The organism is Streptomyces sp. NPDC019890 (assembly GCF_044903445.1).
Classification (GTDB): Bacteria; Actinomycetota; Actinomycetes; order Streptomycetales; family Streptomycetaceae; genus Streptomyces.
In genome coordinates, this window is sequence record NZ_JBJDQK010000011.1 from 97591 (window position 1) to 210585 (window position 112995).

At 70.8% G+C, this 112995-nt stretch carries 99 protein-coding genes and 3 pseudogenes (2 of these 102 cut by a window edge); 57 read left to right on the top strand and 45 right to left on the bottom strand.

All coding sequences use genetic code 11. The features are described 5' to 3' along the window. Window positions 1-296, top strand: partial view of an MBL fold metallo-hydrolase gene (locus ACI2LP_RS26960; RefSeq protein WP_404727100.1) — the 3' end only. It extends 517 nt beyond the left edge of the window; only the last 296 of its 813 coding nucleotides appear in the window; the start codon falls outside the window, past its left edge; it ends in the stop codon at window positions 294-296. Window positions 297-433: 137 nt separating this feature from the next. Beyond that, window positions 434-1093 (top strand): HAD family hydrolase, encoded by a 660-nt coding sequence (locus tag ACI2LP_RS26965; protein WP_404727101.1) that lies wholly within the window; start codon window positions 434-436, stop codon window positions 1091-1093. Here ACI2LP_RS26965 and ACI2LP_RS26970 read toward each other — a convergent pair. Next, window positions 1074-2348 (bottom strand): transcriptional regulator, encoded by a 1275-nt coding sequence (locus ACI2LP_RS26970; protein WP_404727102.1) that lies wholly within the window; start codon window positions 2346-2348, stop codon window positions 1074-1076. The two genes, ACI2LP_RS26965 and ACI2LP_RS26970, sit on opposite strands and share 20 nt — an antisense overlap. A 1034-nt stretch (window positions 2349-3382) precedes the next feature. Here ACI2LP_RS26970 and ACI2LP_RS26975 point away from each other — a divergent pair. From ACI2LP_RS26975 to ACI2LP_RS26990, 4 genes are all read left to right on the top strand, one after another. Then, the gene (locus tag ACI2LP_RS26975) at window positions 3383-3535 is read left to right on the top strand and encodes a hypothetical protein (protein WP_404727103.1); all 153 of its coding nucleotides are present in this window, start codon (window positions 3383-3385) and stop codon (window positions 3533-3535) included. Window positions 3536-3621: 86 nt separating this feature from the next. Then, window positions 3622-4845, top strand: a complete 1224-nt coding sequence (locus tag ACI2LP_RS26980) for a JmjC domain-containing protein (RefSeq protein WP_404727104.1) — start codon at window positions 3622-3624, stop codon at window positions 4843-4845. Next, on the top strand, window positions 4767-5645 hold the full coding sequence (locus tag ACI2LP_RS26985; protein ID WP_404727105.1) for an aldo/keto reductase: 879 nt from the start codon (window positions 4767-4769) through the stop codon (window positions 5643-5645). The genes ACI2LP_RS26980 and ACI2LP_RS26985 overlap by 79 nt, the downstream gene beginning before the upstream one ends. Window positions 5646-5653: 8 nt before the next feature. Further along, window positions 5654-6490, top strand: a complete 837-nt coding sequence (locus ACI2LP_RS26990; RefSeq protein ID WP_404727106.1) for an aminoglycoside phosphotransferase — start codon at window positions 5654-5656, stop codon at window positions 6488-6490. A 55-nt stretch (window positions 6491-6545) separates the two neighbouring features. Here the strand turns inward: ACI2LP_RS26990 and ACI2LP_RS26995 are convergent, their stop codons facing one another. The 4 genes from ACI2LP_RS26995 to ACI2LP_RS27010 are packed head-to-tail and all read right to left on the bottom strand — an operon-like array spanning window position 6546 to window position 11129. Continuing rightward, window positions 6546-7901 (bottom strand): GH1 family beta-glucosidase, encoded by a 1356-nt coding sequence (locus ACI2LP_RS26995; RefSeq protein ID WP_404727107.1) that lies wholly within the window; start codon window positions 7899-7901, stop codon window positions 6546-6548. A gap of 40 nt (window positions 7902-7941) precedes the next feature. Next, on the bottom strand, window positions 7942-8805 hold the full coding sequence (locus tag ACI2LP_RS27000) for a carbohydrate ABC transporter permease (RefSeq protein WP_404727108.1): 864 nt from the start codon (window positions 8803-8805) through the stop codon (window positions 7942-7944). Then, on the bottom strand, window positions 8798-9805 hold the full coding sequence (locus tag ACI2LP_RS27005; RefSeq protein ID WP_404727109.1) for a carbohydrate ABC transporter permease: 1008 nt from the start codon (window positions 9803-9805) through the stop codon (window positions 8798-8800). The genes ACI2LP_RS27000 and ACI2LP_RS27005 overlap by 8 nt, the downstream gene beginning before the upstream one ends. 10 nt (window positions 9806-9815) lie before the next feature. After that, on the bottom strand, window positions 9816-11129 hold the full coding sequence (locus ACI2LP_RS27010; protein ID WP_404727110.1) for an ABC transporter substrate-binding protein: 1314 nt from the start codon (window positions 11127-11129) through the stop codon (window positions 9816-9818). Window positions 11130-11271: 142 nt separating this feature from the next. Between ACI2LP_RS27010 and ACI2LP_RS27015 the strand changes: the two genes are divergently transcribed. Both ACI2LP_RS27015 and ACI2LP_RS27020 read left to right on the top strand, forming a co-directional pair. Then, complete coding sequence (locus ACI2LP_RS27015) at window positions 11272-12540, top strand: ROK family protein (RefSeq protein WP_404727111.1); 1269 nt, start codon at window positions 11272-11274, stop codon at window positions 12538-12540. A 91-nt stretch (window positions 12541-12631) separates the two neighbouring features. Continuing rightward, the gene (locus tag ACI2LP_RS27020; protein ID WP_404727112.1) at window positions 12632-13924 is read left to right on the top strand and encodes a transglycosylase family protein; all 1293 of its coding nucleotides are present in this window, start codon (window positions 12632-12634) and stop codon (window positions 13922-13924) included. On the opposite strand, the gene ACI2LP_RS27025 is transcribed toward ACI2LP_RS27020, so the two are convergent. After that, window positions 13805-14899 carry a DMT family transporter gene (locus tag ACI2LP_RS27025; protein WP_404727113.1) on the bottom strand — a complete coding sequence of 365 codons (1095 nt, stop codon included), beginning with the start codon at window positions 14897-14899 and terminating at the stop codon, window positions 13805-13807. The genes ACI2LP_RS27020 and ACI2LP_RS27025 overlap by 120 nt on opposite strands. Before the next feature lie 200 nt (window positions 14900-15099). Between ACI2LP_RS27025 and ACI2LP_RS27030 the strand changes: the two genes are divergently transcribed. The 4 genes from ACI2LP_RS27030 to ACI2LP_RS27045 all read left to right on the top strand — a co-directional run bounded on the left by ACI2LP_RS27030 (window position 15100) and on the right by ACI2LP_RS27045 (window position 18994). After that, the gene (locus ACI2LP_RS27030; protein WP_404727250.1) at window positions 15100-15789 is read left to right on the top strand and encodes a (2Fe-2S)-binding protein; all 690 of its coding nucleotides are present in this window, start codon (window positions 15100-15102) and stop codon (window positions 15787-15789) included. A gap of 199 nt (window positions 15790-15988) precedes the next feature. Beyond that, entirely contained in the window at window positions 15989-17152 is a 1164-nt protein-coding gene (gene glgA / locus ACI2LP_RS27035) for a glycogen synthase (RefSeq protein WP_404727114.1), read from the top strand. A gap of 28 nt (window positions 17153-17180) precedes the next feature. Further along, window positions 17181-18398 carry a glucose-1-phosphate adenylyltransferase gene (locus ACI2LP_RS27040; protein WP_404727115.1) on the top strand — a complete coding sequence of 406 codons (1218 nt, stop codon included), beginning with the start codon at window positions 17181-17183 and terminating at the stop codon, window positions 18396-18398. A gap of 179 nt (window positions 18399-18577) precedes the next feature. Next, on the top strand, window positions 18578-18994 hold the full coding sequence (locus ACI2LP_RS27045) for an ATP-binding protein (protein ID WP_404727116.1): 417 nt from the start codon (window positions 18578-18580) through the stop codon (window positions 18992-18994). A gap of 70 nt (window positions 18995-19064) precedes the next feature. Here the strand turns inward: ACI2LP_RS27045 and ACI2LP_RS27050 are convergent, their stop codons facing one another. The 8 genes from ACI2LP_RS27050 to ACI2LP_RS27085 all read right to left on the bottom strand — a co-directional run bounded on the left by ACI2LP_RS27050 (window position 19065) and on the right by ACI2LP_RS27085 (window position 28622). After that, window positions 19065-19823 carry an endo alpha-1,4 polygalactosaminidase gene (locus tag ACI2LP_RS27050; protein WP_404727251.1) on the bottom strand — a complete coding sequence of 253 codons (759 nt, stop codon included), beginning with the start codon at window positions 19821-19823 and terminating at the stop codon, window positions 19065-19067. Between the two features lie 50 nt (window positions 19824-19873). After that, window positions 19874-20533, bottom strand: coding sequence for a spherulation-specific family 4 protein (locus ACI2LP_RS27055; RefSeq protein ID WP_404727117.1), 660 nt, complete (start codon window positions 20531-20533; stop codon window positions 19874-19876). A gap of 196 nt (window positions 20534-20729) precedes the next feature. After that, on the bottom strand, window positions 20730-21629 hold the full coding sequence (locus tag ACI2LP_RS27060) for an NAD-dependent epimerase/dehydratase family protein (RefSeq protein ID WP_404727118.1): 900 nt from the start codon (window positions 21627-21629) through the stop codon (window positions 20730-20732). Window positions 21630-21637: 8 nt separating this feature from the next. Further along, on the bottom strand, window positions 21638-22351 hold the full coding sequence (locus ACI2LP_RS27065; RefSeq protein WP_404727119.1) for an NDP-sugar synthase: 714 nt from the start codon (window positions 22349-22351) through the stop codon (window positions 21638-21640). Between the two features lie 69 nt (window positions 22352-22420). Next, window positions 22421-23422, bottom strand: a complete 1002-nt coding sequence (locus ACI2LP_RS27070) for an SDR family NAD(P)-dependent oxidoreductase (RefSeq protein WP_404727120.1) — start codon at window positions 23420-23422, stop codon at window positions 22421-22423. 89 nt (window positions 23423-23511) lie between these two features. Continuing rightward, window positions 23512-24873, bottom strand: coding sequence for a hypothetical protein (locus ACI2LP_RS27075; RefSeq protein ID WP_404727121.1), 1362 nt, complete (start codon window positions 24871-24873; stop codon window positions 23512-23514). Next, window positions 24870-26357, bottom strand: a complete 1488-nt coding sequence (pelF, locus tag ACI2LP_RS27080; RefSeq protein ID WP_404727122.1) for a GT4 family glycosyltransferase PelF — start codon at window positions 26355-26357, stop codon at window positions 24870-24872. Before pelF ends, ACI2LP_RS27075 begins: the two co-directional genes overlap by 4 nt. A gap of 123 nt (window positions 26358-26480) precedes the next feature. Continuing rightward, complete coding sequence (locus tag ACI2LP_RS27085; RefSeq protein WP_404727123.1) at window positions 26481-28622, bottom strand: hypothetical protein; 2142 nt, start codon at window positions 28620-28622, stop codon at window positions 26481-26483. 421 nt (window positions 28623-29043) lie between these two features. Here ACI2LP_RS27085 and ACI2LP_RS27090 point away from each other — a divergent pair, with 421 nt between their 5' ends. From ACI2LP_RS27090 to ACI2LP_RS27105, 4 genes are all read left to right on the top strand, one after another. Further along, window positions 29044-29676, top strand: coding sequence for an ArsR/SmtB family transcription factor (locus ACI2LP_RS27090; RefSeq protein WP_404727124.1), 633 nt, complete (start codon window positions 29044-29046; stop codon window positions 29674-29676). 110 nt (window positions 29677-29786) lie between these two features. Beyond that, window positions 29787-30515, top strand: coding sequence for an SRPBCC domain-containing protein (locus ACI2LP_RS27095; protein WP_404727125.1), 729 nt, complete (start codon window positions 29787-29789; stop codon window positions 30513-30515). Window positions 30516-30654: 139 nt separating this feature from the next. Continuing rightward, window positions 30655-32118 carry an SDR family NAD(P)-dependent oxidoreductase gene (locus tag ACI2LP_RS27100; protein WP_404727126.1) on the top strand — a complete coding sequence of 488 codons (1464 nt, stop codon included), beginning with the start codon at window positions 30655-30657 and terminating at the stop codon, window positions 32116-32118. Window positions 32119-32633: 515 nt separating this feature from the next. Further along, the gene (locus tag ACI2LP_RS27105; RefSeq protein ID WP_404727127.1) at window positions 32634-32807 is read left to right on the top strand and encodes a hypothetical protein; all 174 of its coding nucleotides are present in this window, start codon (window positions 32634-32636) and stop codon (window positions 32805-32807) included. 220 nt (window positions 32808-33027) lie between these two features. Here the strand turns inward: ACI2LP_RS27105 and ACI2LP_RS27110 are convergent, their stop codons facing one another. From ACI2LP_RS27110 to ACI2LP_RS27120, 3 genes are read right to left on the bottom strand one after another with little or no spacing between them, the layout of a single operon-like run. After that, window positions 33028-34434, bottom strand: coding sequence for a lipase maturation factor family protein (locus ACI2LP_RS27110; protein ID WP_404727128.1), 1407 nt, complete (start codon window positions 34432-34434; stop codon window positions 33028-33030). Beyond that, window positions 34418-34999 carry a DUF1990 family protein gene (locus tag ACI2LP_RS27115; RefSeq protein ID WP_404727129.1) on the bottom strand — a complete coding sequence of 194 codons (582 nt, stop codon included), beginning with the start codon at window positions 34997-34999 and terminating at the stop codon, window positions 34418-34420. The genes ACI2LP_RS27110 and ACI2LP_RS27115 overlap by 17 nt, the downstream gene beginning before the upstream one ends. Then, window positions 34996-35814 (bottom strand): YndJ family protein, encoded by an 819-nt coding sequence (locus tag ACI2LP_RS27120; RefSeq protein WP_404727130.1) that lies wholly within the window; start codon window positions 35812-35814, stop codon window positions 34996-34998. Before ACI2LP_RS27120 ends, ACI2LP_RS27115 begins: the two co-directional genes overlap by 4 nt. Window positions 35815-35957: 143 nt before the next feature. On the opposite strand from ACI2LP_RS27120, the gene ACI2LP_RS27125 reads away from it, so the two are divergent. The 7 genes from ACI2LP_RS27125 to ACI2LP_RS27155 all read left to right on the top strand — a co-directional run bounded on the left by ACI2LP_RS27125 (window position 35958) and on the right by ACI2LP_RS27155 (window position 43934). Continuing rightward, window positions 35958-37100, top strand: coding sequence for a DUF6777 domain-containing protein (locus ACI2LP_RS27125; RefSeq protein WP_404727131.1), 1143 nt, complete (start codon window positions 35958-35960; stop codon window positions 37098-37100). A 53-nt stretch (window positions 37101-37153) separates the two neighbouring features. Beyond that, window positions 37154-39226 (top strand): SpoIIE family protein phosphatase, encoded by a 2073-nt coding sequence (locus ACI2LP_RS27130; protein WP_404727132.1) that lies wholly within the window; start codon window positions 37154-37156, stop codon window positions 39224-39226. 115 nt (window positions 39227-39341) lie between these two features. Continuing rightward, window positions 39342-40682: a wax ester/triacylglycerol synthase family O-acyltransferase gene (locus ACI2LP_RS27135; protein WP_404727133.1), complete on the top strand. Its 1341-nt coding sequence runs from the start codon at window positions 39342-39344 to the stop codon at window positions 40680-40682. A 200-nt stretch (window positions 40683-40882) separates the two neighbouring features. After that, window positions 40883-41860 (top strand): aldo/keto reductase, encoded by a 978-nt coding sequence (locus ACI2LP_RS27140; RefSeq protein ID WP_404727134.1) that lies wholly within the window; start codon window positions 40883-40885, stop codon window positions 41858-41860. Beyond that, on the top strand, window positions 41857-42168 hold the full coding sequence (locus tag ACI2LP_RS27145) for an L-rhamnose mutarotase (protein WP_404727135.1): 312 nt from the start codon (window positions 41857-41859) through the stop codon (window positions 42166-42168). The genes ACI2LP_RS27140 and ACI2LP_RS27145 overlap by 4 nt, the downstream gene beginning before the upstream one ends. 4 nt (window positions 42169-42172) lie before the next feature. After that, on the top strand, window positions 42173-43015 hold the full coding sequence (locus tag ACI2LP_RS27150) for an amidohydrolase family protein (RefSeq protein WP_404727136.1): 843 nt from the start codon (window positions 42173-42175) through the stop codon (window positions 43013-43015). Window positions 43016-43073: 58 nt separating this feature from the next. Then, entirely contained in the window at window positions 43074-43934 is an 861-nt protein-coding gene (locus ACI2LP_RS27155) for an Fpg/Nei family DNA glycosylase (RefSeq protein WP_404727137.1), read from the top strand. A gap of 31 nt (window positions 43935-43965) precedes the next feature. Here the strand turns inward: ACI2LP_RS27155 and ACI2LP_RS27160 are convergent, their stop codons facing one another. Next, complete coding sequence (locus ACI2LP_RS27160; RefSeq protein WP_404727138.1) at window positions 43966-44637, bottom strand: anti-sigma factor family protein; 672 nt, start codon at window positions 44635-44637, stop codon at window positions 43966-43968. A 168-nt stretch (window positions 44638-44805) separates the two neighbouring features. Here ACI2LP_RS27160 and ACI2LP_RS27165 point away from each other — a divergent pair, with 168 nt between their 5' ends. The 7 genes from ACI2LP_RS27165 to ACI2LP_RS27195 all read left to right on the top strand — a co-directional run bounded on the left by ACI2LP_RS27165 (window position 44806) and on the right by ACI2LP_RS27195 (window position 50170). After that, entirely contained in the window at window positions 44806-45051 is a 246-nt protein-coding gene (locus ACI2LP_RS27165; RefSeq protein WP_404727139.1) for a zf-HC2 domain-containing protein, read from the top strand. A 34-nt stretch (window positions 45052-45085) separates the two neighbouring features. Next, complete coding sequence (locus ACI2LP_RS27170; protein WP_404727140.1) at window positions 45086-45940, top strand: LytR/AlgR family response regulator transcription factor; 855 nt, start codon at window positions 45086-45088, stop codon at window positions 45938-45940. A gap of 166 nt (window positions 45941-46106) precedes the next feature. Then, the gene (locus ACI2LP_RS27175; protein ID WP_404727141.1) at window positions 46107-46376 is read left to right on the top strand and encodes a hypothetical protein; all 270 of its coding nucleotides are present in this window, start codon (window positions 46107-46109) and stop codon (window positions 46374-46376) included. 117 nt (window positions 46377-46493) lie between these two features. Then, window positions 46494-46874: a hypothetical protein gene (locus tag ACI2LP_RS27180; RefSeq protein WP_404727142.1), complete on the top strand. Its 381-nt coding sequence runs from the start codon at window positions 46494-46496 to the stop codon at window positions 46872-46874. Between the two features lie 23 nt (window positions 46875-46897). Continuing rightward, a complete protein-coding gene (locus ACI2LP_RS27185; RefSeq protein WP_404727143.1) occupies window positions 46898-48631 on the top strand; it encodes a cation acetate symporter in 1734 nt (577 codons plus the stop codon). Further along, window positions 48628-49848: a sensor histidine kinase gene (locus ACI2LP_RS27190; protein ID WP_404727144.1), complete on the top strand. Its 1221-nt coding sequence runs from the start codon at window positions 48628-48630 to the stop codon at window positions 49846-49848. Before ACI2LP_RS27185 ends, ACI2LP_RS27190 begins: the two co-directional genes overlap by 4 nt. A gap of 94 nt (window positions 49849-49942) precedes the next feature. Further along, on the top strand, window positions 49943-50170 hold the full coding sequence (locus ACI2LP_RS27195) for a hypothetical protein (RefSeq protein WP_404727145.1): 228 nt from the start codon (window positions 49943-49945) through the stop codon (window positions 50168-50170). A gap of 19 nt (window positions 50171-50189) precedes the next feature. On the opposite strand, the gene ACI2LP_RS27200 is transcribed toward ACI2LP_RS27195, so the two are convergent. Continuing rightward, window positions 50190-50711 carry a hypothetical protein gene (locus ACI2LP_RS27200; RefSeq protein WP_404727146.1) on the bottom strand — a complete coding sequence of 174 codons (522 nt, stop codon included), beginning with the start codon at window positions 50709-50711 and terminating at the stop codon, window positions 50190-50192. 316 nt (window positions 50712-51027) lie between these two features. Between ACI2LP_RS27200 and ACI2LP_RS27205 the strand changes: the two genes are divergently transcribed. After that, a complete protein-coding gene (locus tag ACI2LP_RS27205) occupies window positions 51028-53841 on the top strand; it encodes an ATP-binding protein (RefSeq protein WP_404727147.1) in 2814 nt (937 codons plus the stop codon). Between the two features lie 6 nt (window positions 53842-53847). On the opposite strand, the gene ACI2LP_RS27210 is transcribed toward ACI2LP_RS27205, so the two are convergent. From ACI2LP_RS27210 to ACI2LP_RS27220, 3 genes are all read right to left on the bottom strand, one after another. After that, window positions 53848-54408: a sigma-70 family RNA polymerase sigma factor gene (locus tag ACI2LP_RS27210; RefSeq protein WP_404727148.1), complete on the bottom strand. Its 561-nt coding sequence runs from the start codon at window positions 54406-54408 to the stop codon at window positions 53848-53850. Between the two features lie 368 nt (window positions 54409-54776). After that, window positions 54777-55331, bottom strand: coding sequence for a sigma-70 family RNA polymerase sigma factor (locus ACI2LP_RS27215; RefSeq protein WP_404727149.1), 555 nt, complete (start codon window positions 55329-55331; stop codon window positions 54777-54779). A 183-nt stretch (window positions 55332-55514) separates the two neighbouring features. Continuing rightward, complete coding sequence (locus ACI2LP_RS27220) at window positions 55515-55976, bottom strand: universal stress protein (RefSeq protein ID WP_404727150.1); 462 nt, start codon at window positions 55974-55976, stop codon at window positions 55515-55517. Window positions 55977-56037: 61 nt separating this feature from the next. Between ACI2LP_RS27220 and lysX the strand changes: the two genes are divergently transcribed. Beyond that, window positions 56038-59337: a bifunctional lysylphosphatidylglycerol synthetase/lysine--tRNA ligase LysX gene (gene lysX / locus ACI2LP_RS27225; protein ID WP_404727151.1), complete on the top strand. Its 3300-nt coding sequence runs from the start codon at window positions 56038-56040 to the stop codon at window positions 59335-59337. Between the two features lie 102 nt (window positions 59338-59439). Then, window positions 59440-60333: a polysaccharide deacetylase family protein gene (locus tag ACI2LP_RS27230; protein ID WP_404727152.1), complete on the top strand. Its 894-nt coding sequence runs from the start codon at window positions 59440-59442 to the stop codon at window positions 60331-60333. A gap of 78 nt (window positions 60334-60411) precedes the next feature. On the opposite strand, the gene ACI2LP_RS27235 is transcribed toward ACI2LP_RS27230, so the two are convergent. Beyond that, window positions 60412-61059 (bottom strand): class F sortase, encoded by a 648-nt coding sequence (locus ACI2LP_RS27235; protein WP_404727153.1) that lies wholly within the window; start codon window positions 61057-61059, stop codon window positions 60412-60414. Window positions 61060-61986: 927 nt separating this feature from the next. Between ACI2LP_RS27235 and ACI2LP_RS27240 the strand changes: the two are divergent. Continuing rightward, window positions 61987-62175 (top strand): annotated as a pseudogene (locus ACI2LP_RS27240) (hypothetical protein); the annotation flags it as partial. Between the two features lie 98 nt (window positions 62176-62273). Here ACI2LP_RS27240 and ACI2LP_RS27245 read toward each other — a convergent pair. Beyond that, window positions 62274-62789 (bottom strand): hypothetical protein, encoded by a 516-nt coding sequence (locus ACI2LP_RS27245; RefSeq protein WP_404727154.1) that lies wholly within the window; start codon window positions 62787-62789, stop codon window positions 62274-62276. 702 nt (window positions 62790-63491) lie between these two features. On the opposite strand from ACI2LP_RS27245, the gene ACI2LP_RS27250 reads away from it, so the two are divergent. From ACI2LP_RS27250 to ACI2LP_RS27260, 3 genes are all read left to right on the top strand, one after another. Beyond that, window positions 63492-64484: an SCO0930 family lipoprotein gene (locus ACI2LP_RS27250; RefSeq protein ID WP_404727155.1), complete on the top strand. Its 993-nt coding sequence runs from the start codon at window positions 63492-63494 to the stop codon at window positions 64482-64484. A 218-nt stretch (window positions 64485-64702) separates the two neighbouring features. Further along, entirely contained in the window at window positions 64703-65515 is an 813-nt protein-coding gene (locus ACI2LP_RS27255) for an SAM-dependent methyltransferase (protein ID WP_404727156.1), read from the top strand. Next, the gene (locus ACI2LP_RS27260) at window positions 65512-67680 is read left to right on the top strand and encodes a putative bifunctional diguanylate cyclase/phosphodiesterase (RefSeq protein ID WP_404727157.1); all 2169 of its coding nucleotides are present in this window, start codon (window positions 65512-65514) and stop codon (window positions 67678-67680) included. The genes ACI2LP_RS27255 and ACI2LP_RS27260 overlap by 4 nt, the downstream gene beginning before the upstream one ends. Window positions 67681-67846: 166 nt before the next feature. Here the strand turns inward: ACI2LP_RS27260 and ACI2LP_RS27265 are convergent, their stop codons facing one another. After that, entirely contained in the window at window positions 67847-68737 is an 891-nt protein-coding gene (locus ACI2LP_RS27265; RefSeq protein WP_404727158.1) for a LysR family transcriptional regulator, read from the bottom strand. 84 nt (window positions 68738-68821) lie between these two features. On the opposite strand from ACI2LP_RS27265, the gene ACI2LP_RS27270 reads away from it, so the two are divergent. From ACI2LP_RS27270 to ACI2LP_RS27290, 5 genes are all read left to right on the top strand, one after another. Continuing rightward, window positions 68822-69565 (top strand): succinate dehydrogenase cytochrome b subunit, encoded by a 744-nt coding sequence (locus ACI2LP_RS27270; RefSeq protein WP_404727159.1) that lies wholly within the window; start codon window positions 68822-68824, stop codon window positions 69563-69565. A 1-nt stretch (window position 69566) separates the two neighbouring features. Continuing rightward, entirely contained in the window at window positions 69567-71513 is a 1947-nt protein-coding gene (locus ACI2LP_RS27275; protein WP_404727160.1) for a fumarate reductase/succinate dehydrogenase flavoprotein subunit, read from the top strand. Further along, complete coding sequence (locus ACI2LP_RS27280) at window positions 71510-72256, top strand: succinate dehydrogenase/fumarate reductase iron-sulfur subunit (protein WP_404727161.1); 747 nt, start codon at window positions 71510-71512, stop codon at window positions 72254-72256. Before ACI2LP_RS27275 ends, ACI2LP_RS27280 begins: the two co-directional genes overlap by 4 nt. Window positions 72257-72558: 302 nt before the next feature. Continuing rightward, window positions 72559-72966 (top strand): tyrosinase cofactor, encoded by a 408-nt coding sequence (locus tag ACI2LP_RS27285; RefSeq protein ID WP_404727162.1) that lies wholly within the window; start codon window positions 72559-72561, stop codon window positions 72964-72966. Window positions 72967-72981: 15 nt separating this feature from the next. Beyond that, entirely contained in the window at window positions 72982-73809 is an 828-nt protein-coding gene (locus ACI2LP_RS27290; RefSeq protein WP_404727163.1) for a tyrosinase family protein, read from the top strand. A gap of 7 nt (window positions 73810-73816) precedes the next feature. Here ACI2LP_RS27290 and ACI2LP_RS27295 read toward each other — a convergent pair whose 3' ends face one another. Then, window positions 73817-74899 carry an LLM class flavin-dependent oxidoreductase gene (locus ACI2LP_RS27295; RefSeq protein ID WP_404727164.1) on the bottom strand — a complete coding sequence of 361 codons (1083 nt, stop codon included), beginning with the start codon at window positions 74897-74899 and terminating at the stop codon, window positions 73817-73819. 47 nt (window positions 74900-74946) lie between these two features. On the opposite strand from ACI2LP_RS27295, the gene ACI2LP_RS27300 reads away from it, so the two are divergent. Next, on the top strand, window positions 74947-75435 hold the full coding sequence (locus ACI2LP_RS27300; RefSeq protein WP_404727165.1) for a hypothetical protein: 489 nt from the start codon (window positions 74947-74949) through the stop codon (window positions 75433-75435). Window positions 75436-75466: 31 nt separating this feature from the next. Here the strand turns inward: ACI2LP_RS27300 and ACI2LP_RS27305 are convergent, their stop codons facing one another. The 3 genes from ACI2LP_RS27305 to ACI2LP_RS27315 all read right to left on the bottom strand — a co-directional run bounded on the left by ACI2LP_RS27305 (window position 75467) and on the right by ACI2LP_RS27315 (window position 77493). Beyond that, on the bottom strand, window positions 75467-75679 hold the full coding sequence (locus tag ACI2LP_RS27305) for a dodecin (protein WP_404727166.1): 213 nt from the start codon (window positions 75677-75679) through the stop codon (window positions 75467-75469). A gap of 25 nt (window positions 75680-75704) precedes the next feature. After that, window positions 75705-76493, bottom strand: coding sequence for a GntR family transcriptional regulator (locus ACI2LP_RS27310; protein ID WP_404727167.1), 789 nt, complete (start codon window positions 76491-76493; stop codon window positions 75705-75707). Window positions 76494-76638: 145 nt separating this feature from the next. Next, window positions 76639-77493, bottom strand: coding sequence for an MFS transporter (locus ACI2LP_RS27315; protein WP_404727252.1), 855 nt, complete (start codon window positions 77491-77493; stop codon window positions 76639-76641). Window positions 77494-77749: 256 nt separating this feature from the next. On the opposite strand from ACI2LP_RS27315, the pseudogene ACI2LP_RS27320 reads away from it, so the two are divergent. The 5 genes and pseudogenes from ACI2LP_RS27320 to ACI2LP_RS27340 all read left to right on the top strand — a co-directional run. Beyond that, a pseudogene (locus ACI2LP_RS27320) lies at window positions 77750-77918 on the top strand (carbohydrate ABC transporter permease); the annotation flags it as partial. 186 nt (window positions 77919-78104) lie between these two features. Continuing rightward, window positions 78105-78917: pseudogene (locus ACI2LP_RS27325) on the top strand (glycoside hydrolase family 16 protein); the annotation flags it as partial. 183 nt (window positions 78918-79100) lie between these two features. Then, a complete protein-coding gene (locus tag ACI2LP_RS27330; protein ID WP_404727168.1) occupies window positions 79101-80354 on the top strand; it encodes an extracellular solute-binding protein in 1254 nt (417 codons plus the stop codon). Between the two features lie 191 nt (window positions 80355-80545). Beyond that, complete coding sequence (locus tag ACI2LP_RS27335; RefSeq protein WP_404727169.1) at window positions 80546-81367, top strand: GNAT family N-acetyltransferase; 822 nt, start codon at window positions 80546-80548, stop codon at window positions 81365-81367. Continuing rightward, window positions 81364-82233 (top strand): lysophospholipid acyltransferase family protein, encoded by an 870-nt coding sequence (locus tag ACI2LP_RS27340; protein WP_404727170.1) that lies wholly within the window; start codon window positions 81364-81366, stop codon window positions 82231-82233. Before ACI2LP_RS27335 ends, ACI2LP_RS27340 begins: the two co-directional genes overlap by 4 nt. Here the strand turns inward: ACI2LP_RS27340 and egtD are convergent. From egtD to egtA, 4 genes are read right to left on the bottom strand one after another with little or no spacing between them, the layout of a single operon-like run. Further along, window positions 82128-83090 carry an L-histidine N(alpha)-methyltransferase gene (egtD, locus tag ACI2LP_RS27345; RefSeq protein WP_404727171.1) on the bottom strand — a complete coding sequence of 321 codons (963 nt, stop codon included), beginning with the start codon at window positions 83088-83090 and terminating at the stop codon, window positions 82128-82130. The two genes, ACI2LP_RS27340 and egtD, sit on opposite strands and share 106 nt — an antisense overlap. Continuing rightward, complete coding sequence (gene egtC / locus ACI2LP_RS27350; RefSeq protein WP_404727172.1) at window positions 83087-83842, bottom strand: ergothioneine biosynthesis protein EgtC; 756 nt, start codon at window positions 83840-83842, stop codon at window positions 83087-83089. The genes egtD and egtC overlap by 4 nt, the downstream gene beginning before the upstream one ends. Window positions 83843-83882: 40 nt before the next feature. Continuing rightward, window positions 83883-85193, bottom strand: a complete 1311-nt coding sequence (egtB, locus tag ACI2LP_RS27355; protein ID WP_404727173.1) for an ergothioneine biosynthesis protein EgtB — start codon at window positions 85191-85193, stop codon at window positions 83883-83885. Further along, the gene (egtA, locus tag ACI2LP_RS27360; protein ID WP_404727174.1) at window positions 85190-86473 is read right to left on the bottom strand and encodes an ergothioneine biosynthesis glutamate--cysteine ligase EgtA; all 1284 of its coding nucleotides are present in this window, start codon (window positions 86471-86473) and stop codon (window positions 85190-85192) included. Before egtA ends, egtB begins: the two co-directional genes overlap by 4 nt. Window positions 86474-86609: 136 nt before the next feature. On the opposite strand from egtA, the gene ACI2LP_RS27365 reads away from it, so the two are divergent. Then, complete coding sequence (locus tag ACI2LP_RS27365) at window positions 86610-87443, top strand: TIGR02452 family protein (protein ID WP_404727175.1); 834 nt, start codon at window positions 86610-86612, stop codon at window positions 87441-87443. 30 nt (window positions 87444-87473) lie between these two features. On the opposite strand, the gene ACI2LP_RS27370 is transcribed toward ACI2LP_RS27365, so the two are convergent. The 4 genes from ACI2LP_RS27370 to ACI2LP_RS27385 all read right to left on the bottom strand — a co-directional run bounded on the left by ACI2LP_RS27370 (window position 87474) and on the right by ACI2LP_RS27385 (window position 90493). After that, complete coding sequence (locus tag ACI2LP_RS27370; protein ID WP_404727176.1) at window positions 87474-87989, bottom strand: type II toxin-antitoxin system PemK/MazF family toxin; 516 nt, start codon at window positions 87987-87989, stop codon at window positions 87474-87476. After that, window positions 87986-89431 carry a flotillin family protein gene (locus ACI2LP_RS27375; protein WP_404727177.1) on the bottom strand — a complete coding sequence of 482 codons (1446 nt, stop codon included), beginning with the start codon at window positions 89429-89431 and terminating at the stop codon, window positions 87986-87988. Before ACI2LP_RS27375 ends, ACI2LP_RS27370 begins: the two co-directional genes overlap by 4 nt. Before the next feature lie 66 nt (window positions 89432-89497). Then, a complete protein-coding gene (locus tag ACI2LP_RS27380; protein ID WP_404727178.1) occupies window positions 89498-89716 on the bottom strand; it encodes a hypothetical protein in 219 nt (72 codons plus the stop codon). A 78-nt stretch (window positions 89717-89794) separates the two neighbouring features. Then, complete coding sequence (locus ACI2LP_RS27385) at window positions 89795-90493, bottom strand: alpha/beta fold hydrolase (RefSeq protein WP_404727179.1); 699 nt, start codon at window positions 90491-90493, stop codon at window positions 89795-89797. Window positions 90494-90877: 384 nt separating this feature from the next. Here ACI2LP_RS27385 and ACI2LP_RS27390 point away from each other — a divergent pair, with 384 nt between their 5' ends. Further along, a complete protein-coding gene (locus ACI2LP_RS27390; RefSeq protein WP_404727180.1) occupies window positions 90878-91900 on the top strand; it encodes a LacI family DNA-binding transcriptional regulator in 1023 nt (340 codons plus the stop codon). Window positions 91901-91984: 84 nt separating this feature from the next. Beyond that, window positions 91985-92254 (top strand): hypothetical protein, encoded by a 270-nt coding sequence (locus ACI2LP_RS27395; RefSeq protein ID WP_404727181.1) that lies wholly within the window; start codon window positions 91985-91987, stop codon window positions 92252-92254. Window positions 92255-92360: 106 nt separating this feature from the next. Here the strand turns inward: ACI2LP_RS27395 and ACI2LP_RS27400 are convergent, their stop codons facing one another. Beyond that, window positions 92361-93869 carry an IclR family transcriptional regulator C-terminal domain-containing protein gene (locus tag ACI2LP_RS27400; protein WP_404727182.1) on the bottom strand — a complete coding sequence of 503 codons (1509 nt, stop codon included), beginning with the start codon at window positions 93867-93869 and terminating at the stop codon, window positions 92361-92363. A 166-nt stretch (window positions 93870-94035) separates the two neighbouring features. Between ACI2LP_RS27400 and ACI2LP_RS27405 the strand changes: the two genes are divergently transcribed. Beyond that, window positions 94036-95220 carry a thiolase family protein gene (locus tag ACI2LP_RS27405; protein ID WP_404727183.1) on the top strand — a complete coding sequence of 395 codons (1185 nt, stop codon included), beginning with the start codon at window positions 94036-94038 and terminating at the stop codon, window positions 95218-95220. Window positions 95221-95395: 175 nt separating this feature from the next. Here ACI2LP_RS27405 and trxA read toward each other — a convergent pair whose 3' ends face one another. Then, window positions 95396-95788 (bottom strand): thioredoxin, encoded by a 393-nt coding sequence (trxA, locus tag ACI2LP_RS27410; RefSeq protein ID WP_360865543.1) that lies wholly within the window; start codon window positions 95786-95788, stop codon window positions 95396-95398. A gap of 118 nt (window positions 95789-95906) precedes the next feature. On the opposite strand from trxA, the gene ACI2LP_RS27415 reads away from it, so the two are divergent. From ACI2LP_RS27415 to ACI2LP_RS27435, 5 genes are all read left to right on the top strand, one after another. Beyond that, window positions 95907-97337 carry a dihydrolipoyl dehydrogenase family protein gene (locus ACI2LP_RS27415; protein WP_404727184.1) on the top strand — a complete coding sequence of 477 codons (1431 nt, stop codon included), beginning with the start codon at window positions 95907-95909 and terminating at the stop codon, window positions 97335-97337. A 46-nt stretch (window positions 97338-97383) separates the two neighbouring features. Further along, window positions 97384-97734: a VOC family protein gene (locus tag ACI2LP_RS27420; protein ID WP_360865537.1), complete on the top strand. Its 351-nt coding sequence runs from the start codon at window positions 97384-97386 to the stop codon at window positions 97732-97734. A gap of 67 nt (window positions 97735-97801) precedes the next feature. Beyond that, on the top strand, window positions 97802-98467 hold the full coding sequence (locus tag ACI2LP_RS27425) for an AEC family transporter (RefSeq protein WP_404727185.1): 666 nt from the start codon (window positions 97802-97804) through the stop codon (window positions 98465-98467). Between the two features lie 336 nt (window positions 98468-98803). Then, window positions 98804-99769: a pirin family protein gene (locus ACI2LP_RS27430; protein WP_404727186.1), complete on the top strand. Its 966-nt coding sequence runs from the start codon at window positions 98804-98806 to the stop codon at window positions 99767-99769. 426 nt (window positions 99770-100195) lie between these two features. Then, on the top strand, window positions 100196-102931 hold the full coding sequence (locus ACI2LP_RS27435) for a LuxR C-terminal-related transcriptional regulator (RefSeq protein WP_404727187.1): 2736 nt from the start codon (window positions 100196-100198) through the stop codon (window positions 102929-102931). A 24-nt stretch (window positions 102932-102955) separates the two neighbouring features. On the opposite strand, the gene ACI2LP_RS27440 is transcribed toward ACI2LP_RS27435, so the two are convergent. The 6 genes in view from ACI2LP_RS27440 to ACI2LP_RS27465 are tightly spaced (at most 60 nt apart) and all read right to left on the bottom strand, a layout consistent with a single transcriptional unit that may run on beyond the window. Next, entirely contained in the window at window positions 102956-106165 is a 3210-nt protein-coding gene (locus ACI2LP_RS27440) for a hypothetical protein (protein ID WP_404727188.1), read from the bottom strand. Continuing rightward, entirely contained in the window at window positions 106162-108342 is a 2181-nt protein-coding gene (locus ACI2LP_RS27445; protein ID WP_404727189.1) for an ATP-binding protein, read from the bottom strand. Before ACI2LP_RS27445 ends, ACI2LP_RS27440 begins: the two co-directional genes overlap by 4 nt. Before the next feature lies 1 nt (window position 108343). Continuing rightward, entirely contained in the window at window positions 108344-110332 is a 1989-nt protein-coding gene (locus tag ACI2LP_RS27450) for a hypothetical protein (protein WP_404727190.1), read from the bottom strand. A gap of 60 nt (window positions 110333-110392) precedes the next feature. Continuing rightward, window positions 110393-110983, bottom strand: a complete 591-nt coding sequence (locus tag ACI2LP_RS27455; protein ID WP_404727191.1) for a hypothetical protein — start codon at window positions 110981-110983, stop codon at window positions 110393-110395. 34 nt (window positions 110984-111017) lie between these two features. Beyond that, window positions 111018-112226: a hypothetical protein gene (locus ACI2LP_RS27460; protein WP_404727192.1), complete on the bottom strand. Its 1209-nt coding sequence runs from the start codon at window positions 112224-112226 to the stop codon at window positions 111018-111020. A gap of 14 nt (window positions 112227-112240) precedes the next feature. Continuing rightward, a protein-coding gene (locus ACI2LP_RS27465) for a hypothetical protein (RefSeq protein ID WP_404727193.1) crosses the window boundary here: on the bottom strand, window positions 112241-112995 show its 3' portion. 367 nt of this gene lie beyond the right edge of the window; 755 of the gene's 1122 nt are visible here — the last part of the coding sequence; its start codon lies off the right edge, out of view; it ends in the stop codon at window positions 112241-112243.

The window sequence follows — 112995 nt, forward strand, 5'->3', positions numbered from 1 at the left end:
ACGTCGGTGCGGTCGGCGTGGAGGATCTGAGGGCCGCGCAACTGCTGTGGGCCACGGTCGACAGTCCGTGGGTGCAGAACGTGGATGTCCAGAAGTTCCTCGCCAGCTTCCAGCCGCTGCGGGACAGGGAGCCCGAACTCATCCTCTCCACCCATCTGCCGCCCGCCCCGGGTATCGCCCGGCCGATGATCGACACGCTGGGTTCGGCGGCCGGGGCGGCGGCGTTCGTGGGGCCGGACCAGGCGGCGCTGGAGCAGATGCTGGCCGGGTTCGAGCCCGGCGGCGGCGGGCACTAGGCGGCTGCACCGGCATCGCGCCCGGCTCGCCGACGCCCGCCTCCTCGGAGACCGCATCGGTGCCCGCCCGACCCGCAGCATGGTGCGGGTCGAGTGTCCTGTCCACAAGATCTCGTACCGGGGCTACGCTGCCGAGCATGATTCGCGCTGTGGTGTTCGACGTCGGTGAGTGCCTGGTGGACGAGACCCGTGAGTACGGGACGTGGGCGGACTGGCTTGGTGTGCCTCGACACACCTTCGCAGCCATGTTCGGGGCGGTCATCGCTCAAGGGCGGGACTACCGCGAGACTTTCCAGGAGTTCGAGCCCGGCTTCGACCTGACCGAGGAGCGTGAGAAGCGCGCCGCGGCAGGCAAGCCGGAGTGGTTCGGTGAGGAGGACCTGTACTCCGACGTGCGGCCGACGCTGGCGGGGCTGCGGGAGGCTGGGCTGTGGGTGGGCATCGCGGGGAATCAGACTGTGCGGGCCGGCGGGCTGCTGCGGGGGCTGGACCTGCCTGCGGACATGATCGCCACCAGTGACGATTGGGGGGCGTCGAAGCCGGATCGGAAATTCTTCGAGCACGTCATCGAGGCGACGCCTGCCGAGCCGGGCGAGATCTTGTACGTCGGGGACCGGCTCGACAACGACATCCGCCCAGCCGTCCAGGCGGGCCTTCTCACGGCCCTGATCCGGCGCGGGCCGTGGGGAACCATTCAGCAGCGTGAGCCCGACGCCGACGCGATCACAACGATGCGGATCGACTCGCTCGCAGAGCTGCCGGAGAAGGTCGCCAAGTTCAACGCTGGAGAGCGCTGACGGTCGTCCCCCAGTCGTACAGCCGGTCGTCGAGGTCGCGGACGCACTGCTCGTTCTGCCATGGGGTGAGCGTGCGTCGGACCTCGCGTACGCGGTCCATGCCGGTCGCGTACCAAGTGATGGCGAGCTGGTCGAGCGCCTGGAAGGCGTAGCCGCATGCCTCCTCTGGGCGGCTGCCTGCAGCCTCCACAGCGGCCAGGTCGCCGAGGACTACGGTGCGCTGCTTGTCGGACTCGGGTGGCAGTGCTTCGAGGACCTGGACGAGGGTCTCGCGCGCCTGCGGGAGGTGGCCGGCCTTCAGCTGCGTATTGCCTTTGAAGGCGGCCAACCGGGCGGGGCTGAACCAATCCATCCAAGCGGGCGTGGCGTGTTCCGAGCCGGTGGCGAGGGTGTCTTCGGCGTGGCCTATCAGGTGGAGGGCAGTACGGGTGTTGCCACAACGGGTTTCGCATTCCGCCTCGACGGCGTCCAGCCAGGCCCAGAACTCGGCGGATGCGGGGCCGCGGCGCGCGTAGGTCCGGGCGGCCACCATGCGCTCGACCGCCGCCTCGTGTTCTCCGGCCCAGCCGGGGATGAAAGCGGCGTGCGCCAGGATCGCCGAGCCGAGTAGCGAGTCATCCGCTTCGCCTGCGGCCTGCAGGGCGCGCAGGAGGGTGTCCCCGGCCTGGTCGGGCTGACGCAGATCGAAGAACTCGATGCGCCCGGCGAGCAGATAGGACTCTGCGAGTGCTGCTGCGAGGGTGCGGCGACCTGGGCTGGCGGTCTCGGGCAGGAGTGCGCAGCCCAGGCGGGCGTGCTCCAGCACCGCTGGGTGGAGGGTGGCCGGAGCCACGGACCAGTACAAGTGGCGATGGGATCGGGTCACCGCCTCGAAGTCCCGGGCGACGCTGGTCGGTTGGATCACGGCTACGGACTGGGCGGGGACCGCGGCCAGGCGGTGCCTGGTCAGGGGAGCGACACTTGGGCCCCGCCGGGTGGTCTCTGCTTGAGAGCCTTCGGGGCCCCAGGGTGGGGTGAAACCCAATTCCTCCATGCTTTGGCCCAGCAGGTTGGTTAGGACGCGACGCACATCGGGCTGCGGCCACGGCGGGGCGGCGGATTCCCAGCGCCGGACTTGCCGGACGCCGACGGCCAGTCCCCGGATGCCGAGCTGCGGAGCTGTCCGGGTGAAGGCGTCCGCGAGGGCTTGCTGGGAGTTGTATCCGGCGGCGACGCGAGCCGCCTTGAGTCGAGTGTTGCCTGCGGGACGGGACATGAACCACCTCCGGGGAAGAACTCTCGCCTGAGAGTCCCACGCCACGTCCTCATTGCGGCGTGAAATCACCCATCAGAGCCCGACGAAGCCCTCTAGAAGTCCTTTTGATGACCCATCAAAGTCCTCGAATGAGGTCAGTGGCCTCGCCACGATGGCACCTTCCAGATCCAAGCCTCAATGCTCGGCGAGGAGTCGGTGCGTCATGCCCCACGAGATCCCACGTCCCCCCACCATGCAAACCGCGGCGGGCTACGAATTGCAAGCCGCGGGCTACCGGTGGGATGCCGTCCGTGTGCCTCGCAGTGTCGGCTTACGGCGCTGGAGATCCTGGGGACCAGCAGCGGCGCCGTTATCGAGGACCCGCACGAGCCCGCGCTGTACTGGTTCGTGCAGACGGGCGCGGCAGCCGCCTGGGACCTACCTGACACGAGACCACTCGGCATGACCCAGCACGTGGTCGTTCCGCCACCTCACCGGGTGCAGGGGCCCGGTCCGCACTGGCGCATCTGTCCGGTCGACGGCCAACTGATCACTGATGTGCAAGCTCTGCGCGTGGCCGTCGAAGACGCCGCCGCTCCTCTCCGTGCGCCATTCCCGGAGACAACATGAACACCTCCCAGCGGCTGTGCGCACATCAGAGGCGGCATGGAGCGCTATCCACCGCCTCGTACGACGGCCGAGACCCCATGGGCACCATCCTCGCCGCGATCTGGGCCTTCGGCTCATTGGTCGCTGCCGGTGGCCTGGCCCTTGTCGTCCATCAGGACCACGTGGGACAGCAAGCAGCTCACCCTGCTGCCCCGACGACTACACCCGACCTGCCCGCGACTTCTAGCCCGCGCCCCGCCGTCCGAACGCACTTGAACGGCATGGACGCAAAAGAACGCCGCCTTTCCCCGAAGGCGGTTCGGTCCGCCTGCGCATCGACCGGCGGGCCGTGTCAGACCGCCCTGCCCCTCGTCCGGCCCCCGTGCCCGACACCGGACAGGGGCAGGACGGCATCCCGTACGAACGAGAAAGAAGAAGGAGGCGTCATGGAACCGAACGGAGATCTCCTCATCGCGGTAAAGAACCTGGTCACTGTCCAGGACCGGTTCGCCGCGCAGGCGGCCGAGTCCGACCCCACCGGAACCTCGGCGGGCGACGACGGTGACAACCGCGACGGGCTGAATCACCCCGAGGTGTAATCGCCACCGCATACGCCGGGGCCCTGTACACCTCGTCCAGAGTCCCGGCCATCCCCCTGTACCTTCACGTCCTCACGGAGGATTCCATGGACCACCGATTCGTACAGGCGATAGAGAAGGCGCTCGGCTGGGCCGGTCCGAGTGCGCTCGGCACCGGATTCGTCCTCGGCGGCATCGACGACGGCGCCCTGCTGGGCCGACTCCTCACACCGCACAAGTTGCTCGACCTCGTGATGCGCAGGGGCCTGAACACCCCACAATTCCGAGTCTTCCAGGACGGCTCGGAGCTGCATCCCAACCGGTACTTCCACGATGCGGTGACCCGGCGTGGCCAGGCCATCAGGATGGCGGACATGCGCCGTCTGCGGGACCTGATGCGGGCCGGGTGCACCCTCGTTCTGGACGAGGTGGATTTCTTCGACCCGACGCTGGAGGCTACTTGCCGGGCGTTGCAGTGGTGGTCGCGGGAGTTGGTCCAGGTCAACGCCTACCTGACCACCCAGGAGGCATCCGGCTTCTCCCTGCACTGGGACGACCATGACGTGGTGATCGTCCAGGTCGCGGGCGAGAAGAGCTGGGAGGTACGGGGAGCCTCGCGCCCCGCACCGATGTACCGCGACTCGGCGCCGAACAACGAGCCCAGCGAAGAGATCGTCTGGGCGGGCACGTTGAAGGCCGGCAACGTCATGCACATCCCACGCGGCTATTGGCACCAGGCCACGCGCAATGATCGTGGGAACGGCCACAGCCTGCACATGACGTTCGGGTTCGTGAAACGCACCGGCGTGAACTGGCTGGCGTGGCTGGCCGATCAGTGCCGCGAGCAGGAGGTCTTCCGGCACGACCTGGACCGCTGGGGCGCGCCGGAACAGTGGGCCGTCCAGCAGGATCAGCTCGCACGAGCCGCCACTGAGCTGATGGGCTCCCACTCCCCTGCCAGCTTCCTCTCAGCACGGGAGCGAGAGCGCCCCGCGCTGCGGCACGTATCGGCTCAGGGCCTCTTCGGGAAGCCGGCCGCCGTCGTGTGCGTCACCGAGTTTCCGCCGCTGATCGAGAAGTACGGGGACAAGGTCGACGTCATCGCTGCAGGCAAGCAGCTCACGCTCGCGGCGAAGGCGCTACCCGCGCTGCGCCTGCTGTTGAGCGGCACCCCGGTAGGCCTGGCCCAGGCGGGGGACGAGACCGGCGTGGATGTGGAGCAGCTAGCCGACATTCTGATCGAGGAGGAACTGTGTGCCGAACTGACCCCGGAGTTGTCCTCGGGCTTTACCGGTCTCGTTACGACCGCCAACTCCTGGAAGGAGCGCTGATCCTCGGCGTCCGAGCGCTCGACACCGGCTACAACTACCAGGACTTCACCGCCCACCGGACGCTGGCGGACGTCGCTGGAGACCTGCTGCCCCAGTTCCACATCTCGACCAAGGTTGGCTTCTTCTCCGGCACACATCGGGCAGAGCACTCCCTCGCTCCACGCAGACTCCGTACGGCGCTGGAGGAGACGGCCCAGGATCTCGGTCGGTCGCCGGACCTGGTGTATCTCCACAATCCCGAACACAGCCTCGTCGGGCTTCCACCGCAGGCTGCGAGCGCGGCCCTGGCCGAAGCCTGCGATGCCCTTGAACAGGCGGTGGAGAGCGGACTGTGCCGGGCATGGGGTATCGCCTCTTGGAATCCGATCGCCCTTCTGGGGGCTGTGAACGGCGGGCCCGCACCATCGGTCCTCATGGTGCGGACCGGCCTACTCGTCGACGAGTCCACGCTCATGGCAAGCGAGGCGCTGGCAGCAGGATTCGGCCTCGGTGTGGAGGGGCGATGGGGGATGGCCCCTTTCGGGGGCAGCACCCAGGACGCTGTGTGGGAGAACGTCAACGCGCGTACGTTCCTTGCTCCTGACCAGGAATGCTCGAACCTCCAGGCCGCGTTCCGCACTGCCTTCCTCCTCCCCCGGGTCGGACGCGTCGCGGTTGGCACCAGCCGTATTGACCACCTTCGGGAGGTGCTCACCGCAGCCTGCCTGGAAGAAAGCGAGGACGTGATCACCCAATATCGGGGATTGCTGCGTGCCAGAGTGGACCGCGGCTTCCGTGGCGTCGATAGGACGGTCGAGTGAGGAGAGGCATGAGGGCATCGCTCGTCGATCTGCGTACGCACCTCCACGACGACGTTCTCGATCACATTGAGCGCAGGCTCGACGTCCGTCTCGACCGACCGGCTGGCGTCTACGGCAATAACGGCGGCACAGCCGGATTCCGCACGGACCGTGAGACCTGGCTGCGCGTGGAATGGAGGCGGCCGGACAGGGCCGACAGTCCTTCATGGGCCGGCCTTGAAGCGGCGGCCGCTGTACGGGGCGTCTCGAAGCCCGACCTCCTTGAGGCTCTTCGGTGGTGGGACGCCCGCAGAGAGGTCGTGTGGCGCGCCGACGAGATGACCCTCGTGCCGGACGCCATCGTGTCCATGTCCGGCAGCATCACCTCTACCCCCGAGCTCCCGCACTCCTGGTGGCAGACACTCAAGGAGTCCCTGGACGCGCTCGCCGCCCACAAGACAGTGCGTGTGGGCATGCGGCAGGCGCACTTCACGCGCCGCATCACAGAGGTCTTCGGCACCGACGTGGACACCACGATCGACGAATGGACCACGGCTCACGCCGATCTGCACTGGGGGAACCTAACCGCCCCCCGCTGCTGGCTGCTGGACTGGGAGGACTGGGGAGCGGGTCCGCGCGGCCTCGACGCGGCCACGCTCTGGGGCTTCTCCCTTGGCGTTCCTGATCTCGCGGACAGGGTCCAGGCCGAGTTCGGTGCCGACCTGCAAACGCGATCGGGGAAGTTGGCGCAGCTCCTCTTCTGCGCCAACGCCCTGCGCGCCCACGCCAGGAACAGCAAGGCCATGCCATTCACCGAACCGGCACGCGCGGCCGCCGAGGCGCTCCTCGACGACCTGAAGACCTGAGCGGAGACGCCAGATCAGGACTTGAGCCGGGGGCTACGAGTACGTCAACGCGCGATCACGCCGCCCTGCGTGCCGTCCGCGTCGCCGCGCGGATGATGTCCGCGTACCGGTGTCCGCTCCCCTTGATCGTGCGCCGCTGCGTCGGATAGTCGACATGCACCAGGCCGAACCGCTTGTCGTAGCCGTAAGCCCACTCGAAGTTGTCCATCAGCGACCACGCGAAGTACCCGGCGACCGGTGCGCCCCGGCGCGCCGCGCGGCCGCATGCCGCCAGATGCTCCTCCAGGTACCGCACCCGTTCCGGGTCGTCGATCGTCCCGTCGGCCCGTACGACGTCCGGATAGGCCGAGCCGTTCTCCGTGACCAGGATGCGCTGCGCGCCGTACTCCTCGGTCAGCCGCAGCAGCAGTTGCTCCAGGCCGTCCGCGTGGACCTCCCAGTCCATGGCGGTGTGGCGCGCGCCCGGCAGACAGATCTGCTTGGCGTACGGCACGGATCCGGTCGGGTCGGCGGTGACGATCTGGCGGAAGTAGTAGTTCAGCCCCAGCCAGTCCAGCGGTGCCGCGATCGTCTCCAAGTCGCCCGCGTGCTCGGGCAGTTCGACGCCGTACAGATCGACCATGTCCTGCGGATAGCCGCGGCCGTGGACGGGGTCCAGCCACCAGCGGTTGGTGTGGCCGTCGGCGCGGACCGCGGCCGCGCGGTCCTCCTCGCGTTCGGTCGCCGGCTCGATCGGGCTGAGGTTGTTGACAATGCCGACGCGGGCGTCGGACGAGGACGCGCGGATCGCCTGCACAGCCAGACCGTGACCCAGGTGCAGATGGTACGAGGCGTGCACCGCGGCCCGCAGATCGGTGAGCCCCGGAGCCATCCGGCCCTCGAGATGGCCGATCCACGCCGAGCACAGCGGCTCGTTGAGGGTCGCCCAGTCCTTGACCCGGTCGCCGAGGCGCTCGGTGACGGCGGCGGCGTACGAGGCGAAGTGCTCGGCCGTGTCCCGCGAGGGCCAGCCGCCCCGGTCCTGCAGGATCTGCGGCAGGTCCCAGTGGTAGAGCGTCGCAAACGGTGCGATGCCCGCATCCAGCAGGCCGTCCACCAGCCGGTCGTAGAAGTCGAGTCCCGCCCTGTTCACCGGCCCGTCGCCGCCGGGCACGACGCGCGGCCAGGCGATCGAGAACCGGTAGGCCCCGACGCCGAGTTGCTTCATCAGCGAGATGTCCTCGGGCCAGCGGTGGTAGTGGTCGCACGCCACATCGCCGGTGTCGCCGCCCGCGACGGCGCCGGGAGTGTGGGAGTAGGTGTCCCAGATCGACGGGCTGCGGCCGTCCTCGGCCACGGCTCCCTCGATCTGGTACGCGGCGGTGGCGACGCCCCAAGTGAAGTCGGCCGGGAGGGCGTTGAGGTCGTTCACGGACTGCCTTTCTGCAGGGGTGCGGGGGCGATGGGGCGGTTCACTTGACGGCGCCCGCGGTGAGGCCGGCGACGAGATAGCGCTGGAGAAGCAGGAACCCGGCGACGACGGGCACGCTGACGACGAGCGAGGCGGCCATGACCTGGTTCCAGTAGGTGTCGTTCTGGGTGGCGTAGCCCTGGAGCCCGACGGAGAGTGTGCGGGTGGTGTCGTTCGTCATGACGGAGGCGAACAGCACTTCTCCCCAGGCGGTCATGAACGCGTAGACGGCCACGGCGACGATGCCCGGCACGGCCGCCGGTACCACGACCCGTACGAGCGCGCCGAGCGCCCCGCAGCCGTCGACCATCGCCGCCTCGTCGAGATCCCGGGGGATGGAGTCGAAATAGCCGATCAGCATCCAGATGGAGAACGGGAGCGAGAACGTCAGATAGGTGAGGATCAGTCCGCCGCGCGACCCGTACAGGGCGATGCCGGTGCTGTTGCCGATATTGACGAAGATCAGGAACAGCGGGAGCAGGAAGAGGATCCCGGGGAACATCTGCGTGGAGAGCACGGTGATCGTGAAGACCCGCTTCCCGCGGAACCGGTAGCGGCTCACCGCGTACGCGGCGAACACCGCGATCACCACCGACAGCACGGTCGCCGCCCCCGCCACGATCAGCGAGTTGAGGAAGTAGCGGGCGAGCGGCACGGTGTGCCAGATGTCGATGTACGGCCGGACCGTCAGCCCGGACGGAAACCACCGGAACTTCCCCGAGACGTCCTGCAGCGGCTTGAGCGAGCTGCTGAGCATCACATAGACGGGCAGCAGCGCGAACGCCGTCAGAAACGTCAGGACGATGCGGCGTGTCCAGACGAAGGACCGCGGCGGCGCGCTCGGCGAGAGGGCCTGCCTAGGCATCGGCGCTCCTCCTTCCCCGCGAGGTGAGCAGCAGATAGACGGCGGTGACGGACAGCAGGAAGAGCAGCAGCAGTACGGACATCGCGGAGCCCGAGCCGAAGTTCCAGGTGACGAACGACGACTGGTAGATATGGATCGAGATCAGGTCGGCGGCCTCCGGCGCGGCCCTGCCGAACAGCACATACGGCGTGTTGAAGTCGTTGAACGTCCACAGGAACAGCACGAGCACCAGCACCTGGTTGACCGGGCGCAGCGACGGCAGGGTGATCTTGCGGATCTGCTGCCAGATGCCCGCGCCGTCGATCGCCGCGGCTTCGTACAGCTCACGCGGGATGTTCTGGAGCCCCGCCGTCACGATCAGGAAGGCGAACGGCCAGGACTTCCACACCGCCACGACGACCAGCGCGATGAAGCTGTTGTCGCCGATCAGCCAGAAGGAGGGCTGGTCGGTGAGGCCGAGCTGGTCGTGCAGTACGTGGTTGATCATGCCGTTGTCGCGCTGGAACATGAATGCCCAGGTGATGACGGCCGCGTACACGGGCAGCGCGTACGGAGTGAGGAAGACGGCCCGCAGGAAGCCCCGGCCGCGGAAGCTGTCCTGCATCGTGATCGCCGCGGCGACGCCGAACAGCCAGGACAGACCGACGGCCAGGGCGGTGAAGGCGCAGGTGACGAGGAACGAATGGAGCAGCGCCTGGCCGATCGGGGCGTCGAAGTCGACGGCGACCTGGTAGTTGTCGAGCGCCGCCCACGGGGCCTCGCTCCAGTTGCGGATGTAGAACTGGGTGAGTCGGCGGAAGCTCATCACGACGCCCATGACCATCGGGATCAGATGGACGAGCAGTTCGAGCACGACGGCGGGCAGCAGCAGGAGATAGGGCAGGCCGCCGCGGCGGATCCGGGCCGGGATCCGCGGCAGTCTGCCGCGGACAACCCCCTTGCCCACGTTCTCGCCGCCGTCCGCCCGGTCCGTGCGGCCTTCGGCCATGGTGGCTGTCATCGGGCGCGCCTCACTGCTGCATCTGCTGCTGGGCCTTGGCCAGACGCGCCTTGACGGACTCGGTCGTCACCGGCCGTCCGGCGGCGGCTTCGGCCCACAGCTCCTTGACGGCGGTGCCGACGGCCGTCTCGAACTGCGACTCGGTGGGCACCTGGGGCAGCGGCGCGGCGCTGGTGGCGAGCGTGTCGCGCAGCACCTTCAACTCGGGGGCGGCGAACGCCGGATCCTGCTGCGCGGCCTTGACCGGTGGGATCGATCCGTATGTCTTGTTGAGGAGTTTCTGCTCGGCGTCGCTCGTCATGAACTTCACGAACTTCTTGGCGCCGTCGATGTTCTTGGTGTTCTTGAAGACGGCCATATTGATGCCGGCAACCATGGAGTTGGTGTTCTTGCCGGTGCCGGGAGCGCCCGCCGGGACCGGTACCGGAGCGACGCCCCAGTCCGCGGGCTTCATGCCCTGGGCGGCGAAGGTCGATGCGGCGGCCTGCCACAGCACCATGGCCGTCCTGCCGCGCGCGAAGTCCTGGAGCGACTGGTTCTGGGCGTACTCGGCGTTGCCAGGCGCGACGATCTTGTCCTTGGCCATGAAGTCGACGTACTGCTTCACCGCGGCGACCGTGCCGTCGGAGGTGAAGGTGGGCTTGCCGGAGGAGTCGAAGAAGTCGGCGCCGTGCTGCTTTCCGAGTACGAAGACCTGATGGATGTTGTTCGCCAGGTTGCCGCCCTCGGCCCCCAGCGCCCACTTCCCGTTCCCGGAGAGCTTCTTGCCGTCCGTGACGAGCTGGTCCCAGGTGGCGGGCGGCTGTGAGATGCCCGCCTCGGCGAACATCTTCTTGTTGTAGTAGAGCGCGTACGCGAGCGAGTACAGCGGGACGGCCGCGGGGTCCTTGCCCTCGGCCCCGGCCGATGCGACCGCGGAGGAGACGAAGCGGTCCCGGCCGCCGATGGCATCGAAGTTCTTCTGGTCCCAGGGCAGCAGCGCTCCACTCGCCTGGAGGGAGGCGGACCAGGTGTTGCCTATGTTGAGGACGTCGGGGCCCTGTCCGGAGGTGGTGGCGGCCAGGATCCGGTTGAGCAGATCGGACCAGGGGATCACCTCGAGTTTGACCTTGATGCCCGTCTGCTCCTCGAACTTCTTCAGCTCGGGGGTGAGGATCTTCTTGTCGGCCTCGATGCTGGGGCCCTGGTTGGAGGCCCAGTAGGTGAGCGTCCTGGGCGATTCATTGCTGCCACCTCCGTCGGTGGCGGTGCCTCCTCCACATCCGGTGGTGGCGGCGAGCGCGGTGACGACGGCGACGGCTGCTGCGGCTCTGACTGTGCGCATGAGAGGTGGCCCCTTTCCGGGGATGGCTGCGTTCGGTTCCCGAACGGCCTCCATGACTTAATTTAGATCGTGATTTAAGAGGTGAGAGAAGGTCGCGTCAAGGTCCCCGACCGGGGTATGTTGCGTCGAGGGAAGGAGCACCATGGCGGAGCGCAACAGACGGACAGTGCGTGACCTGCGACGAGGCAACCGTGCTCGGGTGCTGCAACGGTTGTATTTCGAAGGCCCGTTGAGCCGTCAGGAGCTCGGCCCGGCCACCGGGCTGAGTTCAGGGTCCATCAGCAATGTCGTCTCCGAACTGGTGGCCGAAGGGGTGCTCGAGGAAGCCGGGGTGGTCGACTCGGACGGCGGCCGGCCGCGCACCCTGCTGCGCGTCGCGCCCGGCAGCGGCCTGCTGATCGGCATCGACATCGGCGAGACGCGCGTACGCGTCGAGCTCTTTGATCTGTCGCTCACCGAACTCGCCCGCACCGAACGGCTGCTGGCCCAGCACGGCTACGACGTGGAGCGCGTCGTCTCCCATGTCCGCACCGGCGTCGCCGACGTCCTGCGGGAGGCGGACGCCGACCCGGCGCGACTGCTCGGCGTCGGGATCGGAGTCCCCGGCATCATCGAGCGGGGCTCCGACGACGGCACCGTCGGCGCGATCGTGCACGGCCAGACGATCGGCTGGAGCGCCGTCCCCTTCGAGAAGCTGCTCCGCGAATCCGTCGAACTGCCTCGGGACGTACCACTGTTCATCGACAACGGTGCGAAGACCCTGGGCCAGGCCGAGATGTGGTTCGGTGGCGGCCGCGGCGCCCGCGAGGCCGCCGTCGCCCTGATCGGCTCGGGTGTCGGCGCCTGCGTCGTACACGCCGCCACCCCCGACGAGAACGCCCGCAGCAGCGCCCTGGAGTGGGGACATACGACGGTACGGATCCGGGGGCGGCGCTGCCGCTGCGGCTCCCTCGGCTGCCTGGAGGCGTACGCGGGCGCGGAGGCCCTGCGCGAGCGCTGGCGGGAGGCAGGAGGGCCGCTCCCTGCCGATGCGGACGACGAAACCGCGCTGGCCGCCCTGCTGGCCGCGGCCTTCCCGGGTCCGGACGGCCCCGAACCCGACCCGGTGGCGCTCTCCCTCCTCGACGACACCGCGGAGTATCTGGGCGCGGCAGTCGCCGATCTGATCAACCTGTTCCGTCCCGAACGCATCCTCATCGGCGGCTGGGCCGGACTGCTCATCGGGCCCCATCTGCTCTCCGTAGTGCGCCGCTACGCGGGGGAGTACGCACTGCGGTACGCCGCCGACCGCACCGCCATCGAGCTGGGACGGCTCGGGCCGGACGCGGTCACCGTCGGCGCCGCCACGCTACCGCTGGCCGACTTCCTCGCCCGCGGCGGCAGCCGCCCTGCGCCCCTGCGCCGTTCCTGAACCCTTGTCATGGCCTGTGTCAAGCCCCTAAGTTGACCGCTTGCGACGTGAACTGCATGCGTGACCAACATGTCAGTGGGGGAGTCTCACCATGGGCGCAACCGGGCGGCACCGCCGTTACCAGCCGAGCCGTATCAACCGGGCATCTCTGACGGTCACCGCGGGCGGCGCGGGCATGGCCCTGCCGCTCATCGGCGCGGGCACGACGCATGCGGCCTCCGTGGACGTCTGGGAGAAGGTCGCCGCCTGCGAGTCGACCAACAACTGGAAGATCAACACCGGCAACGGCTACTACGGCGGGCTTCAGTTCAGCCAGTCCACCTGGGAGGCGTACGGCGGCAGGCAGTACGCCCCCCGTGCCGATCTGGCCAGCAGGGACCAGCAGATAGCCATCGCCGAGAAGGTCCTCAAGGGGCAGGGGCCGAGGGCCTGGCCACTGTGCTCGGCCCGCGCGGGGCTCACCCGCGGCGGGGACGCTCCCGAGATCGCGCCCGCCCGGCGATCAGCGCCGGAGAGCAAGCCGAAGCCCACACCCCGCAAGGCGACGCCGACCACCGTGCCGACGCACCGCGAGGGCTACACCGTGGCCCGCGGTGACTCACTCTCCAAGATCGCGGATTCCGAGCAGGTCAGGGGCGGCTGGCAGCAGCTGTACGCGCAGAACCGCGCGGTCGTCGGCAGCGACCCGGACCTGATCCACCCGGGCCAGCGGCTGATCCTGCGCATCGAGGCCCCGGCCAGGCAGAAGCCGGAGGCCGAGCCACGGCCCGCGACCCAGCCGAAGCCGCACCAGACCCCGAAGCACCAGATCCCGAAGCACCAGATCCCGAAGCACCAGCCTCCGAAGCACCAGCCTCCGAGGCACCAGCCTCCCAAGCACGAGCCTCCGAGGCACCAGGCCCCGAAGCACCAGCCTCCGAAACAGCAGACGCCCACGAAGCCCGCCAAGCAGGTGCACGCCACCAAGCCCTCGCACAGGACCGGACTCAGCGCCCCCGTCGAGGCGAGCACCGGCACCCCCTACGGCAAGGCCGGTTCCTCCTGGGCCAGCGGCTACCACACCGGCGTCGACTTCCCGGTCCCCACCGGCACTTCGGTGAAGGCCGTCGCCGCCGGCCGCGTCGTCTCGGCCGGCTGGGCCGGTGCGTACGGCTATCAGGTCGTCATCCGCCACGCGGACGGCAAATACAGCCAGTACGCACATCTGTCGGCGCTCACCGTGCGCGCCGGGCAGCAGGTCAGCAGCGGTCAGCGGATCGCCCGCTCAGGATCGACCGGAAACAGCTCGGGACCGCATCTCCATTTCGAGGTCCGCACCGGCCCCGGATACGGGACCGACATCGATCCCGTCGCCTACCTCAGGTCGGGTGGCGTCTCGCTCTGAGACACGCGCCTGCGGGTCGGCATGGCGCCCTTCCGATTCCGGGTGTCCCGCTCGGGCTTCCCCGGGTTCCGCAGAATGCACCGGCCGCTGCGAGGGGCGCATGTGCGCCTGTGCCTCGGCATGCAGCTGCGCCTGTGCCGCCGCACGCGCCGCGGCCAGCCGCTCCGTCGTCAGCAGGATCAGCCCGCCCGCCGCCAGGGCGCCGAAGCCCAGCGCGAACACGGTGCCGGTCAGCCCGTAGCGGAAGGACTCACCGAACATCGTGATGCCGACCGCGGCCGCCACCACCGGGTTGACGACCGTAACGGTGGCCAGCGGGGCCGCCAGGCCCGCGCCGCGGTACGAGGCCTGCGAGAGCAGCAGACCGCCGCATGCCAGCACCGCGATCACCAGCAGGCTCGGCCACTGGGCCGCCGGCGCGGACCACGACCAGTCCACCGCGACGGTCTTGGTGAACACCGAGGCGATGCCGAAGGCCACTCCCGCCGACGCGGCCAGCAGCACACTGCGGATGATCGGCCGGTGCACGGTCTGGGCGACCAGGAAGAGCAGCGCCACACCGCCGAAGGTCGCGCCTGCCAGCATCGCGCGCTGTCCGCCGTCCAGCGAGTGGGAAGCGGCCGTGCCGGTCAGCGCGAGCAGCCCCGCGAGCCCGACCGTCGCCATGAGAGCGCCGCGCCAGGCGGCCGCGCCCGCCCGGCGCCGTACGAACAGCGCGGCCATGGGCAGGGCGAAGACGATGGTCAGCGCGCCGAGCGGCTGGACCAGGCTCAGCGGCCCGTACGCGAGAGCCAGCACATGGAGCACCGCGCCGAGGCCGTTGAGCGCGACGGCGACCCACCACGCGGCGTGATGCAGCGGGGCATAGGGGCGGGCCGAGGTGGAGGCAGCGACATGCTCTTGCATGATTGCCCCGGCCGCATATGCGACCGCGGAGACCAGTGACAGCACCACGGCCGGCGCGAGGGAACTCATAGAGTCCACGATCTCCCTCTTCCGCGTCTACGTCGTCGTCCTTGAGCAGGCACTTGGACGTACTGCCGACGTAGTACGAGCGTAGGTCAAAAGTCCCCCTCACGGCGGGCGAGCAGATCGGGGTCGGGTGAGGGGCCCCGCCTGATCGATACGGTGACCTGGTGCGGACACGGGCGACGGCAGGGGACGGGAGCGCGGGCGTGGACCTGGACGAGGTGGCGTCCGTGGGCGGTTTCTTCGCCCTGCGGACGGGGGCGCCGGACCGCGGGCATACTCCGCTGGCGCAGCTGTACGCGGGCAACACGGCCTCGCTCACCGCCCGTGTCGACACGGTCGCCGCCCGGCTGCGTACCCCGGAACGACGGGTCGCCGCATCCATCGCGCACCTGGGGTTCACCGCCCGGCTCTGGTCGGTCGCACTCGGCAGCGCCGCGCTCCTCGGGCAGCTGCCCGACCTCGACCCGGCGCGGCTGCACTGGGACCCGTCGCGAAGCGCGCCCGACGACCTGTGCCTGGACGGCTCCCGCCCGCTGCCCGCCACCGCTGCCGCCATCCGCGAGACGGTGCAGTACGGCCATCTCGTGCCGCTGGCGGATGCGCTGATGAGCGACACCCGGATCTCGCCGCAGCTGCTGTGGGGCAACGCGGGCTCCGCACTGGCCGGAGCGGTGCGCGAGCTGCACGGCTGGGCCCGGCGCGCCGGCCGGCCGGAGGTGGCGGGGCGGGCCACGGCACTCGCTGCCGAGCTCTTCGCACACCCCGATCTGTCCGGCACGGTGCAGGGCCCGGCGATGCGGCGGCGCAGCTGCTGTCTCTACTACCGCTGCCCGGGCGGCGGGCTCTGCGGCGACTGCGTCTTCGACCGTCCGCCGCCGCGGTCGGCCGAGTGATCCTGACCGCGGTCCTGCCGCAGTGGTCCGTCGAGTGATCCTGACCGCGGTCTTCCCCGCACGCCTCATCTGAGTGACCATCATGAGGTGCTGTCGTCGTCCCGGGGCACCCGCCGGACAGCGGCTTCGCCGCGGCCGGACCCCCGGCCGACACCAGGCCATCGGCGCTGAACCGACCGTTCCGGTGAGGGGAGTCTCAGTGAAGGTGGGACTGCTCACGCGCGAGTATCCGCCCGACGTCTACGGCGGCGCCGGGGTCCATGTCGAGTTCCTCGCCCGGGAGTTACGCGCTCTCACCGATCTCGAGGTCCACTGCTGGGGCGAGGGCGCGGCCGAGGGCGTACTGCGCCACCAGGCCCTGGCCGGACTCGAGCACGCCAACGACGCGCTGCGCACCTTCTCCGTGGACCTGGCGATGGCCGCCGAACTGCAGGGCCGCGAACTGGTTCACTCCCACACCTGGTACGCCAATCTCGCCGGCCATCTCGCGGGGCTCCTCCACGGCGTTCCGCATGTGATGACCGCCCACTCCCTGGAGCCGCTGCGCCCCTGGAAGGCCGAGCAGCTCGGCGGCGGCTACGCCCTCTCCTGCTGGGCCGAGCGCACGGCCATCGAGGCCGCGGATGCCGTGATCGCGGTCTCCCACGGCATGCGCGCCGACATCCTCGACTGCTATCCGGCACTCGACCCCGCCCGGGTGCGTGTCATCCACAACGGCATCGACACGAGCCTGTACCGCCCCGACCACGACACGGGCGCACTGGAGCGGATCGGCATCGATCCGTACCGCCCCTTCGCCCTCTTCGTCGGCCGCATCACCCGCCAGAAGGGCGTCCCGCATCTGCTGCGCGCGGCGCGCTCCTTCGACCCGGACATCCAGCTGGTGCTCTGCGCGGGCGCCCCGGACACCCCGGAGACAGGCCGCGAATTCCGTGAGCTCTTCGAGGAGCTGGACCGGGTGCGGGACGGAGTGCACTGGATACCCGAGATGCTGCCGCGCCCCCAGGTCGTCCAACTGCTCAGCCACGCCGCGGTGTTCGTCTGCCCCTCGGTCTACGAGCCGCTGGGCATCGTCAATCTGGAGGCCATGGCCTGCGGCACGGCCGTCGTCGCATCCGCGGTCGGCGGCATCCCCGAGGTCGTGGACGACGGACGCACGGGACTCCTCGTGCCGTACGACGCCCGTCATCCGGAGGACTTCGAGCAGGGCATCACCGAGTCGGTGAACCGGGTCGTCGACGATGCCACCGAGGCCGCCAGGATGGGCGCCGCCGGACGCGAGCGGGCAGTGCGTGAGTTCGGCTGGGACCAGGTGGCCCGCCGGACGTACGAGGTGTACGAGGAGTTGCTCGAGCAGGGATGACAGGCAGGGCAGGCAGAGAGGGGCGGCGATGCGCGGTGGACCTTCGGTGCTCGGGATCGTACTGGCCGGCGGGGAGGGCAAGCGGCTGATGCCGCTCACTGCCGACCGGGCCAAACCGGCGGTGACATTCGGTGGCATGTACCGGCTCGTCGACTTCGTGCTCTCCAGCCTGGTCAACGGTGACATTCTGCGGATCTGTGTGCTGACGCAGTACAAGTCGCACTCCCTGGACCGCCATGTGACCACCACCTGGCGGATGTCGAGCCTCCTCGGCAACTACGTCACACCCGTCCCCGCCCAGCAGCGGCTCGGCCGCCGCTGGTATCTCGGCAGTGCCGACGCGATCCTGCAGTCCCTCAACCTCGTCCACGACGAACAGCCCGACTACATCGCGGTGTTCGGCGCGGACCATGTCTACCGGATGGATCCCCGGCAGATGCTGAAGCGGCACATCGACAGCGGCGCGGGCGTCACGGTGGCCGGGATCAAGGTGCCGCGATCCGAGGCGTCCTCGTTCGGGATCATCACCCCGGCCTCCGACGGCGCCCGGGTGGAGCAGTTCCTGGAGAAGCCCGCCGACCCTCCCGGGCTGCCGGGCGATCCCGGCCGGGTCTTCGCCTCCATGGGCAACTACCTCTTCACTACCAAGGTCCTCATCGACGCCCTGCACCGGGACGCGGAGGACGAGCGGTCGGTGCATGACATGGGCGGCTCGATCCTGCCGATGCTCACCGACAGGGGTGTGGCGCAGCTCTACGACTTCGATGACAACCATGTGCCCGGCGAAAGCACGCGTGAACACGGCTACTGGCGCGATGTGGGCACGCTCGACACGTACTACGAAGCCCATATGGATCTGATCCCCGACCGGCCCGTCTTCGACCTCGACAATCGCAGCTGGCCCCTCTACACCCACTCCGGGCAGCTGCCGCCGGCCCGCTGCATCGGCGCGGGCATCGCGAGTGAGTCGATCGTCAGCCCCGGCTGCATCGTCCGCGGCCAGGTCACCCGGTCCGTCCTCTCGCCGGGCGTGATTGTCGCCGAGGGCGCGGTGGTGCAGGGCTCGGTCCTGCACGACAACGTGCGCATAGGACGTGGCGCGGTGGTGCGCGGCTCAATTCTCGACAAGAACGTGGACGTCCCGCCGGGCGCGACCATCGGCGTCAATCCCGGGCGTGACCAGGAGCTCTACACCGTCTCCAAGAACGGGGTCATTGCGCTGGGCAAGGGGCAGCCGGTGCTGTGAGGTCGCCCGCCCGAACAAAGAGTGCGGCGAACGGCTGATTGCCGATCACGCGGGGAGGGCACTATCAGGGGAGAGGGGCCTGTCGTTGTTCTTCGACCGCAGACGGCCCGCCCCGTTCGGTGCTTCTGGCCGAATACGGCCGTCGATGAATGCCTATGCAGGAACGGGGAGTGATGGGGATGCGTGCGCAGAGGCGCTCCCGCAGGCGCGCCGCATGCGCCACGTACCTATTGCCGCAGGCGGAGACATCCGCCCGCTGGGCGCGGCATCTGACGACGACCTTCCTGACCCGCGGCTGCGGCGAGAAGGTGTCGGGCGATCAGGTGGAGGACGTGGCCCTGGTCGTGTCCGAGCTGGTCACCAATGCCACTCGGCACGGCCACGGCAGCTGCCGGCTGCGGCTGTGCGTCGATCCCGGGCTGGTCACCGTCGAGGTGGAGGACGCCAGTCCGATACCACCACGGCTGTGTTCGCCACTGGAGACGGACGAGTGCGGGCGGGGCATCGTGATGGTGCGCGAGCTCTCCCAGCACTTCACCGTGCGGGGCGGACCGGGCGGCGGCAAGACGGTCCAGGCGGTACTCGCCGCCTCCTGAGCACCGACTCCTGAGCCCGCCTTTTGAGCACCGTCTCCTGAGCGCCGCCTCGGCTCAGCAGGGCTCGGGCTCAGCAGCTCTGCCGCCACACCCCCAGGTTGAGCTTCTTGCGCATGGAGCTGAGCCCCAGCCGACGGGTGCGCTCACAGAACGTGTCGACGGGCAGCGCGTACTCCACATGGAAGACCGCCTTACCGGCCTTCACAAAGGGTGTCAGCTGCGCGCAGTCGTCGTACTGCGCGCACTCCTCGTTCACGGCGAAGTCGAAGTCCTTTACCAGCTCGGGGACTTGGGGCAGATCGTTCTTGAGCCCCACCGACATGCCCCGGTCATGCGCGAGGCCCGCGATCATGCGGTTGTAGGCGAGCTGGTGGGCGGCGGTCAGCGGGAAGCCGGTCCTGTTGAGATAGGCGTCCAGCAGATCCGGCTCCACCGCGTCGAAGCCGCGCTCGCGGCAGAGGTCCATGCGCTTGGCCATCAGCGGGCGCAGGATGTCGAGCCGCCGGATGTCCAGCCAGCGCTCTCCCTCCCAGCCGTTGGCCCTGCCCCGTACGGAGGCGGGAAACTCCCCGTGGTCGGGGCGGAAGGACTCCCAGGCGCCCGCGTTGACATAGCAGATGACCTTGCGGCCGTCCCGGTGGAGCCTGCGCACGGTGGCCGCGTCGTTCTCGAAGCCGTCGATGTCGTACACGGGCACGTCGACGCCGACGTCGACCCGTCCGTCCAGCTGCCACTGCCAGGCGGTGCCCGGCCGCGGCTGCCAGCGCCGGGGGCGCGGGGACGGGTCCGGCGACGGCGCTGAGCAGGCGGCGAGCGCCGCCAGCGCCATGGTGACGGCGAGCAGGCCGAGCCACCGTCGCCCGGCGGCCTGGTGACGTTTCATGGTGCCTTCCGAAGGGCGGGCGGCAACGCCGACCAGGGGTTGGGGCCATGGCCGGGTACGGCGCAGTGCACCGCGGCGCCGCGCAGTTCCGCGGTACGGGCCGCGAGTCGGCAGAGGCGGGCGGGAACGCCGTGCACCAGATGGCAGAACCGGGTCGGCGGGTGGTCCCTGGTCCACGGTGGGGCGGCCGGGGCGGCGCAGTAGGCGTCCCAGTCGCCCTCGAAGGTGATCAGCAGATCGCCGAGCGCGGCGTATCCCGGGGCGGGATGGGCGCCCGGATTGAGCACGACGGTCCGTCCACCGCGGGCCCGGGCCGCCCTGGTGAGCCGCCGGTAGTGACGCAGCCCGGCCGCGTCCGGGGCGACCTGATCGAGGAAGTACCCGTCCGCGCCGTACCAGTCGCGATGCCGCTCGAAGTCCGCTGCGACCACCCGGGCGGGCCGTCGCCCGTAATCGGTGTCCGCATACCCGAGCACCCGCACGCCGGCCGCCCGCAACGCGCCGGCGGCGGCGACGAACGCGGGGTCGGGGGCGGTTCCGGGGCCGTCGTCGATATTGAGCACGACGCCGTAGAGGCGGGGGGCGGCAGCGACGAGGGCGTGCCAGGCGGCGGGGTCGACGGTGGGGTGGACGTACATGGGGACGAGGAGGGTCATGCGGAGCCTTCCCGAGCTGGGGCTCCGCCCCAGACCCTGCGCCTCAATCGCCGGCGGGGCTGGATTTCCGCCGGTCCGGTGGAAAACCGAGCCCGTCTGGCGATGGAGGACACGCCCGCGGGACGTACTGGGGGTCCCCCCACGCCCGCAGGGCGTAGGGGGCTGGTCTGGGGGCTTGCCCCTGGTTCGGATGCCGTCAACGGCTCGCCCCCGTCGGGGTCGACGACGCCCACAGGTCGTACAGCGAGTCGTCCAGCGTCCGCTTCGGGCGCCAGCCGAGCGCATCCGTCGCCGACGTGATGTCCGCGCACTGCCAGGAGACCGCCGACGAGCGCGCGGAGCCCGCGCCCGTCTCCTCCAGGCGGCCGCGGAAGCCGGACGTCCGGACAAGTCCGTGGGCCAGTTCGCGCACCGAAGTGGCCCGGCCGCTGCCGATGTTGAGCACCGGTGGCAGCGGGCGGTCGGCGGTCGCCGCCCGAACGGCCGCGTCCGCCACATCGCGCGCGTCGACGAAGTCACGGTGCGCCGAGAGATCGCCGACGCGCACGGCCTCGCCCGCGTCACCGGCCCGCCGCAGCTCCGCGGCGAGCCGGCCGGGCAGACCCGCGGCCGGTGCGCCCGGACCCACGGGGTTGAAGACCCGCAGCACAACGGCGTCCAGCCCCGAGGCTGTGACGGCGACCGTGCCGGCGAGCTTGGTGGCTCCGTACGGGCCGAGCGGCCTGGTCGCGGCCGACTCGGTGACGGGTTCGCCGGGCGGGGTCGGCCCGTACTCGGCGGCGGAGCCGAGATGGACGAGCCGGGCCTCTGGCGCCGCATCCCGCAGCGCCTCGCAGAGCGCGGCGGGGCCGCGCGCGTTGACGTCCGTCAGCTGCACCGCGCTGCCGGCCACCAGGCCCGCGCAGTTGACGACGACGGATGGCGCGGCCGCGCGCAGCGCGTCCGCGATGACGCCGGGACCGGCGGTGACATCGAGCGGCACATCGGCGTCCGCGGACCGGCCGCCGACGAGCAGCCGCACGCCCGGCAGGGCGCGCAGCTGCTCGGCGGTGTGCCCGCCCAGGAATCCGGTGGAGCCCAGGAGGAGGATGCGCACGGAACTCCTCACGCTCCCTTGAGGAGAAGGCCGCGGTGGGTGGTGAACTCGGCGTTCGCCCGGTCGTAGTCGTCGGGCCGGCCTATGTCGAGCCAGTACCCGTCGAACTCGTAGGTGTGCGGCCGGTTCTGCGACCGCAGCAGATCCAGCATCAGCTCGTCGAAGCCGAGCGGCAGCCCGGGCGTGTACCCGGCGAGCGTGTCCCGGCTGAGTCCGTACACGCCCATCGACACGCGGTAGTCCATGCTCGGCTTCTCGGCGAAACCGACGACCCGCCCGGACTCGGTGGTGAGCACCCCGAAGTCGATGGCGACCTTGCGGGCGTACGTGGCGACGGTGAGCGGCGCGCCGGAGGCGCTGTGCTGTCTGACGACGTCTCCGTAGTCGAGGTCGGTGAGGATGTCACCGTTCATGACGAGGAAGTTCTCGGGCAGCCGGTCCAGCATGGTGAGCAGCGGGCCCATCGTGCCGAGCGGGCTCTCCTCGGTGGAGTAGCCGACCCGCAGCCCCCACTGCGAGCCGTTGCCGACGTAGGCGCGGATGATGTGCCCGAGGTGGCCGATGGCGATGGTCGCGCTGGTGAAGCCGGCCGTGGCCAGCTGGCGCAGCACGATCTCCAGGATCGCGTGCTGGTCGCCGATCGGCACCAGCGGCTTGGGCAGTGCTGTGGTGTACGGGCGGAGCCGGACGCCCTTGCCTCCGGCCAGGATCACTGCGTGCATGAAGACTCCCCTGTCAGTGTCTTTGCGAGTGGCGCTCTCTGCCTGGCGCCCTGTCGGTGGCGTACGCGGTCAGATGTTGTAGATGCCGGTCTTGTAGCGGGCCAGGTTCACCGGGTCCCGGAAGAACCCGATGGTGCGTACGAGTCCCTGCTCCAGGTCGTGCTCGGGCTTCCAGCCGGTCGCCTCGCGCAGCCGGGTGGTGTCGGCCACGAGCCGCATCACCTCGGAGCCGGCCGGCCGGATACGCTCCTCGTCCTCGCGCACCTCGACGTCGGTGTCCATCAACTTGCCGATGAGCCTGGTCAGTTCACCGATCGAGATCTCGCCACCGGTGCCGGCGTTGAAGGTGCGACCGACAACGGCCTCGGCGGGCGCGGTGCCGACGGCGAGGAAGGCGCGGGCGGTGTCCTTCACGTAGAGGAAGTCGCGCGTGGGGCGCAGGTCCCCGAGGGTGATGACCCGCTCGCCCGCCGCGACCTGCCCGATCACGGTCGGGATCACGGCCCGCATCGACTGGCGCGGCCCGAAGGTGTTGAACGGGCGCAGCGTGACCACCGGTGTGCCGAAGCTGGCGTGGTAGCTGTCGGCCAACCGGTCGCCGCCCGCCTTTGAAGCGGCGTACGGGGACTGGGTGTTGATGGGGTGGTCCTCGCTGATCGGCACGGTCTGCGCGGTGCCGTACGTCTCGCTGGTCGAGGTGTGCACCAGACGCGGGATCCCCAGCTTGCGCACCACCTCGAGCACATTGAGGGTGCCGGTGACATTGGTGTCCACATAGCTGTGCGGGGCCTGGTAGGAGTACGGGATCGCGATCAGGGCGGCCAGGTGGTACACGGCTTCGGCTCCCTCGACGAGCTGATGCACCGAGCCGGCGTCGCGGACGTCTCCGAGAACGATCTCCACCTGGTCGAGGGTCTCGGCGGAGAGCGTCTCCAGCCATCCGTAGGAGGAGAAGGAGTTGTACTGGGCCATGGCGCGGACCCGGAAACCGGCGTCGACGAGCGCCTCGGTGAGATGCGATCCGATGAACCCCTCGGCACCGGTGATGGCGACAAGCCCGCTCGATGTCATGTCAGTTGCTCCTGTTGGTCGGTGGTGAGGTGGGTGGGTTCAGTGGTGCGGTGGATTCAGTGGTGCGTGGATTCAGCGGTGCGGTGGAATCAGCGGTGAGCGGTGGGCCGGCCGAGCAGCCGACAGGCCGCGGTGACCAGCACGGCTGCCGCCGCGGTACGACAGCTCAGTTGGGCCGGTCCAAGCGGGAGAGAAGCCAGTGAAGCCGCGGCCTCCGCGGCCGCGGCCGCGAGCGTGACGGCGGCCGGCAGCCAGGCCAGCGAGAACGCCTGCAGGAGCAGCGCGGTCCAGAGCACGGCCCCAAGACCCAGCAGGGGAGCGGGCCGGACCCCGGCGATCAACGAGCCGAGAGCGAGGACCGCCAGATACGCGCCCAGGCAGTACGCCAGAGCCCGCCCGGCACGCAGTACGAAGCCGCGGCCGCTGGTGCTCTCGCGCAGCGCTGCCAGGGCGAGCGAGCGGTAGCGGTAGAGCAGCCACTCGGCGAAGCCCATGCTGAGCGTGAGGACGACGACGGAGCGCGGCTCGTCGACCCCGGCAAGCGCCGCCAGCACGCCCGCGGCCAGGCCGAACAGCCCGTACGGAAGGGAGCGGAGCGGTTTGGGCGTGGTGCCCGCGGCCTCGGGTGCGGAGCGCACCGCGGCGTGTACGGCATGCCCGGCGGCGACGACCGCGAGAATCACCGTCGCCGACAGCAGCGCCGGTGCGAGCGCTGCGGGGAGCTGCCACAGTTGCACGGCCCCGGCCCCCGCGGTGACGGGCAACAAGGTGAGCAGCAGCGCCCGTTCGCGGCCGAGGACCAGCAGCACGCTCGCCGCGCCGAGATAGCAGGACTGCCCGGCCGCGAACGCCGCGCCCATGTCTGGCCCCGACACTGCAAGCCCGGTTGCCGCGGCCCCGAGCGCACCGGCCGGCGCGCCGATGCGCAGGGTCCGCCCGGCGGCGGCCTTCCCCTCGGCCGCCAGCCGCAGATAGGCGCGGTGGCTGAGCGCCTGGTTCCAGGCCCAGGCCGCAAGAGCGGAGGCAACCAGCCCGGACACGTCCGCGGTGCCGTGCCACAGCCCGGCGCCCAGCACATAGGCGAGACCCGGCAGGGCGAAGACCAGACCCCGCAGTGCACAGCGCAGATGGTCGGGCCGCCAGGGGTCGGGCGCGGGCGGCGGCTCCGGATAGTGGCGTGGCACCCGGGCGTGAAGATCCTCGGCGAGCGTGAACAGATCCGGACGCCCGTAGCGGGCGGTGATCTGATCACCTGTCAGGCCGTCCGACTCCAGCAGCGCCGCCACCTCGTACGGATGGACGGCGACCGCGACCTGCTCCACCAGACGCTCGGCGAGCTCGTCGATCGGGTCCTCTGCCCAGCTCGGCCGCGCACGGGTCCGCGTGCGCGGCCTGGGTATGACGGGAAGGCTGTCGCCGTCGCCCGACAGGAGGCGTAACGGGCCGCTCATGCGAGCACCCCCGCAGGCCACGCTGCGGGCGCCGACTCATGTGCGCGCAGGGCGAGTTCGAGGTAGATCGAGCGGAAGGTGTCGACGGTCTGGTGCAGCGTGAACTGCTCGATCACCCGAAGCCGCGCCGCCGCGCCCATCGCGGCCCGCCGCTGCGGATCGCCCAGCAGCTCCAGCGCCGCCCGGGCCATCGCTTCCGGCTCCCGGGGCGGCACCACAAGACCGCTGTCGCCGACGGCCTCGCGCACCCCGCCGACATCGGTGGAGACGGTGGCCCGCCCGCAGGACATCGCCTCTATCAGGGTGAACGGGAACCCCTCACTGATGCTGGACAGCATCACCACGTTCCCTGCCGCGTACGCGTCACGTATGTCCTCCACCCGCCCCTCGAAGACGACGGCGTCGCCGTGCCCGAGCTCCGCGGCGAGCGCTTCGCAGCGCTCCCGGTAGGCCTCGCCGCCGCGCGGTGTGCCGCCGAAGAGCCGCAGTCGGGCCACGGGTATCTCCTTGCGTACGAGCGCGAAAGCACGGATCAGCGTCTCCAGGTCCTTTATGGGGTCGACGCGGCCCGCCCAGCTGAGCGTGGGTGTCCCCGGTTCGGGACCCGCGGGCGGGAACGCCGTCGGGTCGACGCCGTTGTAGACCGTGCGGATGAGCTCCGGGTCCGCGCCGCCGCGCTCCTCCCACAGCCGGTTGTAGCGATTGCCGGGAGTGACCAGGGCGGCCACGCGGTACGTCTCCTCGGCGAGCAGTCGGAAGAAGCCCAGCAGCAGCGCCTTCACCGGCCAGCGGTAGGGCCCGGTGCGGTAGCCGAGGTAACGCTCGCGCAGATACACGCCGTGCTCGGTGAGCAGCAGCGGTACGCCGTGCAGCCGGCTGGCGACCAGACCGGGCAGTGCGGCGATTCCGCCGCTCACCGCGTGCGCGACTCCACGCTCGGGCGGCGCGGCCGTGAGCGGCCGCAGCGCATGCTCCAGCAGATCGGTGGCGGTGAGCGCATCGTGCAGGGTCGGCCGGGCCGCGTACACGGGCAGGCCCGGCCGGTTCCAGACGCCCACCAGTGTGTGCACCGCCCGGTCGGTGCGCAGCGCGGGCGCGAGCACGCCCTCGCGGGCCGCCCGTGCCAGTTCGTACAGCGCGGGAGAGAACGACTCCTCGGCCGCCGGGTCGACAAGTGCCGTCAGGAACTTTTCGTAGCTGGCCATCAGCTGCCGCATCCGGCGTCCGCGCGGAGCGGCCCCGGCCGGGTCCGGGCCCCACATCGGGACGCTGACGGGCTCGGCGACATGGGCCGGCAACTCCCAGGCCAGGGCTTCCCGGCCGGTGCCGGTCACCGCGATGACCTGGAAGTCGAAGTCGGGCATTCCGCCCACGAGTTGGTCGCACCACACGCTCACGCCGCCGTGGCTGTGCGGATAGGTGCCTTCGGTGAGGAGGGTGACCAGGGGCGCGCCGGATCGCGGCGCGCCTTTGGGCTCGGCCATGTGGAACTGCTCCCCCGGAGCGCGAGAAGGAAGAGCGCCTCACCCGCCGGACGAGCGGGGGCGCGTCGAACGCGCGGTCCCGGGGCGGGGACAGCGCCCCGGGACCGCGGTGGCCGATTTTCGTCAGCCGGTCACGCCGTACGGGACGTGCTTGCGCACGCCCGTCGGCAGCGGCAGCCGCGGAGCGGATGCCTGGACCGGCGCGGCCTTCACCGTGCGGGCCGCGGTGAGTGTCGCGTTGGGCAGGGTGAGCGTGACCCGGTTCTGCAGCAGCCCCGGCTCGGTCCACCCGGAGACCGCACCCGCGTAGGGGCTGCCGAACTGGGAGGTGCCGAGGAACTGGTTCTGCCGGGTGCCGGCCGGCATGGTGGCGGTCACGTGGACCCCGTTGGGTGCCTGCACGGTCACGGTGTCGCCGATGCGGTACGCGGTCACCTTGCCCGAGGCGACCGCGGCGTTCCAGGCGGCCCGGTCGCGCAGTTCGGCGCCGATCTCGCGCTGGCGCAGATTGACCAGTGGGGTGCTGTCCGCGTACAGCGCCGTGTAGTCGTCGAGGATGCGGTTCAGCACCGGATAGGCGATCCGGTCCTCGGCCAGGTTGGACTGGTGGATGAAGTGCGGCCGCGGGTCGTTGGCCATCACATGGCCGAGACCGATGCGGGCCTCCAGCGGCACCACGTAGGTCGCGTACCCGGTGTCGGTGTCCAGCGGCTCCGGCAGGCAGGTGGAGTTGGCGGCGGTCTCGCAGATACCGCTGCCGCCGTCGGATCTGCGGGTGTAGATCCAGTTGTACTCGTCGATCTGCTCGGAGGTGCGGCCCGCGTTGTAGAAGACGTTCATCGGGTAGCGGGGCACCGTGAGGGCCGGGCCAGCGTGGCGCTGCACGGGCTCGCGGGAATTGTCCGAGCCGAGCCAGGCGACGTGGTTGTCGGAGAGCGCGGGCCCGAGGTTCGGGTTGTCGTCGGGCTGCTGGGGGAGGATGCGCAGCCCGGAGTGCTCGCCGGTGACGAGTTCGTCGTTCTGCAGCGGGAGTCCGGCCCGCTGGCCCCAGGAGCGGTTGTCCCCGATCTGGGCGGAAATCTCGGCGCGGCTGACGTACTTGGTGGAGCCGTCGATGTTCTTGGCGCAGGTCCAGGGGACGACGCTGACGTCCTGGACACAGCCGAGGAAGGGGTGGTTGTAGGTGTGGTTGACCCACCGGTGGCGGTTCCGGTCCGCGGTCAGCTGCTGGGCGAGTGCGTCGGTGCCCCCGTTCTCCTCCTTGAACAGCTCGCTGCCACCGCCGTTGAAGACCATGTCGAAGGTGAAGCCCTTCGACGCGGACCACTGCGCGGCGTACTGCGCGTCCGCTGCCGTCATCCGGATCGGGTCGGGCGTGCCCTGGCCGGGCGGGCAGTCCACGTCACCCGGTGTGCAGTTGAGCACGGTGTCCCAGCGGTCGTCCGCGCCGAAGACGTCGTCGATGTGGACCGAGAAGTAGTTGCGGGCGGCGCCGATCTGGACGCCCTGGGTCATCCAGTTCACGATGCCGCGGGCGAGCAGCCGGAACTGCTGCTGATACTGGTTGTAGACGAAGGTGACGACGAGCTCGCGGCGGCCGTCGTGGCGGTACTCGCCGACGATGGAGCCGCGCTGCTGCGAGCCGGGCAGCGGCGCCTCCACAAAGCTGGTGAAGTCGGCGCCCGCGGCGGGCTGCGCGACATACGCGTAACTCTCGTCCACGTCGGGGGAGTTGTCCTCGAAGGGGACCGGCCCGTCGAGATAGCCGAAGGGCCCCGCCTTGCCGGCGGCCGTCACCTCCGCCCGCGCGCCGTCCAGCGAGCCGCTGTATCCGCCGTGGACCGGGTAGTTGAGGCCCACCTCGGGGCGGGCGTAGGTGTACGCGTCGACCTGCGGGATCGCGAAGCTCTTCTCGTACGAGGCGAGCGCGGCCATTTCCGCGGAGCCGGCCCCGAAGGGGTTGTCGTTGGGCAGCACCACGGCCTGGTACTTGGCGCGCGGGCGCCCGTCCACGGTGTCGGCGAGGAAGCCCGCGTCGATCACCGGGCGGCCGGCCTGATGGAGATCGAGCAGGGTGTACGGCGTTCCCGAGCCTTTGAGTTCGGCGGCGATGGCGGCCGTTGCCGGGCCCCCGTCGTCCACCAGCAGGACTTTCAGATCGACGCGTGGTGCCGGAGCCGCGGCGGCTCCCGCGGCCGGTGCGGCCAAGGCCAGCAACAGTGCGCTCGTAGTGGACAAGGCAGCCGTGTGGACGCTGCGCCTCATGTGTCTGTTCCTCCCCGGAAGGGCATGCCGGACCACAGTCCGGCATGCCCTTGCCCCCCAGCGGTGCTCGGCGCGTGCGATGACGCCCCGTGTGTCCCGCTCTCTGTCGGATCACATATTGGGGCGCAATCTGGCGAACCTGTGAGGGCATTGTGAAACCTGGCGCAAAACGGATGCACCGGCCGTGACGTGCCGAGTTCCGGATCGGCGGCTTTGTCGCCCTTGTGGTCGCTCGGGCCGCTTGTGCCCCGGAGTCGGGCGCGCAGGTCGGGGGAGTGGGAGCGGTTTCCGGTCCCGGGTTGACCTTCAGAGGTCTAGACCAAAGGAAGCCTTCCTGTGCCAGTCATAAGATCCGGCCACTCGAAGTACCGACATAAAAATGAGTCTGGACAAGAAAAGTTTTCGGTGGGAGGGTGAAGCCATGTGGGACGTGACCGTGATCGAGGACTCGGCGGCTGCCGCCGTCTCGCTGGACCCCACGCGCTCCCGGCTGCTGGCCGAGCTCGCCGCCGGGCCGGCGTCGGCGGCCATGCTGGCCGGCCGGGTCGGGCTGCCCCGGCAGAAGGTGAACTACCACCTCAAGGCGCTGGAGCGGCACGGCCTGATCGAGCTGGCAGGCGAGCGCAGAAAAGGCAATGTCACCGAGCGGCTGATGCGGGCCACCGCGTCTTCGTACGTGATCTCCCCACTCGCCCTGGCGGCGGTGCAGCCCGACCCGGCCGGCTTCCGCGACCAGCTCTCCGCGCGCTGGCTGCTCGCACTCGCCGCCCGACTGGTCGGCGACGTCGGCACCCTCATCACGGGTGCTGTCAAGGCCCGAAAGCGCCTGGCGACGTACGCACTCGACGGGGAGGTGCGGTTCGCCTCCGCCGCCGACCGGGCGGCGTTCGTCGAGGAGCTGACGCAGGGCGTCGGCGCGCTGATCGCCAAGTACCACGACGAGGACGCGCAGGGCGGCCGTGACCACCGCATCGTCGTGGCGCTCCACCCCACCGTGAAAACCCCGGACAAGACCCCGGAGAAAACCCCGGAAGCCATCGAGGAGTCGTCATGAGGAAGCTCGTCCGCCGGAGTTCTCTCAAGGCCGTCACGTCCAAGACGTTCGGTTCCGGCGTCCAGCACATCGTCCACGCGCCCCAGAGCGCCTGAGCATCAGGAGTCGTCATGTCCAAGGAGTTCGAGATCGTCCGGGAGTTCGAGGTCGACGCAAGCCCCGAGGAGGTGTGGGACGCGATCACCACCGGCACCGGCGGCTGGCTCTGGCCGATGGAGTACGAACCGAAGGAGGGCGGCGCCGCACCCTTTGGCGGCACTCTCACCGCGTGGGACCCGCCGCGGCACCTGACCGCACGCACCGAGAACGTGGAGGGCATGCCCCAGCAGACCTTCAATCAGCTTGAGCATGTCATCGAGCCGCGCGAGGGCGGCGGGTGCTACGTGCGCTATGTGCACAGCGGCATCCTCGTCGAAGACTGGGACAACCAGTACGACGGAGCGAACAAGCACACGGACTTCTATCTGCACACCCTGCGGCAGTACCTCGTGCACTTCACTGGCCGCCCCGCCACCTTCGCGACGCTGGACGCCCCCGCCGCGTCCAACGCCCCGGGCGGGCTCGAGGTCGTCAGCCGCGGGCTCGGTCTTGCGGACGACGACGCCCAGGGCGACACGGTGCGCGTCGAGGTGCCGGGTGCCGGACCGGTCGATGCGGTCTTGGACTACCGCAACCCGTACTTCATCGGGCTGCGCACCGACGAGGCGATGTACCGCGTCTTCGGCCGCAACCACTTCGGGGCGCCGGTCGGCGTCAGCGTGCACGACTTCGCCACTGACGCGGACGCGGGGGAGAACGAGGATGCCTGGCGGAGGTGGCTGACCGGCCTGTTCGCATGAGGCCGGGGCGGGAACAACCGGGGGCTCGGGTGCGTGGGCCGAAGCCCCCCGGTCACGAGATTTTGCCGTCACCCTTTTGCTCAGTAAAGTTGCGCTTTTGAAACCCACAGCGCGCGAGTGATCGAGGAACGACAAGGCAATGACGGTGACAGAGGACAGCCCGGTGTACGGCCCGGGCATCGACCCGGAGCGCCTGGCCGTCTGCCTCAGCGTGCTGGACGAACTCGACAAACTGGACGTCGACCACCCCGACGCGATCACGGTACGCAGGGCCACCGCCGGCATCTACCGCACCGTGAAGCAGCGCCGACGCCAGGAGCGCCGGGCCGCCAAGACCGCCCATGACAAGTCGGTCACCGAGGCCACCGCGACCGGCTCCGCCGAGCGGATCGACGACGAGACCGAAGGCCTGCTGCCGTCCTCGTCGGTCACCGGCGAGATCGCGGGGATACTCCAGCGCCCCCGGTCCTGCTACATCTGCAAGACCCGCTATGTCGAGGTCGACGCCTTCTACCACCAGCTGTGCCAGACGTGCGCCGCCGAGAACCGCGCCCGCCGCGACGCCCGCACCGACCTCACCGGCAAGCGCGCCCTGCTCACCGGCGGCCGGGCCAAGATCGGCATGTATATCGCGCTGCGGCTGCTGCGGGACGGTGCCCACACGACCATCACCACTCGTTTCCCGAACGACGCGATCCGCCGCTTCAAGGCGATGCCGGACAGCGACGAGTGGATCCACCGCCTCAAGATCGTCGGGATCGACCTGCGCGATCCCGCGCAGGTCGTCGCCCTCGCCGACTCGGTGGCCGCCGAGGGGCCGCTGGACATCCTGATCAACAACGCCGCGCAGACGGTACGCCGTTCCCCGGGGGCCTACAGCGAGCTTGTCGCGGCCGAGTCCGCGCCGCTGCCCGCGGGCGCGCTGCCGCCCGCCCAGGTCATCGGAACCTTCGGCAGCGGCGCCGTGGACTCGGTAGCCGCGCTGCCCTCCGCCGCCGGCGACGGCCTGAGCGCACAGGACGTCACCGACCTCGCCCTGGTCAGTGGTTCCGCCTCGCTGGAGCGCATCGCCGCGGGCACCGCCATCGACGCCGGCGGTCTGGTCCCCGATCTGCACGACACCAACAGCTGGATCCAGACCGTCTCCGAGGTGGACCCGGTCGAGCTGCTCGAAGTGCAGCTGTGCAACTCCACCGCGCCCTTCATCCTGATCAGCCGGCTCCGCCCGGCGATGGCCGCCGCCGCGGCCAAGCGCACCTATGTGGTGAACGTCTCCGCCATGGAGGGCGTCTTCAGCCGCGGCTACAAGGGCGCGGGCCACCCGCACACAAATATGGCCAAGGCCGCGCTGAACATGCTCACCCGCACCAGCGCCCAGGAGATGTTCGAGACCGACGGCATCCTGATGACCGCCGTCGACACGGGCTGGATCACCGACGAGCGCCCGCATCCCGACAAGATGCGTCTCGCCGACGAGGGCTTCCACGCCCCGCTCGACCTTGTCGACGGCGCGGCCCGGGTCTACGACCCCATCGTGCGCGGCGAGGACGGCGAGGACCTCTACGGCTGCTTCCTCAAGGACTACGCTCCGGCGAACTGGTAGACCGCGCGGCCTCCCCATTCACTGCGAACGCCTCCCGCACTGGGCGGGGTCGGCGACGCAGTCCGCTGCCCGCGCGCCCGCGTTCCGCAGCCGGGCCACCGCCGCTGTTACTCCATCCGGGTCCGGGCCATGACGACGGCCTTCGCCCCTGCTCCGGCCGGCGCTTCGGCGACGGCCGGAGCGATGCCGCGTGATGCCTCCGAGACCAAGGCGGCCCTGGCATCGAGGCGGTCTTGTGCGCCACCGGAATTCATCCGCGTACGGTCCCGTGAAGCTCCGCGCAGGGAAAGATCGTTGGCCGGAATTGAGTTGGTTTACAGGAGATTTACAGGCCCCATCGAGCAGGGCCCTGCTCATATGGGTACTCTTAGATGAACGGACGCCACCAAGGGATCCACGAAACCCCCTTGGCCGTCCTGGGACAAGCCTTCAACCGGGCTGCGGTCCCGCCCGAGAACGGCGCCACCGCGACCGAACTGCCCTTGTCCCAGTTACGCGACACAGAGGAGTGCGCGGTGACACCAGATGTGAAGAAGCACGAGAAGCGACCGCCAGACCCCAGCGGCGATAGGACCGGCCGGGCCGACGAACTCGGCAGTCTCGAAGTCTGGGCCCGGTCGGCCCCGATCCGGCTGGCGGGCTACGAGGACGACCTCGCCGAACCGCACATCCTGCCCGGTATCGACTGAGCGGATCGCTTCGCCGTACCCCCTGCCGCAGCGGCAGGGGGTACGAACGGTCTACGGGCCGCCCGCGCCCCCAAGGCGAGTCCGCGCGGGATGAGCCGGTACTCTCTGCGGCCGCTCCCGGCACGCGGGACGCCTCCGGTCGCGCCTTCGTCGCGAGACGGCAACTACCGGAGTTGCTCGAGGACTTGTCGGGGATTCATCCGAGGGCTCCGGGAGTGGTTCACAGGAGCCTGGTCGGCCTGAGGAACTCGCGCACATAGGTCCGGTGCCACCAGGCGCCGGTGTCCCGCAGTTCGCGCCAGGTCGTGTACCGGTAGCGGTACAGCCTTGCGCGGACATACGCGGGCGGGGCGTCCGGGAACGGATTGCGGGCAAGCAGCCGCAGCGTGTCCCGGTCACCGTCGAGCAGCCGCTCCACGAACGGTCCGAACCAGGAGCCCGCATAGCCCGGGGAGAGCGCGGCGAACCACATCAGCCAGTCGAGCCGCAGATGGTACGGGGCGAACTGGCGTGGCAGTCTGCGCACATCGCCGGGCTTGCCCTTGAAGCCGTACTCCCGCCACACCGTGCCTTGGTGGAGCACTGTCTCGTCCGTGCCCTCGACGATGACCTCATGGCGCACCCGCCCGACCGTGCCGAACGCGCCGTAGGCGTTGACCAGGTGGAACGGGTCGTAGGACCGGTTCATCTGCTGCCGCCGGGAGAGCAGATTGCGCGCCGGACGGTAGCTGAGGCCGAGGAGCAGTGCACTGACGGCGATCACCACGACCTCGTACCAGAGCGGGGGAGCGGGGAGCGCGGGCGGACGAGCGAAGATCGAGCCGTCCACGGCCGGGAGCGCGAGTGTGATCGTCACCCAGTTCAGCCAGGCGAAGTTGCCGGACAGTACGAGCCACAGCTGGGTCAGCACAATCGTCCCGGCGGCCGCGCTCGCGACGGGCTGCGGGGTGAACAGCAGGACGGGGACGATGAGTTGGGTCACATGGTTGGCCGCCACCTCGACCCGGTGGAAGGGCCTCGGGAGATGGTGGAAGAACCAGCTCAGCGGGCCCGGCATCGGCTGTGTCTCATGGTGGTAGTACAGGCAGGTGAGGTTGCGCCAGCACTCGTCGCCGCGGAGCTTGATCAGCCCCGCGCCGAACTCCACCCGGAACAGTACCCAGCGCAGCAGCCACAGCACGAGGACCGGCGGTGCCGTGCGCTCATTGCCGAGGAAGACGGCGAGAAAGCCCGCTTCCAGGAGCAGCGACTCCCAGCCGAAGCCGTACCAGGTCTGACCGACGTTCACGATGGACAGATACAGCGCCCACAGCACCGCCCACCACGCCATCGCGGCCCCGAGCGGAATATGGTCGGCGGCGCCCGCCACCAGTGCCGCGGAGAGCAGACAGCCCGTCCAGGCGCAGAGCGCGAAGAGCCGGTCGGAGTAGCGAAGTTGGAACAGGCTCGGCGCACTGCGCATCGGCACCCGGCGTACGTACGCGGGCACCGGCAGCATGCCCCGCTCGCCGATCAGCGCCCGGAACTGCAGGGCGGCGGTGAGAAAGGCGACCAGATACACGGCGGCCAGAGCCCGCTGGAAGACCAGCCGGCTCAGCCAGTAGTCACTGTCACTGAACCACTCCATTACCCTCAGTATCGGTCCGGGCCAGCCGTCCCACTGTGTGACCGAGCCGCTTGGCGTACAGCTTTTGCGCGACGGGAACGAGAGGGCCCGCCAGCCGCGTGTACCAGCGGGCGGGACGGCTGAAGGCCATGACGGTGAACCACACCGAGCCGTCGTCGCGGATGTCGACCACGAACGACTCCTCGCCGCACTCGGGATGCCCGGTCACGGTGCCGTATCCGAATCCCGCCCGGTCCCTCTCGTACGTGGCCCAGACCACCTGGCACCGGGCGGTGAAGCGCAGCGGGCCGGCCCCGACCGAGATCTCGACCCGGGCACCGGGCTCGGCCCGCACCGCCGTGCTGCGTATCCGGACCCCCGAGCCGCGGTGCATCCGCCAGTCGGTGACCACCGCGGCTGCCGCGTCGAAGACGGCGCGGCCCCGTCCGATCCGGGTGGTGTGGTGGAGGTGCTGATAGCCGTCGGGCAGCGGTCCGAGCCGGGTGGCCCCCACCTCGGGGTAGCTCAGCGTGCGGTGGGTCGAGTGGTCGGTCGAGCGGTCGGTCGTGCGGTCGGCGTTGTTCATGCGGCCGTCTCCTTGAGTCGTCGCCAGGCAAGCATGGAGCAGAGTGCGAATCCGAGGGCGTTGCCGAGGCCGTGAGTCGCGGCCATCCAGGTCAAAGTGGGGTGGGGAAGTCCGGTCGCTTCGCCAAGTGCCCAGCTCAGCGCGAGCAGCATCGTGGCGACCAGCACGGCGGCCGATACGGCCAGCAGGGAGCGGGTGAACCGGTCCTGTCCACCGGTGCGTACATCGCGCCAGGTCAGCAGCGCGACGGCCCACATGCCCGCGGTCAGCACGAGCGCGCCGAGCAGCTCGGCCCAGTCGTCCAGGAAGTAGCCGGCCAGGACGAGGAGGGTGCCGAGCGGGACGCTCAGTGCCGCGAAGCGCCCGGCAGGAGCCGCCGACGTGCGGCAGACGAGCCCTGCCACGAGCGCGGCGGCGAACCCGGCGAAGTGGAAGTGCGGCACGGTCAGCGCCAGGATCGGCAGGCTGAAGCCGAAGAGCTCGTGCCCCGAGCGCTCCGCGACCAGTGCCACACCGGCGACCGACGGGGTCACCAGCGCGGTGAGCACGGCGATTTCGGCCGGTGCGAGCGAGCGGGTGCGGTTCAGTCGGCGTGGGGCCTGCGCGGCGAGGGCCAGTGTGCCGAGCGCGTACACCGCCGCGAGCACCGTCGCAGCCGTCGAGCGCGGCAGCCAGAGAGCAACCGCACCCGGGACGGCGAACACAAGCCAGCTGCGCCGAATGGGCGCGAGCCGGACGGAGTCCATCAGGCCCAGCCCTGCGGGCACGAGCACCAGCATGCCGAGCATCACGATCAGGTTGACCAGTACGGACATCAGGCGCCCCACCCCAGGCTTGAACGTGTTCAATTCTTCGCGGTCGAGACTAGAGGGTTACTTGAACGCGTTCAAGTCGCGGGCGTTGCGGGAATCCGGCAGAACTTGAGGGATACATCTGGGTGCAGAGGCGGGAGATCTTCGTGCGTACACCCCTTCGTCGTCGGTTCTTCGGCCGCCACGTTCGTCGTCGGTACGCCGCGGTCGCCGCGCTGTCCGTCACGCTGTCCTTCTCGCTGCTGGTCTCCGGATGCGACGGCGACAGCAGCACGGCAACGGACTCGGAGGAGGTCTTCCTCCAGCCGGTGGCGGGCCCGGGGCCGGACCCGTACACCCCGTCGACCGTCACGTCCACCGCCGCGCCCTCGCCCGAACCGCCCGCGCCTTCGAGTTCGCCGGGTCCCCCCGCCAGGGGGCAGATGCTGCGCACGGTCTCGGGCGCGACGCCCGGCCTCTACGGCGGAACACAGTCGGTGGCCAGCTGCGACGTGGAGCAGCAGGTGCGATTCCTCGCCGCGGACCAGGCCAAGGCCCGCGCCTTCGCCCGGTCCGCGGGCATCTCCCAGGCGGAGATCCCGGACTTCCTGCGCGGGCTGACCCCCGTCGTCCTGCGCGCCGACACACGCGCCACCAGCCACGGCTACAGCCGTGGCACGGCCACCAGCTACCAGTCCGTGCTGCAGGCCGGGACCTCGGTGCTCGTAGACCAGTACGGCGCGCCGCGTGTGCGGTGTGCCGGCGGAAACCCGCTGAAGCCGCCGGTCGCGGTCAAGGGTGCGGTGCTGCAGACGGGCCGGTCGTGGGTCGGCTACCAGCCCGACCGGGTCGTCGTCATCAAGCCCACCGTTCAGATGGTCGACAGCCTGGTGATCGTCGACATCGTCAACAACACCTGGATCGAGCGGAGGAGCGGGACCGACGGCGAGAAGGACAAGCGGCCCGATGTGCTGCCGCCCGTGAATCCGGACGACATCTACACCTATCCGCCGCCGTCCGAGCTGACCGGGCCGGGCGACTCGCCACAGCCGGGCGACTCGACCGGGCAGAGCGAGCCGGTCAGCCCGCCTGTCGCCCCGTACGCCCCGAGCGAGCCGGTCAGCCCGCCTGTCGCCCCGTACGCCCCGAATGAGCCGGTCAGCCCGCCCATTGCCCCGGACGTCCCGAGCGAGGAGCTGTCCCCGCCGGTCAGCCCCGACATGCCCTCCGACGGTGGAGTCGCACCGTCCCAGCCGGACCTGTTCGTGCCCACCGATGAGCCGGCCGAGCCGGTCACCTTCCAGGGCTGAGCAGGCCCCTCGGACCGGTCGAAGAATCCGACAAATGATGGCAGAGTGGCCCCATGGTTGATCGGGCAGCGGGTGCCCTGTCGCTTCCCGACGACTGGCCGGCCGACCCGGATATGAGGCTGACCCTCAACCGCATGGGCAGCTTCGACTGGGACCTGGTCAGCGGGCTGATGCACCTGGACCAGCCCGGTCTCGACGTGTTCGATGTGCGCCCCGGCGAATACGACGGCCATCCGGAGAGCCTGGCCTTCCGGCTGCCGCCGGACGAGGCCGCCCGGCTGGACGCCCTGGTCTCGCAGGCCCTGAAGAACGGCAGCGACCACTACGGCGCGTATTTCCGCATCCGCACTCGCGACGGAAGCCTGCGCTGGACCCACACTCAGGGCTGTGTCCGCCGCGACGATGCCGGCCGCCCCCTGCGCATCATCGGCGTCGTCCGCGACGCCACCGAGGAACTCTACGACTCCACCGCCCGCATCGAGGCCGATGCCGTGCGTCGCGGGCAGACCAGTGTCGTCGAGAGCACCACCGCGGCTCTCGCCCACGCCAGGACCGTCCAGGACGTCATCGATGTGCTGAAGGACTCCCACGGCCTGGAGCACTTCGGCGCGACCAGCCTGGTCATGGGACTCCTCGAGGCGGGCCGGATCCATCTGGTGGCCGAAGGTCCCGAGGGCTCCTTCGTGCCCGGCACCCGCTACACCCGGGTCGACGAGGAGTACCCGATGAGCGAGGTGGTACGCACGCTGACCCCCCGCTTCATCGAGTCGGAACGGGACTTCGCCGACTCGTATCCGCGGCTGTGGCCGCACATCGCAGACCTCCACATCACCTCGGCCGCCTATCTGCCGCTGATCGCCCAGGGCCGCCCCATCGGAGCCCTCGGCCTGCTGTACGGCGACAGGACCGGCTTCAGCTCCGACGAGCGCAATCTGCTGGTCGCGCTCGGCAGCAGCATCGCGCAGAGCCTCCAGCGCGCCGTGCTCTACGAGCAGGAGCATGACCTCGCCGAGGGGTTGCAGCAGGCGATGCTGCCGCGCCGGATCCCCGATGTGCCCGGGGCGCAGATCGCGGTGCGCTATCGCTCCGCGCGGATCGGCCGGGACATCGGCGGCGACTGGTACGACATCATCGCGCTGCCCGGCGGCCGGGTCGGCGCGGTCATCGGCGACGTACAGGGGCATGACACGGACGCCGCCGCGGTGATGGGGCAGCTGAGGATCGTGCTGCGTGCCTACGCGGCCGAGGGTCACACCCCGGCCACCGTGATGGCGCGCGCCTCCGTCTTCCTTCATGAACTGGACACCGAGCGGTTCGCGACCTGCACCTATGCGGAGGCGGACCTGACGACCGGGGTGGTCCAGGTGGTGCGGGCCGGGCATATCGACCCGCTGATCCGTGACACCGACGGCAGCTGCCGCCGGGTGCCTGTCGAGGGCGGGCTGCCGCTGGGGCTCTCGGCCGAGTTCGACCAGCTCGAATACCCCGTCAGCACCGTGGAGTTGGACCCCGGCCAGACGCTCCTGCTGTACACCGACGGACTGGTGGAGCAGCCCGGTGCCGACCTCGACGACGGGATGCAGCTGCTGTCCGCGCTGGTGCGCAGCGGCCCGCGCGATCTGCAGCTGCTCGCCGACCGGCTCTGCGAGGTGGTGGACGAGCGGGCCGGGGACGACGATGTGGCGCTGCTGCTGCTGCGCCGCAGGGGTGCGTACACGCCGCAGTCCGGCGGACGGCTGCAGCAGCAAGTCGCGCAGAACGACCCGGAGGCGCTGCGCTCGGCCCGGCACATGGTCAAGGCCGCGGTACGGGCCTGGGGCGCGCGTGAGCGCTCGGACGAGATCGAGCTGGTGGCCGACGAGCTGGTCACGAACGCGCTGATGCACACCGACGGGGGCGCGATCGTGACCATCCGGGTCCTTGCGGGCTCCGAGCGGCGGCTTCGGGTGGATGTGGAGGACCGCTCCAGTGCGCTGCCGCGTCGGCGCGAAGCGGGTGAGTCGGGGGTCTCGGGCCGCGGACTGATGCTGGTGGACCGGCTGGCGGAGTCCTGGGGCGTGGATTCGAGAGGCGGCGGCAAGGCCGTGTGGTGCGAATTCATCGTCCCGGAGAGGTCGACCAACTGATTATTACCTGTTGTTAACTGTGCGTGAAGTGATCGTACTTGAACGTAACCGACCGGAGGCGATTGACTGTGCATCACTGGCCTTCTAGTTCAACCTTCTAGGACAAGAGGACCCTTTGAGCAGTGAGCTCCTCGCACCACTCGATCTGGCGTTCTGGCACCTCGAGTCCGCCGGCCATCCGATGCACCTCGGCGCCCTCGCCCTCTTCGCCCCGGCTCCCGGGGCCGAGAGCGGCGAGTCCGTCCTCGAACTGCTCGCCACGCGTGCCGCCGCGATCCGCAGGCTGCGGATGCGGGTCAGGGACGTCTGGCTGCCGGTCGGCGGAGCCGCCTGGTCCGTGGCCAAGGACTTCGACGTACGGCGCCATGTCCACCATGTCCGCCTCCCGGACGGCTCCTTCACCGCCGAGGCGGTCGCCATCGCGGGTGAGCTGATGGAGCGGCCACTCGAACGGGGTCTGCCGCCCTGGGAGATGTATCTGCTGACCGGGGAGCCGGGCGGCCCGTTCGCGGTGCTGGTCAAGCTTCACCATGCGCTGGCGGACGGAATGCGCGCGGTCGCGATCGGGGCCGGAATCTTCGACCAGATCGCCGATGCCCGCAGGATCGGGGCGCGCAGGGCAAGGCCCGTGCCACAGCGCTCCTGGCTCCCCGGGCCGGGGCAGATGGCCGGCTTCGCCCGGGGCCGCATCGAGGAGCTGGGCCGGGCGCTCGACGTCGGGGCCTCGGTCGTACGCGCCAGTCGGCTCGACCCGCGCGGAGTGCCCGCTCTCTCGGCCGGGTCGAGCGGCACCAGGCGGCTCGCCACGGCCGTGCTCGACCTGGAGGACGTGCACCGCGTACGCAAGGCGGTGGGCGGCACCGCCAACGACGTGCTGCTCGGCGCCGTCGCGGGCGGGCTGCGGCGATGGCTGGAGGAGCGTGGGGAGCAGCTGCCCGCGGCCGACCCGCGCGCCCTGGTGCCCGTCTCCCGGCGCAGGCCCGGCAGCTCGTCCGGATCGGGCAACAAGTTCTCCGCGTATCTGGTCGAACTGCCCGTCCGCGACCCCGACCCGCGCTCCCGGCTCGATGCCGTACGCACCGCGATGGACCGCAACAAGGCGGCAGGGCCGTCGCGCGGGGCCGGGGCGCTCGCGGTACTCGCAGATCAACTGCCGCCGCTGGCGCACCGGTTCGGCGCGCCGCTGGCGGGCGGCGCGGCCCGGATGCTCTTCGACATCCTGGTGACGAGCGTGCCGCTGCCGCGCTCGGCGCTGTCGCTGGGCGGCTGCCCGCTGCGCGAGATCTACCCGATGGCGCCGCTGGCCCGCGGGCAGTCGCTGGCGATCGCGATGTCGACATACGGCGGGCAGGTGCATGTGGGCCTGGTCGCCGACGGCAAGGCCGTGCCGGACCTCGGCAAGCTCGCGCGGAGTGTGGGGGAGGAGCTGGAAGAACTCCTGACGCTGAGCCAATAGATCGGACAGCTTGGCCCCGGCGCACGACCTGGCCGGGAGGCACGTGCGACGGCTCGCAGCGCGAAGCTGCCGCGCCATGCTGGGATGTGCCGCCTCTCTCATCACACCGAGCCGATCAGGTCAAGGGTGTTGACGCCCTCAAGTGATCCGATGAATATTCGTCGTGATCGGCGAACGCCACGGCGAAGGGGCAGCAGCGGATGCGATGGAGCACGCTCGGACGCGGCGCGGTCGAGATCACCGAGTTGTCCTTCGGGGCGGCGGGAATCGGCAATCTGTACACCGCTGTCGAGCCCGCCGAGGCCGCCGCCGTGGTCGACGCCGCCTGGGACGCGGGCATCCGCACCTTCGACACCGCACCCCACTACGGACTCGGCCTCTCCGAACGCCGACTGGGCGAGGCGCTGCGCACCCGGCCCCGCGATGCGTACACCCTCTCCACCAAGGTCGGAAGGCTGCTCGAACCCTGCCCGGCCGACGGCGACGACCTCGCGGACGGCTTCGCCGTGCCCGCCGACCACCGTCGGGTATGGGACTTCAGCGCAGACGGCGTACGCCGCAGCATCGAGGAGAGCCTGGTCCGGCTCGGCCTCGACCGGATCGACATCGTCTATCTGCACGATCCGGACGAGCACGAGGAAGCCGCCTTCCGCCACGGCTATCCGGCCCTGGAACGCCTGCGCGCCGAAGGCGTCGTCGGTGCGATAGGCGCCGGTATGAACCAGGCCCCGATGCTCACCCGTTTCCTTCGTGACACCGATGTCGACGCCGTCCTGTGCGCCGGCCGCTACACCCTGCTCGACCAGAGCGCCCTCGCCGAGCTGCTGCCCGAGGCCGCCGCCCGCGGCAGGAGCGTCGTCGTGGGCGGGGTCTTCAACTCCGGACTGCTCGCCGACCCGCGCCCCGGCGCCACCTACGACTACACGGCCGCGCCCGACGACATCCTGCGGCGCGCACAGCGCCTCAAGTCGGTCGCCGAACGGTACGGCGTACCGCTGCGGGCCGCCGCCCTGCACTATCCCCTGGCCCATCCGGCCGTCGCGGGCGTCCTGATCGGCGCCCGCTCCGCCGACGAAGTACTGGACGCGGCGGACATGTTCGCCCTGGACGTCCCGCCCGCGCTCTGGGACGAACTGCGTGCCGAAGGACTGCTGCCGAAGGACGGGGACGCCCGATGAAAGTCGCCCTGCACACCAAGGTCCGCGCCGACCGCATTGCCGAGTACGAGGCGGCGCATCGCGAGGTCCCCGAGGAGCTGACCGCCGCGATCCGTGCGGCGGGCGCCACCTCCTGGACCATCTGGCGAAGCGGCACCGACCTCTTCCACCTCCTCGACTGCACCGACTACGCCCGGCTGCTCGCCGCCCTGGAGCAGCTCCCCGTCAATATCGCCTGGCAGGCCCGGATGACCGAGCTGCTCGACGTCGTACACGACTACTCCTGCGACGGCGCCGAGGCCGGACTGCCCGTCGTCTGGGAGCTGTGAGCCGATGGTGATCATCGACGCCCACCACCATGTGTGGGACCTCTCCGTACGGGACCAGGAGTGGATCACCGGTCCCGAGATGGCCCCCATCCGCCGCACCTTCTCGCTCGACGACCTCGCCGCCGAGACGCGCACGACGGGCGTGGGCGCCACCGTCCTCGTCCAGACGGTCACCGTCGCCGACGAGACACCCGAATTCCTCGCTCTCGCCGACGGCAGCGACCTCGTCGCGGGAGTCGTCGGCTGGACCGACCTCACCGCGCCCGATGTCGCCGACACCCTCGCCCGGCTGCGCGAACTCCCCGGCGGGGACCGGCTCGTCGGCATCCGCCACCAGGTCCAGGGGGAGCCCGACCCCGCCTGGCTGCTGCGCCCCGACGTACAGCGCGGCCTTGCTTCCGTTGCCGCCGCCGGACTCGTCTACGACCTCGTGGTCCAGCCGCACCAGCTGCCCGCGGCGGCCGAGGCGGCTGCCCGGCTGCCCGAGCTCACCTTCGTACTCGACCATCTCGGCAAGCCGCCCATCGCGGCCGGGGAGCTGGAGCCCTGGGCGAGCGATGTCCGCGCACTCGCGGCCCGGCCGAACACCGTCTGCAAACTCTCCGGGATGGTCACCGAGGCGGCCTGGTCGACCTGGACCACACCCGATCTGAGCCCGTACGCCGACATGGTGCTCGACTCCTTCGGCCCCGGCCGGCTGATGTTCGGCTCCGACTGGCCCGTGTGCCGGCTCGCCGCGAGCTACGCCGAGGTCCTCGCGGCGGCCCGCGCGCTCACCCACCGGCTGAGCGACGAGGAACGCCACGCCGTCTTCGAGACCACCGCGAGCCGCGTCTACGGACTCTGAAGCCGCGTCCACGGACCCCGAAACTGCGGGAGCCGGGAGCCTGCGGCACCCTGGATGCATGCCGGAGCTGCCCGAGGTCGAAGCGCTGAGAGAGTTCCTCGACGGCCATCTGGTGGGACAGGAGATCGTTCGTGTCCTGCCGCTGGCGATCAGCGTCCTGAAGACGTACGACCCGCCGCTCACCGCCGTCGAGGGCGCCGAGGTCACCGCCGTGGACCGGCACGGGAAGTGGCTCGACATCAGCGCGGGCGGCCTCCATCTGGTCGCCCATCTCGCGCGGGCGGGCTGGCTCCAGTGGAAGGACGAATTCCCGGCCGCGCCGCCGCGCCCCGGCAAGGGACCCCTCGCCCTGCGTACGGTTCTCGCGTCGGGCAGCGGCTTCGACCTCACCGAGGCGGGCACCACCAAGCGGCTGGCCGTTCATCTCGTACACGACCCGGCCGAGGTGCCCGGCATCGCTCGTCTCGGCCCGGATCCGCTCGCGGACTCCTTCGGCCGCGACGCCTTCGCCGCGCTGCTCGCGGGGGAACGGCGGCAGATCAAGGGCGCGCTGCGGGATCAGAGCCTGATCGCCGGGATCGGCAACGCGTACAGCGACGAGATTCTGCATGCCGCGAAGATGTCGCCGTTCAAGCCCGTCCAGAATCTCGACGAGGACGAGACCACCGCCCTGTACGAGGCCCTGCGCGCCACACTGAGCGAGGCCGTCGAGCGCTCGCGCGGAGTCGCCGCGGGGCGGCTCAAGGCCGAGAAGAAGAGTGGTCTGCGCGTCCACGGCCGCACGGGTCAGCCGTGCCCCGTCTGCGGTGACACCATCCGCGAGGTCTCCTTCAGCGACTCCTCGCTGCAGTACTGCCCCACCTGCCAGACGGGTGGCAAACCGCTCGCCGACCGCAGACTCTCGCGCCTGTTGAAGTAGCGCCGCCCTCAGCGGGTACCCCTTGAGGGAGCTACCCCTTGAGGGAGACGAGCGGCTGTCCGTCCTGCGTACGGACCTCCCAGCGGCCGATCTCGCCGCTCGGCACGTCCGTTCCCCCCTCGATGTCCAGCGGCTCCTCATGACCGCCCGACCCCGGCATCCCGTAGCCGCCTTCCGGCACCGACCAGGTGAGCACCGGGTGTTCGATGCCGTCCTTGCCCACGGCGACCAGTCGGCAGGTGCGCGGTCCGGGGAGATGCGTGAGGCGCATCGCGACCGCCGTGCCCCAGGCCCTCTTCTGCACCGCCGCGGCCACGGTGATACCTGTCCTGGCGTCCGTCGCCACGACCCTGCCTTCGGGGGCAACCGCGCCGCCGCTCCGCAGCGCCACTGCCGCCGCGGGCAGGGCGACGATCAGCGCGGCGGCCGCCGCGACCAGCCGCAGCCGGCGCCTGCGGCTCCGCTGCTTGAACACCGCGACCTCGTCGGTCAGCCGGTCGAGCAGCCGCGGTCCCGGCCGCGCCTCGACCCGCTCGGGTCCGGCGAGTTCGGCCACCGCGGCGGCGACGGAGGTGAAGTCGGAGAGGCGTACCGTACACATCACGCACTCGGCGAGATGCTCCTCGAACCGGAACGCGTCCGCGGGCTCCAGGACGCCCAGCGCATAGGCGGCCACGTCCTGATGCCGCTGCTGCATGCTCATGGCGTCCTCGATTCGTCTCTTCGCCCCGTACGGTGCTGCGTTGCGTGTGTTGTGGTCTGTTGCCCAGGAGTACGGACCAGGTGCGCGCTGTGCTCAACTCAGTACGTGGCGAACGCAACCGCCGGGGCGGCTCGGTCCGTGCGGCAGGGTGACAGGCAGAATGTGTGCATGACAGGTGGAGAGACGGGTACCAGCATGACCGTGCCGCACCCCGACAACGCCCATGTTCAACTGCTGCTCGGCGCGTATGTCCTCGGTGCCCTCGGCGCGGCCGAGGACGCCCGGGTCTCCGGCCATCTGCAGCTCTGCGACCCCTGCCGGACCGCCTACCTCGACATGGCCGACGCGCCCGCGCTGCTCGCGCTGTTCTCCGAGGACGATCTGCTCGACGGCCTCGGCGACGCCGCACCGTAGTCGCCTCGGTCGCGGCACGCCTAAACTCCGCAGCATGCTGCGCGTACTGGCTGTCGACGACGAGAAACCGGCCCTCGAAGAGCTCCTCTACCTGCTGCGCTCCGACTCCCGCATCAGGAGCGCCGAAGGAGCCACGGACGCCACCGAGGCGCTGCGCCGCATCACCCGGGCGCTCGACGCGGGCCCGGACGGAGCGGACGCCATAGACGTCGTCTTCCTCGACATCCACATGGCCGGGCTCACCGGTCTCGACGTCGCCAGACTGCTCGCGGGATTCGCCCGCCCGCCGCTGATCGTGTTCGTCACCGCCCACGAGGGCTTCGCCGTCCAGGCCTTCGACCTCAAGGCCGTCGACTATGTGCTCAAGCCGGTGCGCAGGGAACGGCTGGCCGAAGCCGTACGCCGGGTGCGCGACCTGGTCGTCACGGCGCGCGAGGCGCGGCAGCCCGAACCGGCCGGGCCCGTCCCGTACGCCGCCGCGCTCCCCGTGGCACACCAGGCCCCGCCGGAGACCATCGGCAGCGCCGAGCAGATACCGGTCGAACTGGGCGGGGTCACCCGGTTCGTACCGATCGACGACATCACCTATGTCGAGGCCCAGGGCGACTACGCCCGGCTGCACACCGACGACGGCAGCCATCTGGTGCGCATCCCGCTGTCCACCCTGGAGGAGCGCTGGGCCTCGCGTGGCTTCGTACGCATCCACCGCAGCCATCTCGTCGCCCTCGCCCGCATCGACGAACTGCGCCTGGACGCCGGGACGACCACCGTCAGGGTCGGCGCGGCGGAGCTCGCGGTCAGCCGCCGCCATGCGCGCCAGCTGCGCGAACTGCTGATGTTCCCGCGTAACTCCAAGGGCACGGGAGGCACCCCGACCGCCAGGGGCTGAGCCGCTGCCCTGGACCACGCTCGACCGTTCGACGGCCGTACGCGGCCGCTCGTCGCCCCACCGCAGCCGTACGGCGACGGGCGTCGTCCGCCGACCGAACCGGATCCGGATTCGGCGCCGGCCGCCCTTGACCGCGACCTAGTCTTGGTGCGGGAGAAGGGGCCTGATGTCCGACATCGAAGCACTGCTGGCGGAGCTGCGGAGCCTGCCGACGACCCGAGTGTCCAGCGCTCGTGACCTCGAGGCCCTGCTCGCCACGGTGAAGAGCGCCGCCGGGCGCTGGGCGGATGTGCTGTACGAAATCCAGGAATCCGCACAGGGACTCGTCGGCCCGCGCGCCGAGGCCGCCCTCGAAGTCGCCTTCCGCAGGGCCGAGGAGTCGTACGTCGAGCTGGAGATCGCGCTGAGCGACTGCGCCCAGCGCACCGGGTACTGAAGCGCACGGGATCCGGGCAGCGCAGGGGGTACTGATCGGTATCTACCGTAGGTAATCGCTCCTGCGTAGACTCCACAGCTCCCGAGTGTTCGCCGACAGACGCTGGAGCGGACGACGATGTCTGCAGAGCAACACCCCCGCCGTGAGGTGGTCACCGGCGTGCCGCGCGGCGCGAGGCGTGCGCCTGGGCACGCGCCCGCCCGTTCCGAGATCAGCGAGCAGACGACACTCGGTGCCACCTATGTGCGTTCCCTGATGCGCAGCCAGCTGCGGGCCGCGCTGTACGCACTGGGGGCGCTCGCCCTGCTCGTCGGTTCGCTGCCGCTGCTCTTCGCGCTCCCCGCCGCGTTCAACAGCTCCCTCTCCTCGCCGGAGCCCTTCGTCTGGGCGGCCCTCGGCGTGGCGGTCTACCCGGTGATGTGGCTGACCGCCCGCTGGTACGTACGCCGGGCCGAGCGCAATGAACAGGACTTCACCAGGCTCGTCGAAGGACGCTGACCCGTGCTCCCGGGGCAGGCCCAGTGAACCAGACCTACGCGGTGACGGCCGTCACCGTCGTGGTGCTCGCCACCGTGCTCATCGGCGCGCTCGGTCTGCGCATATCCCGTACCACCTCCGACTTCTACGTCGCATCGCGCACCGTCAAGCCCGGCCTCAATGCCGCCGCCATCAGCGGCGAGTACCTCTCCGCAGCCTCCTTCCTCGGCATTGCCGGCCTGGTGCTGCTGCAGGGCCCGGACATGCTCTGGTACCCGGTCGGCTACACGGCCGGCTATCTCGTTCTGCTGGTGCTCGTCGCCGCTCCGCTGCGCCGCTCCGGGGCGTACACCCTGTCCGACTTCGCCGAGGCCCGGCTGGAGTCCGCGGCCGTGCGCAGGCTCGCCAGCCTCTTCGTCGTCGGTATCGGCTGGCTCTATCTGCTGCCCCAACTGCAGGGCGCGGGCCTGACCCTGGAGATCCTCACCGGCGCGCCCGACTGGGTCGGCGGTCTTGTCGTCGCCTTTGTCGTCACGGGGGCCGTCGCGGCGGGCGGGATGCGGAGCATCACCTTTGTGCAGGCCTTCCAGTACTGGCTCAAGCTCACCGCGCTGCTGGTGCCGGCGCTCTTCCTCGTCGCGGCCTGGGTCGGCGACGGCACACCCCGCGCCCGCTTCGACGCGCCGACCGTGCTGCGTGAACACACCGACGTACGCATCGACGACACCGTCCGGGTCGACCTCGACGAGCCGCTGACACTGACCGTCACCGGCGACATCGACCACACCGCGTACGAGAACCGCACGACCACCCTCGACAAGGGCACCCACCGCATCGGGTCGGGCACGACCCTCGGCCTCCCGCCGGGCGCCCAGGTGCCCGAACGGGCCTCGTCGGAGGCCGATCCCGCCAGCTGGTCCCAGCCGCTGTCCGGCGGCCGGGACGGCTACCACCTGTATGCGACGTACGGACTGATCCTCGCCACCTTCCTCGGCACGATGGGCCTTCCGCATGTCGCCGTCCGCTTCTACACCAGCCCCAACGGGCGCGCCGCCCGGCGCACCACCCTCGTCGTCCTGGGCCTGATCGGCGCCTTCTATCTGCTGCCGCCCGTCTATGGCGCGCTCGGGCGGATCTACGCACCCGAACTCGCCCTCACCGGCGCCGCGGATGCGGCCGTGCTGGTGCTGCCCGAGCGGATCGTCGGCGGAATAGCGGGGGATCTGCTCGGGGCGCTGCTGGCGGGCGGCGCTTTCGCCGCGTTCCTGTCCACCGCGTCCGGACTGACCATGTCCGTGGCCGGCGTCATCACACAGGATGTGCTGCCCTCGCGCGGCGTACGGTACTTCCGCCTCGCGACCCTCCTCGCCATGGCGGTGCCACTGGCCCTGAGCGTCGTGGCCACCAATGTGCCGGTCGCCGACGCGGTGGGGCTGGCGTTCGCCGTCTCGGCGTCCTCGTTCTGCCCGCTGCTCGTCCTCGGCATCTGGTGGCGACGGCTCACCCCGCCCGGCGCCGCCGCCGGGCTCGTCATCGGCGGCGGGGCCGCCCTCACCGCCGTGATGGCCACGCGCGCGGGGCTCCCGCCCCAGGGCTGGGTGCACACCCTGATGGCCTGGCCCGCCGTATGGTCCGTGCCCCTCGGCTTTCTGACCATGGTGCTGGTCTCGCTGGCCACCCCGCGCCACATACCCGCCGGCGCCGCCGCGATCCTCGCGCGACTGCATCTGCCGGAAGACCTCGTCGGCCGGCCCCAGCCCGAAGGAGCGGAACGATGACCGGGACGGGAATGGCGGCACTGGCCGCCGCCGGGGCCCTGTTGCTCGCGGCCGGTGTCGCGCTCGGCAGGCTGACGGCACGGCGCGGAGCCGGCGGCGACCTCGATCTGGGCACCCCCGTCGAACGGGCCACCTTCCACACCCTGCACACCGCATCTCTCGCGGCGCCCCCGCTGCGAGCCGGCCTCACCGAGGACACCGCACGCAAGGCCGCCCGGCGGCTGCGCTCGCTGCTCGGCACCGAGGCGCTCTGCCTCACCGACCGCGATTCGGTGCTCGCCTGGGACGGGGGCGGCGCCGACCACCACGAGCAGCGTGTGATGGTGCGCGTCGCCGACGTGCTGGAGTCCGGACGCAGCAAGAGCGTGCACACCGAGTGCGAGGACCTGGAGTGCCCGTTGCGCTGGGCCGTGATCGCCCCGCTCACCGGCGAGGAGGGGGTGCTCGGCGCGCTCGTCGCCTACGGTTCGCGCGAGTCGGCCGTTCTGGTGCGCGCCGCGACCGAGGTGGCGCGCTGGGTCTCCGTACAACTGGAACTGGCGGAGCTCGACCGCTCCCGCACCCGGCTGATCGAGGCCGAGATCCGTGCCCTGCGCGCCCAGATATCGCCGCACTTCATCTTCAACTCGCTCGCCGCCATCGCATCCTTCGTCCGCACCGACCCCGAGCGGGCCCGCGAACTGCTGCTGGAATTCGCCGACTTCACCCGCTACTCCTTCCGCAGACACGGCGACTTCACCAACCTCGCCGACGAACTGCGCTCCATCGAGCAGTACCTGGCACTCGCCGGGGCCCGCTTCGGCGATCGGCTCACGGTGACCTTGCAGGTCGCGCCGGAGGTGCTGCCGGTGACGCTGCCCTTCCTGTGTCTGCAGCCGCTCGTCGAGAACGCGGTCAAACACGGTCTGGAGGACTCCAGGAAGGAGTGCCGCGTCACGATTGCGGCGCAGGACGCCGGAGCCGAGGCGATGGTGACCATCGAGGACGACGGTGTGGGCATGGACCCGGCCGTGCTGCGGGGGATCCTCGCGGGGGAGCGCACCGGCTCTGCCGGGATCGGCCTGTCCAATGTCGACGAACGGCTGCGCCAGGTGTACGGAGACGATCACGGGCTCGTCATCGAGACGGGCGTCGGCGCCGGCATGAAGATCACGATCCGTATCCCCAAATACCGGTCGGGCGTGCACTCCTCGGCCGGCCACCGGTCCGCGGAGTGAGATTTTTCGGGGCCTTTGAGTCGTCTCGCCCCTCAGTTCGTATCAGTGGGCGATTCGCACCAACGAGGGTCGCATCCACGACGGGGAGTACGAGATGAGCACCCTGCAGCCGCCAGTGGCAGCCAACCGTGACGATCTGCGCAGTCTGCTCGGCGCGCTCGATCCGGGCGACCGCGCGGTGGTCCGTCAACTTCACCTTCGGCGCAGCACCCCCGGCGAGGCGGCGGCCGCTCTCGGCATTCCGGTGGCCGAGGTGCACCGCCGGGCGACGCGCGCCGTCCGGCTGCTCAGCCGCGGGGCCAGACAGTTCGATGCTGCGTAAGTTGTGCGGCGGCGGTCCCTCAGAAGAGATGGATGGCCAGATGGCTCAGCGGAAGACCGAGCTGCCAGGCCGGCGTCCATATCTGCTCGCACTCGTCGACGGGCGCATCCATCGGTCCCGCCGGATGCCAGGGCTCTCTCTCGCCCAGGTCGGCGGCGAGCAGTTCGGTCTGCCGCAGCCATCTCCAGGCGTCGAGCGCCAGGGCCAGGTCCGGATCGGCCCCTTCGCCCAGATCGCGCTCCCGCTCCTGCCGGGCGGCAAGCCGCTCCTCGGCCCACTGAGGCCAGGGATGGCCGTAGGAGGTGAGGGAGAGCCACTCGTCGATCCGGGAGACGGCGCGGATGCCCGCGAGTTCGTCCGCGCCGTCGCACAGATAGATGGTGAGGGCCAGGGTCTGCCGGCCCGCGCGGTACTCGAGCGAACCCTGCTCCACGAGAGCGCCCGTGCGGAGCATCTCGTCGGCGATGTACTCGGCGCAGAGCCACGCCATGGGGACTGCCAGCCTGCCACCGCTGGTGCCGTTCGAACTTTCGGGCTGCACGTTTCCCACCTTCCTCCCGGACGACTTCGTGTGCCGACTCGACGACGACTCGAGCACGAGCCTCCACCGAGAGACACGGCTCGCGGCCCGTCTTTACTCAACTTGAGCGTGAGGTTTCGCATACTGTCGCCCCTTGGCCGGGGCCCGAGGGGGACAAGGACACCGCAGGGACATCCGGGGCGCGGGGGACTGGCCCGCCGTCTGCGGACGAGCGATCCGGGGCACATCGACAACGCGGAACAGTGCGCGTCCGCGACGGCTGGGCGGAGAGACCTGGCCCCAGTGGCGCGCCGGCGGGGACGGGGTGGTGGCCGCCGTGCTGGTCGGTCGTGAAGAACAAGTCGGCACATTGCGCGGACTGCTCGACGAGGCAGTGGCAGGATGCGGCGGCTCGGCGCTGGTCGAGGGCGAGCCGGGTGCCGGCAGGACACGGCTGCTGACGGAAGCCCTGTCGGCTGCGGCCGGGCTCGGCTGTCGGGTACGACACGGCAGCGGCGACGAACTGTGGCAGGGCTACCCGCTCCGTGCGGTTCTCGACTGCCTGTACGGGGACGACGCCGCCGCGGACCCCGGGCGCGCCGGGATCGTCGGGCTGCTGAACGGCGAGGGCGCCGACACACCGACGGCCGAGGCGTCCCTGCTGGCCGCCATGGACCGGCTGCTGGCCGTCGTCGAGGAGAGCTGCTCCGAGGGGCCGCTCGTTCTCGTACTCGACGATCTGCAGTGGGCCGACGACGCGAGTTTGCTGACCTGGCAGCGCCTCACCACGGCCGCCCCGCGGCTGCCGCTGCTCCTGGTGGCCTCGTGCCGGCCCGTGCCCAGACGCCGTGAACTCGACCGGCTGCGGGCCGGGTTGGTGGAGCGCGGCACCCTGCCTCTTCACCTCGGCCCGCTCACGCCAGAGGAGACCGACCGGCTGGTGGAGAACCTCGTCGGCGCGGTCCCGGGGCCACGGCTGCGTGGACGGGCCGGGCTTGCGGGCGGAAACCCGCGCTATGCCGAGGAGTTGGTGACGGGTCTGCTCGCTGAAGGAGCCCTCGACATCGCCGACGGGCGCGCCGAAATCGGCGCACACGACGGGGGAGCCGGCGCTCTGCGCTCCCTGGCGGACACGATCGGCTTTCTCTCCCCGTCCTCGTACGAGACGCTGCGTCAGGCGGCCCTGTTCGGCGTGGAGTTCGACGCCGGGCAGTTGGCCGTTGTGCTTGGACGGACGACCCGCGAGCTGCTGGCGGACCTCGGGGAATCGATCGCCGCAGGACTGCTGAGCGACACGGGGGACCGGCTGCGGTTCCGGCATGAGCTGGTCCGCGAGGCGCTGTACGCCGGTATTCCCGGCTCGGTGCGCTCGGCGCTGCATCTGGACACCGCGCGGGCACTCGCCGACGCCGGAGTGGCCCCGCCCGTCGTCGCCGCGCAGTTGCGCGGGATGTCGGGGCCGATGACGGGGTGGGCGGTGCACTGGCTTGTGGAGAACGTCGGAACCCTCAACGCCCAGTCGCCTCAGCTCGCCGCAGAGTTGATCGAGCGGGCCATCGAGCAGGGCTGGCCCAGCGACGCCGACCGTCCGGTACTCGAGGACCGGCTGGCCGAGGCGGCGACGCTGTTGCGCCGCCCGGAGTCGGCCGGTCTTGTACGCACCCTGCGTGACCGGGTGGAGGACCCCGTGCGTCGTGCGGTGCTCGGGTTCACGCTCACCTCGGCGCTGATGGTGCAGGGGGACACGGTTCAGGCGCTGAAGGCCACCGACGAGGCCCTGGCCGAGCCGGGGCTCTCCGCCGACTGGCACATCCGGCTCGTGGCGTGCCGGGTGCTCTGCCATGCGGATCTGGACCGGCTGGACGAGGCACACGCCGAGGGGGAGGAGGCCGTCGCGGCGGCCGAACGGCTCGGTGATCCGCTGGTCGAGGCCGAGGCGCGGCATGCGATGGCCTATGTGTACTACCGGCTCGGCCGGGAGCGGGACAGCCTCGGCCACGCGGCGCGGGGCATCGCCCGGGCCAGACAGGTCCCGGCCGCCGCAGACATCCGGCTGCTGATGCTCGTGAACGCCGCGGAGGGGTACGACCGGCTCGACGAGGTGGAGCAGGCGGAGGAGGCCCTTGACGAGGCGGGGACGCTGGCCCGGCGCGCGGGCTCCACGGGCCGGCTTGTCGGGATCGAGGCGCGCCGCGCCGGACTGCACTTCCGGCGCGGGTGCTGGGACCGGGCGGCCGGACATCTGGAGCGGGCCGCCGAGCTGAAGGTGTCGGACCCCTGGGTGCCGGTGATCGTCCACGGGATGCACGCCCTGATCCTCGGCCACCGCGACCAGCGCGCGGCGGCGGTCGCGCATCTGGAGCGGGTGGCGCCGGACGCCCTCGCCATCGGCACGGTGGTGCGGCGCGAGGCCGCCCATCTTCTGCTGGCCCGGTCGCTCCTTGCGGAGCGTGACGGCCGTCCGGGGGACGCGCTGCGGGTGCTGCTGCCCGTGCTGTCACCCGAGTACGCGGCCGACATGGTGCATGAGCGGCACCGGCTGCTGCCCGAAGTGGTCCGGCTCGCCCTGGAGTCGGGGGATGCCGCGAGCGCCGAGGCGGCGGTGGCGGCCTGCGAGGCGGAGGCGGCCCAGGCCCCCGAGTACCCCGGTCCAAGAATCGCGGCGATCCGCTGCCGCGGACTGTTCGCCCAGGATCCGGCGGTCATCGGCCAGGCCGTTTCGTACTACGAGGGCGGCTCGTGGCCGCTCCTGCTGGGGACGACGCTGGAGGATCTGGCGGTGGCGCAGGCCTGGCACGGAGACCTCGCGGCGTCGCGCGTCAGTCTTGGCCGGGCAGTCGATGCGTACGGCGGTCTCGGCGCCCGGTGGGACATCGCCAGGGCCGTGGCCCGGCTGCGCACGCTGGGGGTCCGCAGGGGCAGCCGCACCACCCGCCGCAGGGCAACCAGCGGCTGGGAGTCGCTCACCCCCGCCGAGCTGAAGGTCGCGCTGCTGGTCGCGCAGGGGCGCTCGAACCCGGAGATCGCGACGGATCTGTATCTGTCCCGCCGGACCGTCCAGACCCATGTGTCCCACATCCTCGGCAAGTTGCAGCTGCGCTCGCGCACCGAGGTGGCGAGGGAGGCCGCGCTGCAGAGCGCGGGGGAGTGAGACGGGTCAGTAGGCCGTCGCGCCGTAGCCGGGCAGCACCTTGCGCAGGGCGCGCAGCGCGTAATACGTGCGGGACTTGACGGTGCCCGGGGGGATGCCGAGCGCCTCGGAGGCCTCGGCCACCGACAGCCCCCGGAAGTAGATCTGTACCAGCACCTCGCGGTGCTCACGACTCAGCGACCTGACGGCATGGCGCACATCGAGCGCGGTGGAGGACGTCTCGGAGTGGTCGTCGGCGACGGGGGCGTGGTCCAGGCTTTCCGCGGCCACCTCGGTGGGGCGGGCCTGCCGGGCCCGGCGCGCGTCGATCGCGAGTCGACGGCCCACGGTGAACAGCCATGGGCGCATCGACTCATGGTCGGTCTCCAACGCCTCGGGATGTCGCCATGCGCGCACCAGGGTCTCCTGCACCAGATCCTCGGCCCGCTGACGGTCCCCGTAGGTGAGTCCGAGGAGGAAGCGGAACAGGGCTCTGCCGTGCTCACGCTGCAGCTCGGCGAGGGCGTGTTCGCCGGTACGGGGCGCGGTCGCCGTGGGGCCGGTCCGCTGGTCCAGAGCCGTGGTCACCGTAACTCTCCTTCTGACGGTCCGTTCACCGCGTCGGCCAGGCTGTACCGACTCCCCGAGGGTGGCGGGGCAGGCCCGCGGAGTTATCCGCCAGCTGGCGGATACGGGGCTGTTCGGCGCTGAGCGGCCGTATGGGACGACGAGGGCGGCGACGAACGGTCGAACGGACGCGACAAGCGGTACGGCGGAGCGCGGCCGACAGCCGGAATGGTTGGGGGTGGTCGACGTTGCGCGTCCGACGGCGGGCCGACGCGGTCCACGGGCGGGCGTCGCGGCCCCTCGGAACGGCGGTCGGAAAGGCTGAGGGCGGTAGTCGATGCCCCTCGGAACGGCAGCCGGCACAGTTCAGGGCAGTCGCCGATGCCGTCTCAGGCCGTTGCCGATGCCCTGCGTCGTGCGTAACCCGGCAGGCAGCGGGCGAGCGCACGCAGCGCGTAGTACGAACGCGACTTGACCGTCCCCGCCGGTATGCCGAGTGCCTGAGCCGCCTCGTTCACGCTCAGCCCGTAGAAGTAGATCTGCACCAGCACCGCGCGGTGCTCGGGGCTCAGCGACTCGACCGCGGCCCGCACGTCGAGCGCCGCGACGGCCGTCTCGGTGATGTCCGCCGGGTCCGGGGTCGTCGCCAGCACCCCGTCGCCGATCTCCGTGGGGCGCGCCAGCCGCGAGCGGCGGGCGTCGATCGCGAGCCGCCGCCCGACCGTGAAGAGCCAGGGCCGCATCGACTCGTAGGGGCCCTCGAAGGCCTCGGGGTGCTGCCAGGCCCGTACGAGCGTCTCCTGCAGCAGGTCCTCGGCGCGTTGCTGGTCCCCGTATGTCAGACCGAGCAGAAAGCTGAGCAGCGCGGGGCCGTGTTCACGCTGCAGCTCCGCCATGGCCCGCTCGTCGGTCGTCGTGGAGGCGGATGCGGTCGCGGTCGCCATTGCCAACACCCTTTCGCGCTGAGGTCACTGCACGTGGCGTATATGAACGCATCCAGGCGCGAAGGGACAGACAGCACACCGCTGTCTTCGGCGAGCGGTCGCACGGAGCGACGAATGGTGCGGTGAACGGGCAGCCGGAGGCGAGGGGAAGAGATGGCTCCGTCCATGGACCGCCGGGCCCCGCTACGGAACGACCGTCACCGGCCAGCGCCCCGCCTTCACCAGCCGGACCGCCACCGAACCGATGATCCGGTGTCCCGCCGACTCCGAAGCCCCGACCACCACGGCGTCCGCCTTCAGCTCGTCGGCCGCGGTGACCAGCCCGCCGTACGGATCACCCCGGAAGGTGTGGAACTCCCAACGGACGTCCCAGATCCCCCTGACCCGTTCGGCGGCGGAACGGATCTCGGCCACCAGACTCTCGGCGATCTCCCCGGTGGTTTCCCCGACCGGGGCACCCAGGGCCGCGCCTGCCGCCATCACCGGCTGGACGTAGACGATGGCGAGCAGGGCGTTCTGCCGACGGGCCAGCCCACTGGCGTACGCCGCCGCCCGCAGGGAGGAGTCGGAACCGTCCAGGCCGACGACGATCACTTTGGGGCCGTCGGTACCGCGTTCGAACTGCTGGGGCCGCTGCTCTGTCACACCGTCGAGGCTATCCGCTCTCGACAGGCGGCCCGCCGGTGGTCTCCCTAGAGTGCAGACCATGAGTGTCACCGTGGAGGAGCCCACTCCCGTCCGTGGCCACTTGCTGAGCAGAGTGCCGGGCGCTTTCGCGATGTTCTTCGCCGCACTCGGAGTGTTCTGCATCATCCTCGCGCTCATCCCTCCCCTGCGGCCCCTGCTGCGGCCCGTCGCGCTCTTCCTGGACCGCGTCACCATTCCGGTGAGTGCGAACCTGGCCTACGCCGTGTTTCTGCTGCTGCTCGCCGCCGCCATCGGCGCTCGCAAGAAGGCCGCGTGGTGGCTGGTCATCAGCTATCTGGCGCTGTTGCTGCTCACGGACGTACTGGTGCTGGTTTTCGAATACGACTGGATCTGGATCCCCAATCTGGTGCTGTGCCTGGCCGCGGCGGCGGTGCTCGTCGCGGCGCGCGGGGAGTTCTATGCCCGGACCCGGCGCGGGGCGCTGCGCCGCGCGCTCCTTGTCCTGGTGCTCGGGCTCGCCGCCGGGATCCTGGTCGGGTGGGGTCTCGTCGAGCTGTTCCCCGGCGGGCTGCCGCACCACCAGCGTCTGCTGTGGGCCGCCAACCGGGTGCTGGGCGGACTGATCTCCAGCGACGAGTTCGACGGCCACCCGTCCCGCTTCCTCTTCTTCCTGCTCGGTCTCTTCGGCGCGATCGCCCTGCTCGGCGCGGCAGCCACGCTCTTTCGCTCGCAGCGCATGGAGGCCGCCCTGCACGGCGACGAGGAGCCCCGCATCCGCGCCCTGCTCGGTGCGTACGGCTCCCAGGATTCGCTCGGCTACTTCGCCACCCGCCGCGACAAGGCCGTCGTCTTCTCACCGAGCGGAACGGCCGCCGTCACCTACCGGGTCGAGGCCGGCGTCGCTCTGGCCAGCGGCGATCCGGTGGGTGACCGGGCGGCCTGGACCCCGGCCATCAACGCCTGGCTGGACGTCGCCAAGCGTTACGCCTGGGCCCCGGCGGTCATGGGCGCGTCCGAGGACGGCGCCAGAGCCTTCGCGCGCTCCGGGCTCGGGGCGATCCAGCTCGGCGACGAGGCGATCCTGCAGGTGGGCCGCTTCGATCTGGACGGCCGCGACATGCGGGTCACCCGGCAGGCCGTGAACCGGGTCAAGCGGACCGGCGCCAGTGTTCAGATCCGCCGGCACTCCGCACTGTCCGACGACGAGATGCGGCGCATCGTCGACAAGGCCGACGCCTGGCGCGACACCGAGACCGAACGCGGCTTCTCCATGGCCCTCGACCGCCTCGGCGACCCCGCCGACGGGGACTGCCTGCTCGTGGAGGCCTTCGACGGGGACGGCGATCTGATCGCCCTGCTCTCCTTCGTGCCCTGGGGCAGGGACGGTGTCTCGCTCGACCTGATGCGCCGTGACCGCACCGCCCCCAACGGCGTCATGGAGTTCATGGTCGCCGAACTCTGCGCCCACGTACCCAGGCTCGGCGTACGGCGCGTCTCCCTCAACTTCGCCGTCTTCCGGTCCGCCTTCGAGGAGGGCGCTCGCATCGGCGCCGGTCCCGTGCTGCGGATGTGGCGCAGGCTGCTCCTGTTCTTCTCCAAGTGGTGGCAGCTGGAGGCTCTCTACCGGTCCAACGTCAAGTACCAGCCCGAGTGGTATCCGCGCTTCCTCTGCTTCGCGGACGCCGGGTCCCTCGCCCGCGTGGGACTCGCATCCGGGATCGCCGAGGGTTTCGTCTCCGTACCGAGCCTGCGCAAGCTCTGGGGCAGGGGGCGGGTGAACGGCGTCACCAGCCCCGTCACCACCGCAGGGCTGCCGGCCATCGACGCGCTCGGCCTTGCCGGTCCCGGCACCGGCGTCGCGGCGGCCGAGCAGCGGCTGCCCGAGCAGGTACGCATCCGCCACCAAAAACTGGACCGCCTGCGCGCGGACGGCACCGACCCGTACCCCGTGGGCATCGCCCGGCGCAGCCATACGCTCGCCGAGATCCGCGCGGCGAACCCGGCACCCGGACCCGGCACCCGTACCGGCCGGAAGGCCACGGTCGCGGGTCGCGTGATGGTCGTACGAGACCTCGGCGGCGTCGTCTTCGCCGTGCTGCGCGACTGGTCCGGCGATCTCCAGCTCGCCCTCACCCGCGACGACTGCGGCGCGGACGTGCTGAAGAACTTCACCCGCGACGTCGACTTGGGCGACCACATCACCGCCACCGGCGAGATCGGCTCCAGCGACAAGGGCGAACTGTCGGTCTTCGTCACCGAGTGGCAACTGACCGGCAAGTGTCTGCGCCCGCTGCCCGACAAGCGGCGCGGCCTCGCCGATCCCGAGGCCAGGGTGCGCCGCCGCTATCTCGATCTGGTGGCGAGCCCCGGCGCCCGAGATGTCGTACGCCACCGCTCCACCGCCGTCCAGGCGCTGCGACAGGGCCTGCTGGAGCGCGGCTATCTCGAGGTCGAGACGCCGATGCTGCAGCAGATCCACGGCGGCGCCAACGCCCGCCCCTTCACGACCCATATCAACGCCTACGACCTCGATCTCTATCTGCGCATCGCACCCGAGCTGTATCTGAAGCGGCTGTGTGTGGGAGGCATGGAGAAGGTCTTCGAGATGGGGCGCACCTTCCGCAACGAGGGCGTCTCCTACAAGCACAACCCCGAGTTCACGATGCTGGAGGCCTATCAGGCCTTCGCCGACTACGACGTGATGCTCGATCTGACCCGTGAGCTGATCCAGGGCGCGGCCACCGCCGCCTTCGGTTCCCCGATCGCGCACAAGGCGGGCCCGGACGGGGGGCTCGTCGAGCACGACATCTCCGGCCCGTGGCCGGTCAGGACGGTGTACGGAGCGGTCTCGGAGGCGCTCGGCGAGGAGATCGACGCCGACACCGACGAGGCCGAGCTCCGCAGGCTCTGCGACCGCGCAGGTGTACCGCACATCCCCGAGGACACCCGTGGCGACGTGGTCCTGGAGATGTACGAGCGCCTGGTCGAGGAGCGGACCAAGATGCCCACCTTCTACAAGGACTTCCCGACCGACGTCTCCCCGCTCACCCGCCAGCACCGTCGCGACCCGCGCCTCGCCGAACGCTGGGACCTGGTCGCCTTCGGAACCGAACTGGGCACCGCCTACTCGGAGTTGACCGATCCGGTGGAGCAGCGGCGCAGACTCACCGCCCAGTCCCTGCTCGCCGCGGGCGGCGACCCGGAGGCCATGGAGCTCGACGAGGACTTCCTCGACGCGCTGGAGTACGCGATGCCCCCGACCGGCGGTCTCGGCATCGGAGTCGACCGGCTCGTCATGTTCCTCACCGGTCTCACCATCCGCGAGACGCTGCCCTTCCCGCTGGTCCGCCGCACCTGAGGCCCCGCGCCTGCGCACTCCCACTGCTCCTATCGGGTACTTTCGCGTGCGAAAACGGTGTTGAAGAGGTGTCCGGGACAACGGCCGTGCGAGCAGTTAGTCATGAAAAAGGATCAGATGCCACCCGGTCGCCGGTCGGTGCTCCGCATCGCCGCCTGTCTCGGCGCAGCCGCCACCGCGGGGCTGCTCTTCACCGACCGGGAAGCGCCCCCCGGCAAGGCGGCCGTCCCCGGTAAGGCGGCACTCCCCGGCAAGGCGGCCGTCCCCGGCGACGGGGGTGTCGCCGGCGCGGCAGGAGGTCCCCGGGCCGCCGCGGGGCCTCCGGTCAAGGCCTCGGCCTACAGGCTGCAGCCCATGACTGCGGCCACACCGCAGCGATACCGCCGAGCCCTGCCACCGGTGCGCCGACGGCCCTTCGACCGTCTGGCGGGGGTCGGCCGCACGATGGTCCTCACCTTCGACGACGGTCCCGACCGCCGCTATACGCCCGGCATCCTGAGCACCCTGCGCCAGCACAAGGTGCCCGCCGTCTTCTTCGTGTGCGGGGAGATGGCCACCGACAACCGCGATCTGCTCCGGCAGATGGCCGACGACGGGCATGTGGTCGGCAACCACTCGTGGTCGCACCCGCTGGTCACCAAGCTCCCGCCGTCCGGGATCCGCGACGAGCTGGGCCGTACGAGCGAGGTGATCGAGCAGACGCTGGGCGCTCCGCCGCTCTGGTACCGGGCCCCTTTCGGCGCGTGGAACAAGCTCTCCTTCGAGATCGGCGCGGAGCTCGGCATGGAGCCGCTGGCCTGGACACTCGACACGCTCGACTGGACCGAGCCCGGTGTGCAGCCCATCGTCGGCCGGGTGCTGGAGGGCGCGGCGCCAGGTGTCGTCGTCCTCTCGCACGATGCGGGCGGCGACCGCTCGCAGAGCGTCGCGGCGCTGCGCAGATATCTGCCTGAGCTGCTCGATGCCGGGTATCGCTTCACCGTTCCGCGCAGATGAGCCACGTGGCGCCTGCGGCTGCGAGGGCTGCGGCGCCGCTCGGGGGGCCTGCTCTTCGGCTGTTCAACAGGCCCTGAATCAGGCGGTCCTGACCATCCGGGCGAAGACGACGACGTTCCCCGAGTAGCCGTTCGACTTCGTGTAGCCGCCGCCGCAGGTGATCACACGCAGTTCGGCGAAGCCGGTGTCGCCGTAGACGCGGGCGCCGGGGAAGTCCTGCTTGGAGAACACCTCGACGCCGTAGACCTCGAAGATCGCGGTCTTGCCGTCGAAGCGGCTCACCTCGATGTGCTCCCCCTTCTGGATGGAGCCGAGGCCGTAGAAGACGGCAGGACCGGACAGGTTGTCGACATGGCCGACGACGACCGCGGTACCGCGCTGGCCGGGGGCGATGCCGTTCTGGTACCAGCCGGCGATATTGGGGTCCTGGGGCGGCGGGGCCGCGATCCAGCCGTCGTGGTCCAGCCCGACGTTCATGACCGGGGCGTCGACCCTGATCGCGGGAATCCGCACGCGTTCGGCCGGAGCGTAGGGCAGGGACAGCGGGGGGACGAGCGGAGTGAACGTCTCACCGCGGCTCAGCGCGGCGGCCGCAGCCGGCTGGGGCGGGCCCAGGGTGACATCGGCACCGTTGCGCATCAGCGCCATGCCGCTGAGCATGGCAAGGGCCAGTACGCCCCAGGGCGAGCGTTTCCTCGACTTCGAGCCGCTGTAGTCCTCGCCCATGATTCTCCCTATTCGTCCGGCACCTGTTGGCACGCTAAGTGAGCCTCGCGCGCGCGGCGAGGAGGGAAGGGCGAACGGGTGGCAGGCGCGAGCGGTGCTGCCCCATTCGAGTAATCAGTTGATAAAACTTCTGACGGTCTGTGACCTGCGACTCCGTCAGATCGTCCGGCGTGTCGCCTCACCGGGGTGGACCAGCGCCGAAATGCGCGGAATGTTCGGTCCAGTGAGGGTTCGTCATGGAAGACGTACTCGTCGAATCTCCCGGAGCGCCGCTTTGGGGCGTCTTCCTCAGGAGGTTCTACGATGCGTGCTTCACGCGCTCTCGCAGCGGCCGCGGCCGCCTGCGCGGCCGTCGGGCTCTCTGCCCCGCTGGCCGCCGCGGGCGGCGACCGTCAGGACATCGGCCCGACCAGCGTCACCGTCAGTCCGCAAGCCGTCCACCAGGGCAGCACCTTGACGATCACCGTCCGGGGCTGCAACCGCGGTGGCACGGTCACGTCCAACGCCTTCCCCACGACCAATCTCTCCTCAAACCGCAATGGCATCTCGACCGCCATCGCGCGGATCCACGACGACGCTGCGCCGGGTCAGTACAACCTGGCGGTCAGGTGCAGCAACAACCAGAACGGCAACCAGGGTGGCGATGGCCGGGGGAACGGCAGCCAGGGTGAGGACGCCCGGGGCGACAACAACCAGGGTGGCGATGGCCGCGGGAACAACAACCTGGGCGGTGACGACCGGGGCGACAACAACCTGGGCGGTGATGGCCGCGGGAACAACAACCAGGGTGGTGATGGCCGCGGCGACAACAACCTGGGCGGTGATGGCCGCGGCGACAACAACCAGGGTGGCGATGGCCGCGGGAACAACAACCAGGGTGGTGATGGCCGCGGGAACAACAACCAGGGTGGCGATGGCCGGGGCAACAACAACCAGCGGGTGGCGACCGCTCAGTTCACCGTGCTCGCGGGCCGGGGCGCGCTCGGCGGCCTCGGCGGCTCGGTGGGACCCAGCTCCACCGAGATGGCGATCGGAGCGGGCCTGGTCGTCACGGCGGCCGTCGGCGGCACGCTGTTCGTCGCACGCCGTCGCCGTTCGGTCAGCGGCAAGGCCTGACCGGCCGAACCTCCCGGTCGGCCAGCACCGCCCGTAGCCCCGAGTCCGGACCAGGACTCGGGGCTACGGGCGTTTGAGGCGTCTGCGTGGGGGCGTGATCAGTGCTGGCGGCTGTGCGAGCGCCTGCGTACGACGAAGAAGGTGGCGGTGGCCGCGGCCACCACCAGCGCGGAGCCGCCGGCGATCTCCGCGGGGTTCATGCTCCCGACACTGCCGCCGAGCCCACCCCTGACGCCCTGGGGCGTGACGGTGGAGCTGGTGGTGGGGGTGGACCTGCCACCGGTGATGGTGAGATTGAACGACCCCGTCCCCTGCCCGGGGCAGTTGAACTGGACCGAGTACTGGGCGCCCGGTCTGGCGTCGAGGTCGACCGTGGCGCCGGCGGAGCTGCCGGGGCTGATGCTGACGGTGTCGAAGACCCCGGAGGCGGCAGTGGCCGTGGTGTTGCACCCGCTGGCGGACAGGGTGACGCGCCCGCCCGGCGAGACGGTAGACGGGGTGATCGTGAAGATGGGCGAGGTCCCTTTGTTGTCGGCGGCCGTCGCGGTGGGGGCGGTCAGGGCGAGTGAGGCCACTCCCAGCAGAGCGGCGGATGCGACACGTATCGCGCGCATGGTCAATCCTCCGGGTCTCCGAGGGGCAGCTGCGGAACCGATTTCCACAAATGGCGGGGAATGCACCTCGATGATCGAAACGCTAAGAGCGCCGGTTGTGGCCCGCGATCCCTGTCCGGCGAATGGGGTATCGGTGTCCCCCGTGCGGCGGACTGCGGGGCGCGTCACCACGTCATGTCCGCCGCCGGATGAGAGAGGGGGCGGGGTGAGGTGTGGGCCCCCGGGACCGCCGGGTCCTGCGGCTCTGCCAGGGGGCCGCCGACCCTCGGCCGTACGGGTGACCGACGGCGCGGACCGGCGTCCCAGGACCTGGCCCGCGGCGCCGCGACTGCGCCGCCCACCACGCTCCGAGCCGCTCGCCCCCCCCGGCGCCGCGACTGCGCCGCCCACCCCGTCCCGAGAGCGTCGCTCACCGCTGCCGCGACGGGGTCGCCACGGCGCCGCGACGGGGTCGCCCACGGCGCCGCGAGTACGGCGCCCGCCGCGCCGCGAGTGACTGGCGTAGCCAGTGGGGCGGATGAGATCCAGCCATTCCGTCTTGGGGTGAATTCCCCTGGTGACAGCGGGATTTCGCTGGTTCGCGTTCGCGACTCAGAAGAATTTTTCGAGCGCGTTGAACACATCGCGCCTCCGTGTCCGTACCTAGGGCCATGAACGGCGCACCCAGGCGTCGCAACAGGCTCGATGACAACGGGAGTGGAAATGAACACCTGGCGTAACGCCTCGCTCGCGGTGACTGCGGCGGCCGTACTCGCGCTGACGACGGCGTGCGGTCAGGAGAAGGGCAACGAGACCCCCAATGGTCAGGCGGTCGGCGCGGCCAACCCGGCGGACAGCGGCTATGGCTCCGGCTACGGATCGGGTGCCGGGGCGGCCAGCGCCCAGGGTGTGGCCGCGAAGCCGGCCGGACAGCTGGCCGTATGGGACAGCAAGGAACTCGGCAAGGTCGTCACCGACAGCGCCGGCTTCACCCTCTACCGCTTCGACAAGGACACCGCCAGCCCGCCGAAGTCGAATTGCGAAGGCGAGTGCGCGAAGAAGTGGCCCGTCGTGGCAGCGGGCGGCGCCTCGGCAGCGCCCGGCACCGACGCATCACTGATCGGCGAGGTGACCCGCGCCGACGGCACCAAGCAGCTCACCATCGGTGGCTGGCCGATGTACCGCTACGCCCAGGACGCCAAGCCCGGCGACGCCAAGGGCCAGGGTGTGGGCGGCACTTGGTATGCCGCCGCCCCCGACGGCAAGAAGGCGACCGGCGGTGAAGGGGCGGGCTCCGGCTCGGGCTCCGACTACGGCGACGGTGGCGAGGAAGCCGGTGGCGAGCAGGCCGACCTCGCGGGACTCTCGGTCCGCAAGGACCCCAAGCTCGGCGAGATCATCGTCGACAAGAACGGAATGACCGTCTACCGGTTCAAGAAGGACTCCGCCTGGCCCATGAAGTCGGCCTGCACCGGCGATTGCCTCAAGAAGTGGCCGGTTGTCGCCCCTGTCGACAAGAACGACACCGAGGGAATCATCAAGAAGGGCTTCGTCACCTTCAACCGTCCCGACGGAATCAAGCAGCAGTCCCTCGACTGCTGGCCGATCTACACCTTCGCGGGCGACGCCAAGCCCGGTGACACCAACGGTCAGGGCGTTGGCGGCACTTGGTACGCGGTTTCTCCCCAGGGCAAGCTGGTCGGAGCGCCCAAGTAGTCCCCACGCTGCGCCTCCGGCCCGGCCGGCCCGTCTCACGCCCCCTGCGTGATGGCGGGCCGGTTGTTATGTGCCTCTGGCGAGTGCCGGCATGTGACCAAGAACGGACCGCTAATTTCCGTTTGGGCTCGCTCTCTTGGCGGGCGATCAGTAGCCTCGGCTCGAACACCGGCCAGACATTGGCCGAACTCCCCCGTGGCGACTTGTTGGAGACATCGATGGAGCGTCCCGCCTGGGCCCCGCAGGGCATCGACATATCGGTGCCGAGCGTGTCCCGCATTTACGACTACTACCTGGGCGGCTCGCACAATTTCGAAGTGGACCGGGACGCGGCGCGCAAGGCGATGGAGTTCATGCCGGGCCTCCCCAAGATCATGCAGGCGAACCGCGCCTTCATGCGCCGGGCCGTGAATTATGCGGTGAGCGAGGGCGTCACCCAGTTCCTCGACATCGGCTCCGGCATTCCGACCTTCGGCAATGTCCATGAAGTGGCTCTCGGGGCCAGCGCCGACTCCCGTATCGTCTACGTCGACCACGACCCGGTCGCCGTCGCGCACAGCCGGGCGGTACTGGAGGGCAATGAGCAGGCGGCCGTCGCCTCCGCCGATCTGCGCAAGCCCCGGCAGATACTCGACAGCCCCGAAGTCGCCGGACTGCTCGATCTGGAGCGGCCGGTGGCGCTCCTCCTCGTCGCTGTGCTCCACTTCGTCGAGCACGAGGACGACCCGCTGGCCGCCGTGGCGGAGCTGCGGGACGCGCTGGCCCCCGGCAGCCTCGTCGTCGTCACCCACGCCTCGTACGAAGGAGTCCCGGTGTCCGAGGAGCAGGCGAGCGGCGCCGTCGGCGTCTACCGGAACATACGCAACCCGCTGATCATGCGCTCGCGCGAGGAGATCGCGCGGTTCTTCGAGGGGTACGAGATGATCGAGCCCGGTCTGGTGCCCATGCCGCACTGGCGGCCCGACACTACCGCCGAGCAGGAAGACCCATATGCGTTCTCGGGCTTCGCCGGGGTGGGGCGCAAGGCGTGAAGGCGTCGTCGCAGGCGCCGGGTTCCGCGGCGGACCCGGACGGCCTGGAGGACAGACTCCGCAGATTCGCGACGATCTGGAGCCGGGCGATCTTTCCGGTGACGGCCACCTCGCTGACCAGGCCAGAGCTCGAAGAGCATCTGCTGCCCATGGCCCGGACGCTGAGCGCTGCGCTGCATGCGCGTCCCTTCGAGCCGCAGGCCGCCCATCGCGTCGGAACCGCCCTCGTCCAGGCCCACTGCACCGACGCGGAGGCGCTCAGCCGCACGCTGGGCGTCATCGACGCGTATCTGGTGCTGTACTGCGGCAGCGGTGATCCCGAGCCGACGGCCGAGGAGAGCCGGGCCCGCTGTGCCCGGCTCCAGCACGCGCTGGCCGCCGGCTTCGCGCAGGGGCTGCGCGAGCGCACGCTGGCCGAGCAGGAGGCCATCGCCCGCTCCTCGCTGCTGGCCCGCAGCGACGCGGTGCAGGCGCTGCACGCCACCGAGGCCCGCTTCCGCGCGGTGTTCGAGGGGGCGGCGATCGGCATCGGCATCGCCGACCTCGAGGGCAACGTACTGGAGGTCAACGAGACCCTGACACGGATGTTCGGCGGCCTTGAGCACCATGTGCGTGGCCGGAAGGTGACCGACTGGTCCCATCCCGAGGACCGGCCCCATGTCTGGCAGCTCTACCGTGAGCTGGTGCGCGGGGAGCGCGACCACTTCCGGGTCGAGAAGCCGTTCTTCCGCAATGACGGCACCGTGCTCTGGACCAATCTGACGGTCTCTCTGCTGCGGGACGCCGAAGGCCGGCCGCAGTACCAGCTGGCGCTGATGGAGGACACCACGGAGCGTCGGCTGCTCAATCTGCGGCTGCGCTACGAGGCCACGCACGACGCCCTGACCGGGCTGCCCAACCGGACGCTGTTCTTCGAGCGGCTGGAGAAGGCACTCTCCGGCGGCGAGGGCTCACGCTTCGGGCTGTGCTATCTCGACCTCGACGGGTTCAAGGCGATCAACGACAGCCTGGGCCATGCGACGGGGGACCGGCTGCTGGTGGAGGTGGCGGACCGGCTGCAGAGCTGCGCCACCGCGTCGGGCGAGATGGTTGCCCGCATCGGCGGCGACGAGTTCGTCGCGCTGACCACCGGGCCCGAGACCCAGCGCGAGGTCGACGATCTCGCGACCCGTATCCTCGCCGCGCTCGCCTCGCCCATCAGCGTCGACGGCCGTGAGTTCACGGTCCGCGGGAGCATCGGCATCGTGGAGGGCCCGGCGGGCGAGCGCACCACCGCCGAGGTGCTGCGCAGCGCCGACATCACGATGTACCGGGCCAAGTCCGCGGGCGGAAACCGCTTCGAGCTGGCCGACCCGGAGGCGGACGCCCGGGCCATCACCCGGCACGGACTGACCACCGCGCTCCCGGCGGCCCTGGAGCGCGGTGAGTTCTTCATCGAGTACCAGCCGCTGGTGCATCTGGGTGACGGGAGCGTGCACGGGGCCGAGGCGCTGGTGCGCTGGTGCCATCCGCAGCATGGCGTGCTGGGGCCGGATCAGTTCATTCCGCTTGCCGAGCACACCGGACTGATCGTGCCACTGGGCCGCTGGGTGCTCCAGGAGGCGGTACGCCAGGCGAGATACTGGCAGGAACGCCACTCCGACGGCGGTCCCCTGCGGATCAATGTCAACCTCTCGCCCACCCAGCTGCACCACCCCGGACTGGTGGCCGAGACGGTCGACGTCCTTGAGCGCTCCGGCCTCGCACCGGGGGCGCTCTGCCTCGAGGTGACCGAGTCCGCGCTGATCGGCGCCGACGAGGAGCTGCTCAAGCCGCTGCGCCAACTCGCCGAGATGGGCGTGGACATCGCGCTCGACGACTTCGGCACGGGCTACTCGAACCTCGCCAATCTGCGTCGGCTGCCGGTGAGCGTCCTCAAGCTGGACCGCTCCTTCACCCAGGGCATGCAGCGGCATCCGGCCGACCCCGTCGATCTGAAGATCGTCGAGGGGATCGTCTCGCTGGCGCACAGCCTGCAACTGGCCGTGACGGTCGAGGGGGTGGAGACGGGCGCCCAGGCGGAACAGCTGCGGGAGCTGGGCTGCGACACGGCCCAGGGCTGGTACTACGCCCGCCCGGGCCCGCCGGACAAGCTGCACGCGTTGTCCCTGGCGGACGCGGTGTAGCGGTCCGGGCGTGCACCGGGGCTCCGCCCCGGACTCCCCACGCCTCAATCGCCGGCGGGGCTTCAAATGTCGGCCAGGGCCGCGCAATCAAGCCCGTCCGGGGGTCCCCCCGGACGAAGTCTGGGGGAGATTGAGGAGAGTGCGGCCGAAGGCCGCGCAACCCGAACTACCGCACCGCCGACCGTGAGGCGAGCAGCACCTGCTGGAGCTCGCGCGCCGCCCGCGGCGGAGCCACATCGCTGCGGTGCGCGAGCGCGATCGTGCGCCGCAGGCCCGGCGGGGCCAGCGCGGTCATGCGCAGGTCGCGCCCTGCCCGGTCCGCGACCATCCGTGGCACCACCGCGACGCCGAGCCCCGCCCGTACGAAACCGAGCACCGCGTCCATCTCGCCGCCCTCCACGGTGAAGCTCGGCTCGAAGCCCTCGGCCCGGCACGCGGCGACCGTCAGTTCGCGCAGGTCGTAGCCGTGCCGGAACATCACCAGTGGCTCGTCGCGCAGATCGGCGATCCGCACCGGTCCCCTGGGGGCCTTCGCCGCGGCCGAGGACACCACCACCAGATCCTCCCGCAGCAGGTCGACGGTGGTCAGCGCGGGCGAAGCGGGCGGCAGCGGCAGCACGATCAGGGCCAGATCGAGGGCGCCCCGCGCCAGCTCCCGTACGAGATCGTGTGATCCGCCCTCCTCGATCAGCAGCTGGATTCCGGGATGCAGCCGGTGGAAGGCACGCAGTACGTCGGGCAGCAGACCGGTGCACAGGCTCGGTGTCGCGCCGAGCCTGACCCGGCCGCGGCGCAGCTGTGCCAGCTCCTGCACCTCGTGCCGTGCGGTATCGGCGTCGGCGAGGATCCGGCGGGCCAGCGGGAGCAGCGCCTCGCCCGCGTCGGTCAGGGCGATATTGCCGCGGGCGCGGCTGAAGAGGTCGGCTCCCAGTTCCTTCTCCAGCGCCCGGATCTGTTGGGAGAGCGAGGGCTGGGAGACATGGACGCGCTCGGCGGCATGGGTGAAGTGCCGGGTCTCGGCGACCGCCACGAAGTAGAGAAGCTGCTGGAACTGCATGGCATTCACGATAGGCCAAGCCTATGGACATAACCCGGATCATGTCTTGGACCTCTGGAGGTACTCGGCCCTAGCGTTCCTGGCATGGCTCTGGCAACGCGGACGGATCGAAAATCGTCGGACCGGTCCTCGGATCGGTCCTCGGACCGAACACCGCCCCCCACGCGCACCTTCTGGGGTTCGACGGTCGGCAAGAAGACGGTCATGGCAGTGAGCGGCCTGATCATGCTCGGCTATCTGCTCGCGCATGTGATGGGCAACCTCAAGGTCTTCTTCGGACCGGAAGAGTTCAACGGCTACGGCCACTGGCTGCGCACCATGGGCGAGCCGGTCCTGCACTACGAGTGGGGCCTGTGGATCGTCCGCGTGGTGCTGCTCGCCGCCGTCGTGGCGCACGCCGTCTCGGCGTACCAGCTGAGCAGGCGGGACCTGCGGGCCAGGCCCACCCGGTACGTACACAAGCGGCGCCGGGCGAGCTACGCCACCCGCACCATGCGCTGGGGCGGTGTCATCGTCGCGCTGTTCATCGTCTGGCATCTGCTCGACCTGACGACGCTGACGGTGAACGAGAACGCCCAGGTGGGCCATCCGTACGAGAACGTCGTCGCGACCTTCTCCACCTGGTACGGCAATGTCATCTACATCGTCGCGATGCTCGCCGTCGGACTGCACATCCGGCACGGCTTCTGGAGCGCTGCCCAGACCCTCGGCGTCGGGAACGCCACCCGCGACCGTGTGCTCAAGACCGTCGCCAACGCCCTCGCGTTCGTACTGACCGCGGGCTTCATCTCCGTACCCGTCGCCGTCATGACCAAAGTGGTGAGCTGACATGAGCTACCAGCACTACGAGACCGGCGCGCCGATCGCCGATACGAAGGCCCCCGAAGGGCCCATCGCCGAGCGCTGGGACCGTCGGCGTTTCGAGGCCAAACTGGTCAACCCGGCCAACCGCCGCAAGCACACCGTCATCGTCGTCGGCACCGGACTCGCGGGCGGCGCGGCGGGCGCCACGCTGGCCGAACAGGGCTACCACGTCGAGCAGTTCTGCTACCAGGACTCGCCGCGCCGCGCGCACTCCATCGCCGCCCAGGGCGGGATCAACGCCGCGAAGAACTACCGCAACGACGGGGACTCGATCCACCGGCTGTTCTACGACACCGTCAAGGGCGGCGACTTCCGCGCCCGTGAGTCCAACGTCCACCGGCTCGCCCAGATCTCGGTGGAGATCATCGACCAGTGCGTGGCCCAGGGGGTGCCGTTCGCCCGCGAGTACGGCGGACTGCTCGACACCCGTTCCTTCGGCGGCGTCCAGGTGTCACGGACCTTCTACGCCCGCGGCCAGACGGGACAGCAGCTGCTGCTCGGCGCCTACCAGGCGCTCTCCCGTCAGATCGCCGCGGGCACGGTGACCCTGCACGCCCGCACCGAGATGCTCGATCTGATCGTCGTTGACGGGCGGGCCCGCGGCATCGTCGCCCGCGATCTGATCAGCGGGGAGATCTCCACGTACTTCGCCGACGCCGTGGTGCTGGCCACGGGCGGCTACGGCAATGTCTTCTATCTGTCGACGAACGCCATGAACAGCAATGCCACCGCCATCTGGCGCGCCCACCGGCGCGGCGCCTACTTCGCCAACCCCTGCTTCACCCAGATTCACCCCACCTGCATCCCGCGCACCGGAGACCATCAGTCCAAGCTGACCCTGATGAGCGAGTCGCTGCGCAACGACGGACGCATCTGGGTGCCGAAGGCGCGCGGGGACGCGCGGCCGCCGAGCCAGATCCCCGAGGACGAGCGCGACTACTACCTGGAGCGGATCTATCCCTCCTTCGGCAATCTCGTCCCGCGCGACATCGCCTCGCGCGCCGCGAAGAACGTCTGCGACGAGGGCCGCGGCGTGGGCCCCGGCGGGCAGGGCGTGTACCTGGACTTCGCCGACGCGATCTCCCGGATGGGCCGGGCGAAGGTCGAGGAGAAGTACGGCAACCTCTTCGAGATGTACGAGCGGATCACCGCGGAGAATCCGTACGAGGTGCCCATGCGGATCTATCCCGCCGTGCATTACACGATGGGCGGACTCTGGGTCGACTACGACCTGCAGACCACCGTCCCGGGCCTCTTCGCCATCGGCGAGGCCAACTTCTCGGACCACGGCGCGAACCGGCTGGGTGCCTCGGCGCTGATGCAGGGCCTGGCGGACGGGTACTTCGTGCTGCCGTCCACGATCAACGACTACCTGGCGCGAAACCCCATCAGCGAGGGCGTGGATGCCTCGCACCCGGCGGTGGCGGAGGTGCTCGCCGAGACCGAGGACCGGCTGAACCTGCTGCTCGCAGTCGACGGCGACCGCACCCCCGACTCCTTCCACCGCGAACTCGGCGAGCTCATGTGGGAGTTCTGCGGAATGGCGCGCACGGACGACGGTCTGCGCAAGGCGCTCGACCGCATTCCGCAGCTTCGCGCGGAGTTCTGGCGCCGTATCAAGGTGCCCGGCACCGGTGAGGAGTTCAACCAGTCGCTGGAGAAGGCGAACCGCATCGTCGACTATCTGGAGCTCGCCGAGCTGATGTGCCTCGACGCGCTGCACCGGTCCGAGTCCTGCGGCGGCCACTTCCGCGAGGAGTCCCAGACCCCGGACGGCGAGGCCGCGCGCCGCGACGAGGAGTTCTCGTACGCCGCCGCCTGGGAGTTCGCGGGTACGCAGGCGGCTCCCCTCCTGCACAAGGAAGACCTCGTCTTCGAGTACGTCCACCCCACTCAGCGGAGCTACGCATGAAGCTCAACCTGCGCGTCTGGCGGCAGAAGAACGCCGACGCCGGCGGTGCCATGTCCACCTACGAGGTGGACGGAATCTCCCGCGACATGTCCTTCCTGGAGATGCTCGACACCCTCAACGAGGAACTCATCCTGCGCGGTGAGGACCCGGTCGCCTTCGACCACGACTGCCGCGAAGGGATCTGCGGCGCGTGCAGCCTGGTCATCAACGGCGAGGCACACGGCCCGGAGCGCACCACCACCTGCCAGCTCCATATGCGCTCCTTCCAGGACGGCGACACCATCGACGTGGAGCCGTGGCGGGCCGCCGCCTTCCCGGTGGTCAAGGACCTCGTCGTGGACCGGTCCGCCTTCGACCGGATCATCCAGGCGGGTGGCTACATCACCGCGCCGACCGGCGCCGCCCCCGAGGCGCACGCGACGCCCGTCCCGAAGCCGGACGCCGACTTCGCCTTCGAGCACGCGGAATGCATCGGCTGCGGCGCCTGTGTCGCGGCCTGCCCCAACGGCTCGGCGATGCTGTTCACCTCGGCGAAGATCAACCACCTCAATGTGCTGCCGCAGGGCGCACCGGAGCGCGAGAGCCGGGTGCTCGACATGGTCGCGACGATGGACGAAGAAGGCTTCGGCGGCTGCACACTGACGGGCGAATGCGCCACCGCCTGCCCGAAGGGCATCCCGCTGCCGTCGATCTCGGCGATGAACAAGGAGTGGCTGCGGGCCACCCGGAAGGCACGTCGCTGAGGCGGGGTTCCGGTCAGCTTTCCGGTGTGAGGCCGACCACGCTTCCCCGTCTCCGGCAACAAAGTATTCACACAACTGCCACACTTGCCGAAGGATTTACGCTTCTGGCGGCGTGCGGGCGCGCGGACAACAAGATCAACATTGTTCAACTCTGCACTGCATATCTCGACATGTCCACTTAGCAACCAACCAATACCCGGAGATTTCAGCGGGACTCGGGTCAGCCGGTAGGCATGGCCGGGTCACGGCGATTGACCACGCCGGTGACCGACCGAACCACTGCAATCCCTGGGGGTTTTGCCATGCCTGAAATCACCCGCCGACGCGCCCTGGGCGCGGCCGCAGGAGCGGCGGCCGCTCTCGCCGTAGCGGGCACCGCCGCCGCTGCCGTGCGGACGGGGCCCAACGCAGCTGATCCTGCGTCCTTCGACGAGGTCTACCAGGGCCGCCGTATACAGGGCGCGCCCACGCCGGACGGCGGACACGGCGGACACGAGGGACACGGGGGCGGCCACGGGGGACACGGCGGGCACGGGGGCGGCTACACGGTCCGCATAGACGGCGAGGAACTGCACGTCATGCGCAACGCCGACGGCACCTGGATCAGCGTCGTCAACCACTACGAGACGTTTGCCACGCCCCGCGCAGTGGCCCGCGCCGCCGTACTGGAACTCCAGGGCGCCCAGCTCGTCCCCCTCGCCGTCGCCTGATCCGGGAGCACCGTCATGACCGTACGCAAGAACCAGGCCCAGCTCACCGCCACCGAGAAGCGGCGCTTCGTCGACGCGCTGCTCGCGCTCAAGCGCAATGGGCAGTACGACACCTTCGTCACCACCCACAACGCCTTCATCATGAGCGACACCGACAACGGGGACCGCGTCGGGCACCGTTCGCCCTCGTTCCTTCCCTGGCACCGCCGATTCCTCATCCAGTTCGAGCAGGCGCTCCAGGCCGTCGACCCGTCGGTGGCGCTCCCGTACTGGGACTGGACCGCGGACCGCACCACCGCATCCTCGCTCTGGGCGGCCGACTTCCTCGGCGGCACCGGCCGCAGCAGGGACGGCCAGGTGATGGAGGGCCCGTTCGCCTTCGCCGCCAACCGGTGGCCGGTGAACGTCCGCGTGGACGGCCGCGGCTTTCTGCGCCGGGACCTCGGCGCCGGCGGACGGCAGCTGCCGACCAGGGCCGAGGTCGACTCCGTACTCGCCATGAGCACCTATGACGCGCCGCCGTGGAACAGCGCGTCGAACAGCTTCCGCAACCACCTGGAGGGCTGGCGCGGCGTCAATCTGCACAACCGCGTGCACGTCTGGGTCGGCGGCCAGATGGCCACCGGCGTCTCCCCGAACGACCCGGTGTTCTGGCTGCACCACGCCTTCATAGACAAGCTCTGGGCCGACTGGCAGGCACGCCACCCCGGCTCGCCCTACCTCCCGGCCGCCGGCACGGCCAATGTCGTGGACCTCAACGACACGATGCGCCCCTGGAACGACGTGACCCCCGCGGACATGCTGGACCACACGCCGCACTACACCTTCGACACGGCGGCCTGACGGGGACTCAGGTCCCTCGGGTCATGGACCGTGAGAGACAGGGCGCGGTGCGGCTGCCGTCCGCCCGCGCCACCTCCGCCGGGCTCCCCGCGGCGACGATCCCCGCCAGCCGGCGGAAGGAGTCCAGCAGCGCGCCACGGTCGTACGTACTCGTCGTGACCAGCACCTCGTCGGCCCCGCTGTCCTTGAGGACCGCCTCCAGCGCGTCCGTGACCTGCTCCTCGGTGCCCGCGATATGGCCCCGCAGCCCGGACTCGTAGAACTCGCGCTCCTTCGCCGTCATCGACAGCGCCTCGATCCGCTCCGGCGGGGCGAGCGGCGGGAACATTCCGTGCGTGCGGGAGTACGCCATGGCCCAGGCCTCGCTCATCAGCAGGCGGCGGGCCTCCTCCTGAGTCCCTGCCACCGCCACCGTGCCCGACACGACGACATACGGCACCTCGGACCAGGCCGACGGCCGGAATCCCCGGCGGTAGCGGTCGATGGCCGCAAGCATCCGGTCGCGGCCCCGGATGTCGCCGATCACCAGTGGCAGACCGGCACCGGCGGCGATGTCCGCGCCCTCGCCGACGGCGAGGACATACGGCGGGACCCGCAGGCCCTCGGCGGGGCGCGCATGCACCTGCGGATGCGCGGACTGCTCGCCGTCGAACCAGCCGAGCAGCTCGGTCAGCTGCCCGGCGAAGTCCTCGGCGTCCTTCTTGTCCCGGCCGAGTGCCGTGCGTATGCCGTCCGTGAAGCCCACCGAACGGCCGAGCCCCATGTCGATCCGGCCCGGGAAGAGCGATTCGAGGACCCCGAACTGCTCTGCCACGACGAGCGGTTGGTGGTTGGGCAGCATCACGCCGCCCGTGCCGACCCGGATCGTCGACGTCGCGGCGGCGACGGCGGCCGCCAGGACGGTCGGCGCGGAACCCGCGACGCCGGGCACGCTGTGGTGCTCCGAGACCCAGAAGCGGTGGTAGCCGAGCGCCTCCAGCTGCTGTGCGAGCCGCACCGTGTCGCGCAGTGCCTGGGGACCGTCCTGGCCTTCGCGGATGCGGGAGCGGTCCAGTACGGAGATCCGGGTCGACTCGATCAATGCGCTCACGCAACATTCAACGTCTGCGCCGCGCGAGGATTCCCTACGCTGGGGCCGTGACGCGAAACACCCGGCCCCTGGCCGTATTCGATCTGGACGGAACGCTCGCCGACTCCGGGCACCGGCAGCACTTCCTGGAGCGCAGGCCGCGCGACTGGAACGCCTTCTTCGCGGCGGCTCCCGAGGACCCGCCGCTGGCGAAGGGTATCGACATGTGCCTGGAGGCGGCCGAGGAGTGCGAGGTCGTCTACCTCACGGGCAGGCCGGAGCGGTGCCGCAGGGACACCCTGGCGTGGCTCGCCGAGCAGGGCCTGCCGGACGGCAAGGTGTTCATGCGGCGCAACGACGACCGCAGGCCCGCGCGCGCCACCAAGCTGGAGATCCTGCGGCGGCTGGGCCGCGACCGGGAAATCCGGATGCTCGTGGACGACGACGAGTTGGTGTGCGACGAGGCGGCGCGGGCCGGATTCCCGGTCGTACGGGCCACCTGGGCGACCGCGACCGAGGCGATGCATGCCGCGCAGGAGCGGGAGGGCCGCACCTGATCGGCCGTCCCGGTCCCGCCGCGGCGGTCGGTCAGCCCTCCTCGAGGCGGAAGCCGACCTTGAGACCGACCTGCCAGTGCTGGATCTGCCCGTCGACGATCTGGCCGCGGACCTCGGTCATCTCGAACCAGTCGAGTCCCCGGAGGGTCTGGTTCGCACGGCTGATGCCGTTGCGGATGGCCTGGTCGATGCCGTCCGGCGAGGTGCCGACGATCTCGGTGACCCGGTAGGTGTGATTCGTCATGTGTGCCGCGCTCCTCTCAGTGCGTTCACTCCACCGTGCCCCACCAGGACGCGGCGCGCGAGGCGTCGGGGGCGGGACGGTCGTCGGAGGCGGGCCCGAGCGCCAGCCTGGAGACGATGCGGTACCGGTCGCCGCGGTAGAGGGACCGCACGTACTCCACGGGCCGGCCGGCGCTGTCGCAGGTGACGCGGTCGAACAGCAGAGCGGGGGAGAGGACCGGCACACCGAGCAGCCCGGCCTCGTCCTCGCTCAGCACGGTCGGTTCGATCGACTGCACCGCCTGGGCGATCACCACCTTGCGCTCCTCGCGCAGATGCAGGTAGAGGCCCGCCTCCAGCTGCTCCGGGGTGAGTGAGGGCACCAGCTCGGCGGGGATGTGCAGATACTCCAGCGCAATGGGCGCGCCGTCGACGAACCGCAGCCGTGCCACATGCACCAGCTCGGCGGCGGGCGAGACCTTCAGCCGACGGCCGATGCGGGCGCCGGCGGTGACGGTGCGGAACTCGAGAACCCGGCTCGTCCAGGTGCCGGGAGCCGGCGGGGCCGCGGCGGGGTGGCTCTCGGCGACCAGCTCCTGGGTGACTTTGGCGGGGGCGACGAACATGCCGCGGCCGTGTTCGCGTACGAGCCGTCCGGTGGCGACGAGTTCGTCGACGGCCGCGCGCAGGGTCGGCCGGGAGACGCCCAGTTCGGCGCTGAGTGTGCGCTCGGAAGGTATGGCGTCGCCGGGACGGCGCTCCTCGACGAGGGTGAGCAGATACGCGCGGACCCGCTCCCGTTTGAGCGCCGTTTTAGGAGACCGGCCGTCGTCCATCTGGGTCCTCCCCCTGAGCCATTGGCCCCAGAGGATACGGGCTGCGGCCCGGCGAAGCTGGCTTGTCCCCAGGTCAGCGGTCGGCGAGCCGGCAAAGGTTCCTGTTCGGTCCGGGTGTCGGGCAGCAGCACGAAACAGAGGGTGCTCAGCGCACACAGGGCCAGCAGATAGAAGGCGACCGGCCACGGCAGTCCGGTGGCTGACGCGGTGAGCCGGGTCGCGACCAGCGGGGTGAGCGCGCCGCCCAGCACCGCGCCGATGTTGTAGGCGAAGGCCGTGCCGGTACACGCAGCTGCGGCTCGAACAGCTCGGGAATGTAGGCGCCCTGCACCCCGAGCATCGTGATCGCGGCGAGCAGAATCATCGAGGTGCCCGCGAGGATCAACCCCACGCGCCCGGTCTGCAGCATCGCCAGATACGGCACGATGCCCAGCGCCATCGCGCCGCACCCCAGCAGGCTGAGCCTGCGCCGCCCGTACCGGTCTCCCAGTACCGCGGCCAGCGGGGTGGCAACCCCCATCACTGCCATCGCCCCCATCAGGCAGAACAGCATGTCGGTCGGGTCCAGGCCCAGTCGTCCGGTGGCCTGGGACAGGGCCCAGGTGGTGGCCGCGTAGTTGACGGCGTAGGCGGCGGTGACGGCACCGGCCACCAGCAGCACGCGCCGCCAGTGGTGGCGCATCAGCGGGGCCAGGGGCGCCCGGACCAGAGTGCGGCGAGCGGCGAGGTCGAGGAAGGCCGGTGTCTCGTCGACCTTCGAGCGCAGGATGTAGCCGACGAGAGTCAGCACGCCCGCACAGAGGAAGGGGACCCGCCAGCCCCACGTGCGGAACTGCTCGTTCGTCAGCGTCGCGGTCCTGGAAAGCATCACGCCGTTGGCGAGCACGAAGCCGACGGTGGGTCCGGTCTGCGGGAAGCCGGCCCACAGGCCGCGGCGCCCGGGTGGTGCGTGCTCGGAAGCCAGGAGTACGGCCGCGCTCCACTCACCGCCCAGGCCCAGGCCCCTCCGTCACTGCCGGGCTGAGGCTGCCCTGCGCCCGTCGTTCGCGCCCGCCGCGCGGTTCGACGCGGCCTCTTTCCTCCACACCGTCGACAACTGGTCAGGTGGTAAAGGGCACCTCGGACGGGGTTCTACCCGGTGGCTCCTTGAACAGCCCATGTTTTCAAGGCTCTTGACGGCAACATTGGTCCATGCCACCTTCGAGCCACGACATGGTTGGTTGACCAATTGGTCAACTGTCCGACGAGGTGACAGGCACGTCATCGCCCGCGACACCGACATGCCCGGCCGGCCGACCATGCTCACCCTTGTCCTCCATGATCACGCTACCGTTCACCGTCGTGACCCTGCGCAGTTTTCTGGCCGCCATCCGACAGGCGCTGGAGGAGGCCGCCGAGGCCGACTGCTGCACCCGGGCCGCCGCCGGGATGACCGGCGGAGCGGTCGAGGGACAGGGGCGCCCCCCCCACGCACCAACCGTCCGGAGAGGAAACCTCATGAGTCACAGCCCCCCGCGCATTCGCGTCACCATCGCCGCCGCAGCGGTGGTGGGCCTCGGCTGCGCGGCGTTGACCGCGCTGCCCGCCGCTGCCGCCTCGGAGCAGGTCGCCGACGGGGCCGCGCTCTTCGACGACTTCAACTACACCTCGTACACCGACCCGCAGATCGGGGTACACGGCTGGAACGTTCGCTCCAACTCCGGCGGCCCCGGCGTGCCCGGCGCGACCTGGGCCCCGCAGAACGTCACCTTCGCCACGGAGGGGACCAACGCGGTCATGGACCTCGAGACCTCCACAGCAGGCACCGGCGAGTCCACCAAGCAGACCGAAGTCCTCACCAAGGCGATGAAGTTCAAGAACGGCACCTACGCGGCCCGGGTGAACTTCTCCGACGCGCCCGCCTCCGGACCCGACGGCGACCACCTCGTCCAGACGTTCTTCACCATCAACGACCTCACGGCCCCGATGGCGGACGACTACGCCGAGTACGACTTCGAGTATCTGCCCAACGGCGGCTGGGGCGAGCCGGCCAACATCCTCTACACCACCTCGTGGGAGACCTACCGGCCCGACCCCTGGGAGGCGGTCAACCAGCACTCCGAGGTCCGGGCGAGCTATGCCGGCTGGCACGACCTCGTCCTCACCATCGACAACAGCCACATCACGTACTACATCGACGGCCGGCGGTTCGGCCGGCATGACGCCCGCTATCTGCCCGAGCGGCCCATGTCCATCAACTTCAACCAGTGGCTGATCGACCTCGCGGGACAGAGCAGCACCACGGCGCGCGCGTATCACCAGAAGGTCGACTACGTCCTGCATGTGAGGGACAAGGTGCTGACGCCCGCGCAGGTCACCGCCAGGGTCGCCGCCTACCGGGCGGCCGGGACGCGCTTCGAGGACACGGTGCCGGGCGGCCAGTGACCGTGCGCCGATGGGCGGATGCCGGGCACGCGTCCGCCCGTCGGTCTCGGTCCGCGGCACCTTCGAGGGGTTGACCGGCCCTTTGGTACATACCAAACTCCAGTCACACCCGTGCGAGCGCGGAGCGCGCTTCCCCCCATGTCGGGTTCACGCTCCCGTGCTCACACGCCGAAGGTGACCTCCGTGAAGAACCGCTCCTTCCGTTGCTCGCTCGCGCTCGTGTCCGCGTTCCTGCTCGGTGGCTGCGCAATCGTCCCGGGTGCCGGACCGCAGCAGCGCACCGTCAGCATCTGGCTGATGAAGGACAGCGTCTCCGACGACTTCCTCAAGCGCTTCACCACCGCATACGAGAAGGACAACCCTTCCGTAAGGCTGAAGTTCACCTTCCAGGAGTGGACGGGCATCGGCAAGAAGGTCACCGACGCGCTGAAGAGCAAGAAGACGCCGGACGTCATCGAGGTGGGCAACACCCAGGTCGCCCAGTACGCCGGGAGCGACGCCCTGCACGACCTCACCCTCGAATCGGTACGGGACCTCGGCAACGAGGAGTGGCTGCCCGGTCTCGCCGATCCCGGCAGCATCAACGGCTCGCAGTACGGCATTCCCTGGTACGCGGCCAACCGCATCGTCATCTACAACAAGGACCTCTTCGCCGACGCCGGGATCAACCGGCCCCCCAGAACCCGCGCCGAATGGCTCGAAGACTCCGAGAAGCTCAACCACGGCGGCATCCAGGGCATCTACCTCTCCGGTCAGGACTGGTACACCCTCGCCGGCTTCATCTGGGACGAGGGCGGACAGCTGGCCGTCGAGCAGGCGGCCGGCTGGCAGGGCACGCTGGACACCTCCGCCGCCCTGCGGGGCATGGCCTTCTACAAGAAGCTTCAGTCGCACGGCGACGGGCCCAGGAACGGCGACGAGGAGACCCCGCCGCAGGCCGAGGTCTTCGCCAAGGGCAAGGTCGCCCAGATGATCGCAGTGCCCAGCGCGGCCACCGTCATCGAGAAGACCAACCCCGGCCTCAAGGGCAGACTCGGCTTCTTCCCCGTACCGGGCAAGACGGCCGCCGCGCCCGGCGCCGTTTTCACCGGCGGTTCCGATCTGATCGTGCCCAAGCACGCGGGCGAGCGGGCCGCCGCGATCGAGGTGGTCAAGGCGCTCGCGGGCCGGAAGTGGCAGACCGACCTCGCCCGTACGATGCACTACGTGCCCAACAAGTCCACCCTCGCCGGCGTCATCGGCGGCGACGAGAGCACGGCGGCCATGGCCGCGGGCGCCGCGCGGGGCAGGGCGACGCCCAATTCGCCGCAGTGGGCGGATGTCGAGGCCGACAACCCGATCAAGCCCTATATGACGGCCGTACTGCAGGGGCAGGACCCCGGACGCGCGGCACGCACGGCGTCCGAGCGCATCACCGCGGCGCTGGCGCCGCACTGACCCGCTCGATCCGGAAGGCACTCCTTACCCTCTGTGCCGTATCCATGGCACCGCATTCCCCGGCATTAAGCCTTCGCACATCCACTCTCCGCCGGGTTGTCATGTCGAATCCAGCCGACCACGGAAGAAGTAGGGAGCCGGGCTGCCGCACCCGGCGGTCCTTCCCCTTCCGTCCGGCACAGGAGAGCGTCATGCCCGCATCGCCAGTTGTCGTCCCTGCCCCCGCCCAGCTTTCCGTCCCCCTGCCCGCGCCCGCGTCCGCGCCGCTCGCCGAGGGCGAGCAACCCCGCTATGTGGTCTCGCTCGCCCGGGACCAGCAGGACGTACGCGCCGCGCAGCGTCTGCGCCACCAGGTGTTCGCGGGTGAAATGGGCGCCCGTCTCGAAGGGCCCGAGCCGGGTCTGGACATCGACGCCTTCGACGCGTACTGCGACCACCTGCTGGTGCGCGAGGCCGAGACCGGCGACGTCGTCGGCACCTACCGGCTGCTGCCGCCTGAGCGCGCCCGGGTGGCCGGCCGCCTCTACTCCGAGACCGAGTTCGACCTGGCCAGGCTCGCCCCGATCCGCGACGACCTCGTCGAGGTCGGCCGCTCCTGTGTGCACCCGCTGCACCGCAACGGCGCCGTCATCGCCCTCATCTGGGCCGGGCTCGCCCGCTACATGACCCGCACCGGCCACAACTGGCTGGCCGGCTGCTGCTCGATCCCGCTCGCCGACGGCGGCACCCTCGCGGCCGCCACCTGGGAGACCGTGAAGGCCAAGAGCCTCGCCCCCGAGGAGTACTGGGTCACCCCCCACAAGCTCTGGAACCCCGACACCGTCACCCGTCCCGGAGGCCGCACCGAGCTCCCCGCCCTGCTGCGCGGCTATCTGCGGCTCGGCGCCTGGGTCTGCGGTGCCCCCGCCCACGACCCCGACTTCGGCGTCGCGGACCTGTATGTGCTGCTCTCGCTGCGCCGCACCAACCCCCGCTATCTGCGGCACTTCCTCTCCCTCGCCCCCGTTCGATGAGCGTCTGGCTGCCCAGCGCGCCCTGCACCCCGCCGGGCTGCGCCACCCACCAGGGACCCGCGGCCGGCAAGCTCCGGGCACTCGCCCGGCTGCTGGCCGGGACGCTGGTGGTGCTCGCGGGTGTGCTCCTCCTACCGGCGGTCGCGCTGCTCGGCGCCCTCTTCGGCACCCGCGTCCGGGACCTGCTGACCCGCCGCTGGGCGCGTACGGTGGTACGCGCCTTCGGCGTACGCGTACGGATCACCGGCCGGCCGCTCGGCCCCCGGGCCGCGCTGGTCGTCGCCAACCACATCTCCTGGCTGGACATACCGCTGATCGCGGCCGCCCTGCCCGGACGGATGCTGGCCAAGAGCGAGGTCCGGCGCTGGCCGCTGCTCGGGCCGCTCGCGGCGCGCGGCGGCACCCTCTTCCTGGAGCGGGACAGGCTGCGTACGCTGCCCGGCACCGTGCGCGAGATGGCGTCCGCACTGGCCGGCGGAGCGCGCGTCATAGCCTTCCCCGAAGGCTCGACCTGGTGCGGCCGGGCCCAGGGCCGCTTCAGGCCCGCCGTCTTCCAGGCCGCGCTGGACGCGGGGGCCGCCGTCCAGCCCGTACGCATCAGCTATCTGCCCACCGGCGCCGCCGCGTTCGTCGGCGACGACTCGCTCGGCGCGTCGCTGTGGCGGGTCGCGGCGGCGGGCGGGCTCACCGCGGAGATCCGGCTGCTGCCGGCCATCCCCGCGTCGAGCTTCCCCGACCGCCGCTCACTGGCTCGTGCCGCTCAGCTGGCCGTCGCCAGGCAGAGCGCGAATCTGCCCTCCGTGTCCGTCCACCAGTTCGTCAACTCCAGGTCGGCGTCGGCCAGTTCACTGCGGACACCCTCCTGACGGAACTTCGCCGACACCTCCGTACGCATTTCCTCGCCCGCTTCGAAGGGCACCGCGAGATCCAGCTCGGGGATCTTCACGGTCAGGGCGGACCGTGCCCGCAGCCGCATCTCGATCCATTCCTGCGCCGGGTCCCAGAGCGCCACATGATCGAAGTCGTCGGGGTCGACGTCCGCGCCCAGCTCCCGGGCGAGGACCGAGAGAACGTTCTTGTTGAACGCGGCCGTCACCCCGGCCGCGTCGTCGTACGCCCGCACCAGGACTTCTTCGTCCTTCACCAGATCCGTCCCCAGCAGCAGCGAGTCGCCGGGGTTCATCAGCGAACGCACGGACCTCAGGAACGCCGCGCGCTCGTCGGGCAGCAGATTGCCGATCGTGCCGCCGAGGAACGCGACAAGGCGCGGCCCCGGAGTGTCCGGAAGGGCGAGACCGCGGGTGAAATCGGCGATCAGGGCATGGATATTGAGCGAGGGCCGCTCTTCGAGCAGCGCCTTTGCCGCGCCGGTCAGGGCGCTCTCGCTCACATCGACCGGCACATAGCTGTGCAGCCCGGGCAGCGCGTCCAGCAGATGCCGGGTCTTCTCGGAGGATCCCGAGCCCAGCTCCACCAGGGTGCGCGCACCGCTGGCCGCGGCGATCTCGGCGGCGCGGGCGATCAGGATCTCCCGCTCGGCACGGGTCGGGTAGTACTCGGGGAGCCTGGTGATCTCCTCGAAGAGCTCACTGCCGCGGGCGTCGTAGAACCACTTGGGCGGCAGTTCCTTGGGCGTACGGGTCAGCCCGTGCAGCACATCCGAGCGCAGGGCGGCGTCCGTGGCGTCCTCGGGCAGGGTTCGGGTCAGCAGGAACGGGCTCACGCAGTCGGCTCCTTGAGCGGGGTCAGCAGGACATCGGTGCGGGTCGCCGCCAGCAGGGTGTGGTCGGGGACTTCGCGCCAGTGCGGATCGTCGTCATAGGGCTCCGAGGCCACCACGGTGCGGCGGCCGGGCTCGGCGAGATACCAGAGGGTGTCGCCCCACGCCGTCGCGGCGATGGTCTCGCCGTCGGTGAGGAGCAGATTGAGCCGGGAGTCCGGCGCGGCCTCGGCGACCTCGCGGACCGTGTCGGCCAGCGCCTGGCCCAGCTCGTCGCCGTCGCGCAGCCGGTGCAGCACCAGCGCCCACACCAGCGCGGAGTCACAGCGCGCCTCCAGAGCGAGCAGCTCGGCGGCGGGCAGTGACAGCGCGAGCGGGGCCAGTGTGCCGGGCCAGCCCCTGACCGCGCCGTTGTGACTGAACAGCCAGGGCCCGGAGGCGAACGGCGCGGCCGCCGCCTCGCCGTCCGCGCCCGCGACGGTGGCGTCGCGGACGGCGGCGAGTATCGCCCCGCTGCGGACGACCCGGGCGAGATCCGCGAAGGAGAGATCGGCCCAGATGGGGCCCGGGCGCCGGTATCTGGCCGGCACCGGGTCGCCATCGGCGTACCAGCCGACGCCGAACCCGTCGGCGTTGACCGTTCCGTACCGCTGCCGGCGCGGGGCCCAGGACTGGCGGTACAGACCGTGGGCGGGCTCGACGAGGAGCTGCCCCAGCGGCAGTGCGGGCCCGAGGTAGGCGATATGGCGGCACATCAGCGAACGCTCCCTCGGACGGGCTGCCGGGCCGGCGCACTCATGACGCCTCCGCGGGGGTCGCGTCCCGTGCCGTGCGGAAGCCGGAGAAGATCTGGCGGCGCACCGGAAGGTCCCAGTTGCGGAAGGTGCCACGGCAGGCCACCGCGTCGACGGCGAAGGAACCTCCGCGCAGCACCTTGTGGGCGCTGCCGAAGAACACCTCGGAGTACTCGCGGTAGGGGAATGCGGCGAAGCCCGGGTAGGGCAGGAAGTCGCTCGCTGTCCACTCCCACACATCGCCGATCAACTGCCGTACGCCGAGCGGCGATTCCCCCTCCGGATAGCTGCCGGCCGGGGCGGGCCGCAGATGGCGCTGGCCGAGGTTGGCGTGCGACGGCGCCGGATCCTCGTCGCCCCACGGGAAGCGGCGCGAGCGGCCCGAGTGCGGATCGTGCCGGGCCGCCTTCTCCCACTCCGCCTCGGTGGGCAGCCGCCGTCCCGCCCAGCGGGCGTACGCATCGGCCTCGTACCAGCTCACATGCAGCACCGGCTCGTCCGCGGGCACCGGCTCGGTCACTCCGAAGCGGCGGCGCAGCCACTGGCCGCCGTCCCGCCGCCAGAACAGCGGCGCGCCGATGTCGTGCTGCCGGATCTGGTCCCAGCCCTCGGCGGCCCACCAGCGGGGGTCCGTATAGCCGCCGTCGTCGATGAAGGCCTGGTACGCGCCGCAGGTCACCGGCAGTGTGTCGATGAAGAAGGCCGGTACCACCCGCTGGTGTGCGGGCCGTTCGTTGTCCAGCGCCCACGGCTCGGTCGATGTGCCCATGGTGAACGGGCCGCCGGGGACCAGGACTTCGAGAGGCAGACCGTGGGCGCTGCCCGCCGGCGGCTCGGGCGCGCTGAGGGCCGCGGGACCCTTGCGCAGCTGATGGGTGATGAGCATCGTCTCGTCGTGCTGCTGCTCGTGCTGGGCAATCATCCCGAAGGCGAAGGCGGAATCGACGAGGCGGCGACCCTCCAGAGGGGTGCGCTCAAGGATGTCGAGGACTCTGCCGCGTACGTCGGATGCGTAGATCCGTGCCTCGGCAGGGGCGAGCAGCGGCAGCGTGGGCCGCAGGGCGCGCGGATGCTCGAAGGCGTCGTAGACGGAGTCGATCTCGGGCCGCAGCGCCGCACGCCCGCCGACGGTGCGCAGCAGCCACTGCTCCTCCTGGTTGCCGATGTGCGCCAGGTCCCAGACCAGCGGGGACATCAGCGGTGAGTGCTGGGCGGTCAGCTCGTGGTCGTCGACGCACGAGGTGAGCGTGGCCGTACGGGCTCGGGCGGCGGTCAGCGCATCCAGGGCGCGGCGCCGGAGTTCTTCGGTCATGCGATCGGTTCCTTCCCGAGACTCCCCAGGGAGGGGATGCGCAGATCGTCGGCGGGACATCGGCCCCGCAGGACATGGCGCTCATTGAATGCGGCGACGGCGTCCCGTACGGCGTCGGAGGCGCCGATCCGGGGGAGCGCCTCCAGGGCGACGGCGAAAGCGGTCACTGCGGCCGCATGCAGTTCGGGGTCGGCGAGCCCGTGCCGGGCGGCGTTGTCCCACAGCGGATTGCGCGGGGCGGGCAGCGAACCGGCGTACTCCGCAAGCGGTTTGACCGCGCGGTAGACCGTCTCCGCCGCCTCGGCGTCGTCGAACAGGGCTGTGGTGACCGCGAGCGGCACCAGCCAGCCGTCCTCGCCGGACTGGGCGTCGATCATGCGCAGTTCGAGGTGGCCACGTGGTCGTACGGGCGGAAAGAGGGTGGTCAGGTGGTAGTCGAGATCGTCCCGGGTCGGCGGCCTGGGAGCGCGGTGGCGCAGCCATTCGCGGAAGGTGAGACCGTCCGGCAGCGTCCATGGCCCCTCGGGCGTCCGTATGCACATCACCGGCGCGTCCAGCGCATGGGTGGTCCAGGCGGCGCGCGGTTCCTCGCCCAGGGGTGGCGACAGGGGACGTACGGCATCCAGCGCGGTCCACACAGCCTGCCGCGTGGAGCGCCAGCCGGTGTGACTCCCTTGCCGGGCGGGCGAATTGGCGAACGCGGCCATCAGCACCGCGCCCAGCAGATGCGCCAGCTGCCAGCGTCTGCCGTATCCGAGCGGTCCCGGCTCCGCTTCGCCCGCGTCCAGACACACCTGTATCGAGGCCGAGGTGCACATCATGGCGCGGCCGGACGGACCCGTCCGGTCGAAATACGCCTCCATGGCGTCATAACGGGGTTCGTGGAGCAGCCGGCGCGGAGGATGCCAGGGGTCGAGGCCGAGGCCGCTGAGAGTGAGGCCTGCCGGGCGGAGCGCGGTGCGTACGGCGTCCAGATCGGCGGCGGTGGAGTCGATGCACTCCATCAGGGAGGCGGCGGGGGGAGAACTGAGCTCCAGCTGGCCGCCCGGTTCGAAGGTCAGAACCGAATTCAGTTGTAGGGCACGTACCTGTTCGTGGGCCGCCGCGATGCGGGCGGCGGCGACGGGGCGCTCGGGCCGCTCCAGCTCATGAATGAGCCATTCGACCTCCACACCGACGGCTCGGGGCGGGCCGGTCTTGAAGCAAATACATCGAAGCAGATCCTCCGCTTCTTCCAGGTCGATCGGCCGGCCGTAGTCGCCGGCATCGGGTGGATGCATGATCGGGTCTCCTGTCGACGCCTCTCTGCCAACCTAAAGCCACGCCCGCCGGTTCGCACAAGAGTGCCCGTGCGGCGTCAGCGGGACGTAAGAAATCTGGTTGCCGTGGCCGGGGCCCGTCGGGACGATGTCCGCCATGAGTGCACGACTGCGGGGGATCGCAAAACAGACCGAAGAGATCGTCGAAACGGGTCACTACCTGGCCGGTGACGGTCGGAGGGTGGAGATCGGGCGGGAGCTGGCCGCCGCGCTGGCGGGCACCCGGATGTACGGACCCGAGGCCGTAGAGGTCGCTTTGGACACAAACCGTTCGACGTCCTTCGAGGTCACGGGCGAGAGCAGCACCCAGGCGGCCCACCGGCTGACCGCGGCGGACAGCTCACCCGTAGCCGTTTTGAACTTCGCATCGGCGCGTAACCCCGGCGGGGGATATCTCAACGGGGCACAGGCCCAGGAGGAGGCCCTCTGCCGTGCCTCCGCGCTCTATGCCACGCTGCTGCGCGCCCCCGGGTTCTACGAGCACCACCGCGCCGACCGCAGCCCGTTCTACAGCGACCGGGTCATTCACTCTCCGGGTGTCCCGGTCTTCCGTGACGACCGTGGCCGGCTGCTCGATGCGCCGTACACCGTAGGATTCCTGACCTCGCCGGCGCCGAACGCCGGGGTGATCACCAGCCGCAGCCCCGAGCAGGCGCACCGCATCCCGGCCGCCCTCGCCGCCCGGGCCGAGCGGGTGCTGGAGACGGCGGCCGAGTGTGGCTACCGGCGCGTTGTGCTGGGGGCCTGGGGCTGCGGGGTCTTCCGCAACAACCCCGCGGTGGTCGCGGGCGCGTTCCACGCCCTGCTCACCGGGGACGGCCGGTTCGCCGGTCACTTCGAGCAGGTCGTCTTCGCGGTGCTGGACCGCACGGCCGCTGCAAGCACGCTCGGCGCCTTCCGGAGTGCTTTCGCGGGCCGGCTCCAGCCGTAGCGGTGTATCCGCTCCAGCCGTAGCGGCAGGTCAGCTCCAGCCGTAGCGCTCCCGCAGCCGCTGCACGACCCGGTCGAACCGCGGCCGGTCCAGGGCGCACGCCTCACGGCGCATACCGTCCTCGTGCACCCGAAGCACCCGGTCCACGTCGACCCAGGACTCGCGGCCCGCGCGGTCCCACGGCCCGACGCCGATCGCCACCCACTCACGGTCCCGGTCGTGGCGCTTGCTGGAGAGCTGTACGGCCAGCAGCGTCCCGGCCTCCTCACGGGCCACCACCAGGACCGGACGGTCCTTGCCGCGCCCGTCGTTCTCCTCGAACGGCACCCACGTCCAGACGATCTCGCCCGGGTCGGGATCGCCGTCACGGTCGGGGGCGTACGAGGTGCGGACCGGGCCCACCTCGGCGGGCTCCGCCTCGGTCGTGGCCGCAGGGCCACTGCGCCCGGGCAGGTCGGAAGGCTCGTCGAATGCGTCAGGGAAGGTCGTCACCCGCCCCACGGTAGGACCTGTGCGATCGCTGCCGCGGGGCGGGTGCCCGGTCATTCCGCTCGCTCGTCCACCACCGGGATCTTCTCCAGGACCGTCTCCACGCGCGGCGCCGGGGCGGCCGCGCCGTTCATCGAGGAAACCGTGCCGTTCAGGTTCGCCGACGCCGGGTTCATGGTCGACAGCAGCTGCCGGGCAAGACCCAGTCCCGTACCGCCCATGGTCAGCGCCTTCGCGAACATGTCCGACATCCCGTCGGCCCCGTTCAGCAGCACCATGTGGTCGATACTGCTGAAGGCGCCCGCGCCCGCCTCGACGATCTCCGGCCACTTCTCGGCCAGCTGCTGGGCGACGACAGCCTCCTGGTTCTCGGCGAGCGCGGCCGCACGCGCCTTGATGGCCTCCGCCTCCGCCAGGCCCTTCGCCTTGACGGCCGCGGCCACCGCGAGGCCGCGCGCCTGGTTCGCCGCGGCCTCCGCCTCGCCCGTCACCCGGGTCGCCGTGGCGCTCGCCGCGCTCGCCAGCTCGGTCTCCTTCGCTTCGGCCTGCGCCGCCGAGATACGGGCATCGCGCTCGGCCTCCGCCAGGGTCCGCTTCTCGTACGCCGTGGCGTCGGCCGGCTTGCGGACATCGGCTTGGAGCTGCTGTTCGCGCCGGTGCGCCTCCAACTCCGCGACCCGGGTCTCCTGGACGACGACCTCCTGGCGCGCCCCGGCCTCCGCGAGCGGCCCCGCCTGGCGCGCCGTGGCGGCGGCCTTGTCCCGCTCCGCCTGATAGCCGGCCTGGAGGATCTCACTGTCCCGGGTCGCCTCCGACATCCGGGCCGCGGCCTGCTGCTCCGCCTCCGTCGCCAGCCTGTTGGCCTCGGCCTGGGCGATCCGGGCGTCCCGCTGGACGGCTGCCGCGTGCGGCGCGGCCAGATTCTTGATGTAGCCGGTCGGGTCCTCGATCTCATGGATCTGGAGCGAGTCGACGATCAGCCCGAGCTTCTCCATCTCGGTACCGCAGGCCGCCCGGGTCTGGCCGGTCAGCTTCTCCCGGTCGCGGATCATGTCCTCGACCGTCAACCCGCCGACGATGGACCGCAGATGGCCCGCGAAGACGGTGTGGACGAGCTCCGCCATCAGCTTCTGCTGGTCGAGGAAGCGGCGTCCGGCGTTGGCGATCGACACAAAGTCGTCGCCGACCTTGAAGATGACCACGCCGCGCACCTTCAGCGGAATGCCCTGATGGGTCACGCAGTCCACGGACAGTTCGGTCTCATTGAGGTCGAGCGACAGCTTGCGCACCGCCTGGACGCCGGGAATGACGAGCGTTCCGCGGCCGGTGACGATACGGAACCCCATACCTTCGCCGAGACCTTCGGTCCGGTGCGTGGAGCCGGAGATGATCAGTGCCTCGTTGGGCTCGGCAACCCGCCACATGAGCTTGAAGACACCGATCAGGATGATGATGGCAGCGAGCCCGAAACCCGCTGTGACGCCGACGAACATCGGCATACGCCCCCTTCGTGCGGCACCGTCCGGCGCCGGTGATCGGGAGTGTCCTCCGATAAGAACCGGGACTCAACAGCCGTACAGGGCTGTGACATAGACCGTGCGCGGAGGCAGATGCTCCACGACCGTCACCACCGTGCCCGTCTCGATGCGGTCCTGCGCGGAGGCCGGATAGGCGAGGAAGTGCTCGGCGCCGCCGCGGATGCGGACGATGACCTCGCCGACAAGCCCGGGACCGACCGTGCCGGTCACCCGCCCGAGCAGCCCCACCATCGACTCGTCGTCCATGGTGGGGAGCCTACCCACGCGGGACCTCGGGGGAGCAGGCTGCCGGCCGGCGGCGGTGGTGTCGCCGACATCTCACCGTCAGATCCAGTCCTCCAGCGAGGACATGAAGCCGTCGAAGTCGTCACGGTGGATGGTGTGGCCCGCGCCCGCGACGCTGCGGACCTCGAAGCCGCGTTCCCGCAGCAGCTCGGCCCGCTCCCGGGAGACGAGGGAGCTCGGGTCGGCGAGCGTCACCAGCGAGGGGACGAAGGGCTTGGCCGGCAGCAGATCCGTGCCGGCGGCGTCCACCAGGCCGTACGCCGTCGCCTCGTCCCACAGCCGCACACTGTCCAGTTCGATCTCGACGTCCTCGGCCTCCCAGCGCGGATTCATCTCCTCGATCCATTCCCGCGTGAACGACTTCGCCCGGGTGAACCACTGCGGTCTGAAGCCGCCTGTCCCGTCGGGCAGATACCAGGCGGGGTCGGCGTACACCGCGCGCTGCGGCGCGAGTTGCCGCACGGCCAGTGAGAGGGTCAGCCCGCCCAGCGAGTGCCCGACGGCCAGCTGGGCGCCGGCCGGCAGGGTCTCGATGATGTCGTCCGCGTAGTCCTGCGGGGTGTAGCTGCCGGCCCGGCCGCTCGCGCCATGACCGCGCAGGTCGACGGCGAGCACGCGGTAGCCGAGCTCGGCGAGGGCCGGCCCGACCCTGCGCCAGGTGCGGTGGTCGGCCATGATGCCGTGGATCAGGAGCGCGACGCGGTCGCCCTCACCCCAAGTGGTGGTGTGCAGCTGCACGTTGGAGCCCTTCCGGTGTGGTGATTCCGATACGCGGGAGCATGCGGGAGTATTCAGCGAACCGTACGGGTCGGGTGCGCGCCGAGCGCGCCCATTCGCGCGCGGCGTTTTTACGCCTTCGGCACCACCCTCGTCACCCGGTCCGGCAATGCACCAGCCACCGGAGCGTGGCGAAGACGGTCGTACCGGAGATCCGGCCGAAGTTGGCGGCCTTCGCCGCCGGGCCGATTGGAGGGCCTCGCTGCCCTCCGGACGGGGTGAAGGAGCGGGTGCGACAGGGGGAAGCGGCACGTGCCAATTGACTCGTGCAAACGCCGTGGGCCACTCGTTTCCGGCCATCTGTCATACCTGCTGCCGAACCGTTCTGGAAAGATGCCGAAGGCGATGAGCCAGACACCAAAGCAGTCCGCCGAACGCCCCGTTCCGACCAGTGCAGACGTCGCCCGGCTCGCCGGAGTTTCCCGGGCCACCGTTTCGTACGTGCTCAACAACACCTCTGCCGTCCGGATCAGCGAGCCCACCCGCCGACGCGTCCGCGACGCCGCCGAGGAGCTCGGCTATGTCCCTCACGCAGCGGCCCGCAGCCTGCGCGCCGGACACACCCGGATGGTGCTGCTGCCCACCGCCCATGCCCCGGGCGGGCCGCTCTACAGCCGCTTCTTCAACGAGTTCCAGCGGGCGCTGCGTCGTCTCGACTACACCGCCGTGCAGTACGGCAGCCTCGGCCTCGACGGCGACGAGGCGGCCCGCGCCTGGGCCGAACTGCGCCCCGTCGCGGTTGTCTCGCTCGGCGAGGTCGCGCTCACCCCGCACGGCGTCGGGGTCCTCAAGCGCTCCGGCGCGAAGGCCGTCATAACGCTCGGTCCGCGCCGCGTCGAGGGCGCGCACTCCCTCGTCATGGACCAGCGCGAGATCGGCGGCTGCGCGGTGGCCCATCTGGTCGAGCGTGGCCGGCGCGCCATCGGTGTCGTCATGCCGCGGGAGCCGGGCCCGGAGCTCTTCTCCGGCCCCCGTCTCGAAGGAGCCCGACGGGCTGCGGCGGACACCGGAGCCCGGATCGAACCCCTGCCGTTGTCGTACGCCGAGGAGTCGGCGGCCGCCCTCGCCGCCGACTGGCGCAGGCTCGGGCTCGACGCCGTCTACGCGTACAACGACGAGTACGCCATGCTCCTCATGCGCGCCCTCCAGGACGCCGACATCGATGTCCCGGGCGAGACGGCCGTGGTGGGGGCCGACGATCTGCTGCTCGGCAGGCTGCTGCGGCCCCGGCTGAGCACGGTGCAGATCGACATGGTGACCGGTCGGCGGCTGGCCGAACTCGTCGACCGCGTCGTGCGCGACCCAGGCGCCGAGCAGGAGCGGCACGACCTGATGGGGGCGCGGGCCGTCCACCGCGAGTCCAGCTGACCGAACCGAACCCGACCCGGCTTCGGCAGGGCCGTCACGAGTGACGACATGCGGGCCGCGCCGTGCGTGTCTAGCGTCGCTTGCATGAGCACAGATCCACAGCGCTTCGAGATCCTGCTGGTGCCCGAGCATGTCAAGGGCAGCGACGTCGCCTCCCTGGCCGCCAGCGCCATCCGCTCTGCCGTCGTCGAGGCCACGGGCGAGCGCGGGTCCTCCGGGTATCCGCGCTACTCGGGCGAGGGCGTGGTGGCGGACATCGACCCCACGACGCGTACGGTCGAGGCGCTGCTGGTCGACGGGGTGGAGCTGGACTACGGACTCTCGGCGAGAGTCGTCGACCCGGCAGACCGCTGACACCTCTCCAATCCGGGCCTCGGCCAGGCGGCTTCGGCGTGAGGGCCCCAGGGCCTGTCGTCCGGATCTTGCCGGGCTCGCGTGCCCTGCACGCACCAGACCCCGCTCACTGATCCGGCCTGATCCGGAAGACAGGCCCCAGCGCGGCCAGGTCGGCCTCGATGAGCCGAGCCGCCTGTCGCAGCTCGGGCAGCATCGCCCGGCGCATCTCCTCGGGTGTGCCGCCCCCCGCGTGCTGCGCCACATTCACCGCGGCCACCACCCGGCCCCGGCCGTCCCGCACCGGGACGGCCAGGGAGCGCAGCCCTTCCTCCAGCTCCTGGTCGACCAGCGCATGGTCATCGGCCGCCACCTCGTCGAGCAGCGCGGTGAGCTCATCGGCCGAAGTGACCGTGTGTCCGGTGAGCGCGGGCAGCCTGCCGTCGACGGCAGGCCGCTCCCTGGGCGCGAGTCCGGCGAGCAGTACCCGCCCCATCGCGGTCGCGTACGCCGGGAAGCGTGTACCGACCGTGATGTCGATGCTCATGATCCGTACGGTCGGAACGCGCGCCACATAGCGGATATCAGCGCCGTCGAGCACCGCCAGGGACGCCGACTCATGGACCCGCCGCACCAGATCGGCCAGGTGCGGCTGGGCGACATCGGTCAGCCCGAGTCCGGACAGGCGCGCACAGCCGAGTTCGAGCACGCGCGGCCGCAGCCTGAACTGCCGCCCGGCGCAGCCGACATACCCCAGCTGCTCCAGCGTCAGCAGCGAGCGCCTTGCCGTCGCGCGCGCCAGCCCCGTCGCCTCGGCGACGGCCGTCAGCGGCATCCCTTCGCCGCGGTCGGCTCCCAGCGCGCGCAGCACCGCGAGCCCGCGGGCCAGCGACTGCAGATAGTCCGGCCCCAGTTCGCGCTTCTCGGCCGGCGAGGTGTCCCGTACGGGAGCGGAAGGGGGCGCCGTGGCACGGGGTGCGGCGAGCGCGGACTCCAGCGTGCCGCGGCGCTCCAGCAGTCGGGGGAGTACCGCTTCGGCAAGGGATTCCATGGTGTGCCGACTGGTGTGGCTGGCCACACTGACCGCGCACACTGTCCGCCCCGCCGGATCGCGCAGCGGCACGGCGACCGCCACCAGCCCGGGTTCGATCAGCTGGTCGTCGCCCGCCCAGTCCCGGCCTTCGGTGAACAGCGCGCCCGGCGCGCAGCGGTCCGCGGGCACCAGATCGCCGATCCGGAAGGTGAGATTCATATGGCGTCGCCGGGCGGCCTGTACGACGAAGCGCACCCCGTCCCCGTCCGGCACGGCAACCGACACCGACTCGTCGAACTCGTCCGCGAGCCCGTCCACCGCCGGTCCCAGCGCCGCCGGTATCCCGCTGGCCGCGAGATAGGCACCGCTCAGTTCCATCAGCCGAGGTGCGGGCCACACCTCGCGCCCGTCGCTGCGTACCAGACGGAGCCGGGCGAGAGTGGAGACAACCCGATCGACGGTGGCCCGGGCGAGGCCGGTGGCCCGTACGAGATCGCTGTGCCGCATCCGCTCGTCCGCATCCGGCGCGGACAGGGCGCACAGTACGGAAAGACCGCGCTCCAGCGGGCCGACCGTGGCGGTGGGCGGTGCGGCGATGGCCATCGGCGAGCTCCTCGGTCCGTTGACGTGGGTTGTTGACCTGGGGCCGTCGACGTGGGGCCGTTGACAGGGGCCCGAAGCCCGGCCGAGACTCGGGCAGGGCCAATGATGAACCAAAGTTCATCAGGCGAACAACCTTATACGCTCGGCCAGCCTTGGGAGAGTTTCGATGAGCATCCGCGACGTCTACATCGTCGACGCCGTCCGCACCCCGATCGGCAAGTTCGGGGGAGCGCTCTCCTCCGTACGCCCCGACGACCTCGCCGCGCATGTCGTCAGGGCGCTCGTGGACCGCACTCCGGAGCTCGACCCCGCCCGTATCGACGATGTGGTCTTCGGCGACGCCAACGGCGCGGGCGAGGACAACCGCGATGTCGCGCGGATGGCCGTTCTGCTCGCCGGTCTGCCCGTCACCGTCCCCGGCGTCACGGTCAACCGGCTCTGTGGCTCCGGCCTCGAAGCGGTCATCCAGGCGGCCCGCGCCGTCGCGCTCGGCGACGCGTCGATCGCGATCGCGGGCGGTGTCGAGTCGATGTCCCGGGCCCCATGGGTGCTGCAGAAGCCCGAGCGTGCCTTCCCTGCCGGCCACCAGCAGCTGTACTCGACGACGCTGGGCTGGCGCATGACGAACCCGCGCATGCCCGCCGAGTGGACGATCCAGCTCGGCGAGAGCGCCGAACTCATCGCCGAGAAGCACGGCATCACCCGCGAGCGGCAGGACGCCTTCGCCCTCGCGAGTCACCAGAAGGCCGCCCAGGCCTGGGGCAAGGGGCTCTACGACGGTGAAGTCGTCGCGTACGAGTCGGTGGAGCTGGAGCGGGACGAATGCATCCGCGACGCCAGCTCGATCCAGGCGCTCGCCAAGCTGAAGCCGTCCTTCCGCAAGGACGGCACGGTGACGGCGGGGAACTCCTCACCGCTCAACGACGGGGCAGCCGCGCTGCTCCTCGTCGACGAGGAGGGGCTGCGCGCCACCGGCCGCGAGCCACTGGCCCGGATCCGCGCCTCGGCGGTCACCGGCATCGAGCCGCACCTCTTCGGCCTTGGGCCGGTGGAGGCGGTTCAGCGGGCGCTGGCCAAGGCGGACAGGTCGTTCGCCGACCTGACCACGTTCGAGCTCAACGAGGCTTTCGCCGCTCAGTCGCTCGGCTGCCTCGCGGAGTGGCCCGAACTGGACCCGTCCCTGGTCAACCCGCGTGGCGGGGCCATTGCCATCGGCCACCCGCTCGGCGCGTCGGGGGCCCGGCTGGCCGGCTCGGTCGCCCACCAGCTGGCGGCGGCCGGTTCGGGAACCGGCGTGGCCGCGCTCTGCATCGGTGTGGGACAGGGGATCGCCCTGGTCCTGGAGCGCTGAGCCAACGGGCCTTGAGGACGCGGGCCCGGGGCGCCGGCAGGCGGTGGCCTACGGGCGCCCGCCCACGAGGGGCGACCGGCGACGGGCCGACAGTGGCCCTGACCCACGGGGCCGGCCGGCGCTGTGTGCCGGCCGGCCTCCGGCCCCTGACAAGCCTCCGTCAGGCCTCGGTCTGTCAGGCGTCGGTCGAGGCCTCCGCCCCGGCTGCGCCCTCGGCCGCCGCGATCGACTTGCGGACCTCGTCCATGTCCAGCGCGCGCGCCTGACCGATCACATCCTCGAGCGCGGCCTCGGGCAGCGCTCCCGGCTGGGCAAAGACCGCGACATTGTCGCGGACGATCATCAGCGTGGGAATGGAGCGGATCTCGAACGCAGCGGCCAACTCCTGCTGAGCCTCCGTGTCGACCTTCGCGAACACCAGGTCGGGGTGGCGCTCGGCAGCACCCTCGTACACCGGAGCGAACTGCCGGCACGGGCCGCACCAGGAAGCCCAGAAATCGATCAGGACGAAGTCGTTGTCGGTCACGACCTGATCGAAGTTTTCCTTGGTGAGCTCAACAGTGCTCATGACGTGCTACCTCTTCCTGCTGTCCGACGGACTCGCCCCCGACAACGGTGCCCGGGGCCGTGCTATTCCTGCCCCTGCCCATGTGGCCAGGACGCACACCCGGCACCAGACTGTCTCTATGACGGAAGCTGTGGAGTACGACGTCGTGGTGCTGGGCGCAGGCCCGGTAGGGGAGAACGTGGTGGACCGGATCAGGGCGGCCGGTCTGAGCACAGCGGTCGTGGAGGCCGAACTGGTCGGGGGTGAGTGTTCGTACTGGGCGTGCATCCCGAGCAAGGCACTGCTGCGTCCGGCGATCGCCCGGGCCGACGCCCGCCGGGTCCCGGGTCTTCGCCACGCGGCGCAGGGGCCGCTCGACCCCGAGGCCGTGCTGGCTTACCGCGATTATCAGGTTTCCCACTGGAAGGACGACGGCCAGGTCGGCTGGATGGACTCGACCGGCGCACGCCTCTACCGCGGGCAGGGCAGGCTGCGGGGTGCGAAGAAGGTCGTCGTCGACGGCCCCGAGGGCGAGCGCCATGTGCTCAGCGCCCGGCACGCCGTCGTCGTATGCACCGGCAGCCGCGCCGTGCTGCCCGACATCCCGGGCCTGGCCGGTGCAAAGGCATGGACGAGCCGCGAGGCCACCAGCGCGAAGAAGGCGCCGGGCCGGCTTGCGGTCGTCGGCGGCGGTGTGGTCGGCGTGGAGATGGCCACCGCCTGGCAGGCACTCGGCTCGCAGGTCACCCTGCTGGTACGCGGAGGGGGAGTGCTGCCCCGGATGGAATCCTTCGTCGGCGAGCATGTCATCGAAGCGCTGACCGAGGCCGGTGCCCAGGTCCGTACGCACACCGCCGTCGCCTCCGTCGAGCGAACCGGCGGCACGGGTCCGGTCACGCTGGTGCTCGACGGCGGTGAGCGGATCGAGGCCGACGAGGTCCTTTTCGCCACCGGCCGTGCCCCGCGCACCGACGGCCTCGGCCTGGAGACGGTGGGCCTGCAGCCGGGCAGCTGGCTGCCCGTCGACGACAGCTGCCTGGTCGACGGGAGTCGCTGGCTGTACGCGGTCGGCGATGTCAACCACCGGGCGCTCCTCACCCACCAGGGCAAGTACCAGGCGCGGATTGCGGGCGCGGCGATCGTGGCCAGGGCGCAGCATGTGCCGTTGCTGGAGTCCGACCGCTGGGGCGCGCACGCCGCGACCGCCGACCACTCGGCCGTCCCGCAGGTCGTCTTCACCGACCCGGAGGCCGCGGCCGTCGGCCTCTCGCTCGCCGAGGCCGAGGCGGCCGGCCACCGGGTCCGCGCCGTCGACTACGACCTGGCCTCGGTCGCGGGCTCGAGCCTGTACGCGGATGGCTACCGCGGCCGCGCCCGGATGGTGGTCGACCTGGACCGCGAGATCCTGCTGGGGGTCACTTTTGTGGGCCCGGGCGTCGGCGAGTTGCTGCACTCGGCCACGGTGGCGGTCGCGGGCGAGGTGCCGATCGACCGGCTGTGGCATGCGGTGCCTGCGTTTCCGACGATCAGCGAGGTGTGGCTGAGGCTGCTGGAGGCATACCGGGGTTAGCAGGTGTCCTTCGGGACGCGTCGACCGTAACGGGGAGGAAGAGTCAATGTCCGTACGCCGGGTCGTGCCCGACATCCGTACGAAGTCCATGGCGGAGAGCCGGGACTTCTACGGCCTCATCGGTCTCGAGGAGGTCATGAACCACGGCTGGGTGATCACCCTGGCCTCCCCGGACAACCCCACCGCCCAGATCACCCTCGCCACCCACGACGCGACCGCGCCGGTCGAGGCCGACCTGAGCATCGAGGTGGACGACGTCGACGCGGTGTACGCGGCGATGCTCGAACGGGGCGCGGAGATCGTGCACTCGCTGCGGGACGAGGAGTGGGGCGTACGCCGGTTCTTCGTACGCGACCCCAACGGCCGGGTCGTCAACGTCGTCAGCCACCGCAGCTGAGCCGTCCCCTTGGAGGGGCGCCGGGGGCGGCTGCGGCGGGGTGATCACCGTCGGGCATGCTGACGCGGTGAACGTGCTCTCCGGCTTCCTGCCCATCTGGGCGATCACCGGCGTCGGTTGGGCGGCCGGCCGGTTCAATGTGCTAGGCAGCCAGGCGCAGAGTGTGCTGGGGCGGTTCGCCTTCGCGTTCGCCATGCCGGCGCTGCTGTTCCTGACCCTGTCCAGAGCGCGGGTGTCCGAGCTGGCCGGCCCCGGCGTGGCGGTGTTCGCGGCCAGCCTGCTCATTGTGTTCGCGCTGGGCCTGCTGCTGGGCCGCCTGGTCTTCCGCCGCAGTCAGGCCGACCGGGCTATAGGGGCGATGGCGGGGGCGTACGTCAACTCCGCCAATCTGGGCATCCCCATCGCCGTACATGTCCTGGACGACGCGTCGTTCGTCATCGCCGCGGCACTGTTCCAGACGCTGTTCATCACGCCGCTGATCCTGGTGCTGATAGATCTCGATGTACGGCGCGGAGTGCGCGACAGATGGAGCCGGATTGCGCAACTGCCGCTGCGCAACCCCATCATCGCCGCGTCCGCGGCCGGTGTGACGGTCTGCGTGACCGTCGACCTAGTGGGCTTCGGTGGCCGGGTCCCCGGACATCGCCGCGCCCATGCGCAGATGCGGTGCGGCGCGGACACGGGTACCAGCCCGGGTGCGGAGCGCAACCTCGTACCTCCCAGGACCAAGTAGCTGGTACGCAACGGACGCCGCTGCCGCCGGGCGGCACGAGCAGAGACGAGCGCGACCATGTCCTTCACACGCGCCACGACCTCCCTGGGCCTGGCCGCGGCCGCTCTCGCCCTGGCAGCGCCCCTTGCGGCGGCCGACGAGTCACGCCTCGTAATCAACGGGAACCAGCCCGCCCGACGCGGAACCGACAGGAGGCGGAAGGCGTAGGCGGTGCGGCGGCCGGACGTCGTGAGGGCGGCCACGGTTCGCCGGGGTGCGTGGGTGCTCGCCAGGGGCTCGGTGGGGTGGCGAGCGCTTCTCGGCGGCACCCGCGACTCGGACGAGTAGTTTGACAGCATGAGCAATCTCGATCGTCAGGCCGCCCTCTCCGTCTGCGGCGGTCGTGGCTTTGTCGTCGCCGAGCCCGTCCGTGAACTTCTCAGCCCCCGCCGGGTCCAGCTCGGCGAGTCCACCGTGGTCCGCCGTCTGCTGCCCAACCTGGGCCGCCGGATGGTCGGCGCCTGGGCCTTTGTCGATCACTACGGCCCCGACGACATCGCCGACGAGCCCGGAATGCAGGTCCCGCCGCACCCGCACATGGGGCTCCAGACCGTCAGCTGGCTCCACGAGGGCGAGGTGCTGCACCGCGACAGCACCGGCAGCCTGGCGACCATCCGGCCGCGCGAACTCGGCCTGATGACCTCCGGCCAGGCGATCAGCCACTCCGAGGAGAGCCCGAAGCCGCACGCGCGCTTCCTGCACGGAGCCCAGCTTTGGGTCGCGCTCCCCGACGCCCACCGCGCCGTCGAGCCGCACTTCCAGCACCACGCCGGGCTGCCGGCCGTCACCGCGCCCGGTCTGACGGCCACGGTCATCCTCGGTGAGCTCGACGGCGCGGCCTCGCCCGGCACGACCTACACCCCGATCGTGGGCGCCGACCTGGCGCTTGTCCGCGGAACCGAGACGAGCCTGCCGCTCGACCGCGACTTCGAGTACGCCGTACTCGCGATGTCCGGGGAGGTCCATGTGGACGGTGTGCCCGTACTGCCGGGGTCGATGCTCTACCTCGGCTGCGGCCGCACCGAACTCCCGCTGCGCGCCGAGTCCGACGCCGGGCTGATGCTCCTCGGCGGCGAGCCCTTCGAGGAGGAAATCGTGATGTGGTGGAACTTCGTGGGGCGTTCGCATGAGGAGATCGAGCAGGCCCGCTCGGACTGGATGACCGGCTCCCGCTTCGGCGAGGTGAAGGGGTACGACGGCGGGCCGCTGGCTGCTCCCGAACTCCCGCCGGTGGCGCTGAAACCGCGAGGACGGGTGCGCTGATCTGAGGTTATGGGCATCGGTCGCGTTGCCCAGAGGTACGGCCGCTCCCTTTGGCGGCCATGCGTCATTGCGCGCCCGCACCCCGAAGTGATCCACTCTGTCATGGGCAACGAGTTGCGGTCTTGGCGCCTGTGGCCAGAACTCATCAGACTCTTGCTGACCCGGCTGGTCGGATCGGTGCGACGCTCCGCCCTGACAGGACGAGACTCCAGGGTCGTTATGGCGGCCCGCACGGGCTTACCGTCCGGGTTCAGGGTAGTGGGAACGCCCCGTCCGCCGTCGGGCAAGCGCTGCGAGATCGGGTGAATGTCTGCTATTTCCCGCTTCTGGTGAACCGTCGCGTGCCAACCTGGCGTAGGGGGGAAGCGGCAACCGGAGACGCGGGGCGTCGCGTCTGATTCCCGAAGCGCCGCGCGCAATGTGCATGTGCTCGGGAGGACCGTCGAAACATCAGCCGTGGCCCGGTTGCTCCGTGACGCGGCTTCAGGGCGTGGCGGTGCGCTGTTCATCATAGGAGAGCCCGGGCTGGGACGGACCACCCTGCTCCGTAGGTTCCTCACCCTCGACGCCACCTTCCGATCGGTGTACTTCGCGGGCACTGCCGCCGAATCAGGACTGCCCTATGCGGGACTGCACCAGGTCGTCCAGGCGTACCGCTGCTCTGTGCCGCAGCTCCCTGCACCCCAGCGCGATCTGCTCGGCCACCTCTTGGCCGCCGGGCACCACCGGCCCGGGGACAACGGTCTTGCGGTTGGGGCCGCGGCCCTCGGTCTTCTCGGCGCCGCGGCCGCCCGGCGTCCTCTGCTGCTCGCGATCGACGATGCGCATCTGCTGGACGCACCGTCCATGAAGGTGCTGCTCTTCGTCGCCCGGCGCATCGCGGGCGAGCCGATCGCCATGCTCCTCACCGCGGAACACCGCTGCTCCGCCGCCACGTCCGCGATCCGCCCGGCCGTCACCGGCGTACCGGAACTGCGGCTGGGACCGCTGGACCCGGCCGACGCGCGGACCCTGCTCCAGCGGTCCGCCCCGCATCCGCTGAGGCGTTACGTCGCCGAGCGGCTGCTCGCCGTCGCGGAGGGCAATCCGCTCGCACTCACCGAACTGCCTGCCGCCCTCACGCCGGGCCAGTGCGCGGGAAACCTGCCGATCGACGACCTGCTCACCCCCGGTGAGCGGCTGCGCGACGCCCATCTGCCGACACTGGCCCGGCTCCCTGACACCGCCCGCGCCGCCCTGCTCGTGCCCGCCGCGGCCGACGACGTCCGCAGCGGCGACGTACAGCGTGCACTGGCGCTGCTCGGCCATGAGCCCGACGCGCTGCTGCCCGCCGAAGAGGACGGCATCCTCGAACTGCGCCGGGGGCGGCTGGTCTTCGCCGACCGGCGGCTGCGCCTGGTCACGTATCACGACGCCTGTACATCGCGGCGGCGCGCCGTCCACCGGGCGCTCGCGCAGGTGCTGCACGGCACGGCCGGGGCACGCCACCTGGCCGCCGCGCACATCGGCCCGAGCCCGGCCGTGGCGCAGGCCATTGAGGCGGCGGCGAGCGCCGCCGCGGAGGCGGACCCGGACGCATGCGCCGAACTGTACGAGCGCGCCGCGGGTTTCGCCGACGATGACGACGAGGCGGCCCGGCTGCTGGGCCTGGCAGCGGGCTGCCGGCAGCGGGCCGGAGCTGCGGAGCACGTACCGGTGCTGCTGGGAAAGGCGATGGCGCTTGCCCGCGATCCGGCGCTGCGCCGGGAACTGGGCGTCCTGCAGGCGCGGCAGCGCGGTGCGACCGGGCATCCGCGGATCGCGCACCGGGCGCTGCGCGATGCGGCCGGGCGGCTGGCGGGCGAGCCCTCCCGGGCGGCTGAACTGCTGCTGGAGGCTTCCGATTCCGCGGTCCGCGCGGCGGACAGCCGTGCCGCACTGGGCAGCGCGTGGCAGGCGTACCGGCTCACCCGGCTGTGCGGCGGGGACCTGGCTGAGGCCGCGGCCGTCCATCTCGCGCAGGTCTTGGCCCTGCGGGGGGAACGTGCGCAGGCCGGCGAACTGCTGTTGGCGCAGATGGCGGGCGAGGCGGTGGGGACTCTGGTGGGGCGGGCGGAAGTGCTGGGCTGGCTGGAGGAGTACGAGGCGGCCTGCGTGCTCCTGGACCGGGTACTGGGGGAGCAGCCCGGCACCGAGCGAAGGGCGTGCGCGGAGCGGCGGGCGGCCGCGCTCGGCTGCCGGGCCTGGATCCGGCTGTGGACCGGGGACTGGCACGGCGCCCGCTCCGACGCGATGGAAGCGGTCGAGTGCGCGGAGCGGCGGATGGAGACCGCTTCGCTGGCCCAGGGGCTGGTCGCGCTGGGGCGGCTCGAGGCAGCGCAGGGCCGGGTCACGGAGTGCGGAGCGGTGCTGGCCCGTGCTGCCGGAGTGGCGCGGGCGCACGGCCTCGAACTCGTCATGGGCCAGGTCGCAGTGGCCGAGGGCCTGTTGGCGCTCGGAGCGGGCAAGTACGAGGAGGCGGTGGCCGGTTACGAGCGGGCCGGCGCCCTGGCACGGTGCGCGGGAATCGAGGACCCGTCGGTGACCCCGTGGGCGGCGAACCTGATCGAGGCATATGTACGCAGCGGGCGGATCGGGGAAGCGGTACGCGAACACGCCCGCTTCGACGCCGAAATGCGGCGCTCGGGCCCCTCCTGGGCGCTTGCGGTGAGCGCCCGCTGCCGCGCCTTGCTACTGGAGGCCGACGGTCGCGGCACGCCCGGTGCCGTCGAGGCGGCATTCCATGAGGCCCTGGAATGGCATGCGCGTGGTGCCGTCGTCTTCGAGCGGGCGCGGACCGTGTTCTGCCACGGGCAGTGGCTGCGCCGTACGGGACGCACCCCACAGGCGCGCGACGCGCTGGAGGAGGCGCTGTCGGCGTTCGGGGCGCTCGGCGCCGTCCCGTGGGAGGAGGCCGTCCGCAGCGAACTCCGCGCGGCGGGTGGCCGCACCGCACGGACGGCGTGCGGACAGCTCACCGAGCAGGAGAGCCGTATCGCCGCGCTGGTGGCGGACGGGGCCACCAACAAGGAGGCGGCGGCGGCGCTTTTCCTCAGCCCGAAGACGGTGGAGTTCCATCTGGGCAACGTCTACCGGAAGTTGGGGGTGCGGTCGCGCAGTGAACTGGCGCGGCGGGGGCTGTGACGCAGGAGCGGCAAGGTGCGGCGGTCACTTGCGTTGTTTGAAGAGCAGCTTGATCCTTGTGCCGACATCAAGGTCCTTCATGGCGTGGTAAATGCGGCTTCCGAAGACCCGGTTGACGGTGCTGTCCAACATGACCATCTCTTTCTTCACGTCCTCGCCGCCGAGCTGCAGCTCGACCGGGTGATCGACGTCCTGCTTCTTGAGGCGGGCCAGCAACGGCTCACCCTTTTTGCCCATCGCTTCGTACTTCTTCTCAAGGTCCTTCCGGAAGGACCGAGTCTGTGACGGATCGCGGTCCGGCACCGTCTTGACCAGCTTCTTGTTCCTGCTTGCCTCGCTGAGGGCGTCGATCTTCGCTTCGAGATCCTTGGGCGGGTCGGGGCAGAACCAGGTCGCCGTGAGAGTCGCCGACATCTTGCCGGTCTTGTTCGTCTCGATGTCCAGCTCGAACGCGACCTTCTTGTTCGACTTCCCCGTGATTTCGGGGTTGACGACACCGTGCACGTACCAGACGCCGTCCTTCGCGACCGGGGTCAGGGACGTCATCCGGTAGCGCAGTTGGATGGCGACCAGCACGGGGCGGATCACCTTCGCCCCGATGTCGCTTCCGGAGAGCGCGTTGACGGCCTTCGTCGCGACCTCGACGCCCTTCGTGACATCGCGCCGCTTCTCCTCCGGCGTACGCCGGTCGGCCTTGCCGATGAGTCTGCCGAGGGCCTTCTTCCCGCCGGCCAGCAGCTTCTTGCCGTACGCGGCGGCCGTGGCGATCATCTTGGAGATGAAGCCCCGGACGGGCGCGCCGACCTTCTCCAGCACGCTCTTGATCTTCGCCGGGATCGCGCCGAGCTTGAGCACCCGGGCCAGCAGGTCGATCGCGAGCGGCAGTGCCCGGGCGAGCGAGTCCTCGATCTTCGTGGCGACCTTCTGGGACACGCCGTTGCAGATCTCCTCGAGCGTGTCGAGGATGCCGTTGACGAATTCGGCGAGTGCGCGGGCCTTTTCCACCAGGAAGGTGACGAAGTCGTAGACGGCCATGACCGCCTTGACCAGCGCGCCGGCCGGATTGATCAGGGACAGCAGCCAGGTGATGCCCGCCTTGAGGACGGTCTCGACGACAAAGCCCTTGATCATCTCGAACGCCTGCTGCTTGAGATCCCCGATCTTCTCCTTGATCTCCTCCCACAGGCCCCCGATGCCCTTCTCCTTGATGACCCCGATGATCTTGATTGCGCCGATCACCGTGTTCAGCACCGACTCGGGCATGTGCTTGAGCAGTTCGGAGCGGATGAAGGCCCAGCTGATCCCGAAGAGCGACAGCACCATCTTGACGATGCCGCGCAGATCCCACTGCTCCGGCAGTTCCACCCCGGCCGCGGCCAGATTGCCGAACAGCCATTCCTGCAGGGCCGCCTTGAGGTGCTTGACGATGTTCGACAGGAACTGCGTCAGCCCGGCCTTGACCGAGGCGCCCAGATTGCTGAGGAAGCGGATCGGGTCCTTGATGATCCGTTCGGCCACACCTGCCGCCCGCTTCACCACACCGACCAACAGGTTCTTCAGGTCGATGAGGATCTTGATGGCGCCGACCACGGCGTCGCGGGCCCTCTCCCACAGGCCCTTGTTGGACTCCTTCACCTCGGCCAGCGCCGCGTTCGTCGCCTCCTGCGCCTGCGCGTAGGACTCGGCGAGCTGGTCGACGACCGCGTCGGCCTTCTCGTCGATGGATGCTTCCAACTCGTCGAACTTCGCGGCAAATCCGGCCGCCGTCTGTTCACCGAACCCGCGCATCGCGGGCTCTAGGCCCGCGACGAAATCGGCCATCCGGCGCCGGCCGTCCGCGGCCTTCTGCCGCGCGTCGTTGACGCGCTTCTCCACGACGGTGGCGACCTCGTCGACCACGCCCCGGATCTCGGCGGTGTAGGCGGCCGAGTGCTTCGCATAGTCGGGCTCACCGGAGAAGAAGTCCCACCAACTCTTCTCGCACGCGGCGAGGAAACGCTTCCGGGCCTGCCCGGCCCGGTCGTCGAAGAGGGTGCGGACCGTGTCGTCGAGGCCCGCCAGCGCGGCCTCGACAGTGCGCTTGGTCTCCTCGTAGATGTCGGTCAGCTGTTTCGTGATCGCGGCGCGGCGGGTCTCGGTACCTGCCTGGGCGGCCTGTTTGCCGCCCGCCACCGATTTACCCGTGGCGGCACGCACTCCGGCCATGGCGGCCATCGCCGTCTTGCCTGCTGCGGCCGCCCGCTGCTCGGCTGCGGCCCGCTGCTCCGCCTCCTTGGCCCGGAAGGAGCCCGGCGCCGCGGCGGAGTCCTTCTCCGCAGCCTTCTTGGACTGCAGGGCAGCCGTGAACGCCGGCTCGTTGGCGCGCCGCAGGGTCTCGTCGGTGAGTCCTGCCTTGTCCATGTCGGCCGTTGTCCCGCTCGCGTGGGCGGAGAGGTCCACCGCGGCGACAGGCACCGGCGCCGGTACGGCGTCCGCCGCACGGGGCGGGGCCGGGACGGGCGGCGGGCGGTCGGGCGAGAGCGGGACGGCGGGACGCTCGGGTACGCGCGCCGGGTCCGGCGGGGCCGCCGCGGTCGCCCGCACCTCACTCGACGAGGCATCCGCGGCGGCGTGCACCTCGCCGGAGAGCTGGGGTGTGAGGGTGTCCGGGCGGGCCGGGTCCGCGAGTGCCTTGGCCTCGTCCGCGGTGGCCGGCTGCTGCTCCTTGATGCGCTTCTCGAACTTCGCGATGAACTCGGCCCGGGCGAAGGGCTTTGCCTGTGCCGAGGCGATCGCCGCAGCCTGGTCCTGCCCGGCGAACGCGGCACGCTCACCGGGTGGCGCCACTGCCGCGAGCTGGGCGGCCGTAGCCTCGGCGGCGGGCGCGGGGTGCCGGGTGAGGACGCGCTTGCCCGCGGTGACCTGGGCGGCGATCCGGCGCAGCCCCGGCGCGGCTGCCTTCTTGCCGACGGCGGCGCGCCCTGGGGTCTTGCCCTGCGCCTGGCCAGCCGACCCCTGCGCGCCCCGGGCGGCGAGCGCGGCGGTGGCGGCGTTGCCGACGGCGGGCCGCGCCCGGCCGGGGCGCTTGGCGGGTGTGCCAGTGGTGGTCCCGCGTTCTTTCGCCGGTGCACCTGCCGTCGGCGCCGGTCGTTTCCGTACCGCCTTGAGCTTGCCGAGTGAGGGCCGCGCGGGCCGGGCGCCCGTCTGTGTCACGGCGGGCGGTGGCGTCGAGGGGGACCGTGCGGGGGCGCTCATGGCAGCACGCAGGAGGCTGTTGCCGCCACTGACGCGGCGGAGTCCCGTACGGGCACCGGGCCGAGCGCCAGCTCCAGCTCGCCGGACCGCGGCAGCCGTGACTCCTGGCGGAACTGGCGCGCGATCGCCTCGGCGAGATGCTCCCGGCCGATGACCGCGCTTCCGCTCTCAGCCGCCAGCAGCGCGGCGCCGCGGGCGGCGGCCATGATGCCTGCACCGGTGAGATCGAGCCGCGCGAGCCCCTCCAGCGTCAACTGCGGGTCCAGCGGGGCGCTGTGGGGGAACGCCATCCGCCACAGCCGGTACCGCTCCCGGTCGCCGGGCCGGGTGAAGTGCACCACGAACTGGAAGCGGCGGGTGAAGGCCTCGTCGAGATTGCCCTGGAGGTTGGTGGTGAGGACGACCAACGCGGGGCTGCGCTCCAGGCGTTGCAGCAGATAGCCGACCTCGAGGTTGGCGTAGCGGTCGGTGCCGCGGCTCACCGCGCCGCGCTTGCCGAAGACGGCGTCGGCCTCGTCGAAGAGCAGCAGTGCGCCCGCGGCTTCCGCGTGGCTGAAGGCCTCATCGAGGTTCTTCTCCGTCTCGCCGACCCACTTGGAGACGGTCTGCGCGAGATCGACCCTGATCAGGTCGACTCCGAGCGTGGCGGCGATCACCTCGGCGGCGAGGCTCTTGCCGGTGCCGGGCTCGCCCGTGAACAGGGCCTTGAGGCCGGGGCCGCCGTGCTGCCCGCCGAAACCCCACTCCTGGGAGACCTTGGGCCAGGCCCGGAACGCGGCGGCGAGTTCGCCGATCTGCTGCGCCTGTTCGGCGGGGAGTACGAGGTCCGAAGGGTCGCGGGTGGGAGTGCTGACATCGGCGAGGCGGCCCGGAGTTGCGGCCAGGACGCGGCGCACGGCCGTATCCAGCGGCACACCGCCGGACTCGGCGAGCCGTACGGCTGACCGAAGTTGGGCGGGCGACAGCCGGAAGCGGGCGGCCAGGTCGTCAAGGGCGCGGGGATCGGGGTCCGCCCCGGCGGTGGCGGTGCTCCAGAGGGTGCGGCGTTCCCGGTAGCCGGGTTCGTCCGTGGATTCTTCCGCGTAGCGGCCCGAGGAGAGCAGATCGAGGGGGCGCCACGGGGTCTGCCCGGTGAGGACGACCGGGACGCCTGTTCGTGTCAGCACGTCGGCGGCCGATGCCGTGGCCCATCGTGCGTCGGGGTCGTGGAAGCGGTCGACGGGCAGCCACAGCGCGGTACCGAGCGCGGCCGCCGCGGCCAGAGACCGGACTGCGGCGGCCCGCACCTCGTCGGGGGTCCGGCACAGCTCCAGGTGAGGGGCGCGGCGCAGCGCGAGCCCCGCCTGCTCCGCCACGGCGTGAGCCGCGTCGAGTTGGCTGCCGTTCGGCAGCCCCCAGAGGGCGGCGATCCCGGCCGGGTGCGCCCGCAGATGGGCGGCCAGCCGTGCGGCGCGGCCGCGGGTCGGCCCATCCAGCAGCGCGGGGCGCGGTGCGGGTACCCGGCCGGGGTCGTACGCGAGGAGTGCGGGGTCCCCGAGGCCGTGCAGGAGGAAGGCGGGCAGTTCGGCGCTGATGTGCAGCGGGCGCAGCAGATCGGAGCCGGAGGGTTCCGGTCCGCCGTACGGGTCCGGGTCGCCGTCCTGGATCAGCAGACCGAAGCGGCGCAGCCGCCCGTACGGTCCAAGCGCCGGCAGCCGGTCGTACCGCTCGGTGGGGGAGGGCGCCAGGACGGTGAGGATCAACTCGGCCGTGGGACGTCGCTGGTCGAGGTCGTCGAGGAGATAGCCGAACAGCAGGGCGTGCTCGGCGGCCAGCGCCGGCGCCAGGCACAGCAGCAGCGCGTCGCACTCGAAAGGATCAAGGTCTGCTCGGGACGCCAGCTCATCGAGCGGCAGCGAAATGCCCTCTGCGGCCGCCTGAAAGCGGAGTTCACGCTCGGCGTGGGTCTGTGCGGCGGGCGGCCCGCCGCTCACGGGAGCCGGGTGCACCACGGCGGGGTCGGTGGAGTCGAGGAGCAATCCGGCCTGCTCGTCGGTGACGCAATAGGGGGACAGTTCGGCCCCGGCGAGCAGGCCGGAGCGTTCCGCGCGGCGGGCCGCGGCCGCCCGCAGCGCACGATGGATCGCGCCGTAGCGAAGGGTCAAGTGGGCCGCGGCGGCGCCTGATCGGGTCGGCATCTCACCCTCCTGTGAACACGACGGTGCGGCCGCCGAACCACGGCACGTCCGGTACGTCGGCGAGCAGCCGGTGGCGGTAGAGGTCGGAGTGGCGGGCACCCAGCGGAAGGCGCACCTCGACGGTGCTGTCGTGGAATGCCACACGGGCCCCCAGATCGGCGAAGCGGTCGAGGGCGCACATCGGGTCGGAGGGCTCCCGCTCCGACCAGAGCTTCCAGGAGAGATCGGCGAGCGCGACCGCGGCGGCCAGCGTCACCGTGCGTTCGACCGCAGGGGCATGGCCCGTGCGGACGGCAGGGCGCAGCTCGACCAGTGCCTCGGTGAACCGGGCGGCGCGGGACGCCTCGTACGTCAGCCGCCGTGCGGCGCCGACCAGGGCGTCGTCCGGGGCGGAGCGGGAGGGGAGCCGTGCCCCGGTGTTGGTCCAGCAGCGGCGCGGAGCGGGCACCCGGCTGAGCTGCTCGCCGCGGGCCGGCGGCAGATCGGTCACGAAGCCGATCCCCAGGGCGTCCAGGGCCAGCGTCAGCCCGGCAGCCGCGGGGACATCGGGCTGGGAGGGCAGCAGCACGAGGGGTGTCCCGGCCAGTTCCCACGGGCGGAGCAGTTCTGCGGGCCGGCTCGCGTCCCACACCGGGTACAGGCCGTCGACGTCCAGCAGGAGGAGCCGGCCCGGGGCCACCGCGCGCAGCAGCAGGGGGCTGGTGGCGGTGTGCCCTTGGGCGGCCTGGAGTCCGAGCCGGGAGTCGAGCAGGGCCAGCAGCGGGCCAAGATGGCGTTCGAGATCCAGAGCGGAGATGTCGGGCGCGCCGTGACCTGTCGGCGTTGTGCCCGCGAAGACGGCGACCGCATGCGTGTCCTGCGGTGAGCGCAGCCAGCCGTGCGCGGGCGGAGGCAGCACCTTGTGCGCGAGGCAGGCGGCGAAGGCCGCACCGTCGGGGGCCTGTGCGCCACCACCGCTCAGGACGGCAGCCACCGCTTCCACATAGCCACGGTCGTGCAGCGGGGGCAGCAGCAGGAAGGGGAGTACGCGGTCGATATCGGTCACCGTGCCGGACGCAGGACCTGCGTGGTGCTGTTCTGCCTGCCCGGGTGCCGGGGAGACCCGCGGGGGGAGTGCGGGCAGCGCGGTGTCGGGGGCGGGCTCGGGTCCGGTGGCGGTGAGCGGGGTGTCCGTCGCATGGAGCGTGGTGTCCGTCCGGACCGGTGGCTCGGACCCCAGGGCCGCCACGAGGGCGGCGGCGAGGGCGTCGGGGTCGGGGTCCCGGGCTTCGCCGGGGACTGCTCTGGCCCTACCGGGGAACGGAGTTGCCGGGTCGGCCGCTGAGCCGGGGCCGGACGCCGCGCGGCTGCCCGCCGCATCGAGGGCGCGCAACAGGAGCAGCAGCGCGTCGTGCGGAAGCCCGGCCAGTACGGTCTCGAACGCCCCGCAGGCGGAGGCTTCGTTGAGGAGGCCGACCAGCACCTGGTCACGGTCGAAGGCGGGCGCGGGCGACACCGGTTGGCCGGGCCCCGGCAGGGCTTCGGCATGGGCGTCGGCGCCGGATCCGACATCGGATCCGACCTGACGGGAAAGCGGCGTCGTGCCCGGAGCCAATGGGCCCGCGGGACCGCGGTGGGGGAGCACCGTCGCGTCAGGACCGGATCCGGGCGCGATGGTCCGGTCCGTCATGTGGGCGGCACCCGCCAGCTCGTCGAGAGTGGCAAAGGACCTTATGTGCACGGGGACGGTCACCTCCATGTCCTGCGGGATGAGGCCTGAGTGCGGGGCTTGTCCTGCGATGGGCGGGGGAAGCGACACGCCGCTACGGGTCAGGGCCCCGGAGAGGTGCATCTCCACCACGCGGGGGAGCATCGCGACTGCGCCACGGGCCAGTTCGCAGGGATCGGGTCCCCAGCTCCAGCCGTCGGTCCTGACGACGCGCACCCGGCATTCGAGCACGGTGCAGCCGCCGAGGGCGGCGATGAGACCGTCGTCGGTCGTCGAATCCATGTGAACCGTCACCATGCCTGTCACACCGGCGTCCTACCTTGGTCCGTCCGCTGGTCTCCGTCAGTCGATCTCGCCCGGGCTGTACACGGTCACCGGCCGTCCCCGGACGAAGACCAGGGCTTCGTCGCTGTCCTCGACGGAGCCATTGCCCAGCAGGGCTGCTCCGTCCGGGCCGAGGACGTCGCGGAACTGAAGGCGGACGGCGCTGCCGGTGCCCCACTGGGCGGTCGGATGGAGCAGCGCGAGGACGGGGGCCGCGCCGTCAGTGGTGGAGGACGTGATGGTGAGCGATCCTTCGGTGAGGCCGACGGAGGGGGCGGGGCAGGAGACCGGCTTGAGCTGGGGCGTTGCCGGGGTGGCGGCCTGCTCGCCGCCGGTGTCCACGTACCAGCGCCAGGGCGCGGCCAGGATGTCCCGGGGCGCGCTGAGTTCCTCGGTCGTGAGGAGTTCGGCCGGGACCAGGACGAGCCCCGAGGCACCCGGGACGGCCAGCGGGAACGCGCTCCGCGTCAGCAGCCGTACGGCGGGCGGGGGACCGGTGGTGGCGCGGGTGAGTGCGGCGACCACATGGCCGGTGTGTTCGAGGCGGACGACCGTGACGGTCAACTCCGGTGTCTGCGGCACCGATTGATCTCGCGTGGTGATCGTCATCGTTGCTCTCCCTCGTTGCTTCCGTGGGGATGCGTCAGGTGGCCGGTCGGGCCGTGGCCAGTACGAAGTAGTCGGCGGCGCCCGGCAGTACGGACGGAGAGTCGAGTGCCCGGTCGGGGCCGAACCCGCCGTACCAGGCGATCAGGCAGTTCAGTCGGCGCTGGGAGTCCACCTCGCAGCGCAGCACCACGGGCAGTGCGCCGAAGCCGGATCCGTCGACACCGCCTTCGCACGGCCCGCCGTAGGTCTGGAGCCGGGGCGTCACCTGGAGGTGCAGTACGACCTCGCCCGACTCCACCTGATCTGCCGTCACCGGCGGGGGCAGCGGCAGGATGACGCCGTGTGTCGCGGTGCCGGACTGGACGAGGACGCTGCCGGTGACGAGCGGGCTGTCGACGGCGCCGGTGACGGTCAGCCCGCCAGTGATCTTCACGTCGCCGTGGATCTGGGTGCTGCCGTCGCCGAGGACGCGCAGCGCCGGGGCGAGTGCCCCGGCCGCGTTGAACCGGCCGACGTCCAGACTGCCGTGCTCACCGCCGATCCGGACGCCCACCTTTCCGGCCACCGGGCGCGACTCGGCCGCCAGTTCCAGTGTGCCGCCGCGCGCGGACACCCGGTCGGCGAGGACGCCCGCGTACCGGCGGCCGACCCCGTTCGCCCGTGGCAGCACCGCGGTGAAGCCGCCGTCCTGGCCGCCGCCCCAGGTCACGAACGAGAGCAGCACCCGACCCCGGTCGCCGCCGCCGAGCCAGTCGGGTCCCGCGTCGGGCGGGGGCGGCTGCTGGTCGCCGAGGTCGAGTTCGTCACCGGGGGCGCCGACCACGAGGGCGAAGCCCTCCGAGGTGCGCGCGGCCCCGTTCGTGGCGCAGCCGCCCGAGGACACGGTCGCGCCGCCGTTCGAGGGCTGGTCGCTCCACATGAGCATGAGCGGGCGGGCGGCGGTGTCGTCGGGGTCGGTGATGACGAACCCTTGGTCGGGGGTGGAGAGTTCCACCGGCGCCGGCACCACGATCTCCCGCCCCGACGGGTCGAGGAGGGTGCCGCTGCCGATGATGACTGTCTTGTAGATGTCCGAGCCGGCCCGCGCGCGGACCGTCACCTCCAGGCCCGAGGCGATCCCCCAGGTGTGCAGGTGCCGGTGGTGGCGCGCGGCGGCGTCACGGTCGTAACGCACCACGGCCGACAGGTCGTCGGCGGCCAGGATCTGGCCCTCGTGGAATTCTGGCCGCAGGGGTGCCGGCATGGTCTGCGCTCCTTCTAGGTCTCGGTCGGCTGCGGCCGGCAGCCGGTGCGGTGCAGGAGGTCCAGCAGGAACTCCAGCAACCGCGCCGTGCTGACGTCGTGTTCCAAGAGCCGGGCCAGCTGGATTCGCCACCGCTGTTCCACCGGATCGGGCAAGTGGGCGCCACGCCTTCCGGCCGGCGCGGCCCGTACGACATCGCAGCCGTCCAGCGTCACCTCGGCGATCAGCACCTCCGAGGCACAGCCGCTGGGGCAGGGGACGACGAGGAGCGAGCGGACGGCGGCGCGCAGATATGCCTCGAAGGCGCACCAGGCACCCACCTTGCGGTGCAGGTTGTGCTGAACGTTGTTGCCGGTCGGTTTGGGCGGTACGTCGCACAGCAGCGCCAGGGGAGCGCGGTCGCACAAGTCACCGTTGACGTCGAGGCGGGCGGTGAGCCAGTCCGTGAGTTCGCTCGCCGAGGGCCGGCTCTCGCCCTGGCAGGCCTCCAGAAACTCCCGGTCGTCACCGAACCGGCGGCGCAGCAATTCACAGAGACGGTCGGGGGGCGGGTCGGGGACGCAGCCCACAAAGAAGCGGTGGCCCTCCCGTACCCGCGTGGGTACACAGCCGGCCGGCGTGCAGCCGTCGCCGGGATCGTACGGGGCGACAGGCTCGGCGAACTCCTCCTCGTAGCGCAGAAAGAGGCCGTAGGTGCGCTCGGGTCCGGGCGGGCAGGGGTCGGGGCAGCCGCCGCCCGTGGCGCGGAACTCCCGTACCAGGGCGACGA

What these genes read in the sequence shown, in the direction of transcription:
- ACI2LP_RS27160 (WP_404727138.1), bottom strand. Translation starts at nt 44,637, where the DNA reads ATGAGCATGCAGCAGCGGCATCAGGACGTGGCCGCCTATGCGCTGGGC.
- ACI2LP_RS27290 (WP_404727163.1), top strand. Translation starts at nt 72,982, where the DNA reads ATGACCGTACGCAAGAACCAGGCCCAGCTCACCGCCACCGAGAAGCGG.
- ACI2LP_RS27020 (WP_404727112.1), top strand. Translation starts at nt 12,632, where the DNA reads ATGGGCGCAACCGGGCGGCACCGCCGTTACCAGCCGAGCCGTATCAAC.
- ACI2LP_RS27050 (WP_404727251.1), bottom strand. Translation starts at nt 19,823, where the DNA reads ATGGCGCTGGCGGCGCTCGCCGCCTGCTCAGCGCCGTCGCCGGACCCG.
- ACI2LP_RS27145 (WP_404727135.1), top strand. Translation starts at nt 41,857, where the DNA reads ATGAAAGTCGCCCTGCACACCAAGGTCCGCGCCGACCGCATTGCCGAG.
- ACI2LP_RS27085 (WP_404727123.1), bottom strand. Translation starts at nt 28,622, where the DNA reads ATGAGGCGCAGCGTCCACACGGCTGCCTTGTCCACTACGAGCGCACTG.
- ACI2LP_RS27405 (WP_404727183.1), top strand. Translation starts at nt 94,036, where the DNA reads ATGAGCATCCGCGACGTCTACATCGTCGACGCCGTCCGCACCCCGATC.
- ACI2LP_RS27370 (WP_404727176.1), bottom strand. Translation starts at nt 87,989, where the DNA reads ATGACCGGGCACCCGCCCCGCGGCAGCGATCGCACAGGTCCTACCGTG.
- ACI2LP_RS26980 (WP_404727104.1), top strand. Translation starts at nt 3,622, where the DNA reads ATGGACCACCGATTCGTACAGGCGATAGAGAAGGCGCTCGGCTGGGCC.
- ACI2LP_RS27175 (WP_404727141.1), top strand. Translation starts at nt 46,107, where the DNA reads ATGTCCGACATCGAAGCACTGCTGGCGGAGCTGCGGAGCCTGCCGACG.
- lysX (WP_404727151.1), top strand. Translation starts at nt 56,038, where the DNA reads ATGAGTGTCACCGTGGAGGAGCCCACTCCCGTCCGTGGCCACTTGCTG.
- ACI2LP_RS27115 (WP_404727129.1), bottom strand. Translation starts at nt 34,999, where the DNA reads ATGAACAACGCCGACCGCACGACCGACCGCTCGACCGACCACTCGACC.
- ACI2LP_RS27195 (WP_404727145.1), top strand. Translation starts at nt 49,943, where the DNA reads ATGAGCACCCTGCAGCCGCCAGTGGCAGCCAACCGTGACGATCTGCGC.
- ACI2LP_RS27130 (WP_404727132.1), top strand. Translation starts at nt 37,154, where the DNA reads ATGGTTGATCGGGCAGCGGGTGCCCTGTCGCTTCCCGACGACTGGCCG.
- ACI2LP_RS27230 (WP_404727152.1), top strand. Translation starts at nt 59,440, where the DNA reads ATGAAAAAGGATCAGATGCCACCCGGTCGCCGGTCGGTGCTCCGCATC.
- ACI2LP_RS27395 (WP_404727181.1), top strand. Translation starts at nt 91,985, where the DNA reads ATGAGCACAGATCCACAGCGCTTCGAGATCCTGCTGGTGCCCGAGCAT.
- ACI2LP_RS27025 (WP_404727113.1), bottom strand. Translation starts at nt 14,899, where the DNA reads ATGAGTTCCCTCGCGCCGGCCGTGGTGCTGTCACTGGTCTCCGCGGTC.
- ACI2LP_RS27180 (WP_404727142.1), top strand. Translation starts at nt 46,494, where the DNA reads ATGTCTGCAGAGCAACACCCCCGCCGTGAGGTGGTCACCGGCGTGCCG.
- ACI2LP_RS27400 (WP_404727182.1), bottom strand. Translation starts at nt 93,869, where the DNA reads ATGGCCATCGCCGCACCGCCCACCGCCACGGTCGGCCCGCTGGAGCGC.
- ACI2LP_RS27340 (WP_404727170.1), top strand. Translation starts at nt 81,364, where the DNA reads ATGAGCGTCTGGCTGCCCAGCGCGCCCTGCACCCCGCCGGGCTGCGCC.
- ACI2LP_RS27010 (WP_404727110.1), bottom strand. Translation starts at nt 11,129, where the DNA reads ATGCGCACAGTCAGAGCCGCAGCAGCCGTCGCCGTCGTCACCGCGCTC.
- ACI2LP_RS27265 (WP_404727158.1), bottom strand. Translation starts at nt 68,737, where the DNA reads ATGCAGTTCCAGCAGCTTCTCTACTTCGTGGCGGTCGCCGAGACCCGG.
- ACI2LP_RS27065 (WP_404727119.1), bottom strand. Translation starts at nt 22,351, where the DNA reads ATGCACGCAGTGATCCTGGCCGGAGGCAAGGGCGTCCGGCTCCGCCCG.
- ACI2LP_RS27140 (WP_404727134.1), top strand. Translation starts at nt 40,883, where the DNA reads ATGCGATGGAGCACGCTCGGACGCGGCGCGGTCGAGATCACCGAGTTG.
- egtB (WP_404727173.1), bottom strand. Translation starts at nt 85,193, where the DNA reads ATGACCGAAGAACTCCGGCGCCGCGCCCTGGATGCGCTGACCGCCGCC.
- ACI2LP_RS27420 (WP_360865537.1), top strand. Translation starts at nt 97,384, where the DNA reads ATGTCCGTACGCCGGGTCGTGCCCGACATCCGTACGAAGTCCATGGCG.
- ACI2LP_RS27375 (WP_404727177.1), bottom strand. Translation starts at nt 89,431, where the DNA reads ATGCCGATGTTCGTCGGCGTCACAGCGGGTTTCGGGCTCGCTGCCATC.
- ACI2LP_RS27090 (WP_404727124.1), top strand. Translation starts at nt 29,044, where the DNA reads ATGTGGGACGTGACCGTGATCGAGGACTCGGCGGCTGCCGCCGTCTCG.
- egtA (WP_404727174.1), bottom strand. Translation starts at nt 86,473, where the DNA reads ATGCATCCACCCGATGCCGGCGACTACGGCCGGCCGATCGACCTGGAA.
- ACI2LP_RS27155 (WP_404727137.1), top strand. Translation starts at nt 43,074, where the DNA reads ATGCCGGAGCTGCCCGAGGTCGAAGCGCTGAGAGAGTTCCTCGACGGC.
- ACI2LP_RS27235 (WP_404727153.1), bottom strand. Translation starts at nt 61,059, where the DNA reads ATGGGCGAGGACTACAGCGGCTCGAAGTCGAGGAAACGCTCGCCCTGG.
- ACI2LP_RS27250 (WP_404727155.1), top strand. Translation starts at nt 63,492, where the DNA reads ATGAACACCTGGCGTAACGCCTCGCTCGCGGTGACTGCGGCGGCCGTA.
- ACI2LP_RS26975 (WP_404727103.1), top strand. Translation starts at nt 3,383, where the DNA reads ATGGAACCGAACGGAGATCTCCTCATCGCGGTAAAGAACCTGGTCACT.
- ACI2LP_RS26965 (WP_404727101.1), top strand. Translation starts at nt 434, where the DNA reads ATGATTCGCGCTGTGGTGTTCGACGTCGGTGAGTGCCTGGTGGACGAG.
- ACI2LP_RS27095 (WP_404727125.1), top strand. Translation starts at nt 29,787, where the DNA reads ATGTCCAAGGAGTTCGAGATCGTCCGGGAGTTCGAGGTCGACGCAAGC.
- ACI2LP_RS27100 (WP_404727126.1), top strand. Translation starts at nt 30,655, where the DNA reads ATGACGGTGACAGAGGACAGCCCGGTGTACGGCCCGGGCATCGACCCG.
- ACI2LP_RS27460 (WP_404727192.1), bottom strand. Translation starts at nt 112,226, where the DNA reads ATGCCGGCACCCCTGCGGCCAGAATTCCACGAGGGCCAGATCCTGGCC.
- ACI2LP_RS27045 (WP_404727116.1), top strand. Translation starts at nt 18,578, where the DNA reads ATGCGTGCGCAGAGGCGCTCCCGCAGGCGCGCCGCATGCGCCACGTAC.
- ACI2LP_RS27245 (WP_404727154.1), bottom strand. Translation starts at nt 62,789, where the DNA reads ATGCGCGCGATACGTGTCGCATCCGCCGCTCTGCTGGGAGTGGCCTCA.
- ACI2LP_RS27215 (WP_404727149.1), bottom strand. Translation starts at nt 55,331, where the DNA reads ATGGCGACCGCGACCGCATCCGCCTCCACGACGACCGACGAGCGGGCC.
- ACI2LP_RS27150 (WP_404727136.1), top strand. Translation starts at nt 42,173, where the DNA reads ATGGTGATCATCGACGCCCACCACCATGTGTGGGACCTCTCCGTACGG.
- trxA (WP_360865543.1), bottom strand. Translation starts at nt 95,788, where the DNA reads ATGAGCACTGTTGAGCTCACCAAGGAAAACTTCGATCAGGTCGTGACC.
- ACI2LP_RS26990 (WP_404727106.1), top strand. Translation starts at nt 5,654, where the DNA reads ATGAGGGCATCGCTCGTCGATCTGCGTACGCACCTCCACGACGACGTT.
- ACI2LP_RS27255 (WP_404727156.1), top strand. Translation starts at nt 64,703, where the DNA reads ATGGAGCGTCCCGCCTGGGCCCCGCAGGGCATCGACATATCGGTGCCG.
- ACI2LP_RS27015 (WP_404727111.1), top strand. Translation starts at nt 11,272, where the DNA reads ATGGCGGAGCGCAACAGACGGACAGTGCGTGACCTGCGACGAGGCAAC.
- ACI2LP_RS27000 (WP_404727108.1), bottom strand. Translation starts at nt 8,805, where the DNA reads ATGCCTAGGCAGGCCCTCTCGCCGAGCGCGCCGCCGCGGTCCTTCGTC.
- ACI2LP_RS27305 (WP_404727166.1), bottom strand. Translation starts at nt 75,679, where the DNA reads ATGACGAATCACACCTACCGGGTCACCGAGATCGTCGGCACCTCGCCG.
- ACI2LP_RS27070 (WP_404727120.1), bottom strand. Translation starts at nt 23,422, where the DNA reads ATGACATCGAGCGGGCTTGTCGCCATCACCGGTGCCGAGGGGTTCATC.
- ACI2LP_RS27055 (WP_404727117.1), bottom strand. Translation starts at nt 20,533, where the DNA reads ATGACCCTCCTCGTCCCCATGTACGTCCACCCCACCGTCGACCCCGCC.
- egtC (WP_404727172.1), bottom strand. Translation starts at nt 83,842, where the DNA reads ATGTGCCGCCATATCGCCTACCTCGGGCCCGCACTGCCGCTGGGGCAG.
- ACI2LP_RS27120 (WP_404727130.1), bottom strand. Translation starts at nt 35,814, where the DNA reads ATGTCCGTACTGGTCAACCTGATCGTGATGCTCGGCATGCTGGTGCTC.
- ACI2LP_RS27165 (WP_404727139.1), top strand. Translation starts at nt 44,806, where the DNA reads ATGACAGGTGGAGAGACGGGTACCAGCATGACCGTGCCGCACCCCGAC.
- ACI2LP_RS27310 (WP_404727167.1), bottom strand. Translation starts at nt 76,493, where the DNA reads ATGGACGACGGCCGGTCTCCTAAAACGGCGCTCAAACGGGAGCGGGTC.
- ACI2LP_RS27190 (WP_404727144.1), top strand. Translation starts at nt 48,628, where the DNA reads ATGACCGGGACGGGAATGGCGGCACTGGCCGCCGCCGGGGCCCTGTTG.
- ACI2LP_RS27430 (WP_404727186.1), top strand. Translation starts at nt 98,804, where the DNA reads ATGAGCAATCTCGATCGTCAGGCCGCCCTCTCCGTCTGCGGCGGTCGT.
- pelF (WP_404727122.1), bottom strand. Translation starts at nt 26,357, where the DNA reads ATGGCCGAGCCCAAAGGCGCGCCGCGATCCGGCGCGCCCCTGGTCACC.
- ACI2LP_RS27275 (WP_404727160.1), top strand. Translation starts at nt 69,567, where the DNA reads ATGAGCTACCAGCACTACGAGACCGGCGCGCCGATCGCCGATACGAAG.
- ACI2LP_RS27170 (WP_404727140.1), top strand. Translation starts at nt 45,086, where the DNA reads ATGCTGCGCGTACTGGCTGTCGACGACGAGAAACCGGCCCTCGAAGAG.
- ACI2LP_RS27450 (WP_404727190.1), bottom strand. Translation starts at nt 110,332, where the DNA reads ATGGATTCGACGACCGACGACGGTCTCATCGCCGCCCTCGGCGGCTGC.
- ACI2LP_RS27075 (WP_404727121.1), bottom strand. Translation starts at nt 24,873, where the DNA reads ATGAGCGGCCCGTTACGCCTCCTGTCGGGCGACGGCGACAGCCTTCCC.
- ACI2LP_RS27415 (WP_404727184.1), top strand. Translation starts at nt 95,907, where the DNA reads ATGACGGAAGCTGTGGAGTACGACGTCGTGGTGCTGGGCGCAGGCCCG.
- ACI2LP_RS27110 (WP_404727128.1), bottom strand. Translation starts at nt 34,434, where the DNA reads ATGGAGTGGTTCAGTGACAGTGACTACTGGCTGAGCCGGCTGGTCTTC.
- ACI2LP_RS27285 (WP_404727162.1), top strand. Translation starts at nt 72,559, where the DNA reads ATGCCTGAAATCACCCGCCGACGCGCCCTGGGCGCGGCCGCAGGAGCG.
- ACI2LP_RS27280 (WP_404727161.1), top strand. Translation starts at nt 71,510, where the DNA reads ATGAAGCTCAACCTGCGCGTCTGGCGGCAGAAGAACGCCGACGCCGGC.
- ACI2LP_RS26970 (WP_404727102.1), bottom strand. Translation starts at nt 2,348, where the DNA reads ATGTCCCGTCCCGCAGGCAACACTCGACTCAAGGCGGCTCGCGTCGCC.
- ACI2LP_RS27380 (WP_404727178.1), bottom strand. Translation starts at nt 89,716, where the DNA reads ATGGACGACGAGTCGATGGTGGGGCTGCTCGGGCGGGTGACCGGCACG.
- ACI2LP_RS27005 (WP_404727109.1), bottom strand. Translation starts at nt 9,805, where the DNA reads ATGACAGCCACCATGGCCGAAGGCCGCACGGACCGGGCGGACGGCGGC.
- ACI2LP_RS27365 (WP_404727175.1), top strand. Translation starts at nt 86,610, where the DNA reads ATGAGTGCACGACTGCGGGGGATCGCAAAACAGACCGAAGAGATCGTC.
- ACI2LP_RS27040 (WP_404727115.1), top strand. Translation starts at nt 17,181, where the DNA reads ATGCGCGGTGGACCTTCGGTGCTCGGGATCGTACTGGCCGGCGGGGAG.
- ACI2LP_RS27440 (WP_404727188.1), bottom strand. Translation starts at nt 106,165, where the DNA reads ATGAGCGCCCCCGCACGGTCCCCCTCGACGCCACCGCCCGCCGTGACA.
- ACI2LP_RS27390 (WP_404727180.1), top strand. Translation starts at nt 90,878, where the DNA reads ATGAGCCAGACACCAAAGCAGTCCGCCGAACGCCCCGTTCCGACCAGT.
- ACI2LP_RS27445 (WP_404727189.1), bottom strand. Translation starts at nt 108,342, where the DNA reads ATGCCGACCCGATCAGGCGCCGCCGCGGCCCACTTGACCCTTCGCTAC.
- ACI2LP_RS27335 (WP_404727169.1), top strand. Translation starts at nt 80,546, where the DNA reads ATGCCCGCATCGCCAGTTGTCGTCCCTGCCCCCGCCCAGCTTTCCGTC.
- ACI2LP_RS27455 (WP_404727191.1), bottom strand. Translation starts at nt 110,983, where the DNA reads ATGACGATCACCACGCGAGATCAATCGGTGCCGCAGACACCGGAGTTG.
- ACI2LP_RS27270 (WP_404727159.1), top strand. Translation starts at nt 68,822, where the DNA reads ATGGCTCTGGCAACGCGGACGGATCGAAAATCGTCGGACCGGTCCTCG.